The sequence below is a fragment of the Marinicella rhabdoformis genome, from assembly GCF_009671245.1.
GTDB lineage: Bacteria > Pseudomonadota > Gammaproteobacteria > Xanthomonadales > Marinicellaceae > Marinicella > Marinicella rhabdoformis.
Window position 1 is genome coordinate 461,374 of the sequence record NZ_VTFS01000003.1, and the last position, 115,343, is coordinate 576,716.

At 42.4% G+C, this 115,343-nt stretch carries 118 protein-coding genes, 4 tRNA genes and 3 pseudogenes (2 of these 125 only partly in view); 34 read left to right on the forward strand and 91 right to left on the reverse strand.

What is annotated here, in order from left to right:
• On the reverse strand, positions 1 to 995 hold the 5' portion of the coding sequence (locus FET73_RS09820; protein WP_154223766.1) for an MFS transporter. 253 nt of this gene lie to the left of the window's left edge; 995 of the gene's 1,248 nt are visible here — the first part of the coding sequence; its start codon is at positions 993 to 995; its stop codon lies off the left edge, out of view.
• Positions 996 to 1,137: 142 nt separating this feature from the next.
• A complete protein-coding gene (locus tag FET73_RS09825; RefSeq protein ID WP_154223767.1) occupies positions 1,138 to 1,560 on the reverse strand; it encodes a styrene oxide isomerase in 423 nt (140 codons plus the stop codon).
• A 114-nt stretch (positions 1,561 to 1,674) separates the two neighbouring features.
• Here FET73_RS09825 and FET73_RS09830 point away from each other — a divergent pair, with 114 nt between their 5' ends.
• Complete coding sequence (locus tag FET73_RS09830; protein WP_154223768.1) at positions 1,675 to 2,547, forward strand: cation diffusion facilitator family transporter; 873 nt, start codon at positions 1,675 to 1,677, stop codon at positions 2,545 to 2,547.
• A 3-nt stretch (positions 2,548 to 2,550) separates the two neighbouring features.
• Here the strand turns inward: FET73_RS09830 and FET73_RS09835 are convergent, their stop codons facing one another.
• On the reverse strand, positions 2,551 to 5,253 hold the full coding sequence (locus FET73_RS09835) for an FG-GAP repeat protein (protein WP_154223769.1): 2,703 nt from the start codon (positions 5,251 to 5,253) through the stop codon (positions 2,551 to 2,553).
• A 70-nt stretch (positions 5,254 to 5,323) separates the two neighbouring features.
• On the opposite strand from FET73_RS09835, the gene FET73_RS09840 reads away from it, so the two are divergent.
• Positions 5,324 to 5,506, forward strand: a complete 183-nt coding sequence (locus FET73_RS09840) for a cation efflux transmembrane domain-containing protein (protein ID WP_154223770.1) — start codon at positions 5,324 to 5,326, stop codon at positions 5,504 to 5,506.
• A gap of 41 nt (positions 5,507 to 5,547) precedes the next feature.
• Entirely contained in the window at positions 5,548 to 6,258 is a 711-nt protein-coding gene (locus FET73_RS09845; protein WP_246172716.1) for a zinc metallopeptidase, read from the forward strand.
• Between the two features lie 210 nt (positions 6,259 to 6,468).
• On the opposite strand, the gene FET73_RS09850 is transcribed toward FET73_RS09845, so the two are convergent.
• From FET73_RS09850 to pip, 4 genes are all read right to left on the reverse strand, one after another.
• Complete coding sequence (locus tag FET73_RS09850) at positions 6,469 to 6,840, reverse strand: NUDIX domain-containing protein (RefSeq protein WP_179952212.1); 372 nt, start codon at positions 6,838 to 6,840, stop codon at positions 6,469 to 6,471.
• 3 nt (positions 6,841 to 6,843) lie between these two features.
• The gene (locus FET73_RS09855; protein ID WP_154223772.1) at positions 6,844 to 7,362 is read right to left on the reverse strand and encodes a hypothetical protein; all 519 of its coding nucleotides are present in this window, start codon (positions 7,360 to 7,362) and stop codon (positions 6,844 to 6,846) included.
• Positions 7,363 to 7,590: 228 nt separating this feature from the next.
• Positions 7,591 to 8,379 carry a class I SAM-dependent methyltransferase gene (locus tag FET73_RS09860; protein WP_154223773.1) on the reverse strand — a complete coding sequence of 263 codons (789 nt, stop codon included), beginning with the start codon at positions 8,377 to 8,379 and terminating at the stop codon, positions 7,591 to 7,593.
• 71 nt (positions 8,380 to 8,450) lie between these two features.
• Positions 8,451 to 9,398, reverse strand: a complete 948-nt coding sequence (pip, locus tag FET73_RS09865) for a prolyl aminopeptidase (protein WP_154223774.1) — start codon at positions 9,396 to 9,398, stop codon at positions 8,451 to 8,453.
• Between the two features lie 96 nt (positions 9,399 to 9,494).
• Here pip and FET73_RS09870 point away from each other — a divergent pair, with 96 nt between their 5' ends.
• From FET73_RS09870 to FET73_RS09890, 5 genes are read left to right on the forward strand one after another with little or no spacing between them, the layout of a single operon-like run.
• Entirely contained in the window at positions 9,495 to 10,742 is a 1,248-nt protein-coding gene (locus FET73_RS09870; RefSeq protein ID WP_154223775.1) for an Nramp family divalent metal transporter, read from the forward strand.
• Position 10,743: 1 nt separating this feature from the next.
• Positions 10,744 to 11,502, forward strand: coding sequence for a 5-oxoprolinase subunit PxpA (pxpA, locus tag FET73_RS09875; RefSeq protein ID WP_154223776.1), 759 nt, complete (start codon positions 10,744 to 10,746; stop codon positions 11,500 to 11,502).
• Positions 11,495 to 12,253: a 5-oxoprolinase subunit B family protein gene (locus tag FET73_RS09880; RefSeq protein ID WP_154223777.1), complete on the forward strand. Its 759-nt coding sequence runs from the start codon at positions 11,495 to 11,497 to the stop codon at positions 12,251 to 12,253. Before pxpA ends, FET73_RS09880 begins: the two co-directional genes overlap by 8 nt.
• Positions 12,250 to 13,146, forward strand: a complete 897-nt coding sequence (locus FET73_RS09885) for a 5-oxoprolinase subunit C family protein (RefSeq protein WP_154223778.1) — start codon at positions 12,250 to 12,252, stop codon at positions 13,144 to 13,146. Before FET73_RS09880 ends, FET73_RS09885 begins: the two co-directional genes overlap by 4 nt.
• 51 nt (positions 13,147 to 13,197) lie before the next feature.
• Positions 13,198 to 16,002 (forward strand): golvesin C-terminal-like domain-containing protein, encoded by a 2,805-nt coding sequence (locus FET73_RS09890; protein ID WP_154223779.1) that lies wholly within the window; start codon positions 13,198 to 13,200, stop codon positions 16,000 to 16,002.
• 61 nt (positions 16,003 to 16,063) lie between these two features.
• On the opposite strand, the gene FET73_RS09895 is transcribed toward FET73_RS09890, so the two are convergent.
• The 48 genes and pseudogenes from FET73_RS09895 to FET73_RS10130 all read right to left on the reverse strand — a co-directional run bounded on the left by FET73_RS09895 (position 16,064) and on the right by FET73_RS10130 (position 51,105).
• Entirely contained in the window at positions 16,064 to 16,939 is an 876-nt protein-coding gene (locus tag FET73_RS09895) for a hypothetical protein (protein ID WP_154223780.1), read from the reverse strand.
• 281 nt (positions 16,940 to 17,220) lie between these two features.
• Positions 17,221 to 18,591, reverse strand: a complete 1,371-nt coding sequence (locus tag FET73_RS09900) for a class II 3-deoxy-7-phosphoheptulonate synthase (protein WP_154223781.1) — start codon at positions 18,589 to 18,591, stop codon at positions 17,221 to 17,223.
• A complete protein-coding gene (locus FET73_RS09905) occupies positions 18,588 to 19,085 on the reverse strand; it encodes a disulfide bond formation protein B (RefSeq protein ID WP_154223782.1) in 498 nt (165 codons plus the stop codon). The genes FET73_RS09900 and FET73_RS09905 overlap by 4 nt, the downstream gene beginning before the upstream one ends.
• A 219-nt stretch (positions 19,086 to 19,304) precedes the next feature.
• On the reverse strand, positions 19,305 to 19,610 hold the full coding sequence (locus tag FET73_RS09910; protein ID WP_154223783.1) for an HP1242/YdcH family protein: 306 nt from the start codon (positions 19,608 to 19,610) through the stop codon (positions 19,305 to 19,307).
• Between the two features lie 192 nt (positions 19,611 to 19,802).
• Positions 19,803 to 20,192, reverse strand: a complete 390-nt coding sequence (gene rplQ, locus FET73_RS09915) for a 50S ribosomal protein L17 (protein ID WP_154223784.1) — start codon at positions 20,190 to 20,192, stop codon at positions 19,803 to 19,805.
• An 11-nt stretch (positions 20,193 to 20,203) separates the two neighbouring features.
• The gene (locus FET73_RS09920) at positions 20,204 to 21,202 is read right to left on the reverse strand and encodes a DNA-directed RNA polymerase subunit alpha (RefSeq protein WP_154223785.1); all 999 of its coding nucleotides are present in this window, start codon (positions 21,200 to 21,202) and stop codon (positions 20,204 to 20,206) included.
• A 22-nt stretch (positions 21,203 to 21,224) separates the two neighbouring features.
• Positions 21,225 to 21,854 (reverse strand): 30S ribosomal protein S4, encoded by a 630-nt coding sequence (rpsD, locus tag FET73_RS09925; protein ID WP_154223786.1) that lies wholly within the window; start codon positions 21,852 to 21,854, stop codon positions 21,225 to 21,227.
• Positions 21,855 to 21,865: 11 nt separating this feature from the next.
• The gene (gene rpsK, locus FET73_RS09930; protein WP_154223787.1) at positions 21,866 to 22,252 is read right to left on the reverse strand and encodes a 30S ribosomal protein S11; all 387 of its coding nucleotides are present in this window, start codon (positions 22,250 to 22,252) and stop codon (positions 21,866 to 21,868) included.
• A 50-nt stretch (positions 22,253 to 22,302) separates the two neighbouring features.
• On the reverse strand, positions 22,303 to 22,659 hold the full coding sequence (gene rpsM / locus FET73_RS09935; protein WP_154223788.1) for a 30S ribosomal protein S13: 357 nt from the start codon (positions 22,657 to 22,659) through the stop codon (positions 22,303 to 22,305).
• Between the two features lie 197 nt (positions 22,660 to 22,856).
• Positions 22,857 to 24,215, reverse strand: coding sequence for a preprotein translocase subunit SecY (secY, locus tag FET73_RS09940; RefSeq protein ID WP_154223789.1), 1,359 nt, complete (start codon positions 24,213 to 24,215; stop codon positions 22,857 to 22,859).
• A 1-nt stretch (position 24,216) separates the two neighbouring features.
• Entirely contained in the window at positions 24,217 to 24,648 is a 432-nt protein-coding gene (gene rplO / locus FET73_RS09945; protein ID WP_154223790.1) for a 50S ribosomal protein L15, read from the reverse strand.
• Between the two features lie 15 nt (positions 24,649 to 24,663).
• Positions 24,664 to 24,864, reverse strand: a complete 201-nt coding sequence (gene rpmD / locus FET73_RS09950) for a 50S ribosomal protein L30 (RefSeq protein WP_154223791.1) — start codon at positions 24,862 to 24,864, stop codon at positions 24,664 to 24,666.
• A complete protein-coding gene (rpsE, locus tag FET73_RS09955; protein WP_154223792.1) occupies positions 24,857 to 25,384 on the reverse strand; it encodes a 30S ribosomal protein S5 in 528 nt (175 codons plus the stop codon). Before rpsE ends, rpmD begins: the two co-directional genes overlap by 8 nt.
• A complete protein-coding gene (gene rplR, locus FET73_RS09960; RefSeq protein ID WP_154223793.1) occupies positions 25,384 to 25,740 on the reverse strand; it encodes a 50S ribosomal protein L18 in 357 nt (118 codons plus the stop codon). Before rplR ends, rpsE begins: the two co-directional genes overlap by 1 nt.
• A gap of 18 nt (positions 25,741 to 25,758) precedes the next feature.
• Positions 25,759 to 26,286, reverse strand: a complete 528-nt coding sequence (gene rplF / locus FET73_RS09965) for a 50S ribosomal protein L6 (RefSeq protein WP_154223794.1) — start codon at positions 26,284 to 26,286, stop codon at positions 25,759 to 25,761.
• A gap of 14 nt (positions 26,287 to 26,300) precedes the next feature.
• A complete protein-coding gene (gene rpsH, locus FET73_RS09970) occupies positions 26,301 to 26,696 on the reverse strand; it encodes a 30S ribosomal protein S8 (RefSeq protein WP_154223795.1) in 396 nt (131 codons plus the stop codon).
• A 14-nt stretch (positions 26,697 to 26,710) separates the two neighbouring features.
• Entirely contained in the window at positions 26,711 to 27,016 is a 306-nt protein-coding gene (rpsN, locus tag FET73_RS09975) for a 30S ribosomal protein S14 (protein WP_154223796.1), read from the reverse strand.
• A gap of 5 nt (positions 27,017 to 27,021) precedes the next feature.
• Positions 27,022 to 27,564, reverse strand: coding sequence for a 50S ribosomal protein L5 (rplE, locus tag FET73_RS09980; RefSeq protein ID WP_154223797.1), 543 nt, complete (start codon positions 27,562 to 27,564; stop codon positions 27,022 to 27,024).
• Between the two features lie 10 nt (positions 27,565 to 27,574).
• A complete protein-coding gene (rplX, locus tag FET73_RS09985) occupies positions 27,575 to 27,895 on the reverse strand; it encodes a 50S ribosomal protein L24 (protein ID WP_484502572.1) in 321 nt (106 codons plus the stop codon).
• Positions 27,896 to 27,902: 7 nt separating this feature from the next.
• Positions 27,903 to 28,271 (reverse strand): 50S ribosomal protein L14, encoded by a 369-nt coding sequence (gene rplN / locus FET73_RS09990; protein ID WP_154223799.1) that lies wholly within the window; start codon positions 28,269 to 28,271, stop codon positions 27,903 to 27,905.
• A 12-nt stretch (positions 28,272 to 28,283) separates the two neighbouring features.
• The gene (gene rpsQ / locus FET73_RS09995) at positions 28,284 to 28,544 is read right to left on the reverse strand and encodes a 30S ribosomal protein S17 (RefSeq protein WP_154223800.1); all 261 of its coding nucleotides are present in this window, start codon (positions 28,542 to 28,544) and stop codon (positions 28,284 to 28,286) included.
• Positions 28,545 to 28,548: 4 nt separating this feature from the next.
• Positions 28,549 to 28,737 carry a 50S ribosomal protein L29 gene (gene rpmC, locus FET73_RS10000; RefSeq protein WP_154223801.1) on the reverse strand — a complete coding sequence of 63 codons (189 nt, stop codon included), beginning with the start codon at positions 28,735 to 28,737 and terminating at the stop codon, positions 28,549 to 28,551.
• Positions 28,738 to 29,151: a 50S ribosomal protein L16 gene (rplP, locus tag FET73_RS10005; RefSeq protein ID WP_154223802.1), complete on the reverse strand. Its 414-nt coding sequence runs from the start codon at positions 29,149 to 29,151 to the stop codon at positions 28,738 to 28,740.
• The gene (rpsC, locus tag FET73_RS10010; protein ID WP_154223803.1) at positions 29,151 to 29,840 is read right to left on the reverse strand and encodes a 30S ribosomal protein S3; all 690 of its coding nucleotides are present in this window, start codon (positions 29,838 to 29,840) and stop codon (positions 29,151 to 29,153) included. The genes rplP and rpsC overlap by 1 nt, the downstream gene beginning before the upstream one ends.
• Positions 29,841 to 29,850: 10 nt before the next feature.
• Positions 29,851 to 30,186: a 50S ribosomal protein L22 gene (gene rplV / locus FET73_RS10015; RefSeq protein WP_154223927.1), complete on the reverse strand. Its 336-nt coding sequence runs from the start codon at positions 30,184 to 30,186 to the stop codon at positions 29,851 to 29,853.
• Positions 30,186 to 30,467 carry a 30S ribosomal protein S19 gene (gene rpsS, locus FET73_RS10020; protein ID WP_154223804.1) on the reverse strand — a complete coding sequence of 94 codons (282 nt, stop codon included), beginning with the start codon at positions 30,465 to 30,467 and terminating at the stop codon, positions 30,186 to 30,188. The genes rplV and rpsS overlap by 1 nt, the downstream gene beginning before the upstream one ends.
• Before the next feature lie 11 nt (positions 30,468 to 30,478).
• A complete protein-coding gene (gene rplB / locus FET73_RS10025) occupies positions 30,479 to 31,306 on the reverse strand; it encodes a 50S ribosomal protein L2 (RefSeq protein WP_154223805.1) in 828 nt (275 codons plus the stop codon).
• A 14-nt stretch (positions 31,307 to 31,320) separates the two neighbouring features.
• Positions 31,321 to 31,620 (reverse strand): 50S ribosomal protein L23, encoded by a 300-nt coding sequence (gene rplW / locus FET73_RS10030; protein WP_154223806.1) that lies wholly within the window; start codon positions 31,618 to 31,620, stop codon positions 31,321 to 31,323.
• Positions 31,617 to 32,222, reverse strand: a complete 606-nt coding sequence (rplD, locus tag FET73_RS10035) for a 50S ribosomal protein L4 (RefSeq protein ID WP_179952213.1) — start codon at positions 32,220 to 32,222, stop codon at positions 31,617 to 31,619. Before rplD ends, rplW begins: the two co-directional genes overlap by 4 nt.
• A gap of 20 nt (positions 32,223 to 32,242) precedes the next feature.
• On the reverse strand, positions 32,243 to 32,863 hold the full coding sequence (gene rplC, locus FET73_RS10040; protein WP_154223807.1) for a 50S ribosomal protein L3: 621 nt from the start codon (positions 32,861 to 32,863) through the stop codon (positions 32,243 to 32,245).
• A gap of 11 nt (positions 32,864 to 32,874) precedes the next feature.
• Positions 32,875 to 33,186 (reverse strand): 30S ribosomal protein S10, encoded by a 312-nt coding sequence (gene rpsJ / locus FET73_RS10045; protein ID WP_154223808.1) that lies wholly within the window; start codon positions 33,184 to 33,186, stop codon positions 32,875 to 32,877.
• A 59-nt stretch (positions 33,187 to 33,245) separates the two neighbouring features.
• Positions 33,246 to 34,436 (reverse strand): elongation factor Tu, encoded by a 1,191-nt coding sequence (tuf, locus tag FET73_RS10050; RefSeq protein ID WP_154223809.1) that lies wholly within the window; start codon positions 34,434 to 34,436, stop codon positions 33,246 to 33,248.
• Positions 34,437 to 34,458: 22 nt separating this feature from the next.
• Entirely contained in the window at positions 34,459 to 36,552 is a 2,094-nt protein-coding gene (fusA, locus tag FET73_RS10055) for an elongation factor G (RefSeq protein ID WP_179952214.1), read from the reverse strand.
• Positions 36,553 to 36,573: 21 nt separating this feature from the next.
• Positions 36,574 to 37,044 (reverse strand): 30S ribosomal protein S7, encoded by a 471-nt coding sequence (rpsG, locus tag FET73_RS10060; RefSeq protein WP_154223810.1) that lies wholly within the window; start codon positions 37,042 to 37,044, stop codon positions 36,574 to 36,576.
• Positions 37,045 to 37,057: 13 nt separating this feature from the next.
• On the reverse strand, positions 37,058 to 37,432 hold the full coding sequence (rpsL, locus tag FET73_RS10065) for a 30S ribosomal protein S12 (RefSeq protein WP_154223811.1): 375 nt from the start codon (positions 37,430 to 37,432) through the stop codon (positions 37,058 to 37,060).
• Between the two features lie 157 nt (positions 37,433 to 37,589).
• Positions 37,590 to 41,831: a DNA-directed RNA polymerase subunit beta' gene (gene rpoC, locus FET73_RS10070; protein ID WP_154223812.1), complete on the reverse strand. Its 4,242-nt coding sequence runs from the start codon at positions 41,829 to 41,831 to the stop codon at positions 37,590 to 37,592.
• A gap of 14 nt (positions 41,832 to 41,845) precedes the next feature.
• Positions 41,846 to 45,913, reverse strand: coding sequence for a DNA-directed RNA polymerase subunit beta (rpoB, locus tag FET73_RS10075; protein WP_154223813.1), 4,068 nt, complete (start codon positions 45,911 to 45,913; stop codon positions 41,846 to 41,848).
• A gap of 200 nt (positions 45,914 to 46,113) precedes the next feature.
• Positions 46,114 to 46,488, reverse strand: coding sequence for a 50S ribosomal protein L7/L12 (gene rplL / locus FET73_RS10080; protein ID WP_154223814.1), 375 nt, complete (start codon positions 46,486 to 46,488; stop codon positions 46,114 to 46,116).
• Between the two features lie 29 nt (positions 46,489 to 46,517).
• Complete coding sequence (gene rplJ, locus FET73_RS10085) at positions 46,518 to 47,042, reverse strand: 50S ribosomal protein L10 (RefSeq protein WP_154223815.1); 525 nt, start codon at positions 47,040 to 47,042, stop codon at positions 46,518 to 46,520.
• Positions 47,043 to 47,315: 273 nt separating this feature from the next.
• Positions 47,316 to 48,011, reverse strand: a complete 696-nt coding sequence (rplA, locus tag FET73_RS10090) for a 50S ribosomal protein L1 (protein ID WP_154223816.1) — start codon at positions 48,009 to 48,011, stop codon at positions 47,316 to 47,318.
• Positions 48,011 to 48,445, reverse strand: a complete 435-nt coding sequence (rplK, locus tag FET73_RS10095) for a 50S ribosomal protein L11 (RefSeq protein WP_154223817.1) — start codon at positions 48,443 to 48,445, stop codon at positions 48,011 to 48,013. Before rplK ends, rplA begins: the two co-directional genes overlap by 1 nt.
• Before the next feature lie 50 nt (positions 48,446 to 48,495).
• The gene (gene nusG, locus FET73_RS10100; RefSeq protein WP_154223818.1) at positions 48,496 to 49,029 is read right to left on the reverse strand and encodes a transcription termination/antitermination protein NusG; all 534 of its coding nucleotides are present in this window, start codon (positions 49,027 to 49,029) and stop codon (positions 48,496 to 48,498) included.
• A 17-nt stretch (positions 49,030 to 49,046) separates the two neighbouring features.
• On the reverse strand, positions 49,047 to 49,415 hold the full coding sequence (secE, locus tag FET73_RS10105) for a preprotein translocase subunit SecE (RefSeq protein WP_179952215.1): 369 nt from the start codon (positions 49,413 to 49,415) through the stop codon (positions 49,047 to 49,049).
• A 45-nt stretch (positions 49,416 to 49,460) separates the two neighbouring features.
• Positions 49,461 to 49,536 (reverse strand) — tRNA-Trp (locus tag FET73_RS10110).
• Positions 49,537 to 49,598: 62 nt separating this feature from the next.
• A pseudogene (gene tuf / locus FET73_RS10115) lies at positions 49,599 to 50,761 on the reverse strand (elongation factor Tu).
• 58 nt (positions 50,762 to 50,819) lie between these two features.
• Positions 50,820 to 50,895 (reverse strand) — tRNA-Thr (locus FET73_RS10120).
• Positions 50,896 to 50,907: 12 nt separating this feature from the next.
• Positions 50,908 to 50,981, reverse strand: a tRNA-Gly gene (locus FET73_RS10125).
• A gap of 39 nt (positions 50,982 to 51,020) precedes the next feature.
• Positions 51,021 to 51,105, reverse strand: a tRNA-Tyr gene (locus FET73_RS10130).
• Positions 51,106 to 51,338: 233 nt separating this feature from the next.
• Here FET73_RS10130 and FET73_RS10135 point away from each other — a divergent pair.
• A complete protein-coding gene (locus FET73_RS10135) occupies positions 51,339 to 52,124 on the forward strand; it encodes a helical backbone metal receptor (protein ID WP_154223820.1) in 786 nt (261 codons plus the stop codon).
• An 86-nt stretch (positions 52,125 to 52,210) separates the two neighbouring features.
• Here the strand turns inward: FET73_RS10135 and typA are convergent, their stop codons facing one another.
• Positions 52,211 to 54,028, reverse strand: a complete 1,818-nt coding sequence (typA, locus tag FET73_RS10140) for a translational GTPase TypA (protein ID WP_154223821.1) — start codon at positions 54,026 to 54,028, stop codon at positions 52,211 to 52,213.
• Between the two features lie 160 nt (positions 54,029 to 54,188).
• Here typA and htpX point away from each other — a divergent pair, with 160 nt between their 5' ends.
• A complete protein-coding gene (htpX, locus tag FET73_RS10145) occupies positions 54,189 to 55,070 on the forward strand; it encodes a protease HtpX (protein ID WP_154223822.1) in 882 nt (293 codons plus the stop codon).
• Between the two features lie 213 nt (positions 55,071 to 55,283).
• On the opposite strand, the gene FET73_RS10150 is transcribed toward htpX, so the two are convergent.
• The 4 genes from FET73_RS10150 to FET73_RS10165 form a co-directional block, all read right to left on the reverse strand.
• Positions 55,284 to 55,574: a hypothetical protein gene (locus tag FET73_RS10150; RefSeq protein WP_154223823.1), complete on the reverse strand. Its 291-nt coding sequence runs from the start codon at positions 55,572 to 55,574 to the stop codon at positions 55,284 to 55,286.
• Positions 55,575 to 55,876: 302 nt separating this feature from the next.
• Positions 55,877 to 57,556 (reverse strand): aminotransferase class V-fold PLP-dependent enzyme, encoded by a 1,680-nt coding sequence (locus tag FET73_RS10155; protein ID WP_154223824.1) that lies wholly within the window; start codon positions 57,554 to 57,556, stop codon positions 55,877 to 55,879.
• 123 nt (positions 57,557 to 57,679) lie between these two features.
• Positions 57,680 to 58,408, reverse strand: a complete 729-nt coding sequence (gene rluF / locus FET73_RS10160) for a 23S rRNA pseudouridine(2604) synthase RluF (protein WP_179952216.1) — start codon at positions 58,406 to 58,408, stop codon at positions 57,680 to 57,682.
• Between the two features lie 168 nt (positions 58,409 to 58,576).
• The gene (locus tag FET73_RS10165) at positions 58,577 to 60,715 is read right to left on the reverse strand and encodes a prolyl oligopeptidase family serine peptidase (protein ID WP_154223826.1); all 2,139 of its coding nucleotides are present in this window, start codon (positions 60,713 to 60,715) and stop codon (positions 58,577 to 58,579) included.
• 155 nt (positions 60,716 to 60,870) lie between these two features.
• Between FET73_RS10165 and FET73_RS10170 the strand changes: the two genes are divergently transcribed.
• The 5 genes from FET73_RS10170 to metL all read left to right on the forward strand — a co-directional run bounded on the left by FET73_RS10170 (position 60,871) and on the right by metL (position 67,164).
• Complete coding sequence (locus FET73_RS10170) at positions 60,871 to 61,839, forward strand: XdhC family protein (protein ID WP_154223827.1); 969 nt, start codon at positions 60,871 to 60,873, stop codon at positions 61,837 to 61,839.
• 7 nt (positions 61,840 to 61,846) lie between these two features.
• Positions 61,847 to 62,404, forward strand: coding sequence for a nucleotidyltransferase family protein (locus FET73_RS10175; RefSeq protein WP_154223828.1), 558 nt, complete (start codon positions 61,847 to 61,849; stop codon positions 62,402 to 62,404).
• A 171-nt stretch (positions 62,405 to 62,575) separates the two neighbouring features.
• Positions 62,576 to 63,619, forward strand: coding sequence for an alpha/beta fold hydrolase (locus FET73_RS10180; protein ID WP_179952217.1), 1,044 nt, complete (start codon positions 62,576 to 62,578; stop codon positions 63,617 to 63,619).
• Positions 63,519 to 64,796, forward strand: coding sequence for a cystathionine gamma-synthase (metB, locus tag FET73_RS10185; protein ID WP_154223830.1), 1,278 nt, complete (start codon positions 63,519 to 63,521; stop codon positions 64,794 to 64,796). The genes FET73_RS10180 and metB overlap by 101 nt, the downstream gene beginning before the upstream one ends.
• Positions 64,789 to 67,164, forward strand: a complete 2,376-nt coding sequence (gene metL / locus FET73_RS10190; RefSeq protein ID WP_154223831.1) for a bifunctional aspartate kinase/homoserine dehydrogenase II — start codon at positions 64,789 to 64,791, stop codon at positions 67,162 to 67,164. Before metB ends, metL begins: the two co-directional genes overlap by 8 nt.
• A gap of 94 nt (positions 67,165 to 67,258) precedes the next feature.
• Here the strand turns inward: metL and ssb are convergent, their stop codons facing one another.
• Entirely contained in the window at positions 67,259 to 67,765 is a 507-nt protein-coding gene (gene ssb / locus FET73_RS10195; RefSeq protein ID WP_154223832.1) for a single-stranded DNA-binding protein, read from the reverse strand.
• A 273-nt stretch (positions 67,766 to 68,038) separates the two neighbouring features.
• On the opposite strand from ssb, the gene FET73_RS10200 reads away from it, so the two are divergent.
• Together FET73_RS10200 and FET73_RS15275 are read left to right on the forward strand one after the other, a co-directional pair.
• A complete protein-coding gene (locus tag FET73_RS10200; RefSeq protein WP_179952218.1) occupies positions 68,039 to 68,566 on the forward strand; it encodes a GspH/FimT family pseudopilin in 528 nt (175 codons plus the stop codon).
• Between the two features lie 157 nt (positions 68,567 to 68,723).
• Positions 68,724 to 68,939 (forward strand): annotated as a pseudogene (locus tag FET73_RS15275) (GIY-YIG nuclease family protein); the annotation flags it as partial.
• A gap of 147 nt (positions 68,940 to 69,086) precedes the next feature.
• On the opposite strand, the gene FET73_RS10210 reads toward FET73_RS15275, so the two are convergent.
• Together FET73_RS10210 and FET73_RS10215 are read right to left on the reverse strand one after the other, a co-directional pair.
• On the reverse strand, positions 69,087 to 69,413 hold the full coding sequence (locus tag FET73_RS10210) for a HesB/IscA family protein (protein WP_154223833.1): 327 nt from the start codon (positions 69,411 to 69,413) through the stop codon (positions 69,087 to 69,089).
• 203 nt (positions 69,414 to 69,616) lie between these two features.
• Positions 69,617 to 69,979, reverse strand: a complete 363-nt coding sequence (locus FET73_RS10215; protein WP_154223834.1) for a phasin family protein — start codon at positions 69,977 to 69,979, stop codon at positions 69,617 to 69,619.
• A 107-nt stretch (positions 69,980 to 70,086) separates the two neighbouring features.
• Here FET73_RS10215 and FET73_RS10220 point away from each other — a divergent pair, with 107 nt between their 5' ends.
• Positions 70,087 to 70,857, forward strand: coding sequence for a hypothetical protein (locus FET73_RS10220; protein WP_154223835.1), 771 nt, complete (start codon positions 70,087 to 70,089; stop codon positions 70,855 to 70,857).
• Between the two features lie 77 nt (positions 70,858 to 70,934).
• On the opposite strand, the gene lpxC is transcribed toward FET73_RS10220, so the two are convergent.
• The 15 genes from lpxC to mraZ all read right to left on the reverse strand — a co-directional run bounded on the left by lpxC (position 70,935) and on the right by mraZ (position 87,040).
• Positions 70,935 to 71,846: a UDP-3-O-acyl-N-acetylglucosamine deacetylase gene (gene lpxC / locus FET73_RS10225; RefSeq protein ID WP_154223836.1), complete on the reverse strand. Its 912-nt coding sequence runs from the start codon at positions 71,844 to 71,846 to the stop codon at positions 70,935 to 70,937.
• Positions 71,847 to 72,015: 169 nt separating this feature from the next.
• The gene (gene ftsZ / locus FET73_RS10230; protein WP_154223837.1) at positions 72,016 to 73,236 is read right to left on the reverse strand and encodes a cell division protein FtsZ; all 1,221 of its coding nucleotides are present in this window, start codon (positions 73,234 to 73,236) and stop codon (positions 72,016 to 72,018) included.
• Positions 73,237 to 73,284: 48 nt separating this feature from the next.
• Positions 73,285 to 74,508, reverse strand: coding sequence for a cell division protein FtsA (gene ftsA, locus FET73_RS10235; RefSeq protein ID WP_154223838.1), 1,224 nt, complete (start codon positions 74,506 to 74,508; stop codon positions 73,285 to 73,287).
• Positions 74,501 to 75,244, reverse strand: coding sequence for a cell division protein FtsQ/DivIB (locus FET73_RS10240; RefSeq protein ID WP_154223839.1), 744 nt, complete (start codon positions 75,242 to 75,244; stop codon positions 74,501 to 74,503). The genes ftsA and FET73_RS10240 overlap by 8 nt, the downstream gene beginning before the upstream one ends.
• Positions 75,237 to 76,148, reverse strand: coding sequence for a D-alanine--D-alanine ligase family protein (locus tag FET73_RS10245; RefSeq protein WP_154223840.1), 912 nt, complete (start codon positions 76,146 to 76,148; stop codon positions 75,237 to 75,239). Before FET73_RS10245 ends, FET73_RS10240 begins: the two co-directional genes overlap by 8 nt.
• Positions 76,141 to 77,568 carry a UDP-N-acetylmuramate--L-alanine ligase gene (gene murC / locus FET73_RS10250; RefSeq protein ID WP_154223841.1) on the reverse strand — a complete coding sequence of 476 codons (1,428 nt, stop codon included), beginning with the start codon at positions 77,566 to 77,568 and terminating at the stop codon, positions 76,141 to 76,143. Before murC ends, FET73_RS10245 begins: the two co-directional genes overlap by 8 nt.
• Positions 77,565 to 78,620, reverse strand: a complete 1,056-nt coding sequence (gene murG, locus FET73_RS10255; RefSeq protein ID WP_154223842.1) for an undecaprenyldiphospho-muramoylpentapeptide beta-N-acetylglucosaminyltransferase — start codon at positions 78,618 to 78,620, stop codon at positions 77,565 to 77,567. Before murG ends, murC begins: the two co-directional genes overlap by 4 nt.
• A complete protein-coding gene (ftsW, locus tag FET73_RS10260; protein WP_154223843.1) occupies positions 78,617 to 79,807 on the reverse strand; it encodes a putative lipid II flippase FtsW in 1,191 nt (396 codons plus the stop codon). The genes murG and ftsW overlap by 4 nt, the downstream gene beginning before the upstream one ends.
• Positions 79,808 to 79,820: 13 nt before the next feature.
• A complete protein-coding gene (mraY, locus tag FET73_RS10265) occupies positions 79,821 to 80,903 on the reverse strand; it encodes a phospho-N-acetylmuramoyl-pentapeptide-transferase (RefSeq protein ID WP_154223844.1) in 1,083 nt (360 codons plus the stop codon).
• A complete protein-coding gene (locus FET73_RS10270) occupies positions 80,900 to 82,240 on the reverse strand; it encodes a UDP-N-acetylmuramoyl-tripeptide--D-alanyl-D-alanine ligase (protein ID WP_154223845.1) in 1,341 nt (446 codons plus the stop codon). Before FET73_RS10270 ends, mraY begins: the two co-directional genes overlap by 4 nt.
• Entirely contained in the window at positions 82,237 to 83,706 is a 1,470-nt protein-coding gene (locus tag FET73_RS10275) for a UDP-N-acetylmuramoyl-L-alanyl-D-glutamate--2,6-diaminopimelate ligase (protein WP_179952219.1), read from the reverse strand. Before FET73_RS10275 ends, FET73_RS10270 begins: the two co-directional genes overlap by 4 nt.
• Positions 83,699 to 85,405 (reverse strand): peptidoglycan D,D-transpeptidase FtsI family protein, encoded by a 1,707-nt coding sequence (locus FET73_RS10280; RefSeq protein WP_154223847.1) that lies wholly within the window; start codon positions 85,403 to 85,405, stop codon positions 83,699 to 83,701. The genes FET73_RS10275 and FET73_RS10280 overlap by 8 nt, the downstream gene beginning before the upstream one ends.
• A complete protein-coding gene (ftsL, locus tag FET73_RS10285; RefSeq protein WP_154223848.1) occupies positions 85,402 to 85,668 on the reverse strand; it encodes a cell division protein FtsL in 267 nt (88 codons plus the stop codon). The genes FET73_RS10280 and ftsL overlap by 4 nt, the downstream gene beginning before the upstream one ends.
• Positions 85,668 to 86,591, reverse strand: coding sequence for a 16S rRNA (cytosine(1402)-N(4))-methyltransferase RsmH (gene rsmH / locus FET73_RS10290; protein WP_154223849.1), 924 nt, complete (start codon positions 86,589 to 86,591; stop codon positions 85,668 to 85,670). The genes ftsL and rsmH overlap by 1 nt, the downstream gene beginning before the upstream one ends.
• Positions 86,591 to 87,040 (reverse strand): division/cell wall cluster transcriptional repressor MraZ, encoded by a 450-nt coding sequence (mraZ, locus tag FET73_RS10295; protein ID WP_179952220.1) that lies wholly within the window; start codon positions 87,038 to 87,040, stop codon positions 86,591 to 86,593. The genes rsmH and mraZ overlap by 1 nt, the downstream gene beginning before the upstream one ends.
• 234 nt (positions 87,041 to 87,274) lie before the next feature.
• Between mraZ and FET73_RS10300 the strand changes: the two genes are divergently transcribed.
• Both FET73_RS10300 and FET73_RS10305 read left to right on the forward strand, forming a co-directional pair.
• On the forward strand, positions 87,275 to 88,234 hold the full coding sequence (locus tag FET73_RS10300; RefSeq protein ID WP_179952221.1) for a peptidylprolyl isomerase: 960 nt from the start codon (positions 87,275 to 87,277) through the stop codon (positions 88,232 to 88,234).
• Positions 88,235 to 88,706: 472 nt separating this feature from the next.
• Entirely contained in the window at positions 88,707 to 90,131 is a 1,425-nt protein-coding gene (locus tag FET73_RS10305) for a serine hydrolase domain-containing protein (protein WP_281347639.1), read from the forward strand.
• A gap of 840 nt (positions 90,132 to 90,971) precedes the next feature.
• Here FET73_RS10305 and FET73_RS10310 read toward each other — a convergent pair.
• The 6 genes and pseudogenes from FET73_RS10310 to FET73_RS10335 all read right to left on the reverse strand — a co-directional run bounded on the left by FET73_RS10310 (position 90,972) and on the right by FET73_RS10335 (position 95,585).
• On the reverse strand, positions 90,972 to 91,892 hold the full coding sequence (locus FET73_RS10310) for an arginine deiminase-related protein (protein ID WP_154223852.1): 921 nt from the start codon (positions 91,890 to 91,892) through the stop codon (positions 90,972 to 90,974).
• A complete protein-coding gene (gene dusA / locus FET73_RS10315; RefSeq protein ID WP_154223853.1) occupies positions 91,886 to 92,896 on the reverse strand; it encodes a tRNA dihydrouridine(20/20a) synthase DusA in 1,011 nt (336 codons plus the stop codon). The genes FET73_RS10310 and dusA overlap by 7 nt, the downstream gene beginning before the upstream one ends.
• Entirely contained in the window at positions 92,893 to 94,023 is a 1,131-nt protein-coding gene (gene dapE, locus FET73_RS10320) for a succinyl-diaminopimelate desuccinylase (RefSeq protein ID WP_154223854.1), read from the reverse strand. Before dapE ends, dusA begins: the two co-directional genes overlap by 4 nt.
• Before the next feature lie 15 nt (positions 94,024 to 94,038).
• Positions 94,039 to 94,350 carry an ArsC/Spx/MgsR family protein gene (locus tag FET73_RS10325; protein WP_154223855.1) on the reverse strand — a complete coding sequence of 104 codons (312 nt, stop codon included), beginning with the start codon at positions 94,348 to 94,350 and terminating at the stop codon, positions 94,039 to 94,041.
• Positions 94,347 to 95,144, reverse strand: a pseudogene (gene dapD / locus FET73_RS10330) (2,3,4,5-tetrahydropyridine-2,6-dicarboxylate N-succinyltransferase); the annotation flags it as partial. The pseudogene dapD and the gene FET73_RS10325, both read right to left, overlap by 4 nt.
• 135 nt (positions 95,145 to 95,279) lie before the next feature.
• Positions 95,280 to 95,585: a DciA family protein gene (locus FET73_RS10335; RefSeq protein ID WP_179952223.1), complete on the reverse strand. Its 306-nt coding sequence runs from the start codon at positions 95,583 to 95,585 to the stop codon at positions 95,280 to 95,282.
• A 38-nt stretch (positions 95,586 to 95,623) separates the two neighbouring features.
• On the opposite strand from FET73_RS10335, the gene FET73_RS10340 reads away from it, so the two are divergent.
• The 6 genes from FET73_RS10340 to FET73_RS10365 all read left to right on the forward strand — a co-directional run bounded on the left by FET73_RS10340 (position 95,624) and on the right by FET73_RS10365 (position 102,239).
• Positions 95,624 to 96,550 (forward strand): M23 family metallopeptidase, encoded by a 927-nt coding sequence (locus FET73_RS10340; RefSeq protein ID WP_154223857.1) that lies wholly within the window; start codon positions 95,624 to 95,626, stop codon positions 96,548 to 96,550.
• Positions 96,551 to 96,696: 146 nt separating this feature from the next.
• The gene (gene secA / locus FET73_RS10345) at positions 96,697 to 99,438 is read left to right on the forward strand and encodes a preprotein translocase subunit SecA (RefSeq protein WP_154223858.1); all 2,742 of its coding nucleotides are present in this window, start codon (positions 96,697 to 96,699) and stop codon (positions 99,436 to 99,438) included.
• Positions 99,417 to 99,827 carry a (deoxy)nucleoside triphosphate pyrophosphohydrolase gene (locus tag FET73_RS10350; protein WP_154223859.1) on the forward strand — a complete coding sequence of 137 codons (411 nt, stop codon included), beginning with the start codon at positions 99,417 to 99,419 and terminating at the stop codon, positions 99,825 to 99,827. The genes secA and FET73_RS10350 overlap by 22 nt, the downstream gene beginning before the upstream one ends.
• A 204-nt stretch (positions 99,828 to 100,031) precedes the next feature.
• Positions 100,032 to 100,724, forward strand: a complete 693-nt coding sequence (locus FET73_RS10355) for an EAL domain-containing protein (RefSeq protein ID WP_154223860.1) — start codon at positions 100,032 to 100,034, stop codon at positions 100,722 to 100,724.
• 13 nt (positions 100,725 to 100,737) lie between these two features.
• Entirely contained in the window at positions 100,738 to 101,604 is an 867-nt protein-coding gene (locus tag FET73_RS10360) for a DUF6502 family protein (RefSeq protein WP_154223861.1), read from the forward strand.
• A complete protein-coding gene (locus FET73_RS10365) occupies positions 101,601 to 102,239 on the forward strand; it encodes a hypothetical protein (protein WP_154223862.1) in 639 nt (212 codons plus the stop codon). Before FET73_RS10360 ends, FET73_RS10365 begins: the two co-directional genes overlap by 4 nt.
• 333 nt (positions 102,240 to 102,572) lie before the next feature.
• On the opposite strand, the gene mazG is transcribed toward FET73_RS10365, so the two are convergent.
• From mazG to rpe, 5 genes are read right to left on the reverse strand one after another with little or no spacing between them, the layout of a single operon-like run.
• Positions 102,573 to 103,337 carry a nucleoside triphosphate pyrophosphohydrolase gene (gene mazG, locus FET73_RS10370; RefSeq protein ID WP_154223863.1) on the reverse strand — a complete coding sequence of 255 codons (765 nt, stop codon included), beginning with the start codon at positions 103,335 to 103,337 and terminating at the stop codon, positions 102,573 to 102,575.
• 5 nt (positions 103,338 to 103,342) lie between these two features.
• Positions 103,343 to 104,701 carry an ATP-binding protein gene (locus FET73_RS10375; protein WP_154223864.1) on the reverse strand — a complete coding sequence of 453 codons (1,359 nt, stop codon included), beginning with the start codon at positions 104,699 to 104,701 and terminating at the stop codon, positions 103,343 to 103,345.
• Between the two features lie 4 nt (positions 104,702 to 104,705).
• Complete coding sequence (locus FET73_RS10380; RefSeq protein ID WP_154223865.1) at positions 104,706 to 105,386, reverse strand: response regulator transcription factor; 681 nt, start codon at positions 105,384 to 105,386, stop codon at positions 104,706 to 104,708.
• Between the two features lie 23 nt (positions 105,387 to 105,409).
• Positions 105,410 to 105,820 (reverse strand): PepSY domain-containing protein, encoded by a 411-nt coding sequence (locus FET73_RS10385; RefSeq protein ID WP_154223866.1) that lies wholly within the window; start codon positions 105,818 to 105,820, stop codon positions 105,410 to 105,412.
• Between the two features lie 27 nt (positions 105,821 to 105,847).
• Positions 105,848 to 106,513 (reverse strand): ribulose-phosphate 3-epimerase, encoded by a 666-nt coding sequence (gene rpe / locus FET73_RS10390; protein ID WP_154223867.1) that lies wholly within the window; start codon positions 106,511 to 106,513, stop codon positions 105,848 to 105,850.
• A gap of 185 nt (positions 106,514 to 106,698) precedes the next feature.
• On the opposite strand from rpe, the gene FET73_RS10395 reads away from it, so the two are divergent.
• A complete protein-coding gene (locus tag FET73_RS10395; RefSeq protein ID WP_154223868.1) occupies positions 106,699 to 107,322 on the forward strand; it encodes a choice-of-anchor J domain-containing protein in 624 nt (207 codons plus the stop codon).
• A 49-nt stretch (positions 107,323 to 107,371) separates the two neighbouring features.
• On the opposite strand, the gene djlA is transcribed toward FET73_RS10395, so the two are convergent.
• Positions 107,372 to 108,187 carry a co-chaperone DjlA gene (gene djlA, locus FET73_RS10400; RefSeq protein ID WP_154223869.1) on the reverse strand — a complete coding sequence of 272 codons (816 nt, stop codon included), beginning with the start codon at positions 108,185 to 108,187 and terminating at the stop codon, positions 107,372 to 107,374.
• Between the two features lie 80 nt (positions 108,188 to 108,267).
• On the opposite strand from djlA, the gene FET73_RS10405 reads away from it, so the two are divergent.
• The 7 genes from FET73_RS10405 (at position 108,268) to FET73_RS10435 (ending at position 114,550) form a co-directional block, all read left to right on the forward strand.
• On the forward strand, positions 108,268 to 109,140 hold the full coding sequence (locus FET73_RS10405; protein WP_154223870.1) for a phosphoribosylaminoimidazolesuccinocarboxamide synthase: 873 nt from the start codon (positions 108,268 to 108,270) through the stop codon (positions 109,138 to 109,140).
• Entirely contained in the window at positions 109,094 to 109,564 is a 471-nt protein-coding gene (locus tag FET73_RS10410; protein ID WP_154223871.1) for an Mpo1 family 2-hydroxy fatty acid dioxygenase, read from the forward strand. The genes FET73_RS10405 and FET73_RS10410 overlap by 47 nt, the downstream gene beginning before the upstream one ends.
• A gap of 85 nt (positions 109,565 to 109,649) precedes the next feature.
• The gene (locus FET73_RS10415; protein ID WP_154223872.1) at positions 109,650 to 110,315 is read left to right on the forward strand and encodes a hypothetical protein; all 666 of its coding nucleotides are present in this window, start codon (positions 109,650 to 109,652) and stop codon (positions 110,313 to 110,315) included.
• A gap of 301 nt (positions 110,316 to 110,616) precedes the next feature.
• Complete coding sequence (gene pgi / locus FET73_RS10420; protein WP_179952224.1) at positions 110,617 to 112,161, forward strand: glucose-6-phosphate isomerase; 1,545 nt, start codon at positions 110,617 to 110,619, stop codon at positions 112,159 to 112,161.
• Complete coding sequence (gene apbC, locus FET73_RS10425) at positions 112,151 to 113,167, forward strand: iron-sulfur cluster carrier protein ApbC (protein ID WP_154223874.1); 1,017 nt, start codon at positions 112,151 to 112,153, stop codon at positions 113,165 to 113,167. Before pgi ends, apbC begins: the two co-directional genes overlap by 11 nt.
• 12 nt (positions 113,168 to 113,179) lie before the next feature.
• Positions 113,180 to 113,749, forward strand: a complete 570-nt coding sequence (gene dcd / locus FET73_RS10430; protein ID WP_154223875.1) for a dCTP deaminase — start codon at positions 113,180 to 113,182, stop codon at positions 113,747 to 113,749.
• An 18-nt stretch (positions 113,750 to 113,767) separates the two neighbouring features.
• Positions 113,768 to 114,550 carry a Rossmann-fold NAD(P)-binding domain-containing protein gene (locus tag FET73_RS10435; RefSeq protein WP_154223876.1) on the forward strand — a complete coding sequence of 261 codons (783 nt, stop codon included), beginning with the start codon at positions 113,768 to 113,770 and terminating at the stop codon, positions 114,548 to 114,550.
• Positions 114,551 to 114,564: 14 nt separating this feature from the next.
• Here the strand turns inward: FET73_RS10435 and modC are convergent, their stop codons facing one another.
• Positions 114,565 to 115,343, reverse strand: partial view of a molybdenum ABC transporter ATP-binding protein gene (gene modC, locus FET73_RS10440; protein ID WP_179952225.1) — the 3' portion only. 277 nt of this gene lie beyond the right edge of the window; the window shows 779 of its 1,056 coding nt (coding positions 278-1,056); its start codon lies off the right edge, out of view; the stop codon is at positions 114,565 to 114,567.

A 115,343-nucleotide genomic window follows, 5' to 3' on the forward strand; every position in this document is an offset into this window, starting at 1 on the left:
ACAATCAAAGCCCACCAATAATGCACCAATTCATGGCCTTGACCCGCTATGACAAGCACTGCGACAAACATCAATGTCCCGACCATCAAGAAGTATTTTATCGGAATTTTTTGACCCAGCCATATGGTCAACAAAGAAGGCAAGTACATCGCAGACACATGTGACTGTATCACCCACTTGGTGTGCTCTAAACTGTGACCATGCAGGCTGTGCATACTCAAAGGTGTGGCCGTCATGATGAAACTCATCAGACCAAAACCCAAAGCTGCTGCCATCATGGCAATGATAAAAACCGGCTGCATGATGATGGTTGATAGTGGCCTGACCTTTTGCTCTATTGGATCTGTTGACATCAGTGGGTCCTTAAAAAAACTGACAATCAAAATAGCGACGAATGATAATCCCGCCAATGCCACAAAAGCACCGGCATAGCTGGCACCACCGTCATGAGAATCAATCCAGCCACTTGATAATAAACCCACTTCAGGGCCAATCAAAGCCGCAAAGATGCCCGTGAACATCAAAACAGAAATGGCGCGGGGGATTAATTTCGGCGAGTCTAAACTTTCCATAGCAGCAAAGCGCAATTGTTGCCCAAAAGCCCCGGCATTACCTAACAAAAACCCAGCCAAACAAAACAACCAGAAATGCCCCAACATTACAGCAAAAGCCGCCAATAAATGCCCCAAAACACTGCCAGAAAAACCAAACATCACCGCTTTCCTTCTGCCCCAACGCTTGGCCAACAATGCCGCGGGAATGGTCGCTGACGCCACGCCCGCCACCATCAAGCCCAAAGGCAAGGTCACCAAACTCGGATCAGGTGCCATTTGTGAAGATATGATGCCACCAATAAACACCAACAAAGGCGCAGCAGCCATCACCAAAGGCTGTGCAATGAACAACAAAGTGATGTTGCGCGGCAAACCCGAAAAACGATCTATCAAGGCCGTGCAAAGCAACAAACCCGAGACAATAATGATTAAATTCTGCATGGAGTCAGTCTATCAGTGAGTTAAATGTAAAACCAGAAATTAAATTAAACAGAATTGTTACAACGAGGCCCTCTTCTTTAGTTTTGCAGCAATGTATATCTCGAACCAAATTTTATGCTACCCCAGAATCGATTATATTTGGCTAACCATCACCCATCGCACCTGATTTTAAGCCCAAAATGGCTAAAATTACTGCGATTAATGATGTCAGTGCGACTGATAAAAACATCAACAGCACCACCAATTCTGTTATGTTCTCTCCTACATAACCTGCAGCTGCAATTGGCGTGGCTTTTCCTGCCCCCATGATCGCGCCCAAAAGACATGCCAACCAATTAAAATAGCTTGAAAAAAGCCAACACCAATACATTGTTTTTACTTTCTTTTGAGACAGGTCAAATTGGTGCCAAATTGCACCCAAAACAAGTAACAGAATGCCGCTTAAAATCCCTACAGTATGTGCAGAAAGCCCTAACCTTGGGATTTCTAATGAAGGGATTAGCATCCCCGTTACCATCGATAACAGCATGATAATGAAACCATGGCGAATGATGTTTCGATTCATTTGATAATTCTCCTTAGTTTTATAGTAAACATACTATAGTGAGTATATCATTAATTCTAAATTATGAAGTTGGTCTCACTACCCTGACAATCCAACTTGTATTAGAATACCGTCATGAAAAAAGATGAATTCACTGCGCAGGAAAAAGACCACAAGGTTCAACAGATCATTCTGATTGAAGGCTTTTATAATGTGGTGGTTTTGCTGCTCAAAGCCGTGGTGGGTTTTGCCACCGGGTCTTTGGCCATATTGGGTGATGCAGTGCATTCTTTGACCGATGTGATGAACAATGTGGTGATTTGGCTGGTGATGCGGGTGGCCAGAAAGCCGGCAGATATTGACCACCCTTATGGCCACAGAAAGTTTGAAACCATGGCAGTGTTTGCTTTGGCATCTTTGCTGGTGGTTTTGGCTGTAGAGCTGATGCTGATGGCTTTTCGCTCAGAAACAAAAGCCGTGGTCAGCGAGCCTTGGGGCTTGGCATTGATGGTCTTGGTTCTGGTGCTGAACTTAGGTATTTCTTTTTGGGAACGTCAATGGGCTAAGAGGCTTGATTCAGATATTTTATTGGCCGATGCGCAACACACCTTGTCAGATGCCTTGACCACCGTTTTGGTGATTGTCAGTTGGCAGCTGTCGGCGATGGGTTATTTGTGGCTGGACAAGCTTTGCGCGTTCGGTGTGGCGGCATTGGTTTTGTACATTGCTTTTGGTTTGTTTCAAAAAGCCGTGCCGATTTTGGTTGACGGCTTCGCCATTGACCCTGATTTATTGACTCAAGCCGCCGCAAAAATTGAAGGTGTTGAAGAAGTCAGACAAGTGCGTTCACGTTGGATTGGCTCGGTTAAAGCCGTGGATTTGGTGATAGCGGTCGATGCAGAAATTTCGACCAAAGACTCTCATGACATTGCTGACGAGGTAGAAAACAGCATCATGAAAGCCTTTAATGTGGTAGACATTTCGATTCATGTAGAACCGTTTGAATAACAATCAGGGATTTTCAAAAGCGTCCTGAAAAATTAAATCGACAAAATCATCACAGACAATTTCTATGTCACTGATGTTTTCTTGCTGCACGACCCCTGAACCTAGGTTTACTTGGCACGATTGATTGAAGGGATACCCATTGCCAATGATTTCTACATTGTAGTTGTGATTTTCAGGTAACTGCATATCAAAAGTAAAACCACCATTCACCGAAATCACTTCCCTGTCATTAAGCTTCAGTTTCAAAGAATTTTGGGGCAATAAATTGGAGATACTGCCAGATACAGTGTATGTTTCATTCAGCTGATATAACGTTGCCCTACCCGAGTTGAGGCCATGAAAACCGGCTTCTGGTATGCCAATCAATAATTGATTATCAATGCCTTGAAAAGCCCTGCCAAATTCATCGTCTTGGCCATATTCTGATTCTAAATATCCACTGAACTGCCACCCGTTAATGTATTCAAATTCCATCAATTTATTGAAATTTCCAGATTGACTCCTGGCACTGACAACCAAAGTTTCATCATTCAAATACAAATCATAGCCAAAATATTCAAGACCATTAGGGAATGTTGTTGTTATGGTTTCTTCAAATACCCAGTCGTTATTGTCATCACGTTTATACATGTGAACTTCCCCATTGGAAAGCGTATGTCCTTGTTGATTTCTCTGGTTGTTTGCAGCACCAATAGCCAAAAGGTTTTTACTTGCAGAAAAAGCCGAGCCAAAATTCTGGCCATCATTCGCCAGCGGACTGTGAATCGCAGATTGCTCTACCCACCCATTGCCATCATAAGCCATAACACTCACATAACTTTGGGGGTTGTTCCCTGAAGTTACATTTTGCAAATAAAGCAAACCATCAATATAAGCCATGCTTTTCGAATAAGAATTTAAGCCTGTTTCAAAGTTTAATATTTCACTGATAACAGTCTGGTTGTCATCAAAAACTATTTGATGTATTAAAACTCGCTTGTTAATCTCATCCCGAGACAATGTGATGATGCCATGTTCAGTGTGAAGAACTTTTTTTATCACAGTCAAAACGGTTGTGTTGGTTTGACCTTGTTCATGTTCCAAGAAAGGCAAGTCTATGCCCTGTGAACTGACCCAGCCATTATTCCCTTTTTCCCATTTGACTAATTGTGAATCATTAAAATAAACCACAACATTGTCCTGAACATCTAAAACCCTTCCAAAGAAAAACCCGGGTTCATCATATGTTTGCTTAAATGACAGTGACCAATTATCATTCTGATCTTTCTCAAAAACATATAAGTTGGGTTGGTAAACATCTTCACCATCAACTTCACTGAAATCCGTCGCCGCAAAAGCCGCCACATTGTTATCTATATCAAGCTCTCTACCAAAAAACTGTTCATATGAGCCCGGATTCAAATCAATCCTTTTGTCATCTACCCAAACGTTATTCTGTTGTTTAAATGTATAAACTCGCGTGTATCCGTTCGCCACTAAAATTTCATTTTCATGAGCCAGAACCGTGTAACCAAAATACGGGTACTCAAATCCAGGCATGTATATTTTCTGTTTGAATTGCCAACCTGAAAGGTCTTTTTCGAAAACATATGCAGCACCTTTTTCATCTCCACCATCATCATTGCCATAAGCACCAGCAACCAATACACCATCCTGAAGACTCATTGTGGTACCTAACAATTCTTCCCACTGCTGACTTGAAGATTCATAAGTGGATTGTTCTGTCCAAAGGTCATTTTCTATTTCAAAAAAATACAATTTCCCATTAGAGTCCTCATTGTGCATTAACGCAGAAACAATCAAATCATCTCCTTGTATGACAACCTCTCTACCAAATGTTCCTGACATTGCAGCATCACTGGCCAAAATAGACTGGCTTTGAACCCATAAACCATTTTCTTTTTTGAAAACAAATACACTGCCGGTGGAATTATTGTACCTGGTAGCCCCTACGACAACATAATCATCATTGACATCTAAGGACTTACCAAAATAAACGTTAATCAGTTGACCACCAATATCAAAATCCAGTTTTTGTGTTTGCTGCCAATTGCCTTCCACCTCTTCAAATACAAAGACCGCGCCAGAATTATTAGCCTCTATATCACTTTTATAGTCTCCAACAAAAATTTGACCATTATTCACTGCCAAGCTGGAACCAAAATCTTCAATTGATTGACCCTGATTGGCGGTTATCACTTGCTGTAGGCTCCATTCATCATTATTTTTTCTGAAGACATAAACCACACCTGACTGATAATCATTTCCATGACCATCCGGCGCCCCAACCACAGCAATATCTCCTTGAATGGCAACAAATTTCCCAAACAACTCTTCATATTCATAAGGAGGGCGTAGGATGTGTTTTTCCACCCAGTCACCTTGTTCCATTTCATAAATGACAGCATAGTTTTTTACACCTAAAATCATGGTGTCATTATCAACATCTGCCCTCAGGCCAATATTTTCTCCACGACCAATGCCTTCTGGAGTTGGTAAAAATTCATGGAGAACCTCTTTACTCAATTCAGACGTCACTCCATTTGATACTACAGGCAAGTCTTTATCTGTGACAGTTTCAGGCAACAAAGAAGGCGGCGATTTATAATTTAATGGAGGATTATCCAGTGTATCTTTGATGGTAAATGAAGCTGATAATGAGAATGAGATAAATAAAAAGATAATTGAAACTATTGGCTTAAGCATGTGAGGTTGATTTTTTTAAAAGTACATCATAATTAATAGTTTTTAAAATGCAATATAGTGAGATGTTTTTTTGAGTGATGCGGTGCATTCTTTGACTGATGTGATGAACAATGTGGTGATCTGGCTGGTGATGCGGGTGGCCAGAAAGCCGGCGGAAATTGGCCTCCCTTTTGATAACAGTAAGTTTGAAGCCGTGACGGCGTCTGTCTTTGCTGGGCTGCTGCTTGTATATTCACCTTCATTGAACATTTAAAACACTCAAAATGCCTTGTTCCATAATGAATTCAATACTGCTTGACCACTTGGGTGTGTCTTTGTAACATCACCCCTATGCCGTTCTTGATTGTTTTAATCTTGCTGATTGTTTTTGGCCCCAACCTTTGGGTCAAACATGTGCTGCGCAAACACCAAAAACACATCGAATCGCTGGATGGTACTGGCAGCGAATTGGCCTTGCATTTAATCGAACGTTTTGAACTTGATGGCGTTGAAGTTATTAAAGGTAAAGTTGATGAAGATTATTATGATCCAAAAAACAAAGTCGTTTGCCTCAGTCCAGAAGTACACGATGGACAATCTTTGACTGCCGTGGCAGTGGCTGCGCATGAAGTCGGCCATGCGATTCAATTTTATAAACAAGAACCAGTCAGCCGACTGCGTGAAAAATATTTGTCCAAAGCACATGCAATAAAACATTATGGCATGATGTTTTTGATGGCCTCACCTATCCTTGGCTTGGTTTTCAGGCTTCCCCACTTGACCTTGTTAACCATTGTGATTGGTGTCATTACCATGGTGGTTTCTGTTTTGATGTATGTGGCCGTGCTGCCAGAGGAATTTGATGCCAGTTTCAACAAAGCCATGCCGATACTCGAAGAAGGCTACATCACTGAAGAACAATTACCCAAAGTCCGACAAATCCTCCGCGCTTGTGCCATGACTTATGTCGCTGGCGCCATGGCCGACATGCTGAATTTATGGCGCTGGATTCGGTTTATCAGGTAAGCTTGTTGATTTCAAACCTAAAGATGAGATTCCGGCACTCGCCTCAGGCTCGGCTGGAATGACGGTTTATTGTTGACTTGACTGGGACTTAAACTAAGCTGGCGTAGTCAGTGAAATTTACAACAACCTAAATTAACTTAAATTAAATTAACTTAAATCACTGGGACCGCCAGCTGGCACAGGCACACAAGCTACTAGAACAGGCTGTATTCAATCAATGATAATTTGATCTACGAGTGAGCTCTTGTGTTTGTCTTTATGATTGAACCAAACCACTTCTTCAATTTCAGAATCGGCTTTCACTTCGCCTGAGTAATCGGCTTCATAACAAGTCATTTTCACTTGCAAACCTTCGGGCATGCCGTGGGCTTGAGCAACAAAAGTACCGAGGTACTTGATGCTTTCAGGTGTTAAATCTACCGTCAACTCCTCTTTGATCTCACGGGTCAATGCTTGGTGATCACTTTCATCCGCTTCGCGTTTACCACCCGGAATATAGTAGGTGTCTTTGCCCTTAGAGCGGGCGCTGAGGAATTGATTGTTCTTGATGTAAATCCATGCCAGTTTGTCTATTTCTTGCACTTTTTAATTTTCACTTGGCGCAGTGGATGAAACAGAATCTGTGGCTTGTCCTGTTCCTGGACTGCTGCTGTAATCCGATGAAATTTTCAACACAGCATTCAATGACGTTTGAAACAGTTCTTTGGCCACATCAGGGGTTAGGCCGTTAATCGACTTTAAATTACCCATAAACTCACATGTCCTGAACATGACTTCTCTGGATAACAAAACGCCAGGATTTATTCCGCCCAATTCTGCCACGCCTGAAGATGTATTGGCACCAACTCCCAAGCTTGTGGTGCCCTCTTTGGCACTCAAAGAATCCCCTCCTGATTGAACAACTGCAAAATCTTGCCCTCTTGAAGAGCAAATAATTTCTGCATTTTTTCCGGTATGTAGGTAGACAACATCGTTGTCTGGGCTGGTTTCTACTGCTGTTAATGATCCTTCAGAAATCACTTTACTCTGTAATTTAGGCTGGCTATTTAAACTGGCGCATGAACTCAGAATTAAGCTCATTAATAAAATATTTATACTTTTCATCGTTTCCCCCTTTGAGCATAACTCAAAGCATGAGACGAATTCCTGTATACATGTTTGAGCTTGAATTGAGATAATATAATACCGTGATTGATATTAACCTTATCACAATAGATTGTACAAATATAACAATTTCAATATATACTCAATGATTTCTTGCACCTAGCTTGAGCCTGTAAAACCCTTGTCTCAGACAGCTTCTGTTGTCTACAGACTCAATCTATAAATACATTATTTCTCTGCTTTTGTGAACACCAAAACAAAGCGGTCGGTTTTGCCGCGCATGTCTTTGTCGAAAACACTTTTGCTGTGGTCGTCATCGGCATTGCCCAAGACATTCGATTCTCCTTTCAATTCAAAGCCATAGGATTCAATCACTTCAATGGCGTAAGCCTTTTCAATGCGGTGTAAAGATTTCGCGACTGTGTCTTTTGTGCCTGCTTTGGCGTTGTGATCTACGATCATAAAACGGCCACCTGTTTTCAAGCCTTTGTGGATTTGTCCCATAAAGGCATCGCGATCAATTTGTGGCCAACCATTTTCTGAGTCGTCAAAGAACAAATCATGGAATGACATGATGATCATGGCAGCATCCAAGCTACCTGCTTTCATGCCCAAGTCATCAACTTCTCTGTCATGTTGAATCATTTGTGTGAACTTATTATTGTCCATGCGTTTTTTCAAAGCTTCACCAACAAAGGCACGGTATGCACCGTTGTTGTGTAGATAGACTTTACCTTCAGCACCGACAATTCGGGCCAACAATTCTGAGTAGTAACCACCACCTGCAAACACATCAAACACATGGTCACCCGCTTTAACACCCAACATTTGTAATGTCACATCGGGCCGACTGCGGGCATCACGCGCTTTGTCGGCATCGGTTCTTCCCTCAGCGTTCATAGCCACTGTGACATCAGATTGAGCTGCAGCATTCACTTTGGTATCCGCATTTTTTTCAGCTGCCACAGACAATGGGGAAAATGCCAGTAAAGCCATGGTGTATATTATTTTTTTCATTGTATTGCCTCTTGTACGAAATCATTCATAGAATACTAACACAAACCATGCCAATGGCTACCTGACAGAAGTCATGAATCTGCCCAAGCATCCGTGGCTTTGAGCAACGCCGATGTGATGCTGGGTTCAAAAGCTGAATGACCGGCATCAGCAATAATTTGAAAATCTGCTTCCGGGAATGCTTGGTGTAATTCCCAAGCGGTGTCCAAGGGACAAACCACATCGTAACGGCCTTGAATAATAACAGTTGGGATGTGTCGGATTTGATCGACGTTTTCTATCAATTGATTCTCTGTTTCAAAAAAACCTTTGTTCATAAAGTAATGGTTCTCAATCCGCGCAAAGGCCAATGCAAACTCGGGTTCGGCTGTGTCTTCGATGTGCTTCAGGTCAGGGAACATGTGGCAGGTTGAGCCTTCCCAAACTGACCAACGTTTGGCCGCTTCCAATCGCTCAGTTTCATCATCTGACAACAGGCGCTTTTGGTAAGCTGCCATCATGTCATGTCGTTCATCTTCTGGAATAAAATCACGGTAAGTGGCCCAAGCATCAGGGAAAAGCCGGCTGGCACCTTCTTGGTAAAACCATTGCAGTTCCTTTTCGCGTAATAAAAAGATGCCACGCAGTACCAACTCTGTTACCCGTTCTGGGTGCTTTTGCGCATAGGCCAAAGCCAAGGTGCTGCCCCAAGAACCACCGAATACTTGCCACTGTTCAATGTTCAACATCTCGCGAATCAGTTCCATGTCAGCAATCAAGTCCCAAGTGGTGTTGTCTTCTAAACAGGCATGTGGCGTGCTTTGACCGCAACCGCGTTGGTCAAACTGGATGATGCGGTATTTTTCAGGGTTAAAGAAACCACGGGTTTCTGGCGACACGCCACCACCAGGCCCTCCGTGTACAAAGACTACTGGCTTGCCTTTTGGATTACCTGATTCTTCCCAGTAGATTGAATGCAGTTCAGAAACTTGTAAATGACCTGATTGTGTGATTTCATTGACTTGATACAGTTCGCTCATGATTAAATGCTGCCATAAAAAGATTAAACAATAAATTGTAGCACCAAAGCAAACAAATCAAAGCTAAAATAAAAGCATTCACCATGAGTTAAATTGATGCCACAAACCATAGTCAACCCCAATGAACCCAGTCACAACACGCCTTCGACCAAAGCAAGCAGTTTGGGCCCTGCCACTTGGGTAGCGGCTGCTTTTATCGGACCCGGAACGGTTACTGCCTGTACTTTGGCTGGTGCCAAATTTGGTTTCACCTTGCTTTGGGCTTTGTTGTTTTCTGTTTTGGCCTGCATGGCTTTACAAGAAATGGCGGCGCGGTTGGGCGTGGTGACCAAGAAAGGGTTGAGCGAGAACATTGCTGACCAATTAAAAAACCCAACAGCACGATATGCAGCATTTGCTTTGATTGCTTTGGCCATTTTTATCGGCAACTCAGCCTATGAAGGTGGCAACATTGCTGGCGCTGTTTTGGGCATTTCTACTTTGTGGCCTGATTTAGACATTCCTTGGCCTATGGTGATTGGTGCGATTGCGGCACCGGTGATTGCTTTGGGGCAAAACAAAACCATTACTTATGTGATGACGGCTTTGGTGATTCTGATGAGTGTGGCTTTTGTCGGCACCTTTGTCATGGTTGATGTTGACATGAGTGCCTTTTTCAAAGGTTTTGAACCCTCAATGCCAGAAGGCGCTTTATTGACTGTGGTGGCTTTGATTGGTACAACCGTTGTGCCCTATAATCTGTTTTTACATGCCACAGCTGCCAAAGACCAATGGAAGGACAGTGATTCACCAGAAGTGGCTTTGTCACAAGCACGCAAAGACATCGTTATTTCTATTGGTGTTGGTGGTTTGATCTCCATGGCCATCATTGGCACCGCAGCAGCAGCGTTTTTTCAACAACAAATTCAAATTCAAAATGCCGCTGACATGGCGGTGCAATTGACACCTTTGTTTGGTGAACAAGCCAAGTACCTGATGGCTTTGGGTTTATTTGCTGCCGGTGTTTCATCGGCGATCACTGCACCTTTGGCTGCACGTTATGCCATTGTCGGTATGTGGCCCAATGCACCCAAGATGTTTTGTGAGTCGGTCGCATTTGTTGTCTTGTTTTCCGGTTTGGGCTTGTCTTTATCGGGATACAAACCCATCACTATCATTTGGTTTGCACAAATTGCCAATGGCATTTTACTACCCTTGATGGCGGTGTTTTTGTTGTCACTGATGAATAACAGTCAAATACTGGGTCGGTTCAAAAACTCTCACTGGCACAATGCAGCTGGTGCTGTGGTGGTTTTGGTTACTTTGATTTTGAGCACCAAATCATTGATGGCTGCCTTTTCATAACATGGGCATCCTACACATAGACCTCAATTGTGACTTGGGCGAATATGAAAGCTTGAGTGATGGCCACGCTGATGCAACCATCATGCCGTACATCAGCTCGTGTAACATCGCTTGTGGTGGTCATGCTGGCAATGAGGAAGTGATGGCACAATCAGTACAATGGGCCAAACACAATCAATTGCGCATTGGTGCTCACCCGAGTTTTCCTGACCGTGAAAACTTTGGCCGCCATAAAATAGACCTCAGCGACACAGCATTAAAACACAGTCTGGCGCATCAATTGACTGCGCTGAAGGCCGTTTGTGATGCCCATAATGTGGCGATGTCTTATGTTAAACCGCATGGTGCCTTGTATAACCTTGCCGCTGATGACTTGTCTTTGAGCATGTTATTGATAGAGGTGATACACGACATCAATCCACACTTGGCACTGATGGGTCTGGCCCATTCAGTCATGCAATCCGCCGCCGCTAAAACACATACCCATTTCATCGCTGAAGCTTTTATTGATCGGCGCTATACTTCCGATCTTCGCTTACAACCAAGAACAATACAGGGCGCGGTGATTGATGATTTTGAAGCACAAGCCGAACAAGCATTGGCATTGGCACAAGGCCGAGCCATACCCAGTGACGAAGGCCAACCATTGAACATCACATGCCAGAGCCTGTGCCTACATGGCGACACACCCAATGCAGCAGAAGCGGCTCAATTATTGAACCAACTGTTTATCCAAAATAACATACAAATCCATGCCTGATCTACCACATCAGTCACCACCTTATTCGATTGCTTTCGATCATGACAGGCTGTTTCGATTGCGTGCTAACGGCAGTCAATCTTTAATCCTCGATTTTAATAAAAATATCGATGACAAGGCTGACCCTTTGATTTTGATTCATCAGTTAACACAATACCTGATTGCTCACCCTCCGAGACATTTAATCAACATCATTCCGGCCAGCTTTTCAGTCACATTGGTGTTCAGTGTAGTTGTGATTCCAGACGATCATTGGCAAGATTACTTTTGCCAATCACTTGATGCTTGCCAAGGGCATCCATTAGATAGCCAGACCCATGTAGTCGAAGTGTGTTACGAAACAAACCATTACGAAACAGGCCCGAACAACACCATGGCAAGTGATTCAAACAGTGTATGTGAAATCTTACAGTGCAACACATCACAGTTGATAGAAGCCCATTGCAGCGTCCATTACCGTGTTGATATGTTGGGTTTTTTACCTGGCTTTGCTTATTTGAGTGGCTTAAGCGAAGCTTTACAATTACCAAGGAAATCAAAGCCCACCCTCAATGTGCCTGCAGGCAGTGTTGCCATAGGTGGCCAATACAGTGCCATTTACCCAGTCCAGAGTCCTGGTGGCTGGCATGTCATCGGCCACACCCATTTCAAGTGTATAGATTGGCAGCGAGCTGAATTTTGTCCATTCAAACCACTGGACACCGTCAGATTCGTTCCGATTTCCCTAGACCAGTGGCTGACACAACAATGAATCAATGGCGCATCATCAAACCCGGGCTATCCTCTACCTTTCAAGATGCAGGCCGATTTAATCTGGCCCACATCGGCATCCCAGTTTCTGGTGCCTTGGATTTGCCGGCGGCTCACTATGCCAATAAACTGTTGGCCAATGACCTCAATGATGCGGTGATTGAAATCACCATGACGGGCATTTCTTTTGAAACAGCTTGTGATTGTAGCATCGCCATCACAGGCGCTGTTTTTTGCTGCCAAATTAACGACCGACACGTTGACCACCAACAAACCCTTAACCTCAAGGCTGGCGATGTATTTTCGATGCACAAACGACACTCGGGTGTGCGGGCTTATTTGGCCGTCGCTGGCGGTTTTGATCTGCCAATGACATTAGGCAGTACCAGTACTTTGGTGTCTGCTAAACTGGGTGGTTATCAAGGTCGTTCGTTACAAGCCAATGATGTCATTGTATTAAATAACCCTTACCATTCACCAAGCCGCTCTGTTGCCGATTGGAAACGACCCAAAGTACACTCAAAAGTCACCAGTGCTCAGGCCATCCATGTCATTCGCGCCCAACCTGGCCCGGAATATGATTTGTTCGATTCATACAGTCAACAATCACTTTGGCAACAAGCCTTTGAAGTCACCCAAGACTGCGATCGCATGGGCATGCGCTTGCACAATGAATACCAGTTGAAAGCAATAAAAACCATCAGCAGTTCAGGCATTGTTCCTGGCAGCTTACAAGTCACACCTGACGGTGACAGCATCATGACCCTCAATGACGGACAGGTCACCGGTGGTTACCCCAGAATATTGGTGGTTTTACCTGATCAAATTTCACTGTTGGCACAAGCGCAACCAGGCGACGCTTTGTATTTTTTTAGGCAATTTTGCCCAATTTGAATACGCTGGGTTGATAAGCGATAATAAACTGGTTCTATATCGAATTGAATCATGAAATCTTTGCTTTTCTGGCTGTGCGCATTATTGAGCTGCCAATCTGTGGCGCTGATCTATCAACAAAATGGTCAATGGGTTGAATCCACCGAAAAAACCGCTCTGAGCGTTGAAGCACAGGTGCAGGATGTCCTGATACCCAGTGCTGCATCTGGCTTTGATGCTTTGTTGCCTCGGGGCAGCGAAGTGATTTCAGTTGATATAACAGACAAGGATTTTGTTGTCAGCTTAAGGCTTGATGAAGGTTTCTTACGCCATAAGTTGACTGAACCACAACTGGAACGCATCAGCCGCAGCATTGACCTCAACTTGTCACACTGGTCATCGAATGCCCAAAACATCCACATCAGTGCCGAGTATCAAGGCAAACAAGTGGCTTTGTCTAACTTCTTAAACATTCAACCAGTGCCTCAAAAGCCTGATGATTTGAATCCCGAAAAAACCACCTCAACAACCAGAGCCACTCAAAAACGCAGTCCATATTCTGGGGCATTAAACAACAAAGTGCTGTTTATTTCACAAGCACATGGCTGGATTGATTATGACGACTTCAGGGAATGGTCAACACAACGCGGTATCACACATGACATCGTTGAGGATTTTGTCAATTCTGAAGGCATGAACCAATACCTGCTTGAATATTTAGATTTGGCTGGGGCCACCACCTTCACCTTGCGCGAACGGGACATGAATTCTGACATGTTGATTGTCGATGAAGCGGATTTGGCCTACAGTGAAGTTGGGGATGATGATTTATTCAATGCTTCTGGCGCCAATGGCTTTGCCAATGGACAAGCACCCTACTCAGCCACCAATGACCCATTCAGGGACAATGGCGGTACCGACCGCATCATCACCACCAGTTCTACGGAAACGGCCTACGCACAATGGACTTTGAACGTACCCAGCGACGGTTATTACCATGTTTATGTCTCGTATTCAGGTAATGGTAACCGACCCACTGATGCCGAATACACCGTTCGACATGGCGGCATTGACACCCAATTTACTGTCAACCAACAAAAGCACAGGTATTTATGGAACCATTTGGGTGAGTTTTACTTTACCCAAGGTGGTGACAACCATGTTCGTTTAAGCAACCAATCCGATCAAGCTGGCACCACGGTTTCTGCCGATGCAGTTCGTTTGGGCGGTGGCATGGGTGATGTGCGCGGCAACTATCATTCAATCATCAGTGGACATCCGCGCTGGGAAGAAGGCGCGCGCACTTGGGTACAATACCAAGGCGCCAACAGCAGTGTTTATGGCAGCGGTGATGTATCCTCACGTTCTCGGTTTGCCGACTGGGAATACTACACAGGAGAGGATGCACTGTATGTTTCTTGGCACTCCAATGCCTTCAATGGCACGGCACGTGGCACGAATACTTACATATATTCATCAAACCCGCCCAATGGCACCTACGACACAACACAAGCCATCGCAGGCTCGGCTGGCTTACAAACGGCAATTCACAATGAAATCATCAATGACATCAGGGGCTCTTGGGACGCCAACTGGCAAGATCGAGGATTACGCTCAGCGTATTTCGGTGAAATCAACCCGAACCACAATAACGAGATGCCTTCGGTTTTGATCGAGTTGGCTTTTCATGACAACGAAGATGATGCCAATGCCTTGCGCCACCCACAATTCAGAAAAATAGCCGCTCGTGCGGTTTATCAAGGCATCGTGAAATACTTTGCCGCACGAGATGGTGTCACAGCCCACTTATTACCTGAACCCCCCGAACAACTACAAGTGCTGTCTCAAGACAGTCAGACTTTGACTATTTCATGGCAAGCCGCACCGACTGATGTCAGTGGTGTGCTGGGCGATGCAGCTTCCAGTTATGTCATTTACCGCTCCAGTGATGGACGTAACTTTGACAACGGCATTGAGGTCAATGGTTTGTCACACAGTTTCAATGGCTTGCAAGCTGGACAAACCCTGTATTTCAAAGTGAAAGGGAAAAACCAAGGCGGCTTGTCTTTGGATTCAGAAGTGTTGGGAGCTCGTTTGCCGCATGGTCAAAATAAAGTGCTGGTGGTCAATGGTTTCGACAGATTGAATTCTGGCCAATTAATCTATGAGAATATGCCGGATATTGGTGGCTTTGTTGATCGCATGTATCTGCGCCAAATGAACCGCTTTGATTATGTGGTTGAACATGGTGATGCTTTGTCAGATTCACAGGTGGCTTTTGATTCAGCCAGCAATGAAAGCATAGAGGCAGGCTCAATCGACCTTGGTGACTATGTTGCCGTTTTGTGGGCTTTGGGTGAAGAGTCCAGTTTGGGAGTGACGCTATCCAGTACTGAACAATCGTTAATCGCGACTTACCTTAATCAAGGCGGACAGCTCTTCATCAGTGGTGCAGAAATTGCTTGGGATTTAGACAACTTGGGTTCGGCATCGGATCAAGAATTCTACAACAACACCCTAATGACAGCCTATTGGTCAGACGATGCCGGCACTTATGAAGCCACTGGCCTGTCAGGCTCTCCTTACGCTGGCATCAACAACATACAATTCGATGACGGTAGCTACCACAGCTACCAAGTGGAGTACCCCGACGAACTACAAGCACTGAGTCAAGCTGACCATTGTCTACAATACAGTGGCGCGCAATTCGCCTGCACCTATGTCGATACAGGTGTATATAAAGTCATACACCTCGGCTTCCCCTTTGAAACCATCACGTCTCAACAAAAACGCAACGATCTAATGGCCGCCACCATGAATTATTTTTTAATTGATGTGGATGATGATTTGATTTTTGAGGATGGTTTCGAAAATTGATACATACAACATAGCACAAAAGGCGGCACTTGGCCGCCTTTTTAATCTTGACTACAATATATTAATTTTGATCTTCAAATGGACAAATCACTTGATTTTCATTCTCCCAATAACATCTGTTCCCACTCACATGGCCAACTGATCTCAATCTATTTAACATACTCATCCAAGCCGCGATATTAGCATCACCGCCGCCACCGCCTAAGTCAAATTGCTGCCCAATAAGGCCATTAGCATCATCTGGAAGTATATTACCCTCACTGTCTTTCATTGAGCCCTCTACTTTGCTTACCCTTACTATAGGGTTCTTATTGTTTCCATCTATATCGACCCCTGTAACTATAACTTCAACAGTACTGCCGTCATTAAATTTAATATGATATACCTCACCTCTAAGCTCCTTATCCCCTATAACTTTATTTGCAATACCACTTACTTGCCTGTCTATAGAATTTAACAATGATTCACTGGCCCTCTCACTTAATAAACTAGAAACAGAAAAAACTAATTGGCCCACTGCGTTTGGACTGGATACCATCATATGTGCAGTTACCGGAAAATTTCTGGTGTTTCTGTAATGAAGCTGTTGAAAAGTGATTGGGTCAGCATTGATATTTTTCAATAATTTAAAATTCTGAATGGTATTTTCAACAATCATTTTTTCGTTAGAAGGCCCAGTTATTTTTCTAACAAAAATATGGTAAAAACCAGGTTCTACTTCTTTAGTAACTTCAAAAGTGTTGACTTCATCAGTATGAGCATTAATCACAAATACAGTTTTACTATTATAGTTAGCTAATTTATATTTTGCTTTCGCTTTCATGTCTGACAATGTACAGGTATAGCAATAAGTCACATCATAATTTGTTGAGGCATTGGCGTTTTGATAAGAAATTAAAAAAAGAAGTAATATTGATATTTTGTTTATATATTTCATAATAAATATTTTTAAATAATAGTTAAAAATCACTCTTGAATTATTTATGTCAAGAATAAGAATCACATACACATAGAAATAGAAATAGAAATAGAAATAGAAATAGAAAATTCCTATTATGTTTGAGCTTGTGTGTGCAAATAAATTATACAACTACAAACTTAAAAATCAATATCAATACAAATAACAAAATATTATATGAAAACGTACGGCTCAAATAATTTAATATTTGAAATAAAAAAAGGCGGCACTTGGCCGCCTTTGATAGATTTTATTCAGAGTTAAGCCCTGTGAAAATCTTTGATGGCGAAGGCCAACTCTAAAGCTTGCTCATAGTTCAAACGCGGATCGACTTGCGTGGTGTAGGCTTTGCTCAAATCCGCCTCTTGTAGAGCACGTGCACCACCCAAACATTCAGTGACATTTTCACCAGTTAACTCCAGGTGAACACCACCTAAGTGTGAACCATTGGCCTTGTGTGTTTTGAATGACATTTCCACTTCTTTGCGGATATTTTCGTAGCGGCGTGTTTTATAACCATTAGAAGTTGATTCTGTGTTGCCATGCATGGGATCAGAAACCCAAACCACTTTCAACTTGGCTTTTTGTGCCACATCTATCAAACGAGGTAAGTGCGTTTCGATGTTTTCAGCACCAAAACGGTGAATCAAAATGATTTTACCGTCTTCATCATTGGGGTTCAATGTGCGCACCAAATCAACCAAATGATCTGACTCCGTTTCTTTACCAATTTTAACGCCGACAGGATTTTCAATGCCACGCAGCAACTCCACATGCGCAGAATCCATCTGATTGGTTCTCAGGCCAATCCAAGGCAAATGGGTGCTGAGGTTAAAATGACCATCTTGGCGCGGTACTTGGCGCGTTAAGGCTTGCTCATAGTGTAAATGCAGTGCTTCATGCGAACTGAAGAATTCTACATTAGATAAGTTATTGACTTCTCTACCCGCCAGTATTTCAGCAAAGTTAATTGAATCAGAAATTTTCTCGACCAATTCGTGAAATTTATTCGCATTCGGGGAATGTTTTACCCAAGCCAAATCCCAGTATTCTGGGTGTCTGATGTCTGCAAACCCACCGTCAACCAATGCACGAACAAAGTTCATCGTCATGGCTGAGTGGTGATAGGCTTCCAACATGCGCTTAGGTTCAGGATGACGTGCCTGTTCAGTAAATTCGTTTTCATTGACAATGTCACCACGGAATGATGGTAAAGTCACTCCATCGCGTGTTTCTGTGTCAGCGGAACGCGGTTTGGCGTATTGTCCCGCAAACCTTCCAACACGTACAATTGGTGTACGACAGCCGTGGATTAAGACCAAACTCATTTGAATCAATACTTTTAATCGATTCGAAATGATAGGAGATGTGCAGTCACTAAATGTTTCAGCACAATCACCGCCTTGAATTAAAAAGCGTTTGCCGTGTTGCACTTCTGCCAAATGAGATTTCAGCTTTTTAACTTCCCAAGATGTTACCAAAGGCGGTAAAGAGCTTAATGTATCAACTGCATTTGCCAAGGCCACTTTATCTGGATAGGTGGCTTGTTGACGTACAGTTTTATTTTGCCAGCTGTTAACGCTCCAATCTGTAGTTTTGTTTTTTTCTTGAGATTGATTAACTGTGTTCATGATTCCACCTTGATAAATGTCCAAATAAGGGTGTAAATAAATAAGCCGATAAAACAGAACAAAGTCCATGTCGGCATAGAAAGTCCAAATAATTCCCACTTGATTTCTGCGCAAGAGCCAGAGCCTGTTAGTACAGTAGATAATGCACTGAAAATAGAATCATTTTCCATCATCATACCCAAGCTTGGGCCACAATCTGGTACTTCTTCTGGGGGTAAACCTTGCATCCAGACATGTCTTCCACTGATCGCTATACCAGTCGCCGTTGTTAATGCCAGCAAGCCACCAAACAACTTTCGTCCCCAATGCAAAGCTGGCTTGAGTAATGCCAATAAAAACAATGCCCCTATGGCAAAGAATACCACACGTTGTAGGATACACAAATTACACGGCAATAAGAAATCACGATATTCCACATAATACGCATAACCAAGCAATCCAGCACAAAAAAGGGCAGGTAAAAAGCTCAATAAGCGAAATGTGTTTTTAGTCATGGTAAATTCCTTTGGTAAAGTGGCAAGGTTAACAAAATATCACTGTCATGCAAAGCATCAGACCACCCTTTAGAACAAATAATTCCACACAATTTCAAACACTTTATCTTCGACCATAAAAATACCCAGTCAAAAGAATGGGTATCAACATGATTTTAGGTGTCAATTTAAGCTTTTTGATGCAACTAAAAGCTGCTTATAAACAGCCTTAAAGATTGGTTATTTTTTATGTTTTTCTTTGAGTCGTTTTTTTTCTGCCTTTATGGCCTTTTTATTCTCTTTCCGTTTATATTTTAAAATCATGAAATACAACTCATCTTTCAAAAATAACCGCTTTTTCTTTAGTGACTCTACAAAATCATCAGATGGAGTTTCTATCCCTTGTTGAATTCTGGTCATTTCATGGCTTAATTCGTCGTATTCATTAAAAAATCTAGCAAAGTGTTTATTTCGCATTTTTAATTCACGTATCTCGTTCTCAAACTCTGGAAAATCATGATGTAAATCGTGTCTTTCTCCAAACATAGTATTTCCTTAAGTTAATAAATCATGTATTTATAATACGGTATATGTGGTGAATTGGCATTGATATAAATCAACTGCTAACAGCACATTGTTATATTTGGTTTATTATTTCTTTAGCAATAATATGTATTTAATTCAAAAAAAAACCCGATCAAAAGACCGGGTTTTTTTCATCAAAGTTTGAAGCTTTAATTATTCAGCATCATCTGCTTTTGCCTTTTTGATAGGACGATCTACCAATTCAACATAAGCCATTGGTGCATTGTCACCAGCACGGAAACCACACTTCAAGATACGCAAGTAACCACCTGGACGCTCTAGGTAACGTGGACCCAACTCTGTGAACAATTTATTGACGATTTCATCATTTCTCAATCGTGCAAAAGCCAAACGACGGTTAGCCACTGAGTCAACTTTAGACAAAGTGATTAAACGCTCAGCTGATTTACGCAGCTCTTTTGCTTTTGGTACGGTTGTTTTGATTAACTCATGCTCGAACAAAGAAGCTGCCATGTTTTTAAACATCGCTTTTCTGTGCGAAGAGTTTCTATTTAATTTTCTACCTGATTTTCTGTGACGCATGTTCTTGTCCTTTATCCGATAAGACGCTCAGCAGTGCGAATAGCAGCTGGCGGCCAATTTTCTAAACGTACACCCAAGGTCAAGCCCATTTCAGAGAGTACACTTTTGATTTCGTTCAACGATTTTTTACCCAAATTAGGTGTTTTCAACAATTCAACTTCAGTTCGTTGAATCAAATCACCGATGTATTGAATGTTCTCTGCTTTTAAGCAGTTCGCAGAACGGACAGTTAATTCCAACTCATCAATTGGTTTCAAAAGAATCGGATTCAATTTTTCTTCCTCTTCTTTTTCTTCAACAGTGGTTTCAATCTTGAAGTCAATGAAGATAGCCATTTGTTCAACCAAGATGCGGGCCGCTGTGCGTACGGCATCTTCAGCTGAAATAGAACCATCAGTATCTATATCTAAGATCAGTTTATCTAAGTTGGTTTTTTGGTGTAAACGCGCATTATCAACATCGTAGGCAACACGTTTTACAGGACAAAAACTGGCATCCAATAACAATTGACCAATAGGACGTACGTCTTCTTGCTCAACACGGTTAACAGATGGTACATATCCCACACCCTTTTCGACTTTCATGCGCATCGTAATGCTTGCATTCTTGTCTAAGTGACAAATCACTTGTTCAGGGTTGGCAACTTCAACACCGTCTGCCAATTGGATATCGGCAGCAGTAACAACACCGGCTTTTGAAACATTGATCATCAACTCTGCTTCATCACGATCTGGCATCATGAATGACAAGGTTTTCAGGTTCAATAAAATCTCAACCACGTCTTCTTGAACACCTTCCAGTGCTGAGAATTCGTGTTGTACTCCGTCAATATTGACTTCAGTTACAGCACAACCTGGAATTGAAGACAATAAAATGCGACGAAAAGCATTACCCAGAGTATGTCCAAAACCCCTTTCCAAAGGTTCTATGATTATTTTTGCGCTGTGTTCAGAGCGTTCGTCTACTTCAACAACTCTGGGACGCAATAATTTAGCTAATATGTCAGACATATAAACCTCCTTAAAAAGTGGATTACTTCGAGTATAGCTCTACAATCAAGTTTTCGTTGATGTCAGCTGGCAAATCTTCACGTGTTGGAACTGATTTAAATTGACCTGTCATTTTGGCAGCATCAACAGAAACCCAGTCCGCAAATAAGTTCATTTCGCCCCATAGTTCTAAGGCTTGTTTGATTCTTAATTGTGTTTTAGATTTTTCACGAATTTCAATTTCATCACCCGCTTTCACTTGGTAAGAAGGGATGTTACATAATTTACCATTAACCAAAATTGATTTGTGGCTCACCAATTGGCGTGCTTCATTTCTGGTTACGCCAAAGCCCATGCGGTAAACCACGTTATCTAAACGTGATTCCAACAATTTCAACAAATTTTCGCCTGTGGCGCCTTTTTGTTTAGCAGCTTTCTTGTAGTAGTTAACAAATTGCTTTTCTAATACACCATAAGTACGACGAACTTTTTGTTTTTCGCGTAACTGTAAAGCATAATCAGAAGGCTTGTTTCTTTTACCTGCAGCACCGTGCTGACCTGGAGCAACTTCAAGTTTACACTTGGTTTCCATAGCGCGAGCTGGGCTTTTTGTCATTAAATCGACGCCTTCACGACGTGCCAATTTACATTTTGGACCTAAATATCTAGCCATTATTCTTCTCCTTACACCCTACGTTTTTTAGGTGGACGACAACCATTGTGAGGAATTGGGGTAATATCAATGATATTAGTCACCCTAAATCCGAGGGCATTCAATGCTCTGACAGAAGATTCTCTTCCTGGACCTGGACCTTTAATACGAACTTCAACATTTTTCATCCCATAATCTTTGGCTACTTGGCCAGCGCGATCAGCTGCAACCTGTGCAGCAAAAGGAGTACTCTTTCTTGAACCTCTAAACCCAGACCCACCAGCCGTTGCCCACGACAAACCATTACCTTGTCTGTCAGTGATCGTGATGATGGTATTGTTGAAAGACGCGTGTACGTGCGCGATTCCGTCAACAACAGTTCTTTTGATTTTCTTTTTTGTTTTTTGTGGTCTTGCCATTTTACATTCTCTATCTATGACGCATTGACGAAGCAATGAATCAATATGTTTTAACGTTTAATTGGTTTTTTAGGACCTTTACGCGTTCTTGCGTTGTTCTTGGTTTTTTGACCACGAACAGGCAAGCCTCTTCTGTGACGCAAACCACGATAACAACCTAAGTCCATCAAACGTTTGATGTCCATAGCTACTTCTCTACGTAAGTCACCTTCAACAGTGAATTTTGCCACTTCTGAACGCAATTTATCTAAGTCAGCCTCATCTAATTGACCAACTTTGTGTGACGGATCAACGCCGGCACTGTCGCATATTGCATACGCACGAGTTCTTCCAACACCATAGATGCTGGTCAAACCAATCCACGCATGTTTATGCACTGGTATATTTACACCCGCAATACGAGCCATTTTTTTCTCCAAATTCCTCTTTTGAAGTCTTTAACATGATAAATCATGTGCAAAACTTCGGTGAAAACTCAACAAAAAGCACCTGCTTTTTGTCCATTGCCCTTAGCAAAGGGCGCAGATTATATATCATTGAACAAAACAATGCCATCACTTTTTAAAAGGATGGCATTGAATCAAATTCTCAAATATAAATTCTTTTATCGACGAATCTTAGATGATCGTCTGTAATTCTTAATATTCGATTTTTTCATGACCGAATCGTACTGTTGTGATACCAAATGATTTTGTAGTTGAGCCATGAAATCCATAGCAACTACCACAACAATCAACAGCGATGTACCGCCCAAAGCAAAAGGTACAGATACAAATCCTCTGATCAGGTCAGGCATCAAACTGACACCCAACAAGTATAAAGAACCCCAAAATGTGACGCGATTCAATACACCATCTAAATAGGCAGAAGTTTGTTTACCTGGCCTGATACCTGGAATAACAGCACTTTGTTTTTTCAAATTGTCAGCCGTTTCATCCGAATTGAATGTCAAAGCCGTATAAAAATACGCAAAGAATACAATCAAAGTTCCAAACAACACCATATATAAGGTATTGCCTGGTGACAGTTGAGCTGCTAAATCTTGCAACCAACCAAAACCTTCATTTTGACCTGCAAAGCTGGCAATAGAACTGGGCAATAACACCAATGATGAAGCAAAGATCACTGGTATCACACCAGACATATTCACTTTCAATGGTAAGTATGAAGTTTGCGCTTGGGTTGCTTGTCTTCCACCACGTCTTGCAAACTGCATGGTTATTCTTCTTTGACCGCGTTCAACGAACACAATAAATGCGGTAACACCCAAAGAAATGACCAACAGCAGCAAACCAACCAATGCATTCATTTGTCCTTCTGCAATAGAAGTAAATACTGAATACACAGCACCTGGTAAACCAACAACAATACCTGCAAAAATCAAAAGTGATATACCGTTACCGATGCCTCGTTCAGTGATTTGTTCACCCAACCACATCAAGAACATGGTACCACCGGTCAAAGACACTGTAGCTGTAAACAAAAAGCCAAAACCAGGCATAGGAACTACAGGCACATTACCTACAGCACCTAATTGCATCAGCGAGAAAGAGATTCCATATGACTGGAAAGCCGCTAAAACAATAGTAAAGTATCGAGTATATTGTGTGATTTTACGTTTACCTGTCTCACCTTCTTTCTTCATTTCACGCAATGTCGGTACCGTATGGCCCAAAATTTGCATGATAATAGAAGCGGTGATGTAGGGCATGACACCCAAGGCAAAGATGGAATAACGACCCAAGGCGCCACCTGAGAACATGTTAAACATGTCTAAGATACCGCCTGAGTTTTGTTGCAACAAGTCAGCCAATACTTTTGGATTGACGCCAGGAACAGGTAGAAAAGTACCCATTCTATAGACAATCAAAGCACCTATAACAAACAATATTCGACTTTTAAGTTCACCAAAGCCTTTCTTGTTACCGAGTAATTTTTCTACTTGCTCTTGTCTTGTTGACATATTATTCTACTTTCCCGCCTGCTTTCTCGATGGCTTCTTGGGCACCTTTGGTGACAACCAAACCTTTCAAGTTAACCGCTTTTTCAATGTTACCTGTATTGATCACTTTGACTTTAGTAACACCACGCTTAACATAACCATTTTCGATTAAGTAGTTAACGTCGATGTCACTGGCATCCATAGAACCAAATTGGTACAAACAGATTTCAGCACGGGTTTCAGCCATTCTTGAAGTGAAACCGAATTTAGGCAATCTTTTGTGGATCGGCAATTGTCCACCCTCAAAACCAACTTTATGAAAGCCGCCTGAACGTGATTTTTGACCTTTGTGACCACGACCACAGGTTTTACCCAAGCCAGAACCGATACCACGACCAACACGTTTACGTGCTTTAGTGGCGCCTTCAGCTGGTTTAATCGTATTTAATTTCATAGTCTTTACCTACGCTTATTTGACTTCTTCTACTTTTAGTAGATGAATCGCTTTGTTAATCATACCCATGTTCTCAGGAGTTGCATCTACAATACGTGATTGATGCATTTTTCTGATTCCCAGGCCTCTGACACAGGCTTTGTGGTTAGCCAAAGATTTGTTGGTACTTTTGATTTGTGTCACTTTTACTTGACCAACTTTTTGTGATTTAGCCATGATTTTCCATTACCTCCTCAACAGTTTTACCACGCTTGGCAGCAATGCTGTCAGGCGAAGTCATGTTTTGCAGACCTTTGATGGTTGCTCTTACTAAGTTGATTGGGTTGTTAGAACCTTGAGACTTAGCCAAAACGTTCTCTACACCTACCACATCAAATACAGCACGCATCGCACCACCGGCAATTACACCAGTACCTTCAGATGCAGGTTGCATGTAAACACGTGAACCTGAGTGCTTGGCTTTAGTGGCATGCCACAATGTGCTGCCTTTTAAGTCCACCTGTACAATGTTACGTCTGGCTTGGTCCATGGCTTTTTGAATCGCCACTGGCACTTCTTTCGCTTTGCCGTAACCAAATCCAATTTTACCACTGCCGTCACCAACAACAGTCAAAGCAGCAAAACCAAATTGTCTACCACCTTTAACTACTTTAGCAACACGGTTAACCGCAACCAAACGTTCTAACAGGTTATCACCTTGCTCTTTGTCTGACATATTTTTTCTCTTGTCGTTCATCAGAATTTCAACCCAGCTTCACGAGCAGCTTCAGCCAAGGCTTTCACTTTACCGTGGTAAACATAACCTGATCTATCGAAACCTACTGCTTCAATGCCAGCCTCTTGTGCTTTCTTAGCAATGGCAGCACCAACAGCTTTCGCTGCATCTTGGTTGGTGCGAGAAGCACCATCTTCAACTAAACCTTTGTCTAAGGTTGACGCTGAAACCAATGTGGTTGTGCCGTCACCAGAGAAAATTTGTGCGTATAAATGTTGACCTGTTTTGTGAATAGACAAAGCAGGTACAGCCAATTCACGCAGTTTTTTTCTGGTTTTGGTTGCTCTTTTAATTCTTGTTTCATTTTTCTTGTGCATAGTCTTATCTCAGAAGCTTTACGCTTTCTTGGCCTCTTTTCTATACAATCTTTCATCAGCATATTTAACACCTTTACCTTTGTATGGCTCAGGTGGTCTGATGGCTCTAATCTCTGCAGCGACTTGACCAACTTGTTGTTTATCAATACCGTTAACAACAATCTCAGTGTTCGATGGCGTTTCAAACGTGATGCCATCTGGTGCAGAGTAAACAACTGGGTGTGAAAAACCCAAGTTCAAGTCTAAATCTTTACCTTTCATGGCCACACGATAACCAACACCTACCAATTGCAGCTTTTTATTGAAACCGTTCGTCACGCCTTCAACAACATTGGCTAACAATGCACGCATAGTACCTGCCATAGCCCAAGATGTTTCATTCACTGGGTTGATGTTCAATTCGTTGTCTTTATGATCAACATTTACAGTTGGGTGTAATTCTAAAGTCATTTCGCCCTTAGGACCTTTGACTTTTACTGAATGACCTTGAACATCAATATTGATGTTAGCGGCCAATGTGATCGGTTGTTTTGCAATTCTTGACATGCTATATCTCCCGATTACTTAATTACACAAAGTACTTCACCACCAACTTGAGCAACACGTGCTGCTTTGTCGGTCATGATGCCTTTTGATGTTGATACAATGGCTGTACCGAAACCAGCGTCAACACGTGGCAAATCATCTTTGCCGCGATATTGTCTTAAACCTGGTTTACTTACTCTTTTTATCATTTCAATTACAGGTTGATTTCTGTAATATTTGATATTGATTTTAATGAAAGGATGTCCTTCCTTCTCAATCATTTCGTAAGATCGGATGTAACCTTCTTGTTGCAAAACTGCCAAAATACCTTTTTTAACTTTTGAAGCGGGCGTGGCAGTACTTTCTTTACTGACTGCTTGTGCATTTTTGATGCTACAAATCATATCAGAAATTGGATCACTAATACTCATAATCTATCTCTCGTTTACCAACTGGCTTTTTTCAAGCCAGGAATGTCACCGCGCATTGCAGCTTCACGAAATTGGGTTTTGCTCAAACCAAATTTATTGTAATAACCACGTGGTCTACCTGAAATTTGACAACGCTTACGGACTCTCGAAGGAGAGGCGTTGCGTGGTAATTTCTGTAAGCCTTCTTGCGCTGCCATCATGTCTTCAAAAGACGTATTTGGATCGGCAATAATTTTTTTCAATGCGGCTCGTTTCTCTGCGTACTTTGCTACGATTCTTTTTCTTTTCAGGTCACGTTGGACCATTGATTCTTTAGCCATTTTTATTACCTACCTTTGAATGGAAAATCAAACTCATCAAGCAACATACGCGCTTCCTCATCGTTACGAGCATTGGTGGTAATGGTGATATCCATACCGCGCAATGTATCAATTTTATCGTATTCGATTTCTGGGAAGATGATCTGCTCTTTAACACCCATTGAGTAGTTACCGCGACCGTCGAATGATTTTGGATTCAAACCACGGAAGTCACGTACTCGAGGTAATGAAACGCTTACTAAACGGTCCAAAAACTCATACATTTTGTGTCTGCGCAATGTCACTTTACAACCGATCGGCCACCCGTCACGAATTTTGAAACCAGCTACTGATTTCTTCGCATGAGTGATGATGGGTCGTTGCCCTGTTATCTTAGCCATGTCACCTGTGGCATGGTCAAGAACTTTTTTGTTACCAACAGCTTCACCGACGCCCATGTTCACAGTAATTTTAGTGATTTTAGGCACTTCCATTACATTGGCGAACTTGCCGGATTCAAGCAGTTTTGGTACTACTTCATCTTTATAATATTTTTCTAATCTGGCCATGTTTACTCTCTTAAGCGTCTACTTGTTCACCGTTAGACTTAAATACACGAACCTTACGGCCGTTCTCTAAGACTTTAAATCCAACTCGCTCGCCCTTGTCTGAGGCTGGGTTGTATAACATAACGTTAGAAGGCTGAATTGGCGCTTCTTTAGTTTTGATACCACCTTTTTCGTCAATTTGCGGGTTAGGTTTAACGTGCTTTTTGACCAAGTTCACGTTATCAACCAACAAACGGCCGTCAGATAAAATTTTCAACAATTTACCTTTTTGACCTTTACTGCGACCGGCTATAACGATGACTTCATCACCTGTTCTTAATCTGTTCATAATTAATTCCTTACAAAACTTCCGGCGCGAGCGAAATGATTTTCATGAAATTACCTGATCTTAGCTCACGTGTTACGGGGCCAAAGATACGGGTACCGATAGGCTCAAGTTTGGCATTCAACATCACAACGGCATTACCGTCGAAACGAATCAATGAACCATCACCGCGACGAACACCCTTACGGGTTCTTACGATAACGGCGTTGTAAACTTCACCTTTTTTAACCTTTCCGCGAGGAATGGCTTGTTTAACAGAGACTTTAATTACGTCTCCGATACCAGCGTAACGACGCTTAGAACCACCCAGTACCTTAATACACTGGACTTCTTTTGCGCCTGAATTGTCAGCAGCTGATAATCTTGATTGCATTTGTATCATTGTCAGTACCTCTTATTTAGCTGTTTCTACAATTTCCACAACTTTCCAAGACTTGGTCTTAGAAATGGGTCTGCACTCTACGATTTTTACCAAATCGCCTTCTTGACATTTGTTTTCAGGGTCGTCTGCATGTACTTTAGTAGATTTCTTAATATACTTTTTATACAAAGGATGCTTGATTTTACGTTCAATCATCACTGTTACAGTACGATCCATCTTGTCACTTGTGACCACGCCACTTTTTGTTTTCTGTACTTTATTTTCTGTACTCATGACATTATCCTTTAACTTGATTCATTACGGTTCTAACGCGCGCGATTGATCTGCGAACGTCACGCAATAAATGCATTTTGGTCAATTGACCGTTGCCTCTGGCCATTCTTAAGTCGAATTGTTGTTGTAACAATTTGTTCAATTCGTCTTGCAACTCAGCCAAATTTTTAGTTTTTAATTCTTTAGCTTGCATTTACATCACCGTACGTTTAATGAATGTTGTTTGTACAGGAAATTTAGCACCGGCTTTTTCAAAAGCGTCACGAGCCATTTCTTCTGATACACCTTGGATTTCATAAATCACTCGACCTGGCTTAATAGCAGCGGCCCAATGATCGATATTACCTTTACCTTTACCCATCCTCACCTCAATTGGCTTGGCTGTGATTGGTTTGTCAGGAAACACACGAATCCATAATTTACCACCCCTTTTCACGTGTCTTGTAATGGCACGACGACCGGCTTCGATCTGACGTGCGGTTAACAAACCACGTGTAGTGGCTTTCAATCCAAAATCACCGAAACTCACTTTGTTACCACCGTGTGATAAACCGCGGTTACGGCCTTTTTGATATTTTCTGAATTTAGTTCTCTTCGGCTGTAACATTATTTTTTACCTCGAGATTTTTTGTTCGTTTTCTTTTCAGATTCTTGGGTGTATTTTTCTAAATCGAAAACTTCACCTTTATAAATCCATACTTTGATTCCGATAACGCCATATGTTGTGTGTGCTTTATATGTCGCATAATCGATGTCAGCACGCAATGTATGCAAAGGCACTTGACCTTCACGATACCATTCCGTACGTGCGATTTCTGCGCCATTCAAACGACCAGCAACTGCAACACGAATACCCAGAGCACCTAATCTCATGGCATTCCCTACAGCGCGCTTCATGGCGCGACGGAACATGATACGACGTTCCAACTGTGAAGCAATACCTTGGGCAACCAATAAGGCGTCCAATTCTGGCTTTCTGATTTCGTTTACGCTGATGTGCGTTGGTAAGCCCATCATTTTTGACACTTCGTTTTTCAACACTTCAATGTCTTCACCTTTTTTACCAATCACGATACCAGGTCTGGCTGTGTGGATGGTTACTCTGGCGTTCTTTGCAGGGCGCTCGATTTCAATTTTAGATACCGAAGCATGCTTCAACTTGTCTTGCAAGTATGTTCTTACTTTGATGTCTTTAATCAATTGATCAGCGAACTGACCCTTCTCGGCATACCATTTCGAATTGTGTGTTTTCGAAATGCCCAGTCTAATTCCTATTGGATGTACTTTTTGACCCATAACTCTGCCCTTACGATGCTTCAGCCACTTTTACAGTGATGTGGCTGGTTCTTTTCAAGATTTGCGTACCTCTACCTTTGGCTCTGGCTCTTCCTCTTTTCAGGGTAGGACCTTCGTCAACAAAGATAGCACTTACGTACAATTCATCAACATCTAAACCATTGTTGTGCTCTGCATTTGCAACAGCGCTCATCAATGCTTTTTTAACGATGTGGGCGGCTTTTTTCGGGCTGAAAGTTAACAGCTGTTCAGCTTGTTCAACGTTCATGCCACGAACTTGGTCTGCAACCAATCGGACTTTTTGAGCCGAAATATTGGCTCTTCTATATTTAGCTACTACTTCCATCATCTCTTACCTTTAGCTTTCTTGTCAGCAATGTGTGACCTGAATGTACGAGTTGGTGAAAATTCACCCAGCTTGTGACCAACCATTTCTTCCGAAACGAGTACTGGTATGTGCTGTTTTCCGTTGTGTACAGCCAAAGTCAATCCAACCATGTCAGGTAAGATCATAGACCTTCTTGACCATGTTTTAATTGGCTTCTTACTGTTTTCTTCTACGGCCTTCTCTACTTTTTTAATCAAGTGGAGGTCTACAAAAGGCCCTTTCTTTAGCGATCTTGGCATACTAAGTTACCTTATTTCTTGTTTCTGCGACGAACGATGAACTTATCAGTTCGCTTGTTCTTACGCGTTTTATGTCCTTTAGTAGGTACACCCCAAGGAGTTACAGGGTGACGACCACCAGAGGTCCTTCCTTCACCACCACCATGTGGATGGTCAACTGGATTCATTGCAACACCTCGAACGGTTGGACGAATACCTCTCCAACGAGTGGCACCGGCTTTACCGATTTTCTCAAGGTTATGCTCTGAGTTAGAAACAGTGCCCAGTGTCGCACGACATTTAGCTGGGACTTTTCTCATTTCGCCTGAACGCAAACGCAAAGTGGCATATGCACCTTCTTTTGCAACCAAACGAACTGAGGTACCGGCTGAACGAGCCATTTGGCCGCCTTTACCAGGTTTCATTTCTACGTTGTGAACAACTGAACCTACAGGGATATTATCCAAAGGTAAAGTATTGCCCACTTTGATTCCTACAGAGGTTCCAGATACTACTGTCATCCCAGGCTCTAAACCTTTGGGCGCAAGAATGTATCTTTTTTCACCATCTGTGTAAGTTAACAAAGCGATGTATGCACTGCGATTCGGATCATATTCGATTCGAGTTACATTACCTACGATGTCGTCTTTGTTTCGCTTGAAATCAATGATTCTATAATGTTGTTTGTGTCCACCACCTCTGTGACGAGTGGTGATTCTGCCGTTGTTATTACGACCGCCAGATTTTGACTTTTTCTCAATCAAGCTGGCTTCAGGTCTGCCTTTGTACAAGCCAGTTCTTTTAACTCGAACCGTACCGCGGCGACCTGGAGAAGTTGGTTTTAATACTGATAATGCCATGATAATTCTCCCAATTACTCAGCTTTCGTACCGAAGTCGATCATTTGATCAGCTTGGATGCGCACATACGCTTTTTTCCAGTCTGGTCTTTTACCGGCCTTCATTTTGAAGCTTTTGGTTTTACCTTTCACATTCATAACAGACACGTTTTCAACGTTCACTTTGAACAATTTTTCTACGGCTGTTTTGATCTGCTCTTTATTTGCCGATTTGGCCACTTTAAACACATATTGGTTAGACAACTCACCAACACGGTTTGATTTCTCAGAAATCACAGGTGCCAAAATAGTTGTGTATAAATTGTTTAAACTCATGACAACCACTCCTCAACTTGTTTAACTGCGTCAACAGTAAATACCACTTTTTCTGAGTAAACCAAATCTACAGGATTTAATCCGTAAACATTAGTCACATAGATATGTGGGATGTTGTTCGTTGAACGCAATAAGTTTTCACTTGGCTCATTAGTCACCAAGCATGCTTTAGTCACGTCATGCTTACTTAGCATGTCCAGACCTTCTTTGGTTTTGCCGTTGGCAGTATCCAAAGCGTCAACAATAACCAAACGATCGTTGCGAACCATTTCTGAAAGAATGGCTTTCATCGCAGCTCGGTACATTTTAGTATTAACTTTTTTAGTAAAGTCACGAGGTTGTGCAGCAAAAGTGCGACCACCACCAACCCAAATTGGGCTTCGTGAAGTACCGGCTCTGGCACGACCAGTTCCTTTTTGTTTCCAAGGTTTGGCACCACCACCGCTCACTGCTGAACGATTTTTTTGTGCTTTAGTACCAGCACGGCCAGTAGCCAAGTATGAAGTAACCACTTGGTGTACCAAGGCTTCAGAATAGTCTTTTCCAAAAACAGATTCTGAAAGGTCAACTTTTTGTTTTTTACCTGATATATTCAGTTCCACAATAATTCTCCGTCATCCGTTTAAGCTAAAGGGCGTACAACCACAGTGCCTGTTTTAGCACCAGGTACTGCACCTTTGATTAATAACAAGCTGTTCTCTGTATCAACCCTAACCACTTCTAAGTTCTTAGTAGTGACCTGCTCTGCACCCATGTGTCCAGACATTTTTTTGCCTTTGAATACACGACCTGGAGTTTGACATTGACCAATAGAACCTGGCGCCCTGTGAGACAAAGAGTTACCATGAGTGGCATCTTGCATTGCGAAGTTATAACGCTTGATTACACCTTGGAAACCTTTACCTTTTGACTGACCAGTAACGCGGACTTTTTGACCACTTTCAAACATGGTCAATTCCAGTACGTCACCTGCATTGAAAGATTCTTCAGTTCTGAATTCTTTAACAATTGCACCTGCTTCAACACCTGCTTTTTTGAAGTGTCCAGCAGCTGGCGCAGTGACTTTAGATGCTTTTTTGGCACCTGTAGTAACCTGAACGGCATTGTAACCGTCAGTATCTACTGTTTTGACTTGAGCCACAACATTGGGCTCTACATTGATAACAGTAACTGGTACAGACTCACCTTTGTCATTAAAGATGCGTGTCATTCCAACTTTTTTTCCGATAATACCTAATGACATGATGCTTCTCCTTAGTTCAACTGAATTTGAACATCAACGCCTGCAGACAAGTCCAGTTTCATTAACGCGTCAACTGTTTTGTCGTTAGGATCTACAATATCAACCAATCTTTTATGAGTACGAATCTCATATTGGTCACGTGCGTCCTTGTTTACATGTGGAGACGTCAAAACGGTGTAACGCTCTTTCTTTGTAGGTAAAGGGATAGGACCTCTTACCTGAGCACCAGTTCTTTTTGCCGTATCGACGATTCTTCCTGCTGATTGATCAATTAATTTATGATCAAACGCTTTGAGTCTTATTCTGATTTTCTGACCAGCCATGTTAATTTGCCTCTAATTAAAAAGCAGCGGCTTTTCGCCGCTGCTATTTACAAGTTTAATTATTCAATAATTTTTGCTACAACACCCGCACCTACTGTACGGCCACCTTCACGAATAGCGAAGCGTAAACCTTCATCCATCGCAATCGGTGCAATTAATTCAACAACCATCTTAACGTTGTCACCAGGCATTACCATTTCTACACCTTCTGGTAATTCACAAGCGCCAGTTACGTCAGTTGTTCTGAAGTAGAACTGTGGACGGTAGCCTTTAAAGAATGGTGTGTGACGACCACCTTCATCTTTGCTCAACACGTACACTTCTGCTTCGAATTTTGTGTGGGGCGTAATTGTACCCGGTTTTGCTAGTACTTGTCCACGCTCAACATCATCTCTTTTCGTTCCACGCAACAAAACACCCACGTTATCGCCAGCTTCACCTGAATCTAGCAACTTACGGAACATCTCAACACCTGTACATGTAGTAACAGTTGTGTCACGGATACCAACGATTTCAATCTCTTCACCAACGTTTACAACACCAGTTTCAATACGGCCAGTTACAACAGTACCACGACCTGAAATTGAGAAAATATCTTCGATAGGCATCAAGAATGGCTTATCAGTCTCACGCTCTGGCGTAGGAATGTAGGCATCCATCTCTTCTAACAACTTCAATACAGCTGGTGCACCGATGTCAGAAGTATCGCCTTCCAATGCTTTCAAAGCAGAACCCATTACCAATGGCGTGTCATCACCAGGGAACTCGTAGTCATTCAACAACTCACGAACTTCCATTTCAACCAACTCTAACAACTCTTCGTCATCAACTTGGTCACATTTGTTTAAGAATACAACAATGTAAGGTACGCCAACCTGACGAGCCAACAAGATGTGCTCACGAGTTTGTGGCATTGGGCCATCAGCAGCTGATACTACCAAAATCGCGCCGTCCATTTGTGCCGCACCAGTAATCATGTTTTTAACATAATCAGCATGGCCTGGACAATCTACATGCGCGTAGTGACGGTCATCAGTTTCGTACTCAACGTGCGCTGTAGAAATCGTAATACCACGCTCTCTTTCTTCTGGCGCGTTATCGATTTGATCGTAATCTTTAAATTCGCCGCCTTGTTTTTCAGCAGCAACTTTTGTGATCGCTGCAGTCAAGGTTGTTTTACCATGGTCAACGTGACCAATTGTGCCCACGTTTACATGGGGCTTATTGCGTTCAAATTTTTCTTTTGACATAGTTGTCTCTTAAACTTAATTATTAATATCCTGTTAATTCCGCCAACACGGCGTCTGGCGCCTGACTGTAATGACTGAACTCCATCGCGTAGTTCGCTCGCCCTTGTGTGGCGGACCTGAGTGCCGTGGAATAACCAAACATCTCAGACAATGGAATTTCACATCGAATCACTTTACCTGAAGGCGACTCATCCATTCCATCTAGGGTACCGCGTTTGCGATTAATATCGCCTACAACTTCGCCCATATATTCTTCAGGTGTAATGATTTCAACCTTCATTACCGGCTCCAACAAGACCGGCTTTGCGTTTCGCGCACCCTCTCTGAAAGCCATAGACCCTGCAACCCTAAATGCCATTTCATTGGAATCCACCTCATGAAATGATCCATCGAAAAGCGTCACCCTGCAATCCACCATGGGATATCCTGCAAGCACACCGCTTTCCATTTGTTCTTGAATGCCCTTATCAACTGGGTCGATGTATTCTTTAGGAATAACACCGTCTTTTATGTTATTGACAAATTCATAACCAAACCCCTGTTCCATGGGCTCTATTTTAATCTTTACATGACCATACTGGCCTTTACCGCCCGACTGTCTGATGAACTTACCTTCTTGTTCAACAGCCTGGAGAATGGTTTCTCTGTATGAAACCTGTGGATTACCCACATTGGCATCCACTTTAAATTCTCGCTTCATTCTGTCGACAAGAATTTCTAAATGCAGCTCGCCCATTCCAGATATAATGGTTTGGGCAGATTCTTCATCAGTCGAAACCTGAAATGAAGGATCTTCTTGTGCCAACTTAGCCAAAGCCGCTGACATTTTATCTTGATCACCTGCCGTCCTGGGCTCAACAGCCACTGAAATCACGGGCTCAGGAAACTCCATTTTTTCCAGCGTTATGACATGACTGGCATCACACAGGGTGTCACCTGTCGTGACGTCTTTAAACCCTACTGCCGCCGCAATGTCACCGGCCCGTACTTCTTTAATTTCTTCTCGAGAGTTTGAATGCATTTGCAATAAACGCCCCAACCGCTCTTTTTTGCCTTTGATCGGGTTGTAAACCATATCACCGGACTTTACGACACCTGAATAAACCCTAAAAAATGTCAAACTCCCGACAAACGGATCTGTGGCAATTTTAAATGCCAACGCAGCAAAAGGCTCGTCATCAGATGACCGCCTTTGCGCAGGTGTTTCTGCCGCATCATCCAAAACACCTGTAATAGCAGGAACATCTGTAGGTGCAGGCATCAGTTCAACAACCATATCCAGCATGGCTTGAACACCTTTGTTTTTAAATGCAGAACCACACAAACAACAAACCAACTCATTGTTGATTGTGCCTTGGCGAAGACCTTGGACAATTTCATCACGAGTTAACTCGCCTTCTTCCAAGTATTTATCCATCAAGTCTTCATTGGCTTCTGCCGCAGCTTCAACCATAGACTCTCTGGCCAAAAGGCATTCATCTTCCAGCTCAACAGGAATATCTTCAAGACGATAGGTAAAGCCCATATCATCCTCATTCCAGTAAATCGCCTTCATTCTTAAAAGATCAACAACACCTTTAAAATCTTCTTCTGCACCAATAGCGACCTGTAAAGGCACCGCTTTGGCACCCAGTCGCTTATTAATTTGATCTACAACACGCTCAAAATCAGCGCCCGCACGATCCATCTTGTTTACAAATGCCAACCTAGGCACTTGGTACTTATCAGCTTGACGCCACACAGTTTCAGATTGTGGCTCCACACCGCCAACGGCGCAGAAAACAGCTACAGCCCCATCAAGTACCCGCAAAGACCTTTCAACTTCAATGGTGAAGTCAACGTGACCTGGCGTATCAATGATGTTGATGCGATGTTCGTCAAATTGTTTATCCATCCCCTGCCAAAAGCAGGTGGTTGCAGCAGAGGTAATAGTAATGCCTCGTTCCTGCTCTTGTTCCATCCAGTCCATGGTGGCATTGCCATCATGTACTTCACCTATCTTGTGAGAGATGCCTGTGTAAAACAACACACGTTCGGTTGTGGTTGTTTTGCCAGCATCGATGTGGGCCATAATACCGATATTTCGATATTTTTCGATAGGTGTTTTACGGCCCACTTCAAAGTCCTTCCTAGCTGATTACCAACGGTAATGTGCAAATGCTTTATTGGCTTCTGCCATTCTGTGAACTTCTTCACGACGCTTCATGGCCGCGCCACGATCGTGCAAAGCATCCAACATTTCAGCAGCAAGTTTAGCTGGCATATTAGCTTCACCACGTTTGCGAGCAGCCTCAATAGTCCAACGCATAGCCAAAGCCATTTGACGACGTGGACGAACTTCTACTGGCACTTGGTAAGTGGCACCACCAACTCGGCGAGATTTAACCTCAACCATTGGCTTAACCTTTTCCAAAGCAGCTTGAGTTACCTCAACCACATCACCCTTTTCTTTTTCAGCGATTTTTTCCATCGCACCGTATACGATTTTTTCAGCAACAGATTTCTTGCCGCTTTCCATAACCATATTGATGTACTTACTGATCAACTCACTTCCGAATTTTGGATCAGGCAGCACTTCACGTTTAAAATTACTTTTCTTTCTAGACATTTGTTATTCCCTATTATTTCTTAGGACGCTTAGTACCGTATTTAGAACGGCCCTGCATTCTGTCTTTCACGCCATCTGTATCTAAGGCGCCACGAACAATGTGATAGCGAACACCAGGCAAATCCTTCACACGACCACCACGAATCAATACGATTGAGTGTTCCTGCAAATTATGACCTTCACCGCCGATGTAGCTGGTTACTTCATATCCATTCGTCAAACGCACACGAGCCACTTTTCTCAAAGCTGAGTTTGGCTTTTTAGGCGTTGTTGTATATACACGAGTACACACACCACGACGCTGAGGACACGATTCCAAAGCTGGCACATTTGTTTTGTAAAATTTGTCTTTTCTTGGTTTACGAACCAATTGATTAATTGTTGCCATTTTTAAAAATTTACCCTGTTAATAACACACGCCAGGCCAGTAAAAATACCGGCCTGGCGAATAAAGAAGGGGGATTTTATTGATTCCCCTATAAATAGTCAAGCACAGAATCATTTTTCTGTGCTTGAACGACTTGCCCAGTCAAATAAATGACTTTTTATTCTTCTGTTTTGTCAGCCTCATCGACCAACAATCCCTCTAGCCCATCTGACAACATGTCTTCTGGAGACGCGCCTGAAGGAGAATCTGTAACAGAATCATTAACCATAGCTTGTAATTCAGACTGAAGTTCAGCTTCTTTAGATTTTTGCTGCTCTTGATGGTATGCCAAACCTGTACCAGCTGGAATCAATCGACCTACGATGACGTTTTCTTTCAAGCCACGCAACTCATCTCTGGTGCCTTTAACTGAAGCTTCAGTTAACACACGAGTGGTTTCTTGGAACGATGCCGCAGAAATGAATGACTCTGTTGCCAAAGAGGCCTTAGTAATACCCAGTAACAAAACTTCGAATTTAGCTGGAATACCATCTTTCTTCAAAATCTCACGATTGGTTGCCATGACTTCTTTATATGACAACTGCGTGGTTTTCAAATAATCCGTATCACCCGGCTCAACAATTTCTACCTTACGTAACATTTGTCTGATGATACATTCAATGTGCTTGTCATTGATTTTCACACCTTGCAAACGGTATACATCCTGAATTTCGTTAACTAAGTATGAAGCCAAAGCAGGCACACCCTGTAAACGCAAGATGTCATGTGGATTAGGTTCACCCTCAACCACTACATCACCTTTTTCAACATGCTCACCTTCAAAGACGATGATTTGACGCCATTTTGGAATCAAAGACTCAACCTTCTCACCATCAGCTTGTGTGATGACCAAACGGTTTTTACCTTTTGTATCCTTACCAAAACTAACGATACCAGAAGTTTCTGCCTGAATCGCAGGATCCTTAGGCTTACGGGCTTCAAACAAATCAGCAACACGTGGCAAACCACCGGTAATATCACGTGTTTTAGATGACGCTTGAGGAATCCTCGCCAAGAAGTCACCAACAGCCACATCTTGACCGTTTTGAATATTAATTACCGCACCTGGTGGCAAGAAATACTGTGCAGGCACATCTGATCCTGGAATCATGATGGGCTTACCTTTCTTATCTTCCAACCTAACCATAGGACGCAAGTCTTTACCTTGTGAACCACGTTGTTTTGGATCAGTAATAATGAAACTGGTCAAACCAGTCAATTCATCTAATTTTTCTTCAACCGTTACACCGTCAATGAAATCACTCATCGCAACGCGACCGGCCACCTCAGATACAATTGGATGCGTATGTGGATCCCAGTTTACAATGATGTCGCCAGCTTGAACTTTCGCACTGTCTTTTACATTGATAACCGCACCATAAGACACCTTATAACGTTCTTTTTCTTTACCTGATTTATCAATAACTGAAATTTCACCTGAACGCGAAATCGCTACCAACTTCTTATCAGGGTTAACTACAAACTTGATGTTGTGCATACGGATGGTACCTTCAGACTTAACCTGAATATGATCCGAAGCTGCAGACTTAGATGCTGCACCACCAATATGGAAGGTACGCATGGTTAACTGTGTACCAGGCTCACCAATAGATTGAGCTGCCATTACACCCACAGCTTCACCATTGTTCACTCTGTGTCCGCGTGATAAATCACGACCATAACACTGCGCACAAATACCAAACTGCGACTCACATGAGATGGGTGACCTCACAATAATCGTATCCAATCCATTTGATTCAATCACTTCTAATAAATCATCAGTGATCAATGTGCCCGCTTCTAATACCATATTTTCTTTATGGTCAAAAGTATCAGTAGCTACCACACGACCCAAAACTCGATCTGCAAGCGTTTCAATTACTTCACCACCGTCAACGATTGGATGCATTTCCAAACCTTCTTGTGTTCCACAATCAACACCGGTAATCACAACATCTTGTGCCACGTCAACCAAACGACGAGTCAGGTATCCTGAGTTCGCAGTTTTCAATGCCGTATCAGCCAAACCTTTACGTGCACCATGGGTTGATGAGAAGTACTGCATCACGTCCAAGCCTTCACGGAAGTTTGCCTTAATAGGAGATTCAATAATAGATCCATCTGGCTTAGCCATCAAACCACGCATACCAGATAACTGACGCATCTGTGCAGCCGAACCCCTGGCGCCAGAATCGGCCATGATAAATACTGAATTCATAGAATCCTGAGCGACATCATTACCTTCTTTATCTTTGACGATGTCTTTACCCAACACTTCCATCATTGCTGCAGCGACTTCTTCATTGGCTTTTGACCAGATATCTACCACTTTGTTATAACGCTCACCTGCTGTTACCAGTCCAGAAGTGTACTGCTCTTGAATTTTCAATACTTCTTTATCTGCTTCTTCCAAGATGACTTTTTTGGCATCTGGTATGATCAAATCCGTGACACCAATTGAAATACCAGCAACGGTAGAATAACGAAAACCTGTGTACATCAATTGGTCAGCAAAGATCACGGTAGCCTTCGTACCCAACTGGTGATAACACTCATTCAACAAGTTAGAAATTTCTTTTTTCTTTAAAGTCTTGTTCATGTAAGAGAAATCTAATCCTCTTGGCAATATGTTCGACAAAATGGCACGGCCAACAGTGGTCTCAACCAACTTGGCTTCCATTTCACCTGCTTCATTTTGCTGGGTTAAACGGACCTTTACATTCGCTTGCAGTGAAACATTGCCTGTTTGATAAGCACGATCAACTTCTTGCATGTCTGAGAAAGTCATGCCTTCACCAGCTTGATTCACCAAGGAACGGGTCATGTAATACAAACCCAACACCACGTCTTGTGACGGTACGATGATTGGCTCACCAGAAGCAGGCGATAAAATGTTATTGGTCGACATCATTAAAGTACGCGCTTCTAATTGCGCTTCAATACTTAATGGTACGTGAACCGCCATTTGATCACCATCAAAGTCGGCATTAAAGGCCGTACAAACCAATGGATGTAATTGAATCGCTTTACCTTCAATCAAAACAGGTTCAAAAGCTTGAATACCCAATCTATGCAAAGTTGGTGCACGATTCAATAAAATCGGATGCTCACGAATCACTTGCTCTAGGATATCCCATACTTCAGGGGTACCCGCATCAACTGATCGCTTCGCAGCCTTAATCGTTGAAACAAAACCATCTTTCAATAAACGACCTAAAATGAATGGTTTAAATAATTCCAAAGCCATTTTCTTAGGTAAGCCACATTGATGTAAACGCAGCGTTGGTCCAACCACAATCACAGAACGGCCTGAATAATCGACACGTTTACCCAACAAGTTCTGACGGAAACGACCTTGCTTACCTTTGATCATGTCTGCCAAAGATTTTAATGGGCGTCTGTTAGAACCCGTTACTGCACGACCACGACGGCCATTATCTAACAAGGCATCAACAGACTCTTGAAGCATGCGCTTTTCATTTCGTACGATGATGTCTGGTGCATGCAAATCTAATAATCGCTTCAAACGGTTATTACGGTTAATCACACGACGGTATAAATCATTCAAATCTGAAGTCGCAAAACGACCACCGTCCAATGGAACCAAAGGCCTGATATCAGGTGGTAAAATTGGCAACACAGTTAAAATCATGTGCTCAGGTTTATTACCTGATTTATTGAACGCATCATACAAAGCAATTCGCTTAGACAAACGCTTGATTTTAGTTGCAGACTTTGTTGACTCAATTTCTTCGTGCAAGCGCATCAATTCAGAGTTGATGTCAATTTCAGACAACAAGCTGTAAATCGCCTCTGCACCCATCAAAGCTTTGAACTCGTCACCCCATTCTTCTATTGATTGGCTGTATTGCTCATCAGTCAATAATGAACCTTTTTCCAAATCAGTCATGCCTGGATCTGTTACAACGAATGACTCGAAGTATAAAATACGCTCAATTTCACGCAAGGTCATGTCTAGCATAAGACCAATACGTGATGGCAGAGATTTCAAGAACCAAATGTGAGCCACAGGACTGGCCAATTCAATATGACCCATGCGTTCACGGCGCACTTTAGCCATGGTCACTTCTGTACCACATTTTTCACAAACCACACCGCGGTGCTTCATGCGCTTGTATTTACCACACAAGCATTCGTAATCTTTTACCGGACCAAAAACCGCAGCACAAAACAAACCATCACGTTCTGGCTTAAAAGTTCTGTAGTTAATCGTTTCAGGTTTTTTAACTTCACCATATGACCAAGAACGAATCAACTCAGGTGGTGCTAAAGACACTTTAATCGCGTTAAAGTCCTGGACTTCCTTTTTAGGATTAAACAATTGCATTAAATCTTTCATATCAACTCCTGACCTTATTCGCTTTCTAATTCCATGTTAAGACCCAAGGCTCTCACCTCTTTGACTAACACGTTGAATGACTCTGGAATACCAGAAACGATTTGATGGTTACCATCAACAATATTTTTATAGGTTTGGTTACGACCTTGAACGTCATCTGACTTAACAGTTAACATTTCTTGCAAAGTATAGGCAGCACCATAAGCTTCAAGTGCCCACACTTCCATCTCACCGAAACGCTGTCCACCGAACTGTGCTTTACCACCCAATGGTTGCTGTGTAACCAAAGAATAAGGACCAGTTGAGCGGGCATGCATCTTATCATCAATCAAGTGATTCAATTTCAGCATGTACATGTAACCCACAGTCACTGGACGTTCAAATTTCTTACCTGTACGACCATCAAACAATGTGGTTTGACCATCTTCTGACAAACCAGCCAGTTTCAATAATTTACGGATATGTTCTTCTTTGGCGCCGTCAAATACCGGCGTTGCCATCGGCACACCGCCTTTCAAGTTATGGGCTAAAGTCATGACTTCATCTTTAGTGAAGCTGCTTAAGCTGACCTTGCCTGGTTGATCAACGTTATAAACTTCCGTCAAAAATTCCTTCATCTTGGTGACATTGGCTTTTTCTTGAATCATTTGTTCAATCTTATAACCCAAGCCACGTGCAGCCATACCCAAATGAACCTCTAGAATCTGACCGATGTTCATTCGAGACGGTACACCCAAAGGATTCAAACAGATGTCCACTGGACGTCCGTTTTCATCAAAAGGCATGTCTTCTTCAGGAACAATCATTGAGATCACACCTTTGTTACCATGTCGTCCGGCCATTTTGTCACCCGGCTGAATGCGTCGTTTAACAGCCAAGTAAACCTTAACCATTTTTAACACACCTGGTGCCAAGTCATCGCCCTTAGAAATTTTGGACTTTTTCTCTTCGAATTGTTTATCAAAGATGTCACGCTGTTCTGTGATTTGCTCAGCAAATTCATCCATACGTGATGCCAATTCATTGTCTTGCGGCTTGATGTCAAACCACTCGTCTTTTTCTAAAGAATCGAAATATGCATCAGTTAATTCATCACCTTTTTTCAGGTTTGGCGCTTTGGCTACCTTGGTGCCTATCAACATTTCACGGATACGTTGATGAATTACCGTACGCATGATGCGGAACTGATCATTCAAGTTCTTACGAACCGTTTCAACTTCTTCCTGTTCTATGCGATCTGCACGCGCACCTTTTTCAATGCCTTCTCGAGTATAAACCTGAACACCAACCACTGTACCTGTAGTGCCCGATTTAACGCGTAAAGATGAATCTTTAACGTCCTGTGCTTTCTCACCAAAAATGGCACGCAGTAATTTTTCTTCTGGCGTCAGTTGTGTTTCACCCTTCGGCGTCACTTTACCAACAAGAATATCACCAGGACCTACTTCAGCACCCACATAAACAATACCGGACTCATCCAGTTTAGTTAATGTACTTTCACTGATATTTGGAATATCAGCTGTGATTTCTTCAGAACCTAACTTGGTATCACGAGCAATACAAGTCAGCTCTTCAATATGAATGGTGGTCAATCGGTCTTCTTTAACAACACGCTCAGAGATTAAGATGGAATCCTCAAAGTTGTAACCGTTCCATGGCATGAAAGCCACCAACATGTTTTGACCCAAAGCCAACTCACCTAAGTCTGTAGATGGACCATCTGCCAAAACATCACCTGAAGCAATCACATCTCCCACTTGAACAATAGGACGTTGGTTCACACAAGTGTTTTGGTTTGAACGCATGTATTTAATTAAGTTATAAATATCAACGCCCGGATCTTTTTCACCAATTTCATCTTGGTTTACACGAACCACGATGCGGCCGGCATCTGCAATCTCAACAATACCACCACGTTTGGCCATAACAGTTACACCAGAATCACGAGAAACAATTTTCTCCATTCCAGTACCAACCAATGGCTTATCCGCTTTCAAAGTTGGAACCGCTTGACGTTGCATGTTCGATCCCATCAATGCCCTGTTCGCATCATCGTGCTCAAGGAAAGGAATCAATGCAGCAGCCACAGAAACAATTTGTTTCTCCGACACATCCATGTAACTGATTTCAGAAGCTTGCTTCAATACCACTTCGCCTCTGTGACGACAGATAATAAATTCATCAGTGAATTTACCATTCTTGTCTAAGTTGGCGCTGTTTTGTGCAATGGGACGCTCTGAATCTTGAATCGCTGACAAATAAACGATTTCGTCTGTAACTTTACCGTTTTCTACTTTTCTGTAAGGCGTTTCCAAGAAACCATAATCATTGGTGCGAGAATAAACAGCCATTGAGTTGATCAAACCAATGTTTGGACCCTCTGGTGTTTCAATCGGACACAAACGACCATAATGTGTTGGATGAACGTCACGTACTTCAAAACCAGCACGCTCACGTGTCAAGCCTCCAGGCCCCAATGCAGACACACGACGTTTGTGCGTGATTTCTGACAATGGGTTGTTTTGATCCATAAATTGAGACAATTGGTTAGAACCAAAAAACTCTTTAATGGCTGCAGAAATTGGCTTGGCATTGATCAAGTCTTGTGGCGTTAAACCTTCAGATTCAGCCACTGTTAAACGCTCTTTAACTGCACGTTGAACACGAACCAAACCCACGCGGAAAACATTTTCCGCCATTTCACCGACAGAACGAACACGTCTGTTTCCTAAGTGATCAATATCATCAACTTGGCCTTTACCATTTCTGATGTTTACCAACTCTTTCATGACATCAATGATGTCTTCATTACTTAAAATGCCGTCGCCAGTGCCTTCTTCACGCAACAAACGCATGTTGAATTTCATGCGACCTACATCAGATAAGTCATAACGCTCTTTGGTAAAGAACAATCCTTCAAATAAAGCACGAGATGCGTCTTCTGTAGGTGGTTCACCTGGGCGCATCATTCTATAAATTTCTATTAAAGCTTCTTCTTGTGTGGTCGTTGGGTCTATATTTAATGTATTAGACATGAATGGACCACGATCCAAATCATTGATTAACAAAATATCAAACGACTTAACACCATTTTCACGTAATTTTTCTAACAACTCATCAGTAATAGATGTGTTTGCTGGGCATAAGATTTCACCCGTTTCTTTGTCAATGATGTTATGAGCAATCACTTTCTCTAACAAATAACTGTCTTCCAATGTCAGCGCTGTTAGTTTGGATTTTTTCAATTTACGTTCATGACGTGCCGTAATACGTTTTCCTGCTTCAACAATGACATCTGAACCATCTTTGATATCAAACGCAAAGGTTTCACCTTTGATGTTTTCAGGTACCAGCTTCATTTTGGCATTGCCTTTATTCAAAGTGATGTGCACTTTTTCAAAAAACATGTCCAAGATTTGTTCGTTATTAAAATCTAATGCACGCAATAATATAGAAGCAGGCAATTTTCTGCGACGATCGATACGAACATAAACATTGTCCTTGGCATCGAACTCCATGTCCAACCAAGAACCACGATAAGGAATCACTCGAGCTGAGTACAGAATTTTACCTGATGAATGCGTCTTACCTTTGTCATGATCAAAGAAGACACCAGGAGAACGGTGCAATTGATTCACAATAACTCGTTCGGTACCGTTGATCACAAACGTACCTGTTTGTGTCATCAGAGGTAAGTCACCCAAATAAACACTTTGCTCTTTGATGTATTTAACTTTCTTTTTCTTCTTGGTGCTTTTTTCTTTATCGTAAATCACCAATTGAATTTGTGCTCTGATTGAAGCAGCATAAGTCATACCGCGTAGCTTACATTCCAGAACATCAAATTCTGGATTTTCTACGCCAATACTGACAAATTCCAATCTCGCAAAGCCGGAATAACTTTCGATTGGAAAGATGGAATTGAGTGCATCCCTTAAACCATTTAAATCCTTGTCATTGTTGCCCAGAAAAGCATCATATGATTTGGTTTGTGTTTCCAATAAATAGGGAACCTCTAATGCAGCACTTGACGTGCCGAAATCCTTTCTGATTCTTTTTTTCTCAGTAAATGAATAACCCATTGCTACTATCACCTTTTGTACAAAGCCCAACGTCTTGCGCTTTGGTCAGTATCTATATTTTTGAAGTATTGCTTGTAAAATCAAGCAGTTAACTTCTGGATTTTACAACTCAAAAGAGCCACTACATGTGGCACTCTTTTAAGCGACTAAAGGCCGACATAAAATGTCAGCCTTTAGGTTTCGATTAATTACTGATGTAATTATTTCAACTCGATAGAAGCACCGGCTTCTTCCAATTGCTTTTTGATGTCTTCAGCTTCAGCTTTATCAACACCTTCTTTGATAGGAGCAGGAGCGCCTTCTACCAATTCTTTAGCTTCTTTCAAGCCCAAGCCAGTGATGCCGCGAACAGCTTTAATTACACCAACTTTCTTGTCGCCGAAGCTAGCCAAGATTACGTCAAATTCAGTTTGCTCAGCAGCAGCTTCGCCACCAGCGGCAGCAGCAGGAGCAGCAGCAACTGCAGCAGCAGCTGATACGCCAAATTTGTCTTCCATGGCTTCGATTAACTCAACCACTTCCATTACACTCATTGCTGAGATTGCTTCTAAGATATCGTCTTTAGATACGGCCATTTTATTTCTCCAAAATAATAATTAATTGCTTATGCAGCTTTTTGATCTTTGATCGCTGCGATTGTACGGGTCAGTTTTGCGTGAGGCTCAGCCAAAGTTCTAACAAATTTCTCTACAGGTGCCTTCATTACAGACATTAATTGAGAGATTGCTTGATCTTTAGTAGGTAGCGAGGCCAAACGGGCCAAATCGCTTCCAGGTAACATTTCACCACCGATTGAAACAAACTTAACATCAAGTTTGTCGTTGTCCTTTGCATGCGCTTTAATCAAACGTGCGGCACAACCAGGATCTTCCTGACTGAACGCATATAACAAAGGGCCAACCAAAGCTTCTTGAACACACTCATAATCTGTGCCTTCAACAGCTCTGCGAACCAAGGTATTTTTTGCCACTTTCAAGTAAACACCAGTCTTACGTGCGTCTGCGCGCATCGCGGTCATCAAATCAACTGATGATCCACGGTATTCGGCAGCCACTAAAGAGTGGGCATCTTGAGCCACGACAGCAATTTCACTGACTACAGCTTTTTTCTGCTCTAAATTGAGCGCCATGATAACCTCCAATAGGCTCATGCAGCTAGTGCTGCAGTAGTACATAACCCAGCCACAAGGACTGGAACCATTTTGGTGACCTTACAGTATTCTGCATGGGGTACACCATCTGCGCAGGAGATTAAGGTTAATTTGTACGAATCAACCACCTGCGGTCTTTGATGGTCACCAAAGTCACAAAGCAACTCTGGCAACCCTCAAAATTTTGTGCTTTATGTCGTTGTAATTACTCACCAACAAGGTGATAAGCACAACTCATAAAACGAATCTTTCTTATTGATCCAATGAAGCAGGATCAACTTCAATACCAGCACCCATAGTAGATGAAATGCTGATTTTGCGAATGAATTTACCTTTAGATTGAGCTGGTTTTTTCTTAACCAAATCTGCCAATAATACACTCATGTTTTCAATCAAAGCGTCTGTAGTGAATGATGCTTTACCAACCACAGTGTGGATGATGCCAGCTTTATCAATACGATACATGGCTTGACCAGATTTATTGTTTTTAACCGCAGTAGCCACATCAGGTGTAACCGTACCTACTTTAGGGTTAGGCATCAAACCTTTAGGTCCTAAAATCGTACCTAACTGACCAACAACACGCATCGCGTCAGGTGCAGCAATTACCACGTCAAAGTCAAAGTTTCCTTTCTTAACTTCAGCAGCCAAGTCATCAAAACCAACCACGTCAGCACCAGCTTCTTTGGCTTGATCTGCTTTTTCGCCTTGGGCAAAAACAGCAACTTTAACTGACTTACCAGTACCATTAGGCATCACAGTTGCGCCACGAACCGCTTGGTCCGATTTACGAGCATCTACGCCCAATTGAATGGCAACATCAACAGTTTCATCAAAGTTTTTAGAAGCATTACCACGAAGTAAGTTTAAAGCTTCAGTTACTTCATACTTTTTCAACTGATCAATTTGCTCTTTTTGAGCGCGAATTCTTTTACCTTGCTTAGCCATTATTTAACTCCTTCAGTTTCAATACCCATACTGCGAGCAGTACCAGCAATTGTTCTGACAGCAGCATCCATATCAGCAGCAGTCAAATCAGGCTCTTTCATTTTAGCAATCTCTTCTAATTGCTCACGACCAATTTTTGCCACTTTGTCAGTGTTTGGCGTACCAGAACCTTTAGCAATACCAGCAGCTTTGATCAACAAAACCGCAGCAGGAGGTGTTTTAGTAATGAAAGTAAAACTTCTGTCATTATAAACAGTGATAACCACAGGAATTGGTAAACCTTGCTCAACATCACCAGTTTTGGCGTTGAAAGCTTTACAGAATTCCATGATGTTCACACCATGTTGACCTAATGCAGGACCAACTGGTGGACTGGGGTTGGCCTGTCCAGCAGGCACTTGTAATTTAATATATGATTGTACTTTTTTAGCCATTGTTCTCTCCGGGTTCAAGCGCCTTATTCAGGCTCCCCATCAAATTCAATTTACATTTTTTCAACTTGGCCGAACTCTAATTCAACCGGCGTTGACCTTCCGAAGATTGAGACAGCCACTTTCATGCGACTTTTCTCATAATCCACTTCTTCTACTTCGCCGTTGAAATCCGCAAACGGACCATCAACAACACGAATAACTTCACCCACGTCAAACAACGTTTTAGGCTGCGGCTTGTTTTCACCGTCTTCAATTCTTTGCAAAATTGCATTTGCTTCGCGCTCTGTAATAGGCGCTGGTTTTTCGGCTGTACCACCGATAAACCCCAATACTTTTGGCGCATCTTTCACCAAATGCCAAGATTCATCTGTCATTTCCATCTGAACCAAAACATATCCTGGGAAAAACTTTCGCTGGGTCTCACGCTTTTGCCCTTTTCTCATTTCAACAACAGTTTCTTTTGGCACCAATACTTCACCAAAAAAATCCTGCATTTCGAACCGTTCAATTCGTTCCAGCAATGACTTGACAACTTGCATCTCAAAACCTGAATAGGCGTGCACAACGTACCATCTCATAGACATTGACAAGGACTCCTTATTTATTCGAAAAAGTATTCAACTAAATTGCTGAATATAGAATCGACCAAAAACAGAAACAAACCAAACACGATAACCAAAGCCAAAACGATTAAAGTGGTGTGCACTGTTTCATTTTTTGTCGGCCATACGATCTTTTGACGCTCTATGTTCGCATTTTTAACAAACTTAGCAAACTCTTTACCACGGGGCGTAGAGTAACCAATAACAGCACCCAAAACCACACCACCAATAACCATCATCGCTCTGACAACAGTCGGAAATTGGTCAACAAAATACAAATTAGCTGCCACACCAGCAATAATAACTGCGATGGCTATATACCATTTGATTTGATCAGAACCTGATTGCGTTGTATCAACTTGACTCATACTTATTTTTCCAGTCATGCCACTTAACATCACATGATATTAAAGTGGCAGGTCAGGAGGGAATCGAACCCCCAACCTGCGGTTTTGGAGACCGCTGCTCTGCCAATTGAGCTACTGACCTATACTTTAAAGACACCAAAGCCAACAGTTTTCACTGCTGGCTTTTTATGTCAGATGCTTAAATTATTCGATAATTTTAGCTACAACACCCGCACCTACTGTACGGCCACCTTCACGAATAGCGAAGCGTAAACCTTCATCCATCGCAATCGGTGCAATTAATTCAACAACCATCTTAACGTTGTCACCAGGCATTACCATTTCTACACCTTCTGGTAATTCACAAGCGCCAGTTACGTCAGTTGTTCTGNGAATGGTGTGTGACGACCACCTTCATCTTTGCTCAACACGTACACTTCTGCTTCGAATTTTGTGTGGGGCGTAATTGTACCCGGTTTTGCTAGTACTTGTCCACGCTCAACATCATCTCTTTTCGTTCCACGCAACAAAACACCCACGTTATCGCCAGCTTCACCTGAATCCAATAACTTACGGAACATCTCAACACCTGTACATGTAGTAACAGTTGTGTCACGGATACCAACGATTTCAATCTCTTCACCAACGTTTACAACACCAGTTTCAATACGGCCAGTTACAACAGTACCACGACCTGAAATTGAGAAAATATCTTCGATAGGCATCAAGAATGGCTTATCAGTCTCACGCTCTGGCGTAGGAATGTAGGCATCCATCTCTTCCAACAACTTCAATACAGCTGGTGCACCAATGTCAGAAGTATCGCCTTCCAATGCTTTCAAAGCAGAACCCATTACCAATGGCGTGTCATCACCAGGGAACTCGTAGTCATTCAATAACTCACGAACTTCCATTTCAACCAACTCTAACAACTCTTCGTCATCAACTTGGTCACATTTGTTTAAGAATACAACAATGTAAGGTACGCCAACCTGACGAGCCAACAAGATGTGCTCACGAGTTTGTGGCATTGGGCCATCAGCAGCTGATACCACCAAAATCGCGCCGTCCATTTGTGCCGCACCAGTAATCATGTTTTTAACATAATCAGCATGGCCTGGACAATCTACATGCGCGTAGTGACGGTCATCAGTTTCGTACTCAACGTGAGCTGTAGAAATCGTAATACCACGCTCTCTTTCTTCTGGCGCGTTATCGATTTGATCGTAATCTTTAAATTCGCCGCCTTGTTTTTCAGCAGCAACTTTTGTGATCGCTGCAGTCAAGGTTGTTTTACCATGGTCAACGTGACCAATTGTGCCCACGTTTACATGGGGCTTATTGCGTTCAAATTTTTCTTTTGACATTGTTGCTACTCCAAAAAGACAGAGTTAATAAAAAAACATTACTTAAACTTAATCAAGCTGGTGCCCATAACTGGAGTCGAACCAGTGACCTCTTCCCTACCAAGAAAGTGCTCTACCGACTGAGCTATATGGGCGCTATACCTAAGTGGAGCGGGTGATGGGAATCGAACCCACGTGGTTAGCTTGGAAGGCTAATGTTCTACCATTGAACTACACCCGCTCAAAAAGACTGGTGACTAATGTCATCAGTCAAATTAAATGGTGGAGGGAAGAGGATTCGAACCTCTGAAGTTAGAAACAGCAGATTTACAGTCTGCCCCCGTTGGCCGCTTGGGTATCCCTCCAACGAGCAAGGACGGCATTTTCATTGAAATGCGCCTAAAAGTCAACACAATTTATCAGTATTTATTTACCTGTTTTTACAAGTCAAAAACCGAACTTAGGTCAACCAAACTGGAAAGCGAATTTTAAGTATTTTGAATACGATTGCAACGCTTATTATTATATTTTTTTCTTCAACTGAAATCTCCTCTTGTTTTATGGCAAGATAAGCCACTTTATAACTGTATTACAAACCATGTATATTCGCCTATTCATCTTCGGCTGTTTAATGACATCATTTGCCAAAGCAGATGAACCACAACTTAAACTGGCCACACTGTCTCCACACATCACTGAATTGGTTTATTCTGCAGGAGCTGGCCAACTGCTTGTTGGCGTATCAGGCTACAGTGACTATCCCATAGAAGCCAAAAACCTCCCAGTCATAGGCGATGCATTCGCCATTAACCAAGAACTGTTGCTGCAATTGAAACCAGACCTGGTCCTCTATTGGAAAGACAACATTGCCAAACAAATGGTCACACAGGTTGAAAACCTGGGCATCAAAACACTGGCCATAAATACATTACATATAAATGACATACCCAAGGCGATAAAACTCATTGCTAAAACAGCTGGCACCACACCCGAGGCCAAGGTTGATCACTTTCTGCCTCGCATAGCAGAACTAAAACATGCTGCCAGCACCAAAACCCAACAAAAAGCATTGATCCAAATTTCAGACCGACCTATATATACGGTCAATGGTAATCATTGGATGAGTGAGTCGCTTAACGTCTGCGCCATGAACAATGTCTTTTCCGATTTACCCTTACAGTCTGCCAGCGTCAACATTGAATCTATTATTGCCAGAAACCCTGATGTTCTGATTCGCTTTTCCCCCATTAAAGAAAATGAACAATTGGCTCAACATTCACAAATTACTGCCATCAAGAACAACAACATCATTACTGTAAACCCCGACCACTTTTCACGCGCCACTTTACGGCTACTGAATGCCATTGAAGTGTTGTGCCAATAATGCTCACCAAAGCTTCATAAACAAAACACACAGGCACAAAAAAACCCGAGCCAATGACTCGGGTTTTTTATACTCAATTAAGCGGATTAAGCTTCGCGACTGGCACGCTTACGCTCATGCTCTAACAAATGTCTTTTTCTGATGCGAATCTCATCAGGCGTTACCTCAACCAATTCATCATCTTCAATGAATTCCATAGATTGCTCTAAAGTCATTTTAATAGGTGTTACCAGGTTGATGGCATCATCTTTTCCTGAAGCACGCACATTAGTTAGCTGTTTACCTTTTAATGGATTCACAGTCAAATCATTGTCACGTGAGTGAATGCCCACCACTTGACCTTCATAAACATCAACATTGGCTTCAATCAACAAACGACCGCGTTCTTGTAAGTTCCACAATGCAAAGCCCAAAGCCTTACCTTTACCATTTGAAATCAACACACCGTTTTTGCGGTTACGTTCAATGGTGTTCAATTTGCGACCATAATGATCAAATACGTGGGTCAAAATACCGCCACCTGATGTGGTGGTTTTGAATTCTGACTGGTAACCAATCAATCCACGGGCTGGCATGATGAAATTCATGCGCACTCGACCAGTTGAATCAGGTGCAATGTCTTTCACTTCAGCGCGACGACCCAACAATTGTTCCATAATGGCGCCTTGGTGCTCAGCTTCAATATCAACAACCACTTCTTCGTATGGCTCTTGAATTTCACCGTCAACTTCACGGTAGATTACTTGTGGGCGAGAAATCGCCAACTCAAAACCTTCGCGACGCATGGTTTCAATCAATACAGACAAATGCAACTCACCACGACCTGACACTTTGAATTGATCAGAACTTTCTGTGTCTTCAACACGCAACGCCACATTATATGTAGTCTCACGATCCAAACGGTCTCTGATTTGGCGAGACGTCAAAAACTTGCCGCTTTTACCAGCGAAAGGAGAGTCATTCACACAAAACATCATTGAGATGGTTGGCTCATCAACCGTCAATGGTGGCAATGCTTCTACATTGTCACGATCGCATAAAGTATCAGAAATACCCACGCCATCAATCCCAGAGATGGCCACAATATCGCCAGCCTCTGCTTCTTTAACTTCTATACGGTCTAAACCTTTGAAACCGAACAATTTCAAAATACGACCGTTTCGTGTCTTGCCTTCGGCATCAATCACAGAAACAGGAGAGTTCGCTTTGATGGTACCTTTCTTGATGCGACCAATACCGATCAAACCCAAGAAACTGTTGTAATCCAAAGTTGATACTTGCATTTGGAAAGGTGCGTTCACGTCCACATCTGGTGGAGACACTTTGTCTACAATCGCTTGAAATAATGGTTGCATGTCACCTTCACGAGATGTTTCATCTTCTGAAGCATAACCATTGATCGCTGAAGCGTAAATCACTGGAAAGTCTAACTGTTCGTCAGTTGCACCCAATTGATCGAATAAATCAAAAGTTTGATCAACTACCCACTCAGTACGCGCACTTGGACGGTCAACCTTATTGACCACTACCACAGGCGTAAAGCCCATTTCAAAAGCTTTTTGCGTCACAAAACGTGTTTGTGGCATTGGACCATCAACGGCATCAACCAACAACAACACAGAATCAACCATACTCAAAACACGCTCAACCTCGCCACCGAAGTCGGCATGGCCTGGGGTGTCTACAATATTAATTTTATAGCCTTCCCAATCGATTGAAGTGTTTTTAGAAAGAATCGTGATGCCACGCTCTTTTTCCAAATCGTTTGAATCCATCATGCGGTTTGGATCATCTGCGCGCTCACCCAAAGTACCTGACTGTTTTAATAATTCGTCAACCAAGGTGGTTTTACCGTGATCAACGTGCGCAATGATCGCTATGTTTCTGATTTTTTCTGTAGACATGATGTCGGCCGTTCTTTAAAAGGCGCGCACTATACCACAAAGCCCAAGGCTTTGCCCTTGTTTTACAGGATTCCCAACACATAAGGACTTGTGATACATGAATTTGAAACCATATCGACATAAAATGGTCTTTATTCATGTATTTTAATAGGTAAGAAAAATGAAACGAATTTTATTGTTTGTCGCCACCAACATGGCCATCTTGGCTGTCATCTCTGTGGTGATGCGCATCTTTGGCTTTGACGGCTACTTGACTGCCAACGGGTTGGATTACAAAGCCTTGGCTGTATTTTCATTGCTTTGGGGCTCAGTTGGCTCTTTTATCTCTTTGGCCATTTCAAAGTGGATGGCCAAACGCTCAATGGGCGTTCAAGTCATTGAACAACCCAGTAACAGCACCGAACAATGGTTGGTTGACACCGTGCGTCAGCAAGCAGAATCTGCCCGTATTGGCATGCCTGAAGTCGGCATTTTCGATTCAGCCAGCCCCAATGCTTTTGCCACCGGCATGAACAAGAACAATGCACTGGTCGCAGTCAGCACAGGCCTGTTACAAACCATGAAACGCGAAGAAGTGGAAGCCGTCTTGGCCCACGAAGTGTCACATGTAGCCAATGGCGACATGGTGACCATGGCCTTGATTCAAGGTGTATTGAATGCCTTTGTGATTTTCTTCTCACGCATCATCGGTTATGCCATTGCATCTGCCATGCGCAGTGAAAACAATTCTGGTTATGGTATTGGGTCATTTATCGGCACCTTAATTGCCCAAATCATCCTGGGCTTTGTCGCCTCCATGATCATTTGCGCCTTCTCCAGATGGCGTGAATTCCATGCCGATGCCGGTGGCGCCAGACTTTCTAGCTCACAAGACATGGCCAATGCCCTGCGCGCCCTACAGAGAAACAGCCAAACCGAAAAACTGGAAGGCGAATTTGCCGCCTTCGGCATATCAGGCGGTTCAGCCATGGCCAAACTGTTTTCAACCCATCCACCTTTGGAAGAACGCATTGCCCGATTGGAAAACAGTCAAGCTTTGTAAACCTTAACAACAAGAATCAAAAGTCCTCGATTGAGGGCTTCTTTGATATGGGGCATGACTTAAATGTATAGTAACGTTTTAAGCTAACGCCAAGCTCACCGGCACATACTGTGGAGAGCGTTTTTGTGTAAAATGGAGCGCCAGCGACCTACACAAAAACGAGCGTAGCAGTATGTGTCCGCGTGGAGCTTTTTGTTAGGCAATTTGCAGCATTTAACTTTGCTTCTGTTTAGAAAAACTAAAGTTGAAATCCCGTTTCTGAACATTACGATTATCATATTCAGCCCACCACAGAACATTACGATGATCATCAATGGCTTTTTCTGTATAACTGGCCAATGAGTCATAATCACTTTCCGATAAGTAGAGCGCACTTCTGACAATACGCGAAATACTTACCTCTGTTTCAATTGACAATAAAGGCTCGATAATTTTCTTAGCTCTTTCTACGTCAGAATATTTGTCTTTTATCCATTTCTCAATGTCATCTGCGTACTTATTCATGTTGTGCCTAACAACTTATTAAATAAGCATTCTATACAATTAACAAAGTATTTTGCACTGAAACAAGTACCTTTATTTAGTGACTTTTGGCTTTTAATTTTACATATTTACATATATCGCGTTATATTTCAAAAATACCGTGATTGAAGTGCATTAATGCGTGGCCATTACTGTTTATCGTGTTAAATGTGCATTTTTAAAATTACAGCTGGGTGGACTTTTCCCATCAATCCAACCTCAATAAACACAATAAAAAGCGCCATATTCCGCCCATTGTGGTGGGCGGAGCCCACCCTACTTTTTCAAACAATAAACTGGTTCAGATGTTCAATCTCGGGAAGTTGCTGTGTTTTTCTGACGGGTAATGATTTGGCTTCTGTTCTTAACTTGTCAGCTTCTTGTAAAAACTGTTGGTACAAGGAAGTTCTTAACATCGGCGACAAAGGTTGTGGGTTGTCCAATTCAATCTTGAATGCCGCATCCAATGACAACTCGGGACATGAACCGTCGTCTTTGATGTGCTGCCAACTGGCCTGTTTCAAACAGAATTTATACCAAGGTAAAAATTCAGCACCATTATCGGCAATGAATTTAACACAATCAATGATGTAGTCCACTTCTGGTTCGTCCATCACATAATGAAAACCAACACGGCACCAACCGGGTTTGATCCCATGGTAACCCTGCTCTATCAATGCCCGGTATTGTTCAGATGTTTCTTCATCGATACCTAATAATTGGTGACCATAAGGCCCAGCGCATGAACAACCGGCACGTGATTGGATACCGAACAAATCATTCAGCAATACCGTAATGAATTTGGGGTGTAAATACTTACCCGATGCGGTTTTGATGTTAAAGGAAACTATACCGACTCGGTTTTTTGGATCTTGGTCACCCAAAATTTCAACTCGCGGGTGGTTCTGCCAAGCATCAAAAGCTTTGTCTAACCACTGTTGTTCCAAATCATGAATTTGCTTCGCGCCGACATGGTCTTTGACTTCAAAACACAACGCAGCACGCAAGATTTGTAACACACCCGGCGTGCCTGCTTTTTCACGCTCTTCGATGTCTTCAACGAAATCATGGTCGTGGCGCGCCACATAACTGACCGTACCACCACCTGAAACCGTAGGATTCAAACTGGCGTTGTATATACTTTTGTTAAATACCAAAACACCGGTTGATCCGGGGCCACCTAAAAATTTATGCGGCGACAAGACCAAGGCATCAATGTGCGCCATGCTGTCATCAGGGTGCATGTCTATATCGACATATGGTGCTGAGGCTGCGTAATCAAAAAACACCAATCCACCATATTCATGCATCATGGTCGCCAGCTCTTTGGTTTTCGAAACCAAGCCTGTAACATTCGATGCGGCCGAAAAAGAACCAATCTTCAATCGGTTCTTATATTTGTCCATTTTTAAGTGCTTTTCTAATTGCACCATATCAGCATGACCATCTGCGGCCAAGTCCAATTCAACCACTTCACACAAACCATCGCGCCATGAAATTTCATTCGAGTGGTGCTCATAAGGGCCGACAAATATAACTGGTGATTGGTCTTTGATTTTTTCTAAATCACAATCAGCCGAATCTTCAATTTGTTTACGGGTCGCAGGTGGCAAAAACGTGCCCAAGATTTGTTGTAACTTGGTGATGGCACCAGTGGCTCCCGTTCCAACACAAATGATGCGGTCATCGTCATTGGCACCCAAAGATTTTTTGATTCGGTCTTCGGCATCATGTAACAGCTTGGTCATCGAGCGACCCGTCATGTCATCTTCGGTGTGGGTGTTGGCGTAATTACGCTGTAATTTCATCAAGTATTTTTCGATGAACGTCAATGTTCTACCCGAAGCTGTGTAATCACAATACGTCATCAAGCGCTGCCCAAAAGGCGTACAAAACGGTGCATCGACACCAATGATGGCTTGGCGTAAACTTTCGGGTTTTAAACTGGTTTCTTTGGTGTTCATGTCTTGACTCTTATCGACGCAAAATTCAAAGGCGACAGTGTATCAGCTTTTTAAACTTTATACATTAGATTATGCTAATATTTAATTAAGTCAACACCAGCACCCCCTCAAGAAACAAAACACTTAAAGCATAAGCGAGGCATTCAGCATAACTGATATTTCTGAAACGGTTAATTCACGCCAATGACCCAATGGCAAATCATTTAAATGAACATGCATGATTCGCACGCGTTCAAGCTTCTCAACTTTGAATCCATGGTATTGACACATGCGACGGATTTGGCGGTTGAGCCCTTGGGTTAAAGTGATGCTGAAAACGCGGTCTGATTCTTGAAGGACTGTACAAGGTTTTGTTACTTGGTCCAACACAGGAACACCTTGGGACATGCTTTGAATGAATTCACTGGTGATGCTTTTATCAACCGTGACCAAGTATTCTTTTTCGTGCTCATGCTCGGAGTTTAATATAAATTCAGCCAGTCCACTTTTGTTGGTGAGTAAAATCAAGCCTTGAGAATCCTTGTCCAAACGACCGACAGGAAACACCCGTTCACTGTAACCCACATGATCAATGATGTTATTTTTCACTGAACTGGCGGCTGTACACACCACACCGATTGGCTTGTTCAACGCAATACAAACCACTTTGTCATCAGCCAGTGGCTCAATCACTTCGCCATCAACAGTAACCACATCACCTTCAGCCACTTGATCACCCAACTTGGCCAGCTGACCATTGATCATCACCACGCCCTGCTTGACCAGTTCATCGGCTTGCTTTCGAGCGAACAAACCACTGCCACTAAGGTATTTATTGATGCGGGTTAGTATTTCAGGATTGATAGGGTTCATCTCTTTTGTTATAGATTGGTGCATTATTACATCAGCATCTGCTGGGCTTATCACGTTCAGCAAGCTTTGGTATCATTTTACAAAATTCTAAATGAATGCTTAATCAAGAATTGCATAAAAAAGGCCCTGTTTAACAGAGCCCTTAATTATTCAAACCACACCTTCAACTTACTTCAAATGCGTCCACAAGTGGGTGAAGGCCAAGGCCAATCTTTCGGCCAATTGTTCATTCGTGCTTGAGCCACCGTGACCGCCTTCGGTGTTTTCATAGTACCAAATCGGATAACCATAGGATTTCATCTTGGCCGCCATTTTTCTGGCATGACCTGGATGAACGCGGTCATCGCGGGTTGAGGTGTAGAAGAAAGTCGCAGGATAGTCTGTGTCTTTTTTCAGGTTTTGGTACGGACTGTATGCTTTCATGTAGGCCCATTGCTCAGGAATGTCGGGGTTTCCATACTCACCCATCCATGAAGCACCGGCGAGTAATTTGTTGTAACGCTTCATGTCCAACAGCGGCACACCACAAACAACGGCACCGTATAGATCAGGACGTCTTGTCATGGTGGCACCCACCAACAAGCCACCATTTGAGCGACCTTCTATGCCCAAGTGTTCTGGCGATGTAATTTTACGTTTGATTAAATCTTCGGCCACGGCTTCAAAATCTTCATATGATTTGGTTTTATTCTCAAGCAGGGCTGATTTGTGCCATTTAGGGCCATAAGCGCCACCGCCACGGATATTGGCTGAAACATATACACCGCCACGGTCTAACCACATTTTACCGTAAGCACCTTCCAATGCTTCATAGGAACCTGAGTATGATGGGGTCAATGAGTTACGGAAACCACCATAGGAAAAAATATGGGTGGGGTTTTTACCATTGAACTCAGTGTCTTTATTCATGATAACAAAGTATGGAACAAACGTGCCGTCTTCAGAACGCGCAAAAAACTGTTCTACTTTATAAGGTGTACCATCAAAGCTGGCTGCTTGTGACATCACTGATTTGGTTTTTAAGCTTTTACCATCCACATGATATAAAGTCGGTGGAGTGGTAAACGACTCATATTGGGCAAAGAAACTGCCACTTTCACCGTCCACGGCATTCAAACTGATGGTGCCATTGGCTGGGAAATCGACTGTTTTACTTGACCATTGATCATCGTCTTTACTGAACACCATGACTTTACCCACCACATCTTCTAACATGGTCACGATCACTGTGTCGCTGGTCGTTCTGATTGATTCAATGTTTTGATTAGCCTTTGGCTCTAAAAACACATCCCAATCACCTTTTTCAATCAACGATTTTTCACCCGTTAAAATTTCAGGTTTGAACATTAATACCGTGCCTTCGCTTAATAATTGACCGTCAAACTGCCAGTCTTCTTTGAGCGATACAATCATCATCTCTTTGAATGAACCATTGATTACAGCTGATTCAGGTAACTGCAAAGCCACAGGCTTGCCATCAACCAACTTGTGGTAACGTGATGTCCAGAATGACGTGCCTTCAATGATGAAATCTTTGGCATCATCACCTTCACCTGAACGGTAAGCCATCACCCAAACGGCTGAAGGATCCACTTCCATCAGTGTTTTGGCTTGGGCCAAATCATCACCGCGCTGCCATAATTTAACGATGCGAGGATAACCCGAATCGGTCATCGAACCTTCGCCAAAATCTGTACCGACGAATAAATGGTCTTTGTCACGCCATGAAACGCGCATTTTTGAGTTGGGCAATGAAAATCCATCCTTGATGAATTTTTTCTTTTTCATATCAAACTCTTTCATCACCACCGAATCACCACCACCTGGTGAAATGTACGTCAAACAGCGGCGGTACTTGGGCGACAAACACTCCATGCCTTTAAAGACCCACTGGCCTTCGTTGTCTTTGTTGTATTGATCCATGTCTAAGACCACTTGCCATTTGGGCTTGTTGTTTTTGTAGTCTTTTAATTTGGCTCGGCGGTAAACACCACGTGGATTTTTGTCGTCTTTCCAATAGTTATAAACCCAGTCACCACGTTGAGAAATTGATGGTATGCGTGATTTGCCATTCAAAGCACTCATCGCCTCGTCGAATAACTCTTGGTAAATTGGCATCGCTTTGTATTGATCTGCCGTGTCTTTGTTTTGCTCTAAAACCCAGTTCATCGACTTATCAGCGTCAACATCCTCTAGCCACATAAAGGGGTCTTCAGCTGACTCTTTGGCCTGCACCGAAGTCGACAACAGACCAGCGGCCAGTATCCCTTTCAATAGTCCATTCACCATGAAATTAAATTTCTTCATCATATTTCTCGACATAAAAAAGGAAAAATCTTACCAGTTTTACGTGGCTTTTGCAGGCACTTTACCTCAGGCTAAAGAAATTCGTGACTTCTGACCCCTGTATATTAATGTGTATATAATCAACAATTAATCATTACCAACTTGACACTTAAAACATGCTCGTAGAAATCGCACCGCTTTGGTCTATTTTATTGTCCTCACAAAAACGCAAGGAAGCGCTGGTTTTGGCCACATTGGTTGACGTCAAAGGTTCCAGCTACAAAAAACCAGGTGCGATGTTATTGGTAGAAACTGACGGACAAACACACGGTTTGCTTAGTGGCGGTTGTTTGGAAGCCGACATTGCCGAACATGCGCGTGATGTTTTTGAAACAGCTGTAGCCAAAGTCTTACACTATGACCTCAGTGATGACAGCATTTTTGGATTGGGCGCAGGATGTGACGGCCAAATAACGGTCTTGTTGCAGCTATTAGGCGGTGATTACCAACCGCTTGCCTCATTGAACCCATTACCCACTGAAGCACAATCGACCCAGTTATGGCTTAATTATCAAGACAATGATTCACCTTTGGGCGCTTATTGTGTTGCACAAAACAAACAACTGCGCAGTAATCATGACAACTGGCAACAACATGTCCAGCACGATTCACCGCCACCTTTAACATACCAAGTACCGCCCAAAGTCGCCGTTTGTGGCGCGGGCATTGACGCCCATCCATTGTGTCAAATGATGGCTCAATTACACTGGCATGGCCTGAGCTTTGACCATCGCAGTGGCTTATTGACCACTGAAAAATTGCCACCAAATTGGCAAACATTTAAACCAAAACTGCTGACTGAACAAGTGAAACAGCAGGGTATCGATGCCATCATCATCATGAGTCACAACATCAATCGAGACGCCGATTACTTACGCCAAGCTTTTGAGTCAGATGTGCGATTTATTGGTCTATTGGGTCCGCCTCAACGCAGAGACAAAGTGTTGAGCAAAGCGGGTATAAGCTTGAACCAAATAGGTGATCGCTTGCATGCACCTGTGGGTTTGAACTTGGGTGGTCGTTTGCCTGAGAACATCGCCCTGTCTATTTGTGCTGAATTACAACAACATTTCTTTAAATCATGAACCACTTATGAACATTCATGCTTTAATTCTGGCAGCAGGTGAATCCAAGCGATTAGGCCAACCCAAGCAATTGATACAATTCGAAGGTAAAACATTGTTAGCACATGTTATGTCACACCTTGAACCGCTGGTGACAATGACCCATGTGGTTCTCGGTGCTCATGAAGAAACAATCAAACAAAATGTGGTGATAAAGCACCCGCTAAGCAACCCAAACTGGCAACAAGGCATGGCGAGCTCTTTGGCTTTTGGGATCAGCAACTTACCTGATTGCGATGCCGTCTTGGTTGCTTTATCTGATCAAATACTGATTCCTGTTGAGCATTATCAAAATCTGATTTCTGCTTCAAACAGTTTCCCTGAACACATCATCGCAACCCAACACAAAAGCCTGGGTGTTCCGGCCATTTTTCCTGCTCAATACTTTACTCAATTATCCACACTCACTGGCGACCTAGGCGCCAAAGCCATCATTACCAATCAGCTGTCACAAGTTAAAACCATCGCATGCCAACAAGCCGCATTTGACATAGATTGCCCAGCTGACCTTTCTGTTCTTAATTAAATCATTCATTGCCACATTTGCTCATCATCAGGCCAACCAACAGCTGATGAACCCACTAAAACGACCTCATTCAATCCACAAACCTTATATCAAATAGACATATAGACGGCTAAATGATTGCAAACCATGCGCTCTTGTGTAGAATTGTGGACGTTTAGACGGCTATATGACATGAAAACAAATAACAAACAATTCACATTAAGCATACCGAGCTTTGCCCTGCACCACGGCGGACAAAGTGGCGATTTGTTTGTGCGTTGCTCATTATTTGGCGACATTGATTTACCGGTAGTGGTCGTTTTAGGAGGTATTTCTGCTAATCACTTGGTTTCAGATGACGCACAAACTTCTGAAAAGGGCTGGTGGCGCGATGTGGTCAATCACGATACATTTCTGAATGGCAAACAAGTGGCTGTTCTGTCTTTTGAATACATCACACTAAAAGAAGAAAGTAAAATGCTCAGCACCCATGATCAAGCCAACGTGTTGGCGTCAATTCACCAACAACTTAACATACCAGCTTTTTTATCGGTAATAGGCTGCTCTTACGGCGGCATGGTGGCCCAAGCTTTTGCATCAACTTACCCACAACTAACCCACAGTTTGATTAACTTGGTTGCCGCTCATAAGAACAGCATTCGCAGCCAAGCATTGCGACTCATTCAAAGACAAATCATGTCTTTGGCTGATGACAGTAAAACCAACAGTCAGCACACGGCCTGTGCACGTGCCTTGGCCATCATGACGTACCGAGGTGTTGAAGAATTTGATCAGCGGTTTGACAACTTATCTGAAGCACAATCATACCTAGAGCACAATGGAAATGTGTTTGCACAGCGGTTTTCCTCACGTCGCTATGCACAACTGTCTGCATCAATCGACACACATGAAATCGACCCCAGCAGCATCAAAACACCCACATTAATCATAGCCACCGACAGTGACCAATTGGTCCCTGTGAGTTTGGTAAAAGCATTTGCAGATCAAGTTTCAGCACCTTGTGAATGTCACATCATTCCATCAGCCTTTGGCCACGATGGATTTTTAAAAGAACACCAAGCCATCAAACCCTTGTTGGCACATTTTTTATCGCAACTAATTTCGGAGCAATCACATGACGCAACAGACACCAACCATTGGAACACCAGGGTCCAACACACATCACACCAGTGTTCAGAACAACAGACCGCAAAATTCACAAACGCTGTCTGTTAGGGCCGGTATTGATACAGACACCCAGCACGGAGCCGTAACTCCTGCGCTGTACTTATCAAGCAACTACAGTTTTGCGGACTTTGACCAACCCAGAAAATATGATTATTCTCGCTCTGGCAACCCAACCCGTGATTTGTTGGCTGAAGCCTTAGCCGACTTAGAGCAAGCTGCTGGCGGTGTGGTGACTGCCACTGGCATGGCTGCGGTAACTTTGGTGACGCAACTGGTACCCAAAGGTGGTTTGGTGATTGCACCGCATGATTGCTATGGCGGCACATTCCGCTTGTTGAATACATTACATGAAAAAGGCATTCTGGAAGTGGCCTTCATTGACCAATCTGATGCCAATAAGGTCAGAGCTGCATTGACCCGCGGTGCGGATTTGTTGTGGATAGAAACACCGAGCAACCCTTTGCTTCGTGTGGTTGATGTACAGTCATTGTGTGACTTAGCAGGTGATAAAGTTTTGAAAGTGGTCGATAACACCTTTTTGTCCCCCGCTTTACAGCAGCCTTTGAATTTAGGTGCAGACTTGGTGATTCACTCCACCACCAAATACATCAACGGCCATTCTGATGTCGTTGGTGGGGCCGTATTAGCCAAAACACCTGAGTTAGCCGAACGGGTCCAATGGTGGGCCAACTGCATCGGTATCACGGCAGCACCTTTTGACTGTTTATTGACATTGCGAGGCCTCAGGACATTGCATGTGCGTTTGCAACAACATGTAGTCAATACAGAAGCAGTGATCGAAGCCTTACAAAACCACCCAGCAGTTGGGCACATTTATTATCCTGGACTGACCGACCACCCTGGTCATCAGATTGCCAAAAAGCAACAAAAAGGTTTTGGAGCGATGTTGTCTTTTGAAATCAAGGGCGGTGAAACAGAAGTGCGTCAATTCTTGGCTGAATTAAAACTGTTCACATTAGCCGAGTCATTGGGCGGCGTTGAATCATTGGTGTGTCACCCTGCGACCATGACCCATGCCGCCATGACTGCTGAAGCACGAATTAAAGCTGGCATTTCACAGCAACTGATCCGATTGTCTGTTGGCATAGAGCACAGCGATGATTTGTTGGCTGATTTAAACCAAGCACTTGATCAATGTGCATCACAACGATGTTCATTACACCCTATTCAATCCAAACAAGTAAAACAAAAACAACATGGCTGATTCAAACCAACACCAAAAACAAAGAAACCATTTGCATCAAAAGGCGAATAAAAAAAGGCCCAGCGTACACAAGTTTGGCGGCAGCAGCTTAAAAAATGTCCAGAGTGTTCAGCAAGTCATCAACCGCATTGTTGAGCAAGCCAATCCTGGTGATTTTGTCGTCGTATCAGCCAATGGCAAGATGACTGATTTGTTGTTCAAGTTGATTAATGGAGAACCCGATGCCGCGTCAACAATCAGCAATTACATATGTCAATTGGTCACAGATTTACTTGGTGAATCGCACGAATTACTACCTACCATAAAACGTGACTTGGTAGACATCAAAGCGCTGAATAACATAGAGAACATGAATTGTTTACTGGCATATGGCGAGCTTTGGTCAGCACAGATATTATCCGCTTGCTTGGCGCAACAATCGCACCAAGCTGACTGGCTTGATGCCAGGCATTTATTCCGCATCAATGACCATGACCACAGCATAGACCATCAACGATTGAATAACAGTTTGGCCCAATTGATTTCAAAAAATCCTGCGGCTTATCACGTCATCACTGGCTATATTGCCACCAACCAAACAGGGAAAACCATCACTTTGGGACGCAATGGCAGCGACTATACCGCCACGTTAGTTGCTGAAGCCATACATGCCGATGAAGTTAACTTGTGGACCGACGTCGATGGCATATTTACCGCCGACCCAAATGTATTGGAAGAGGCACAAAAAATTGAGCAATTGTCCTTATGTGAGGCCCAAGCGCTGTCAGAGCTGGGTTCCAATGTTTTACACCAACAAACCATCAGCCCACTGCTTAATAACCGCACCGAAATCATCATCAGACAAACACAGAAAAAACACAAAGGTACAACCATTACACGAGAACAAGTTGCAGAACAACAAGTAAAAACAATCACCAGCAAACATGATTTAACGTTGTTTAATATCACCCACCTAACCGAATGGCAAGCGAAAAAATTCCAAACGGCCTTGGTCGCACAACACATTTACAGCTACACCAATAGGTATGATAAAACCCAGCATGAATTGCACTTTTGTGTGGCAACTAGCGACGCTTTTGTGGTGAATCAACTGGCAAAAAACCACAATTTAAACCTGTTGCAAAAAGCAAATAAACAATCGTTGATCAGTCTGGTCGGTCAAAACATCAGGCAATCTCCACACATATTAACCACCTTGCTTCAAAGAACCAGCCACTTTAACATCACCAACATATATTACCCTGCCAATGAACACACACTGTGTATTTTATTACCACAACTGCATTCGAAAGCTTTACTGAGGGATTTACATCAAACTTTTTTCAGTCTGGCACCATCGTTACCGATTATTATTCTGGGTTATGGCAACATTGGCCAAGCATTTATTCAACTCCTGAAGCGCAACCAATCTGCAATAGAACAACAAATCAACCAATCATTGTCATTGTGGGCAGTGGCAACGAGTAAACAATGCCATGTTGATCGGAATGGTTTATTGTCTGGCGAAATCAAGCTTAAACCCAAAGGATCTGTGTCAGACAACTTAGCCCAATTACTCGATGATTTATCTGGAAAAGCAGCTGTTGTCATTGACTTAACAGCGAGTGAAATTATAGCCCAACATTATCCTGACTGGGCATCAGCTCAATGGCACATCATCAGCGCCAATAAAGTCGCTGCTGCTGATAAAACATTGTCACAACAAACACAAAATGAAATCAACAAAAGTCATCGTCTGTGGCTAAAAAACACAACCGTAGGGGCGGCTTTACCCGTCCAAAGCAGCATCCAAGGATTGAGAGAAACGGGCGACCGCATTCAATGCATCAGTGGCGTATTCTCAGGTTCACTTTCCTGGTTAATGGGTCATTACAAAGGTGAAGGCTTCACTGCCTTAGTGAAACAAGCAAAGGAACAAGGCTTCAGTGAACCAGACCCACGCGACGACCTGTCAGGTCAAGATGTTTACCGCAAAGCTTTGATTTTGGCCCAAGAAGCAGGATTTAACCCGCAGGACATTCACTTTAAACCCTTGTTGCCTAAAAAATACCTGACTGGAGATTTGAATGATTTTTGGTCACAAAATGAAGCCATCGATCAATACATCCATCAACTGTGGCAACAAGCCCAAGATGATGACAAAACACTGTGCTATTTGGCAAACATCACCGCCGATGAAATTCACATCAGCCTGCAGGCACTGCCTGCATGTCACCCAGCAGCCCAAATACAACCCAGCGACAATGTCTTCGTCATAGAAAGCCAAAACTACAGCAACAACCCGCTGGTCATACAAGGCCCTGGCGCTGGACGCGAAGTTACCGCAGCAGGCGTATTGAACGACCTGTTGAAAGTGCTTAAAGCATGATACCAGAAATATCAGACGCGAAATATCAGGCACAAAAAAGGCCGCTACCTGCGGCCTTTGACAATATGTCCAATGATTATTATTTTGCTATGAATTAAAACGGGATTTCATCATCAAAATCATCAAAATCAGGTACAGGGGCATTGTTCTGAGATTGATTGCTGCCTGAAGGTGAGCTGGGTTTGGGAGCCGATGGCGCGCTGCCGCCATACCCACCAGCTTGTTGGTTAGATTGTTGCCCACTATATTGGCCACCGCCACCGCCTTGTTGTCCGCCCAGCATTTGCATTTCATTGGCCAAAATTTCAGTGGTGTACCTGTCGGCGCCACTTTGGTCTTTCCATTTGTTGGTGCGTAATTTACCTTCTATATAAACTTGACGTCCTTTTTTCAAATATTCGCCGGCAATTTCAGCCAAGCGGCCAAAAAACACCACACGGTGCCATTCTGTTTTTTCTTGACGATTGCCTTCCTTGTCTTTCCAGTTTTCTGTGGTTGCCAAAGAAATGGTGGTTACAGCTGCGCCACCTGGTGTGTATCGCACTTCTGGGTCATTTCCCAGGTTGCCTACGATGATGACTTTATTGATACCTCTTGCCATGTTGATTCCTTTTTTATATTTAAAAATTCAGCTTTCGATTATACGTTTCAGCGACCCCATCTTTCAAGACAAGCCTTATCATAATTCAAATGCCAATTAAGCACTTACCATCATAAGTGAAAGCCAGCACACTTACTGTCATATTTGACACTTCTAAAGGTAAGCATTATCAGCAGGTGTCAGAAATTATTGACGGCTGTAGTCAATGTTTGACTACAGACAGCCGATTTCATATATAGAACAATAACAAGTTCATTATCAATGGAGCTCAATATGAACAATTCACCTCAAACCATCAAAGGATTTACACTGATAGAAATAATCATCGGTTTGGCCTTAATCACCATTCTGACCGGCTATGGCATGCCCGCCTATCAAAACCTCAAAATGAATAAAGACATGACAAATGCGATTAACCAGCTGATTGGCGGCTTGAATTATGCCAGGAATCAAAGCATCATTCGTACTGAACAAATCATCGTTTGCCCATCATCAAACTTATCTAGCTGCGCTGCATCTGCTGACTGGCATCAGGGCTGGATGGTTTTTATTGATAAAGACATGAATAGGGTATTTGATGGTTCTGATGAAATACTGACTTCAGAAAACCCCATGAATGAACAGTTAACAGCCCAGTCTTCCGCTTACAGGAAATTAGTCAGGTATGACAAAATGGGGGCTTCTCCCGGAACCAATGTCACCATCAATTTCTGTGACAGCCGCGGTTCTGAATATGCCAAATCAGTGGTGATCAACAACATTGGTCGGCCGAGGGTTAGCCAATCAGGCAGCTGTGGTTGAATAAAGACAAAGATCCTTCGGCTGCGCTCAGGACGACAAAAATACTGTCATTCTGAGCGGAGTGGAAGAATCTGTAAAATTTCTATATGTCATTCTGAGCGGAGTCGAAGAATCTCGATAAGCAACCTGAATTTTCCATCAAAACACTACGAAAACCATGAAAAATTATTATGTATATATCCTAACCAACTATAGAAAAACAGTCCTATATATAGGTGTTACCAGCGATTTAATTCAAAGAACATACCAGCATAAGCAAAAATTAGTGGCTGGATTCACAAGCAAGTATAACGTCACTCGATTGATTTATTTTGAACGTTTTTTGGAGGTTGAAGCGGCGATTTGCAGAGAAAAACATCTCAAAGGATGGCGTAGGTCAAAAAAAGAACACCTTGTCAATGGCACAAACCCTAATTGGAATGACCTTTATTCAAGTATTTGCCAATTTATTTTAAGATCCTTCGGCTGCGCTCAGGACGACAAAAATACTGTCATTCTGAGCGGAGTCGAAGAACCTGAATTAGTTAGTAGTAAAACTCTCGCCACAACCACATTCACCTGTGGCATTCGGGTTTTCGTAAACAAAAATTTGATTGATGCCTTGTTTTTGGTAATCAATGGTGGTGCCTTCTATTTTTTCCAAGGCATCTTTGGGTACGATTAAGGTGATGCCTTTGTCTTCTAACAACACATCATCGCTTTCTATGTTTTGTGCAATGCTGACGTCATAGCCCCAGCCTGAGCAGCCCATTTTTTTTATGGCCACACGAAAACCTTTGGCGTTTTCATCCAAAGACAAGAAATGTGCAATGCGGGCAGCCGCCGTTTCTGTGAGTTGTAATGTCATGTGTGTATTATAGATTTAATTGTTACTGATATGGTTATTAGAATACAATTATTCAAGACAAAAAAAAGCCTTTGCCACCACAACAAAGGCTTTAAATCAGTAGTCTTTATTGACCACTGAGGGGGACGAGGTAAACTCGCTAGGAGAATAAATGAAACTGGCTGCTCACCAAACTGTACGGTAAGCAGCTTTGTTTTGTTTATTTATGCTGCTTTCTTAGCAGACTTTTGGATTTCTTCAATCAAAGTTTCAACACGTTCGCCTAAGTCTTTGATGTCAGCAACGCTTGGGATGTCTAATTTACCCAATACGTTTTCAACTTTAGTTTCAAATAAGTTTTCAACTTTATTGATTTGTTTTGTCGCTAAAGACTTAATGTTCTTAATTTTGCCTTCAGCTTGATCAGTTACTTTGTTTACAGACTTCTTGGTTTGCTTCTCAAATGATTGACCTTCTTTAATCAAGTTTGAGTAAACTTTGTTGGCTTCTTTTTGAGTTAAAGAAACGACGCCTAAGCCAGCCAAAAATACATTTTTTACAGATTTTGTTAATTCATTAGTTTTCATGTGTCACCTTCATAAGTTGAGTTTTGTTAACGATATGCGTATAGTAAAAACTGTTTGTAGAGTAAACACCCTAAAACTAAAATTAATTTAAAATAATTGAAAAAAACATGAAAATAACCGATTGGGATGCCACAGATTCGGCATATATAAAGGATTTAACAGAAAATGATTTATGTGCCAACTGGGAACAATTGCACCTCGCTGATGCAGAACCCTTACCAGAAGGTGAGTTATTAAAGGCTTGGTTGTTGTTTCATCAAGGTCATTATGAACAAGCTGCTATCTCGGCCTTGGAACTGGGTAACCAAGCACTGCCAGTCCTCATGCGTTCGGTTGTTGCCTATACTGATTATGTTGAAGAAGACGAAGATGTCAGTACGGATTTATTGCAACAAGCATATTCTCATGCAGAAGATGCCCTATCAAATGAACACAGCACCAACGCGGCATTCACCACCGCTTTGTGCATGGGTCGTTATGCCCAGCAGTTATCTATAGTAAAAGCATTAAAAGAAGGCTTGGGTAATAAAGTTAAAAATTTATTGGCCAAATCTTTGGGTGATAACCCAAATCATGCCGAAGCACATATTGCTATGGCGATGTATCATGCAGAGATCATTGATAAAGTGGGCAGTATGATTGGTGGATTAACGTATGGTGCATGTGCAGACACTGCTAGAGATCATTTAGAGAAAGGCCTGGCATTGGCACCCAGTGCCATCAATTTGATTGAAGCTGGCAATGCTTACCTTTTATTAGATGGTGAAAAGAAAGGCATGAAAAAAGCCACGGCTTTATATCAGCAAGCGGCCGAATGCGATGCATTAGACTGCCTTCAATCGATGGATGTTGATTTTGCAGCAGACCAAATTGCTTAATATTTTGAGATTTGTTCAGGCATAAAAAAGGCTTGGTTTTGAGACCAAGCCTTTTTTTTAATTTAATTGACAGTCTTTTAAGCAATCACAGGGCTTAAAAATTCTGCCTGTGCAGTTTGTCTTTTGGTTTCAAAAGTGACTATTTCAAAGGCATCTTTTTGCGCCAATAAAGCACGTGCTAAATCATTATTCAATGCATGACCGGATTTATATCCATGATATGCACCTATGATGCTGTGACCTAATTGATATATGTCACCAATGGCATCTAATATTTTGTGTTTGACAAACTCATCTTGATAACGAAGCCCGTCATTATTTAACACACGGTAATCATCTAACACAATCGCATTGTCCATGCTACCACCCAAAGCCAAATTACTGTTGCGAAGCATTTCAATGTCACGCATGAATCCAAATGTTCTGGCACGTGAAATCTCTTTAATGAACGATTGCCTACCCATATCAATAGCGGCTGCTCTGTGGTGGTCTTCGAAAGCGGGGTGATTAAATTCAATTTCAAAAGAAAATTTATTGCCTTTGTGAGGTGTTAATGTGGCAAATTTGTCACCTGCATCTACACGCACTTCTTTCTTAATTTTAATGAATTTTTTGGCTGCGGCCTGCTCTTGAATGCCAGCCGACTGAATCAAGAATACAAATGGCCCTGAAGATCCATCCATAACAGGCACTTCTGATGCACTGAGTTCAACAACACAGTTATCAATCCCCATACCTGCAAACGCAGCCATTAAGTGTTCAACGGTTCCGACTTTGATACCATTCTTAATGAGTGTGGTTGACATGCTGGTTTCACCCACCAATTCAGCTGTCGCTTTGATGCTGATGGGTCTTTTGTAATCAACTCTTGTAAACACGATACCTGTATCAACAGGAGCAGGTTTCAATGTGATAAATACTTTTTGTCCCGTGTGGATTCCCACGCCGGTGGCTCTGACTGTATTTTTTAAAGTTTTTTGTGCGATCATAGGCGCATTTTAATTAGCAAGGGCTACAAAACCCGTGAATTGTATCACATATAAGTCATCTTTCAAGCTTATCTGTTGCATTTATACCACAGTGTGACATCCATACCACAAACCAGACGAGGAGGTAGTCGCCTGATTTGTGATCCTTTTCGACCCTTGCTTTAAAACATCAATCCAATTGATTTCTTAAAAAAGTCGGTATATCTAAATAATCATCGTTGTCTAACTCTGCACGAGAATCTCTGAGTTTGTCTACAACCGTATTACCCGTACTTGCAGTACCAGCGTTTTGCTGTGTAGACTCAGACACTTCATCTCGAGTAGCCCTAATTGGCTGTTGACCCATGCTTTGTTGATGAACATTTTGTTGGTTTGTTGTACCAGTGCGTTTAACTTCTACTGGTCTGATCTGAGTTCGCACATTTTGCTGCTCACCTTGATTCAAGCCTGTGGCTACTACTGTGACACGAATCTCATCTGTCAAATCCATATCAATTGAAGTACCAACAACAACCGTGGCTTCATCAGACGCATACTCTTTAATCAATTCACCAATTTCTTCATACTCACCAATGGTCATGTCCATACCTGTAGTGATATTCACCAATACACCAATCGCTCCATGCATATCAATGTCTTCCAATAAGGGAGAATTCAAGGCTAATTCAGTAGCTTGAGCAGCTCGGTCATCACCTTTACCAGAACCCGATCCCATCATCGCCATGCCTTTTTCAGACATGACTGTTTTAACATCGGCAAAATCGACATTAACCAACCCTGGTCGAGTAATCAATTCAGCAATACCTTGTACGGCACCTTGTAACACATCATTGACTGCTTTAAAAGCATTCAACAAAGTCACATCTCTACCAAAATGGGTCAACAACTTGGCATTTGGAATGGTTATCAATGAATCGACATGTTGTTCAAGATCCTGAATACCTTTATTGGCTACGTCCATACGACGCTTGCCTTCAAAAGGAAACGGCTTGGTTACCACTGCAACAGTTAAAATCCCCATTTCTTTGGCAATTTGAGCAATCACTGGTGCAGCACCTGTTCCAGTTCCACCACCCATACCCGCAGTGATGAACACCATATCGGTATCCTGTAAGCATTCTTTCAAACGCTCAGCATCTTCTAATGCAGCTTGACGCCCTGTTTCAGGGTTAGCACCAGCACCTAATCCTTTGGTCACATTTTGACCAATTCTTATGATGCTTTTGCAGCTGTTCTTATCTAAAGCTTGGATATCTGTATTGGTACAGATGAAATCCACACCTTCAATATCAGCATCAACCATTTGTTGTACAGTGTTACCACCGCCACCACCGACACCGATGACTTTGATGACTGCCCCATTTGTTTCTGTTTCCATTAATTCAAACATGTTATTACTACCTCCGGTTGGCTCCTCTGTTTTTATTAATCCCCTCGATTAATAATCACCTAAAAACCATTTTTTAAATTTTACGAACCATGTATCTGATTCTGTTATGTTGTCGGCGACGTCATCTTGACTGCCACCGTATTGCAATAAACCCACACCAGTCGCATGTACGGGATTATTGACAACCTCTTTCAAGCCTGTCACATCGACAGACACGCCCAAGCGCACTGGCACATGGAATATTTCTTCAGCCAGTTCAACCGCACCTTCCATGCGAGCTGCACCGCCTGTTAACACGATACCGGCTGCAATCAAATCTATGTAGCCGCTTCGTTGTAAATCAGCTTGCACTAAGCTAAACAATTCTTCATACCTTGGCTCTACCACTTCAGCCAATGTCTGCCTGGCCAGTCGTCTGGGTTGACGTTCACCTACTGATGGTACCGAAATGGTCTCATCTGGCGAAGCCAGTTGACGCAAGGCACAGGCATATTTCAATTTAATTTCTTCTGCATGCTGTGTTGGTGTCCTCATAGACACGGCTATGTCATTGGTGACTTGATCCCCAGCAATGGGTATCGCGCTGACGTGTCTGATCGCACCTTGTGTAAAGACTGCAATGTCTGTTGTACCTGCACCAATATCCACCATACAAACACCCAACTCTTTTTCATCTTCTGTTAATACAGACGTAGATGATGCCAGTTGCTCTACAATCATTTGATCCACAGACAGACCACATCTGGCCACGCACTTAGTGATGTTTTGTGCAGCTGACTCAGACCCTGTGATTAGATGCACTCTTGCTTCTAGCCTAACTCCAGACATACCAATTGGGTGTCTGATGCCATCTTGGCCGTCAATCACATATTCTTGTGGCAGCACATGTAACACTTTTTGGTCATTGGGAATCGCCACAGCTTTTGCTGCATCCAAGACCTTATCTACATCCTGTCGTGTGACCTCACGGTCTTTGATGGCTACTATGCCATTTGAATTGATGCTTCTGATGTGACTCCCTGCAATGCCAACAAACACAGATTGAATTTCACAACCGGCCATCAACTCAGCCTCTTCAATGGCACGTTTGATTGATTGCACTGTTGATTCAATATCAACAACCACACCACGCTTCAATCCCCTAGAAGGTGAAGAACCAATACCCACCACCTCTATTGATCCGTCAACATGACGCTCACCAACAATAGCAACTACTTTAGACGTTCCTATATCTAATCCCACTTGCAAACTGGTTTCGTTTCTTTTAGCCATGATTAAACAACTCTCCCTCTTCTACTTTTCGCTCCATCATTTCTTCCTGCTCACGCCAAAGCACCACATAACCATTGCTGTACCTCAGGTCAACACGTTCTGGTAACTTAACCGACTGGGCCAATAATGCATCCCATGTTTCTGCCAGTCTTAAAATTCTGGCCTCATGTTGCTCAGTTCCTAACACCAACACCAATCCATTGCGCAACACCAGCTTCCAATCTCCTCGAGCATTCACATGAGCCTCTCCTATTTCATGACCCACTGGCTGTAACAGTTGATTGAATCGATTAAAGTCAGCCCACACATCTGCTGCATGTTCATCTTTACCAAACAATCGTGGTAATGCATGTGATTGAACACCTTTGTCGACAAAAAACACATTCCCCAACTGGTTAAGCAAGCCTTCATCATTCCACACTGCGACAGCTTGGTGTTCTTTGACTGTCACATTCAAGGTATCTGGCCATTGCTTCACGACATGTGCACTTCTTACCCAAGCCATTGACTCTATGTTTTTCTTAACTTGCTCCGCATCTAACCTAAAAAAAGACCGTTCTGGTGTTTTAGCAATGGTTAACCTCAGCTGCTCCGGTGTCATTCGTTCATAACTGGCAGCTACCGACAAATGTTTAATCTTCCACCTGTCTGACTCAATTAAACCACCCATCATTGCAACCACCAATAACAGCATCAACAAAACCATAATGATCATCAATTGCAGTGTTTTACTCATCACAACCTCCAACAAATGCACTGTTAAGTATCTTTGCTACCAACGTCGTAAAATCCCAACCATGAACCGCCGCTGCTTTCGGCAGCAATGATGTTTTAGTCATACCCGGCGTGGTATTCGCTTCCAAAAACCACCGCCTACCTTGATCATCCACGATAAAATCTACACGGCCCCACCCCGACAAACTTAAGGCATTAAAGACTTTGATGGCATCTTGCTGTAGGGCTTTTTGCCATGCTCGGTCAAAGTTAGGTGGACAATGGTATTGTGTGTTCTTGCTTTCGTATTTAGCCTGATAGTCGTAGAGTTCACCATCTGGAACAATACTCACTACTGGCAACACTTCACCACCCACAATACCTACGGTACATTCAACACCCTCAATATAGTCTTCAATCAAAATCAACTTTGACAGCCGCAACGATTCTTCTACTGCCGCTAACAGTTCTGCACTGTTATTGGCCTTAAACAATCCCACACTAGAACCTTCGCCCGCTGGCTTAACAATCCAAGGCCCATCAGTAGTCATTGCCAAATCATTCACATCACTGATGCATTGGGCATTGGGCGTGCTCACACCTTCTGCTGCAACCAACACTTTTGACTTGTCTTTATACCAACTCAAAGCACCAGCCAAATGGTCACAACCCGTATAGGCATAACCCTCTTGATTCAACCATGCTGCCAATTGACCGTCTTCACCATCGGCACCATGCAGCAAGTTAAAAACCACATCAACTTTTTCATGCAGTGCTTTCAATACCGCGATATCATCCACAGGAAATACGACATGGCCCAGCGTTTCAAGCGCCTGTTGAACAGCGGCCCCTGAATTCAAAGACACTTCACGTTCAGCTGTATGACCGCCCCGCATTAACGCCACATTCAAAGTCTTATCAGTCATTACCTACTCCCTGATGATTGACAATCTCTTGAATGACAGCCCCAATACTGCCAGCTCCTACCATCAAAACCACGTCACCTTGCTTAACCAAAGCCTTCAATGCTTGAGGCAATTCATCCACCTGACTGACATACACCGGCTCTAACTTTCCACGATGACGTACTGTTTTGCATAGATCAATCGCCGTTGCGCCAGAAATGGCTGCCTCTCCCGCCGCATACACTTCTGAGACTAACAGTTCATCCACCTGATTCAATACATCTGCAAAATCATCATATAAGTCTCTTGTTCTGCTGTACCTGTGTGGCTGAAAAGCAAGCACCAATCTACTGTCAGGCCAACCCGCTCGACATGCCGCTACGGCGGCCGCTATTTCAGTCGGGTGGTGCGCATAGTCATCTACCAAGGTAAATGTAGCCTCTTTGTTTTTCATGTCTGGATACAAATTAAACCTTCTACCGACACCATTAAAACCTGCCAAAGCCGTTTTCATGTCGCTTTGATTCACGTCCAGTTCAATGCCTATGGCAATCGCAGCCAACGCATTCAATACATTATGCTTTCCGGGTAAATTAAGACTCACATCAGACATAAATGCTTGTCCATTCACTGTGACATCAAAATACATGTGCTGCTTTTCTTGTCTGATGTTAATGCCTTGGATTTCTGCCTCATCTGATAATCCATAGGTAATACAATGACGCGTTAAATGCTTACTGATTTCAGTTACATTGGCATCATCTACACACAGCACAGCCACACCATAAAATGGCACCCGATTCAAAAACCTTTCAAAAGACCGCTTCAAAACATCAATGTTATTATCGAAAGTGGCCATGTGGTCTTCATCTATATTCGTAACCACAGCCATCACCGGCTGTAACAACTGAAATGAACCATCCGACTCATCTGCTTCAGCAACCAGGTACTCACTGGCTCCTAAGCCAGCGTTAGTTCCTGCAGCATTCAATAAACCGCCTATAACAAATGTCGGATCCAAACCTGCTTCACCCAAAATACTGGCCAATAAACTTGTTGTGGTGGTTTTGCCATGGGTTCCAGCTACAGCAATACCAATTTTGAACCGCATCAGTTCTGCCAACATTTCCGCCCTGTTCATGACAGGAATTTTTGCGACCCTGGCCGCCTTTAATTCCTCATTGTCATCTTTGATGGCTGAAGAATAAACAACCACATCCACATCTTCAACCCAAGCCGCATCATGCTTGTGGTGGACCTGTATTCCCATGTCTTTTAACCTGGTTGTGACTTTGTTATCACCGATGTCGGAGCCAGAAACCGTAAAATCTAAATTATGTAAAACTTCAGCAATACCAGACATACCAGAACCACCCACACCTATTAAATGAATGTGCTTAATTCGACTTGCTAATTTGTGTCCAGCTGACAGGTAATTCATTTCAATAACTCCACACAACGCGCAGCTATGTCATTTGCCACATGTGTTTTATTCAAGCCTTGTAGCGATTCACGCATCGCTGCTTGCTTTGCACTGCTTAACAACGCTTCCACTTTGGTTTCCAGAACTGCTTGTCCCTCACTCTCTTGCCACAGCAATGCGGCACCGTTCTTTACTAAACTCATCGCATTGTGTGTCTGATGGTCGTCCACAGCCGACGGATAAGGAACATATACAGCAGGTATCCCAGCCATAGTAATTTCTGCGATTGTCAGCGCACCAGCTCGGCAAATACACACGTCAGCCCATTCATAAGCGCTGGCCATGTTATTGATAAATTCTTTTATCTCCACACTTAAGTTGCCATATGCTTCTTTGGTCGCTTTCAACTTATTCCTTCCACACTGATGTAAAACTTCAATTTCTTTATCAGTGATCAAATGTTTTAAAACATTTGGGATCACTTGATTTAAACTTTGTGCTCCTAAAGAACCTCCCAACACCAGAACACGCAGCGGTGTATGTCTGTGTTTTACTTGTTGTCCCAAAGCTTCTATTTGTGCTCGGACTGGATTACCAACCCATACGCTGTTATTCAAACCATTCAAGTCAAATCCGGTCAACACCAAATCCGCATGTTTTGACAAATGTTTATTGGTCATGCCAAAAACAGAATTTTGTTCATGGACAGCCAGCTTAGTTGAGCACAATCGCGTAGCAAACCCTCCAGGTGCAGCAACAAAGCCTCCCATACTGATAGCCAAATCGACCTGATTTTTCTTAAAGAAACGCCTCGCTTGCCAAATGCCTTTGGTTAACTTAAATGGTAAAACCAGAAGTCCTTTGATGCCCTTACCTCGCAATGCCTTCATAGAAATTAAAGTTAAAGGCACGCCTTCCTGTCTGACGATACGCTCTTCCATTCCTCCTTTGGAGCCCAACCACAACACCCGGTGACCTTGTTTCATCAATGCTTTAGCAACCGCAACACCAGGGAAAATGTGTCCTCCTGTACCGCCAGCCATGATGGCAATGGTTTTTTTATCACTCATGCCTTTACCTCACTTTTTTGGGGTGAAGTTGCATTACTGTGAAAATGCATGCGTTTATTTTCAAATGAAACGCGGAATACCACAGCCATAGCAATGATATTCATCATGATTGCTGAACCACCTGATGATATGAACGGTAACGTCAATCCTTTTGTTGGTAATATCCCTAAATTTACCCCCATACTCAAAACCGCTTGCAATGCTATCCAAACGGCCACTCCTGTGCACAAAAAACCGCCAAAGTCATTACCATTTTCAAAGGCTTCTTTAGACACCTTAAACATCCTAAAAACCAAAAGTAAAAACAGACAAACCAATAACAAAACGCCGACAAAGCCCATCTCTTCTGCATACACTGCAAATATAAAGTCTGTATGCGCCTCTGGTAAATAAAACAATTTTTGAATACTGGCACCAATTCCTACCCCACCAAACTCTCCTCGTCCTACTGCTATCAAAGCTTGTACCAATTGAAAACCATCTCCAAACGGGTCTTGCCATGGGTCTTGAAAATTAGTCAAGCGTTTTACACGATAAGGTTCTGCCCAAGCAATTACTGCCATCCCTGTTGATGCCAACAATCCCAAAACACCAACATCTCGATACCTGGCCCCAGCTATATAAATCATCACAAAAGTGATAATAAGTAACAATGCAGCTGAACCAAAATCAGGTTGCAACAACAATAAAAAAGCCATAAATGCCACACCCAACAATGGCTTTAAAACACCCAACATAGACTGTTGAATAGATTTAAAGTGATGCACCACATAACTCGCCAATGCTGCAATCAATGCCAATTTCACAGCTTCAACCACCTGAAATCTTGAGACACCTAAATTCAACCACCGTTGTGCGCCATTCACAGTCACTCCAATCCCTGGAACCAACACCAATATCAAGGCCACTACCGCTAAAATCAACATAGGCCGGCTGAGCCTGTCCATCCACTGTGAAGGTATATGCATCACCATGTATGACAGCATCAATCCCACACCAATGAATAAGATATGACGTTTCAAATAATAAAAGGCATCACCTGTATTTTTTTCAGCAACAGCAACCGAAGATGAAGCCACCATCACAGTGCCTACCACCAACAAACACACAAAAGCAAAAGCCAGCCAACCATCGACACCTACGGTTTGCCAGCTTAATTCTTTCAACTTTTGCTTTTTAGTTGCCATAATTTATTTTTATTTACCTGATCTTCAGACTGGCCAAACCAATCAAAACCAAAATAATCGAAATGATCCAAAACCTCACTATCACTTTCGGCTCAGCCCAACCTTTTAATTCAAAATGGTGGTGAATGGGCGCCATTCTAAAGATCCGTTTGCCTGTCAATTTGAAGGATGCCACCTGCAAAATCACCGAAACAGTTTCCATTACAAACACACCACCCATGATAAAAAATATAAATTCTTGTCTGGTTATAAATGCCACCAACCCCAAAGCCGCCCCTAAAGCCAAAGCACCTACATCACCCATAAACACTTGTGCTGGATATGTGTTGAACCACAAAAAGCCCAATCCGGCACCCGCCATGGCTGCACAGAAAACCGCCATTTCTCCTGCACCCGGAATAAAAGGGATCAACAAATAGTCAGAAAAGCCGGCATGTCCTGCCACATAAGCAAATATACCCAAAGCTGACCCCACTAACACGGTTGGCATGATGGCCAAACCATCCAATCCGTCCGTAAGGTTCACTGCATTACTTGAACCGACTATGACAAAATAGCCCAAAGGAATAGCCAACCAACCCAAATTCCAGTTGAAATCACTGAATACAGGAAGCACCAATTGAGTCGTGATGCTGTCATGACCGTAATAATATAAATACAACACAGCTGTTAAACCGAAAACAGATTGCAGCAAATACTTCCAGCGTCCTGCCAATCCAGCTGAATCTTTAAGTATTAATTTCCTGTAATCATCGATCCAGCCAACCAAGCCAAAGCCAAACAACACATAAAGGCATAACCACACATAATGGTTATCTAAATCACTCCATAACAAAGTAGCCATGATGATGACCGCTAAAATCATCGCCCCGCCCATGGTAGGCGTGCCTTGCTTACTCAAATGAGATTCAGGACCGAAGCTACGAACCTGTTGACCAATTTGTTTTATTTGTAATTTTCTGATGAACCACGGCCCTAAAACCAATGACAAAAACAACGCGGTCAGCGCAGCCATAATGGCCCTAAATGTCTGATAGCCAAACAAGTTCAACCAAGAAAACTGACCCTCTAATAATTCAGCCAACCATAAAATCATAACCTTACCTCTTGTTGAACCAATGCATCAACCACACGCTCTAATTGCATGCTGCGCGACCCTTTTACTAAAACAGTACCACCCACCAGATACTCTGATTTCAATGCTTCAATAACTGCATCAACATCATTGAATGCTTCGCATTTTGTTTTTCTCTGACTACAGACTGCACCAGCATACTTACCTACAGCAAGCACTGTATCGATACCTTTTGTGTCAGCATACAATCCAATTTCTTCGTGCATTTGAACTGCGAACTCACCTAATTCTGCCATGTCGCCCATAACCAAAACTGATGGTGACTTCATCACTTGTAAGACGTCAATAGCTGCCTTGGCAGATGCTAAATTTGCATTGTAACTGTCATCAATAATCAGGGTGTTATTGATGCTGCCTGCACATTCCATTCGGCCTTTTTCAGGTATAAATGATGCTAACCCCGCCACCATGTCATGCTCTTCAATCGCCAAACTCACAGCAACAGCTACAGCCGCTGCTGCATTCATTTGGTTGTGTCGCCCTAATACAGGCAAGTCAATTGTTATGACGTGCTCACCCGGTAACATGATTTGTGTTGTCCCTGTGGCTTCCAATAACCGCACATCCGATGATTCGCTGCCACCAAAAGTCAATTGTTGTGAAGATACAGACATTTGCCACATTTTCTTGAAAACATCATCTCCATTGATAATGGCCACACCATTATCAGCCAACGCTTCATATATCTCACCTTTACCAATGGCAATATTTTCTATGGAACCAAAACGTCCCACATGGGCATTTGACACGTTATTAACCAGCGCCACATCAGGCTTAACCAGTTCCGTTAAATGAGCAATGTCACCAATCTGTGCAGCGCCCATTTCAATCACAGCAAAATCGTCTTCGGGGCTCAGTTGCAGCAAACTCAACGGCACACCTATTTCATTGTTCCAATTACCGGGCGTAGCAAAACACCTGTGACTTTGAGACAATATGGCATGCAGCATATTTTTGACCGTGGTTTTACCATTAGAACCTGTGACAGCCACCACCCTCACATCACATTGACGCAACCATGCTTTTGCCAATGCTTCCAATGCTTCTAAAGTGTTTTCACAAATCAACTGTGGCACATCCACTTCTACCGCGTCTGATACCATCACAGCCGCGGCACCTCGAGCCACTGCTTGTTGACAAAAACTTTCACCATTAAAATGTTCACCTTTTAAAGCAACAAATAACTGGCCTTTTTCTACAGTTCTTGAATCAGTACTGACACCATGGATACGCACTTCTTTACCCACCATGCTGCCACCAACAACAGCACAAATTTGATGTAAATTCATCTTAATCATGCGGCCACCTCATACATTGCTTTGATGGTTTCAATGTCGTTGTACGGACTCCTGACGCCTTCAATTTCTTGGTAATCTTCATGTCCTTTTCCAGCCACCAAAATCACATCTCCAGTTTGACTCAAGTGCTTGGCATGTTTAAGCGCCTGACTTCTGAGGTGAACGACTTCATGCTGCTCCTTCATTCCTGCCAACACACCTTCAACTATTGCTTTTGGCGACTCATACCTCGGGTTGTCATCTGTGATGATGACCACATCTGACGCTTGCTCAGCTGCTTGGCCCATCAAGGCACGCTTTCCTTTGTCCCTATCTCCACCACAGCCAAACACACAAAATAAACGCCCTGAAACATGACTCCTTAACGAGCTAAGTACCGAAGACAAAGCATCAGGTGTGTGTGCATAATCCACAACCCAAGTGGCCTGATCACCAACGTTTAAATCAACAACATCCATTCGTCCAGGTACTGCTTCCAACTGATTCAATACAGTCGCTATATCATTCATAGAAACAGTCATTGCATGTAAACTTGCCGCAACCAATAACAGGTTTTCAACGTTAAAACGCCCCATCAATCTAGAATCAACATGAATTGTTCCTTCACCAAAAGACATATCAAATCTCAAACCACACTCATTTGATATGATATTTCCCGCCTTCCAGTCAGCATCTGCACTGATACCATAGGTGATGATTTCGCTGCTATTGACACCCTGACTCAGCCACTCCTGTCCACATGAATCGTCCTTATTAATAATCGCCTGCTCACTGCAAAAATGGTCAAATAACTGGTATTTTGCTTTTGCATAATTGACCATGGTTTCATGGTAATCTAAATGGTCACGACTTAAATTTGTGAACAATGCCTGTTCAACATATACACCTTCTATTCGCCCTTGATCCAAAGCATGAGAAGACACTTCAATACAAACATGTGTCATCCCTTGTAATAAGAAACCTGCCAGCAACCTATGAACATCTACAACTGAAGGGGTTGTGTTCTTCAATGTGTCCAATTCACCTTTGGTGCCTACACCTAAGGTACCAATATAGCCCGCTTTCTGACCGTGACTTTCACCCAGGTGGTTCAATGCATGCATTAAAAACCATGCAACCGAAGTCTTTCCATTGGTCCCAGTAACCGCCAACACTTTCAACTTTTCACTTGGTTGGTTATAAAAGTAATGAGACAAATCGCCAAGCAACTCACCCAATCGCTCAATAAATATGATTGGCACATCCGCATCGACATCCACTTTTTTATCTGTCAACACTGCTGCTGCACCTTGTTCAATGGCTGCAGAAATATATGTAGACCCATGACCTAACTGGCCCTTAACAGCCAGGAACACATCACCCTTATTAACGGCCCTGCTGTCAATCCGTAAATCCTTTACTGGAATATCAGCCACTTCAATTTGCGCTCCACAGGCCGAGATGACATCTGACAACAACTTACTCATTATCTGCCTCCACGCCATCTTCCATTGCAAGCTCTACCTTGTCACCTGGAACATTCAAAAATCGCAAGCCGGCTTTCATGATTTCAGCAAACACAGGTGCTGCCACTTGGCCGCCATAATATTCTTCACCCTTGGGATTAGTCACACTGACAGCCACCACAAGCTCAGGATTAGATGCCGGCGCAAAACCAACAAATGACGCTATATAATTATCTGAGTAACCCCCTTTTTCAGCAATTTTTGCTGTGCCTGTTTTACCTGCCACAGAATAATTTGGGATACTTGCCCTGTGGTTTGAATTGTCGGCCACCACATGACGTAACATATCTACCATTTGCGAAGCCACTTTCGGGTCCATCACAGCTTTATCTTCATTAACACTGCCTTTGATTAAGCTGGGTGCTCTGTACCGACCTTGGTTTGCAAATACCGCATAAGCGCTTGCCAATTGCAAGGTTGTCACTGACAAGTTATAACCTCGTGAAATTGCAGCATGATCAGAAGTTCTCCAGCGCTCATGGTGTGGCAAATAACCTGCTGACTCACCAACAAATCCCACTCCTGTTTTTTGGCCAAAACCAAACCGCTGATAAACATCCCATAAATGCTCTTTTCCTAGGCCAAGAACCAATTTGGCCATGCCAACATTACTTGACTTGACCAACATATCGACCAAATTTAGTTCACCATAGTCACGAAAATCATGAATCGTATAACCATCTAACTCGAACACGCCTGGGGCAGTGTCAATAATGGAATCTGCTGTGTATTGTCCACTTTCAAGTGCCGCCACAACAGCAAAAGGCTTAATCACAGAACCTGGTTCATAAATGTCTGTGACTGCACGATTCCTCAATCCTTCTGTATTTGATTTGTCGCCATTGGGGTTCAATGAAGGTCTATTTACCATAGCCAGCACTTCACCTGTTTTTACGTTCATGGCGACTGCCGATCCTGAATCCGCCTGATGTATAGCAACTGCTTTTTTGAGTTCGTAATAGGCTGCGTTTTGTAGCCGCTTATCGATACTTAAATGCAAGTCTTTACCAGGAATAGCAGCCTGAATTTCATCCACATCTATGTCTGAAACCACCTGTCCCAACAAATCCTTAACCACCGTTTTTTTTCCAGAAATACCCGTTAACCATTGGTCATAGGTTTGCTCCAAACCCTCCTGACCCTGGTCATCTATATTGGTAAAACCCACCACATTACCAAACACCTCTCCAGTCGGGTAAAATCGTTTAAACTCTGTTCTGAATGAAACTCCATCCACATCCAAAGCGCGTACTGAATCGGCCACCGCTGGTGTGATTCTGCGCTTCACATACAAAAAATACTTGTCTTTATGAGATGTGATGATTTGTTTTAATTTATCAGCATTCAAATCTAAAACTTCTGCCAGCTGATCTACCTTACTGAACTGGTTCAACAGTTTTGCTGGATTTATACCCACAGATTCCATGGGCGAACTCAAAGCCAAAGGCTCTTCATTTCTATCGTAAATGGCACCACGTGACACAGGAATTTCTACTTCTCTGACATGCCTTTTATCGGCTTGGTTTTGATAAAAATCGCTGCTTTGAACTTGCATAGAAAAAGCGCGAACCACCACCACAAAAAAGAAACACAGCAAAAAAGCCATCACTATGGCTATTCTTAAACTGACATTTACTTGTGGCTTTTGTGATTTTCTCATCGCTTAATAACCATAACCTGTTCATTTTCTGGCAATTTCATGGCCAGTTCCTTTTTTGCAACCGCCGCCACCCTAAAACTGGCTGACTTGGATGCTTTTTCAATTTGCAATCGGCCCCACTCTGTTTTCAATTGCAACTTCTCATCTTCTAACTGCTGCAAAGCTGCAAACACTTTCCTTGTTTCATTTTGGGTGTATACATAAGACACCATGACCGCTATTAACGTAACCAACAAACCCAAAGGCAGCAGCAATTTAAACATCACAACTTCTCCGCCACACGCATGATGGCACTGCGAGCCCTGATGTTTTCATCTACATCCTGAGCTTTTACTGGCTTGTGCACAATCTTCAACAAAGCAGGTCGCAGGTTGTCCGGTAGCACAGGCATGCGGCGGTCCATAGATTCAGCTTTTGCCATGTCTCTAAAATAACGCTTCACAATGCGGTCTTCTAATGAATGAAAACTGATCACAACAAAGCGACCGCCTTGCTTTAAAATAGACAAGGCATTGGGCAACACCCTTTCGATTTGACCTAACTCATCATTGATATGAATCCTTACCGCTTGAAAAACGCGTGTGGCAGGGTGCTTTTTTTCTTTCGGGTGTGGCTTATTGACTGTTTTGACCACCTCCACTAAATCCGCAGTGTGAACCAATGGACTTTCTTCTCTGTGTTCAACAATGGCCCTTGCGATACGACCGGCATTTTTTTCTTCCCCATAACGCCAAAAGACACGCTTCATTTCATCGGCATCAGCGCGGTTTAACCATTCAGCTGCAGAATCTCCTGCTTGGTTGTTCATGCGCATATCCAAAGGACCGTCTTTTTGGAAGCTAAACCCTCGACTGGCATCATCAATTTGAGGTGATGACACACCAAAATCAAACAACACGCCATCAAACTGTTCGCCTTGGTCTAACAAATCTTTGACTACCGACTCAAAATCACCGGCCAAAACATAAACCCTTGAATCTTCCTCTGCCAACGCATGAGCAAAGGCCAAAGCCTCCGGGTCACAATCAACCACGTATAGCTTGCCATCTTCGGACAGCGCATCGAGTATAAAACGACTGTGTCCACCCCGTCCAAATGTACCATCCAAATACAAACCCGATGGATTGATTGCCAACGCAGTCACCGCCTGTTCAAGCAAAACCGATTGATGCAAGTCTTGAAACATCACAACACCAACTGTTTCATCGCATCAGACACCTCACCATTCATGGCCGGTACCTGATGACGCTGTTTCATCAAAGCGTCTTCGTTCCAAATCTCAAATTTACTGCCCAAGCCCAACATCACTACACGCTTCTCCATTGAAGCCACTTGACGCAATGTGATGGGTAACAAAACCCGAGAGCCTTTATCAGGAGACAAATGGTAAGCCGAACCCACCAATCGACGCTGTAAATTGCGGTGCATGGGGTCAAATGTACTTAAAGCCATCACAGCATTTCGCACCTGCTCCCATTCCGCTTCGGGATAAAGCCAAAGTGAATCATTTTCATAGGCGTTATAGGTCAGCACCAGTTTATTTTGGCAAGCCTCAGCTATTGGCTCGCGATACATCGATGGTATCGCCAACCGGCCTTTGACATCCAAATTAAGGGCTACCTCCCCGTAAAACACTACTTTACTCCACTAATTACACACAATTTCCCACATTATTGCACTTTATGACCAAAACCACCCTAAGTCAAGAAGCAAATTTAAAAAAACGTGTAATATCAACAACTTAACGAATATTTTACTTTAACAAACACTTCTAAGATATTGATTTAAAAAGTGAAAACCCTTAAATACAGGTAAATTGCACACAAGCCAGCTGATACAATAACCCACACACCTTAAATGAGCCCCAAAATGAAACAGTGCCTACTTCTATTGATCCTACTGACAGTCAGCGCATGCCAACACACAACGAGCCTAAACAAGAAAGGCAGGCCCACACTTAACAGCTCAGAAATCCTTGACCAATCACTGTCCTCGGATTGGCGACAACCCGACCCAGAAAATACCTTATACATCACACTGAAGTCTGGTATTGTGGTTTTAGAACTGGCCACAAACCACGCACCCAATCACACCAAGAACACCAAAGCATTGGTGAGGTCAGGCTTGTTCGACAACACCCGCTTTTACCGCGTCATCGACGGCTTCGTTGCCCAAGGCGGCCCAGAAACCGTACCCACATCTTTTCAATCTGAACGCTTTCAATCTGAACGTTTTCAATCTGAACGTTTTCAATCTGAAAACGGCAACCTGAGTATTGACCCAGAATTCAGCATCACATTCGATGAACCACTGCCAATCACACAAGTAAAAGACAATGACGGTTACGCACCAAAGGTGGGATTTTACAAGGGATTTGCCGTTGGTCAATCCAAAGACCAAAAGGAAAACTGGCTGCTTCATTGTTATGGCGCACTCGGCATGGGGCGCGCCAATGAAATCGACTCAGGCGGCACCGAATTGTATGTAGTTATTGGCCATGCACAGCGTTATTTAGATAAAAACGTCACCGTATTTGGACGTGTCATTTATGGCATGGAACATTTACAAGCCTTGAAAAGAAGCACCAGCTTAAATGGCCCAGTTGATGTCGAAGACCACAACCCAATCATAAAAATACAAGTCGCCAGCGACATGAATCCAAACGACCTGATCCCGTTGGAAATCCTCAAAACCGACTCCCAATCGTTCAAAGACTACATCCAAGCCCGAAAAAACCGCCAAGAACCCTGGTTTATCGACAGCAAAAACCACATTGATGTTTGTGCCATACAAGTACCGATCAGATTGAAAAACCAAGGAACACCCTAAACCTCCATACAAAAGAGGCCATCAAGGCCAGAAGTAACAAAGTGCTCAAAAATAGGCCGCATATGATGCGAAGCCAATCTTACAAAAAATGTCAGAAACCACAAAGTTTATTATAGAAATTTGACACAGTTAAATGAGGATTTGCCCCAAACCCCACTTTTCGTCGCAGGAGCGTAAAAGGATTTATTTTCTATCACCAAGTAATATCAATTTTTCTGTGTTTCTAAGCATAATCATGTAAATATAAATTAATTAAGCTTTGGTAGGTCAGCCCTTTTTTCTTCTGCCACCTCTTTAAAATACTCAATAACATCTTCGCTTAATTTATTTCAATAAACCTGTTACTTTTAAAATCTAATCACGTTATTAGCTGTATGTAATTAATAAAAATTTTAGGAGTAATACCAAAATGAGGATATTCACTTTTATTTCAGCGGCTCTTTTCATCTCTGCTTGCAACGGTAATGGAAAAATGGCGGGGTATCAAACATTTCAGACTGGCATCTTAGATGTAAAAACTCAAGTTGATAATTACTTAAGTGAAGTAAAAAAAACGCATAACATTCCCGGAATGGCTTTGGCAGTTATTCAAAACGAAAAGTTGATATATCAAAGTTACATGGGCAAAGCATCGCTAGAAAAAAACACCAAGGTAAATAAAAACACGTTGTTCCGAATTTTTTCTGCAACAAAACTGATTACTTCTGTTGCTGTATTTCAGTTGATAGAGCGAAGACAGCTAAAATTAAGTGATTCTATTGAAACATATTTACCAGATATACCAACCAAATGGCGTCACATTAAAATTGAAAACCTACTAACCCACTCATCAGGGTTACCAGACCTGGTTGCTTTTAAAAGTGAGTTGAATGATTCAGATCTATTAAAAAAACTTTATGATGCACCCATCGAGTTTGAGCTGGGTAAACAATTCAGCTACAACCAAACTAACTATTGGTTATTGGCTGAGATTATTGAAAAAATTACTGGTTCAAGCTTTGCTTCGTTTGTGCTTGAAAATCAATTTGATAATAATAGTCAAGAGGTTATGTTTTCATCGGATTCTAACCAGTTAATACTTAACAGGGCAACCAGATATAACTATAACTCTAAGAATAAAGCTTTTGACAAGGACACCAATAACAGTGGCGCAAGGGGACATTCGGGCAATGGGTTAAATATCACTTTAAATCAATTTATTGAATGGAATCGCAAACTAGATAAAAACTTATTAATAAATGATTCAAGCAAAATGAAAATGTGGTCCCATTATGAATATACTAACAAAGAAGATAAGTTCATGTATGGATGGAAAAGCTACCCGGTTAACGGCATCGAATCCGTTGGCTTTTCAGGTGGGAATTTAGCCGGGTTTAGAAAGTTTATCAATCATGACACGACTGTAATATTTCTTTCAAATGGTTACCAAACCCCCGTCTATGACACCATAATAAATGACATCTTAAGAATGACAGTAAAAATACTAAAAAACCAAGATTTAGCCTTGGAAGCAGATGTTATGACTTTAATTCTTGAACGTGATTATGATAAAGCACAAACTGCTTACTCACTTTTAAAAGATCAAAACCCAGAAAGTGATTTCTCTAATTTGAATTGGAACATCAACAGTCTGGGAAATGTTTTACAATACATAGAAAATAACAAAGAGGAAGCAGTAAAAGCATTTCAATTCAATGTTCAGGCCAATCCTGACTGGTGGGTTTCCATGGCCTCTTTTGCTGAGATACAAGAGTCTTTACGTAATTTCGATATTGCTTTAAGTTATTACCAGAAAGCCATTCAACTGAACAATAAAAATGAATGGAATTACAACAGCAAAATGACTGAACAAGTCAGCCTGCTCAAGAAAAAGCTGAATTCATCAGAAGTTAATTAATATGCAATACACGCAGTTCAAATCAGGACAGACATCTCTTTCAACACTTTGTAATTAACTCCCTACAAACCATGTCCAGAATATGGGCAGCGATTATGTCGAACCATATACATATAGTTTTGCGTGTTGGTGACACCATTGATTGTCCTGCTAATCGAGTTCTGATGGCATGGCAAAATTTGTACTCAATACCAGTCCTATGTGACAGGTATTTGAAAGATGAAATCGAGACTTAAGCTGAGCTTAGGCGTGTAATGGAATTTGTTGAAGATTACCGTGCAAGGTTAATGTTTGTTTCATGGTATTAAATTATTTAATGAAGACTTTCACGATTCGCCCAACACAGAAACACCCTAACTCAGCTCGCTGAGACGGATTCTGAGTGTGAAGGTCAAATCGGGCGATTTTTCTAATGGCCGTGAGCGTACGTTAGTAAGTGAGTGGTCTTATAAAATCAGCCAAACTTGAAATACTCTAACTCAGCTCGCTGAGGGGCATTTTGAGGCGGAAGATCAAGGCGGATTTAATTTTTGATTTGTGCGCAAACGACAGTATGTAAGCCACTCAAAAACCAAATCCAACCCAAAGATCCCTCAGCTCGCTGAGACGGATTCTGAGTGTGAAGGTCAAGGCGGGCGATTTTTCTAATGGACGTGAGCGTACGTTAGTACGTGAGTGGTCTTAAAAAATTCGCCCAACGCAGGAATTCCTCAGCTTGTTGAGGGAAAATCTGAGCAAGAAGATCAAGGCTGAGACTTATTTTGACTTCCTGAGCGTACGACAGTACGTGATGGTATCAAAAAAAGCCGACAACGCAGATATTCATACTCAGATTTTTCCTCAAAAGATTTCGCCGATCATGCAGCGTAACGAGCCTCCAGCCTTTTCCAGTTCAGAAACCTCAACACCATGGAGGTCCAAACCCCAATTAGTCAAAGTCTTCTTCGAAGACGCCGAAAGGGTATCGTAGGCCGTTTGACTGAACAACACATCCCTTTCAGTGATAGAAATACAATTACCACAAAATGCCAATTTCTCTTCATCAGATAAATACAACACACGGCCCTCATAAAAATCATCAATCGCCTGTACCACATCCGGATCTGCAAAAGACGCTTTGTGTAAAACGCAGCCCACACTCGCCAAAGAAGCCATCACCACATTGGTATGGTATTCACCTTCGGCCAAGTCAAATTGAAAAGTCAAATCCAATTGAAAACCTTCATCTAATTCTACCGCACCTGCATCATCTACACGCTCAGTCATACCCACAAAGCCAACATTGCGACCACGGTCTGGCACCAACACACCGGTCAATTCAGCAATCGCCCTGTGGTGCTCAATCACATATTCTTCATAGCCCAAAACACCATTGAAAAACTTGCGAATGTCTCTGCGTTCGGTTTCTAACTGCCTGTTTGGGTATTTCATTGAACCGACGATGTACCTGCGGTTGTGGTTGGTGGCAAAAGCATTGTTGGGAAATACAGCATCAGGCGTGTCCTCTGAACCTGGAAAGGTCAACACTGGGATACCAAAATCAGTCAACGTTCTGGCCAAATGCATCTGCTGGTAAATGGCCAGTTTTTCATCTACATTCTTGTCCATTTGCATGTACTCATTATCTTGAGCCGTTTGCTCATTCAATGAGAAACCCACCGGACTCACCATAAACGCGGCCTTCATGGCCACTTCTTGCTTGATGTTGAATTGCTTCAACTCTTGCACCTTTTTAAAGTCAGCAATGTTTTTAACTAACATGTCATTTCCTCAGTCGTTTGTTTTTCAGTTACAAAAGCGCGTGCTTCATCCAGCACCGCCACATCATCTTTCCTTCTTGGCGCTTCTGTTACCAAGTAAGATTTGTATTTTTTGTTGCCCATCTCGCCATGGAACAGACCCAATATGGGTCGAATCAACCAATGCAGACTCGAACCTTGTGCAATTTGTTCGGTGCAATAGTGTTTATAAGCTTGCAACACATCGTCTTTGTCACTGCTCATGGCCTTCATGCCGGCTGCATCGTGCATGTCACGAATCAACCATGGCGCGTTCCAAAAAGCACGACCTACCATGATACCGTCATTTTTTTGCCAATGTGTTTCGGCATCTGCAACGGTATTGATGCCGCCATTGAGCACCACATTCAACTCAGGGTTTTCTGCCTTGAGTCGGTAAGCATAATCATATTTCAAGGGTGGTACATGGCGATTTTGCTTGGGGCTCAAACCTTTCAATAAAGCATTGCGGGCATGGACAATAAACGTTTCGCAGCCCGATTGTTTGACCACCTGTATAAAATGATTAAATGCTTCAAAGCTGTCCTGCTCATCCACACCAATACGCGACTTGATGGTGATGGGAATATCCACGGCTGATGCCATGGCTTCATAACATTCAGCCACCAATTCAGGCTCTTTCATCAAACAAGCACCAAAACGGCCTTTTTGTACCCGATCACTTGGGCAACCTACATTCAAGTTCACTTCACTGTAGCCATAATCCTCTGCAATGCGCGCACAAGTGGCTAAATCCTTGGCATCCGAGCCGCCTAACTGTATGGCCACTGGATTTTCTTCAGGCGAAAATCCAATGTATTTATCCCTGTCTCCGCGCAAGATGGCCGGCGCCGTCACCATTTCGGTGTACAACATCACTTGACTGGAAATCAGTCGATGAAAATACCGACAATGTCGGTCTGTCCAATCGAGCATCGGCGCAACACAAAGTTTGTGCGAATCGATTGTGTTTAGCTTTTTGTTCATTTCAACATGCGCTTGATTAAATCGAGGTAAATACACTCTAACAACAACAAATTACGCACCGGCTGACTTTCATTCACTCGGTGTATGGTTTTATTAATCGGCCCCAACTCCATGGTCGCGATGCCATGTGGCGCGACAAAACGGCCATCAGAGGTACCACCACCGGTATTGAATTCGGGCTTGACGCCAGCAATCTGTTCAATCGACTCACGCAATTGTGTTTTAAAGTGTTCGTCCTTACAGTGAAAAGGCTCACCTGATAACTGCCATGTCAGCTCATACTCAAGACCAAACTGCAACAGCACTTGCTCCAACTGCTCTGACAGTGATGCTTGGGTTGACTCTGGGCTGTAGCGAAAATTGGCCTGCAATAACATCGAACCGGGAATCACATTCGCAGCGCCTGTACCTGCTGAAACATTTGAAATCTGAAATGATGTGGGTGGAAAGTCATCATTACCTTCATCCCAAACCACATGATTCAAAGCATCAATCGCTTTGGCCGCCTTGAACACTGGGTTTTCAGCGTTTTGTGGATAAGCCACATGACCTTGTTTACCTAAAATCTTGATGAACACATGCAAAGAACCTCGACGACCCACACGCACTGTGTCCCCTAATTTTTCTGAAGAACTCGGCTCACCAACCAAACAACAATCAAAATGATGGTCTTTTACCATCATCGGCATGAACCTTTTGACACCGTCTTTGGCCTCGCCTTCTTCATCTGAAGTTAACATCAAACCAATCTTGCCTTTGTGATTCGGATTTTCACCAACAAATTTTTCCATCGCCAGAATCATGGCTGCCACCGAACCCTTCATGTCAGCCACACCACGACCGTGCATGATGCCGTTTTCAACATGACCACTTAATGGATCATGCGTCCAATCAGCCACATCGCCTGTTGGCACCACATCAGTATGACCCAGAAACAACAAAGATGGCCCTTCGCTTTCACCATGCCAAATCAAGACGTTATCAACTGGCCCCAATTGATGGTGCGCACCTTGAAATCCCTGGCCTTCCATGCGGTTCATGATCAAAGGTATACAACCGGCATCATCCGGTGTGAACGATGGCTTTTGAATCAACTGACGCGCTAACGTAATGACTTCTGCTTCCATATCAATATCCTGTGCTCAATAACCTATACGATAATTTTTTCCATCAAACACAACCGGACGTTTGATTAAAGTTGGGTTAGCCACCAACAAACCCACATTGGGCTCAATCTTCTGAAACTCGTCTAACTGCTTCCATGTGGTGCTTCTTTTGTTCAATAACTGGCTTAACTCAATGTCAGCCAACATGGCATTAACCAAATTTTCATCAATCCCATGAACTCGAAAGTCATGCAGCTTTGTATCAGGACCACCATTTTTACAATCTGCTTTGGCTGATTTCATGGCAGCACGGACTTTGTCACAATTTTTTATGCCGTAAATTATCATGAGCGCAACAATTCGTTGATTGAAGTTTTGGCACGTGTTTTTTCGTCCACTTTTTTAACGATCACCGCACAGTTCAATGCATACTTGCCATTCTCTGCCGGCAAGGAACCTGCAACAACAACCGAACCCGGTGGCACGTAACCGTAACTGACCGTATCGGCTTCGCGGTCATAAATCTTGGTGCTTTGCCCAATGAACACACCCATAGAAATAACGCTGCCTTTGCCTATGCGTACGCCTTCAACTACCTCACTTCGTGCGCCAATAAAACAACCGTCTTCAATGATGGTTGGCGCGGCTTGTAACGGCTCCAAAACACCACCGATACCCACACCACCTGATAAATGTACGTCTTTCCCAATTTGGGCACAACTGCCTACAGTAGCCCAAGTATCAACCATGGTGCCTTCATCAACATAAGCACCAATGTTGACATAGGAGGGCATACACACCACACCTTTGCCGAGAAAAGCACCACGCCTTATGGTTGCCGGCGGCACAATTCTGGCACCCACACGACTGAATTCCGCTTCGTCAGCACCCTCAAAACGACACGGCACTTTATCCCAGTATTCATGGGTAGACCCTGGCATGACTTGGTTTTTAGATACAGTGAAAAACAGTAAAACCGCTTTTTTTAACCATTCATTAACTTGCCAATCACCTGCCACTGGCTCAGCCACCCTGAATTGACCAGTTTCAAGACCGTTTATGGCCTCATGGATGCTGGCGCCAAATTGTTCATCTAAAGCTTCTGGTGTAAGGTTTGTACGCGCTTCCCACGCAGCTAAAATTTGTTGTTCTGTCGGCATAACTTTGGTTGATTCTGAAAGGCCTGAATTATAGTACGCAGACAAGCAAATGTCTTTAGCATCAGGTGGCAAGTTGCTTCATTATCAGAAAATGTTCTTGATTTCAGCCCCAATTGTTTATTTTTGTGAACTATTTTCGACTTTTACTTTGATTTTCTTAACTGAAACTTTGAATTCATTTTGTAAAATCTGTAGAATGCTTCGGCTGTACATGCGCACTTTGCTGGCTTCCATTTGGGTTTTGCACAGCACAATGGCTGTCTCCCCCCGAAGATTAGCCAAGGTGACCATGCCTTTAACAGGAGCGGGCAACTGTTGTTGTAACAACTGATCCAACTGGTTCAGACGCTCGGCTCGCTTGATAATTTGCGCCATTTTAGCGGTGGCAGGCAAACTATCTAGTAATGGTTTAAAGTCATTCACAATGCGCAGATAATAAAACAAGAAAAGACACATTATATATGAATAAATTCACCATCATCAAACATGACCGCCAAGGCATGAAACAATATGCCTTGACAGACCCGAAAGTCAAAGGCTTATTGATCGCAGGGCTAAGCACCGGTTTGACATTGGTTTTAGCGCTGGGCATATTTATAGGCTCCTTATTTACTGGCAAACAAAAAGACTTCGATAAAATTGCCACATTACAATCTCGTGTAGAACAAAGCCAAGTGGCACTTGATGAATATAAATCAATGGTTCAAAACGACTTGGACTCAATGAGCTTACAAGTGGGTCGCTTAATGGCACAGTCAACTCGACTGAACGCATTGGGCAATCGCCTAACTGAAGTCAACAACATCAATTCTGAAGAATTTAACTTGGATATCCAACCTGGTATTGGTGGTGCAGACCTTCAACTCACCGGCGAAGACAACACCCCCCAAGATTTGTATCAAAACTTATTCAGTCTAGAAAACAGCTTCATCAAACAACAAGAAAAGCTCAACATCCTGACACAACTTTTAAATCAAGAGTCATCTAACCACTTATCCACACCACACAGCAAACCCCTCAAAGGCGGCTGGATTTCATCTCGTTATGGTAAGCGCATAGATCCATTCACTGGTCAAAAAGCCAGCCATTCGGGCATGGATTTTTCAGGCAAGTACGATGCTGAGATTACTGCTGCAGCTGAAGGCATTGTTGTTTGGGCAGGGAAACGTGGTAATTATGGCAACATGGTAGAAATCGACCATGGCAATGGTTACACCACCAGATACGCCCACGCAAAAACACTCAATGTCAGCTTAGGCCAAAGGGTTGAGGCAGGTGATTTAATTGCCATAATGGGCAAGTCAGGTCGAGCAACCTCAGAGCATTTACATTTTGAAGTATTGAAAAACGGACACAAAGTTAATCCTTTGCCTTTCATTCAATCTTAAAAAATAACAGCTGATTCACATCAGACTAATAGCAGCCTTGGTCGATTCAACCAACATAAACCAAGGTCATTCAAATTAACACTTGATAAACGTGTTCAGTGTAGCCACATTGAACACATTATTTTTGCATAAGCACCAACGGAACTATGGCACTCAATACGATATTCACAAAGGTTTTTGGAAGTAGAAACCAACGCTATGTCAGACAATTAGATAAAATTGCTGATCAAATCGAAGCTCTAGAGCCTCAGATGCAACAGTTAAGAGATGAAGACTTTCCCCTCAAAACCAAAGTTCTTAAAGAAAAAATTGCCCAAGGCACTTCTTTAGATGATGTTTTAGTTGAAGCTTTTGCATTGACCAGAGAAGCATCTGTTCGTGTCATGGGCATGCGCCATTACCATGTTCAGCTGATTGGTGGCATATCCATACACCGAGGAAAAATTGCTGAAATGCGCACAGGTGAAGGTAAAACATTAATGTGTACCCTGCCTGCTTACCTGAATGCATTGGCTGATCAAGGTGTTCATGTTGTCACAGTCAACGACTACCTAGCCGCTCGTGATGCCAAATGGATGGAGCCGTTATATAACTTTTTGGGTTTGAGTGTTGGCATTGCCGTACCCAATATGCCAGCAGAAGCCAAAAGAGCAGCTTACGCTTCAGACATCACCTATGCAACAAACAACGAATTAGGCTTTGATTATCTGCGTGATAACATGGCCTTCTCTTTAGAGCAAAAAGCACAAAGAGAACCTTTCTTTGCCATCATAGATGAAGTTGATTCAATTTTGATTGACGAAGCCAGGACTCCTTTAATTATTTCTGGACAAGTTGATGATTCACCAGAAGTCTACAACCGCATCAACAAGATTGTTCCACACCTCCAAAAATCCACTTTTGAACCCGACAGCAAGGCCGTTTCTCAAGCTATCATGAACAGAGAAAGCATGCCAGAACCTGACGGTGATTTCTCAGTAGATGAAAAATCTAAACAGATCTTTTTAACAGAGCAAGGCATGGAAAATGCCGAAAGTTTGTTAAAGAAAAATGGCATGATGAAAGATGACGAGTCACTCTATGACTCTCAGCATATTTCTTTGATGCACCATGTCAGTGCTGCCTTAAGAGCGCACCATTTGTATGAAAGGGATGTTGACTATATTGTCAATGACGGTGAAATTGTTATTGTTGATGAATTTACTGGCCGAACCATGGAGGGTCGCCGATGGTCCGATGGACTTCATCAAGCTGTGGAAGCCAAAGAGAACGTGCCGATTCAAAAAGAAAACCAAACATTGGCATCCATCACTTTCCAGAATTATTTCCGACTCTACCCAAAACTGTCTGGCATGACAGGTACTGCGGATACTGAAGCCTATGAGTTCCAGTCTATTTATAACCTGGAAGTTATCGTGATTCCAACTCACCGCCCAATGATCAGAAAAGATGCGCAGGACTTGGTGTTTTTCAATCAGCAATCTAAATTCAAAGCCATCACAGAAGACATCGAAGATTGTGTACAAAGAAAACAACCTGTTCTCGTCGGTACTGCTTCGATTGAAGTGTCAGAACTGCTGTCTCAAGAACTGAAAAAGAAAAAAATCAAACACAACGTACTGAACGCCAAACAACATGAACGTGAAGCCATGATTGTCGCAGAAGCCGGCTTACCGGGCGCAGTCACCATTGCCACCAATATGGCTGGTCGTGGAACAGATATCGTATTAGGCGGTAATTTAGCTGTTGAAATTGAACAATTAGGCGACAACACCCCTCAAAGTAAGAAAGAGCAATTGAAAGCCGACTGGAAAGTCCGCCATGAGGCAGTGCTTGAAAGTGGTGGCTTGCGCATCATTGGTACTGAACGCCACGAATCACGACGAATCGACAATCAATTACGTGGCAGATCTGGACGGCAGGGTGACCCAGGTTCTTCTAGATTTTATATTTCATTAGAAGATAACTTGATGAGAATATTCGGTCAATCTCGCATGATGGATAACATGAAGCGATTTGGCATGAAAGAAGACGAATCTATTGAACATAAGTGGATTACTCGCATCATTGAAAACGCGCAACGCAAAGTAGAATCTCATAACTTTGACATCCGTAAACACTTGCTTGAATATGATGACGTCGCCAATGATCAGCGTATGGTCATTTACCAACAACGTGCAGATTTACTCGAAGCATCCGAAATTGGAGAGTTTATTGCCGACACCCGTGAAGAAGTTTTTGACAACATCATTCGTCAGCAAATCCCCCTGGAAAGTGTCGAAGAACAATGGCAAATCCCGCAATTAGAACGTGTGCTTAGCCTTGAGTTTGGCATAGACGTCAATATAGCTCGCATTATTGAGCGTGATGACCAGTTAGACGATGATGGCTTGTCCGATAAAATTCACAGTCACATTGAGCGCTTTTTCAAAGAAAAAGAAGCCATGACTGGATCAGAAGTCATGAGAAATTTTGAAAAAGCTGCCTACCTTAATACCTTAGACCAGCTATGGAAAGAGCATTTGGCACAGATTGACCACTTGCGTCAGGGTGTTACATTGCGAGCTCATGCCCAAAAACAACCGATTCAAGAGTTTAAACGTGAATCATTTGAAATGTTCAAAGACCTATTGGACAAAATCAAATATGAAACCATTCGAATCATTGCCCGCGTGAAGGTCAAGCAAGATGAAGATGTTGAGGCAATGGAACATGACCAAAATAAAAATGTTGAATATCAGCACGACTCGCCTCAATCTTCTGCCCAACCTGAACAAAAATCAGCTGTAGAGACCTATGTTCGAGAAGGCCAGAAAGTTGGCCGAAATGACCCCTGTCCTTGCGGATCAGGAAAAAAATACAAGCAATGTCACGGCAAACTGACATAAAACGCATATCTGTTGTTGCCTTGGTGTTAGAAAACCACCAAGGCAACATACTCATTCAGCAACGAAATCAACACACACACCTTGGTGGATTGTGGGAATTCCCTGGCGGCAAAGTTGAAGTCAATGAATCTCATAAGCAGGCCTTAATTCGAGAAATCCAAGAAGAACTTAGTTACACGCCTCAGAACCCCAAGCATCTGATTACTGTATCCCACCAATACCCAGAAAAAGCCATAGAGTTAATTGTATTCTATGAGCAATCAAGCAACCCGGTCGTTTCTGCCGCAGAAAACCAACCCCTGAAGTGGGTACCAAAAGCCGAACTTAGTAACTTCCCGATGCCAGAAGCTGACTTACCCATAATCAACTTAATCAACAGACAGCCTTAACTGACAAATTTCGTCAACCTTCCCATCCAGTCACAACACATCCAACCCACTTGAACACACTATAAATCCCTTAATATCAGTGACTTAATACAGAAAAATAAATCGCAACAAATTGCTTTCTTTTAAAAAAAAATAATTTTCCTTGCATTTATTATAAACATTCGCAAAAATAAACCTGTTCAGAATTGACCATGTTTATAAAAAATGAATTTACCAGAGCAACAAATAAATACTGACTTCAACCAGTATGAGCTGCAAGCCATTATGGCCGATAGCCAGTTGCGACCTACATGGTATGAACTGTTATACCGCCCCTCCCCTCTTGTCACCGATGTAGAATCATATTTTTCAAACCTATCTGATTCAGAAAAAATTGCATTTGATACGGCGTTGTTTAAAAACATACCCAGCATACAAAAACGCCACATGCCTCATGTTTTGAGCATTAACATCAATCCTGCAAGCTTGTTAGATGAGTGTTTTCTTAACCTGTTTTCCTACTTGCTAGACTCAAAGATATTAACCAGCAAGAAACTGTGTATAGAAATTGTTGAGTCAGACACATTGCCAGAACTCCCAAAACGAGCCAGACAATGCCTCAAGCTTTTCAAATCTTTAGGCGGGCTAATTGCCCTGGATGACTTTGGTACCGGCAACACACACTGGGAACTCATTCATAGCAATTTAATTGACATCATTAAAATTGCTGCACACAAACACAAAGGCGATAACAGAAACAAAATTTTAAAGGCCTTATCTGGGTTTTCTAATTCTTTACAACTAAAAACGGTTTTTGAAGGCATTGAAACCAAACAAGATTTAATCAATGCGCAAGAGATGGGAGCCACTCACTTTCAAGGGTGGTATTTTAATCAATGGAAACTGATGTTTTCTTAATATTTAGAATCCTATGAGCAATAAACTTTCTCCAAATCAAAAATTAAGTTTCAGTCCCAAATGGATGAAATTCATTTCAATCAGCTTAAGACCGGTCATCAGGCTGCTGATTAAAAATAAAGTGGAATTTAAAACATTTCTCAATATATGTAGAGACCTATATGTAAAAGAAGCAGAGTCTTATATATATGAAACCAGCAAAGATAAACGGGGAAAAATAAGCAGCATTGCCTATCAAACCGGCTTGGACAGAAGGGAAGTTTCAACCATCCTCAAAACCACAAAGCCAATTGAGGAATGTGTCATTGAGCAAAACAGGTCACGAGAAGGTTATATCTTAGACCATTGGTCCAGCGACCCTATGTTTTGTGATGACAAGGGCTTCCCTTTGCCATTAAAAAGAAGTGGCTCCGGACTCTCATTCGAAACATTAGTTCAACGTTTTGGAAAGAACATCAGTCACGGCCCCATTTTAGAAGCTTTGCTTGACGCACAATGTGTAGAAATAAAAAAATCAATGGTGGTATATAAGAATAAAAACTTTATTCCCGCCAAACAATTACATGATGACAAAATCAAGATTGTAGCCAAATCTATTAATAGGCTTTCTTCCACCATTGATCACAACCTAACAGCAAAAGAAGATTTATTCTTCCAACGCAACTTATATTCAATAAGAGTTTCACACCAGCATCATGAATCATTCAAGCTAGAAGTGATGACCATGATAAACGAACATTATAACAATTATTTAATCCCTGAATTTGAACGCATAGAAAGTAAATATGAAACCAACATAAAAGCACAACAATCCCTTCCTATCGGCCTGGGTTTGTTCTTTTTTAATGACACAATTGACCACGAAGAGGAATCATCATGAAAAACAGAATCATCCAAAAAAATTTAGCAGAAAGCGAAGGTACAGGCATTACAGCTGAGAGTGATGGTACAGGAATTCATCAATTAGCAATGTGGAAAAAAATGGCGGCAGTCCTTCTGCTTACCATGAGTTTTCATTCCATAACATGGGCAAACACATTGATTATATTCAGTGAAGAAAACCAGTCTTATTCCGGTGTATTGCAAACTGCAAATGAAACAGCTCAAGTCGTAGCTATTGTAAACAATGAGACACTGATTGGACTAACTGATGTTTCAATAGAAGCCTTATCTGACGGACCAGGAATCGCAGATGCCGTGTCGGATGGCTCTGGGTTTACTGATGCCGTTTCAGATGGTTCTGGATTTACAGATGCCGTGTCGGATGGCTCTGGGTTTACTGATGCCGTTTCAGACGGTTCTGGATTTACTGATGCCGTTTCAGATGGTTCTGGATTTACAGATGCCGTGTCGGACGGCTCTGGATTTACTGATGCCGTTTCAGATGGCTCAGGACTTGTTTTTACTCTTGACCACAATGATTGCAAACTGATGCACATAGAAACTCATAATGAAATTATCAGTATAAGATTAGATCAGGTTATTTTGAATAAACAGGAATTAAATTGTGGATAATTAATACACTGAAGTTAACGTTTATGATGGTCAATAGAAACATCCTCACACACAATGTTCCAACCGGCCATCATAAGCTTTTATATAAGCACAGCCTTACTTGCTATAACAAAACATAAAGAGCTCAACTCAAAGACACTTGGAAAAGGATGAAAATGTAAGTTAGGTATTTTAAGACCATTAACACATTAATAAATATGCATCTGAATGACGAGAATAAGAATGAATATAAGAAAGTATAAAATGAGAATATAAAGAATATCAAGCAAACGTTTATGATGGCCTAGAGAAACACTCCTCACACACGCCGTTCCTTTCAGCCATCATAAACATTTAATGTTTGCTCTTAACCTCATTCCAAAGTTTATCCAAGAAGCTCAACTCAAAGACATTTTGGAGAGGTCTTTGTATTTTGGCACGTTTTTCAACAGATTGGAACCGTTGGGTGAATTTTTTGTTGGCCCGGCGCAATGCCGATGACGGGTCAAGATTCAGGTGACGGGCGATGTTAGCACACACAAACAACACATCGCCCAGTTCATCTTCCATATCGTCTTTAGACTTTATGGCAACAGCTTCTTTTAATTCTGAGACTTCTTCGTCAAGTTTCAATAGCACATCGTGAACATCAGGCCAGTCAAAACCTATAACTGATGCGTACTTTGTCAATTTCACTGCTTTAAGCAACTCTGGTAAATTTGCAGCTATTCCATCTAATACACTTTCCTTATCTTTTGCTTTATCAGCTTCCCACTTTTTTGTTTGAGCATGATCAGATTCGGGCATTTGGTCATTTCCAAATACATGGGGATGTCTTTCAATCATTTTGTCAGTGACACTTTTGGTCACATCTTTAAAGTTAAATAAACCCTGCTCTTCCGCAATTCGCGCATGAAAAACCACCTGAAACAATAAATCTCCTAGCTCATTTTTAATATCTGAAGTTACACCTCGTTCAATTGCATCTGCCACTTCGTACGCCTCTTCAATGGTATATGGTGCTATGGTTTTAAAATTTTGCTTTATATCCCATGGACAACCAGTTTGGGGATTCCTTAAGTTCGCCATTAAGTCTAATAATTCATTGATTTCTTTCATAATAATTATGGTGGTAAAGTGATTTTAAAACATGCGCCCTTAAACTGTTCATCTTCACTTATGGCCATTTGACCTTGATAAGAATCTACGATATCAGACACAATGGACAACCCTATACCATGCCCCAATACCTTTTCATCTCCCCTGACTCCTCTTTGCAGCAAAACCAAACGTTTATTTTCAGGAATACCAGGCCCGTCATCTGCAATATTTATTTTTAACCCAGTTCTCTGCCTTCCTTCTACAAAAAGGGTTTTGATGGTGACCTTGACATGTTGATCACACCATTTAAAAGCATTTTCTAACAAGTTACCTAATAACTCGAGCAAATCACCTTTTTCACCATAAAAAATCGCACCCGGAGCAATTTGAGTATCCACACTGATGTTTTTATTCTTATGGATCTTTTGCAGGGTTTGAATGATTTTATCCAATAAATCGATTACAGGAACACCTTGGGTAAACGTCCTATGTCCTGCAACAGCCGCTTTCTTTAATTGATATGCCACAATTTCATTCATGTGATTCAGCTGCTGTTGAATCACATCCTTATCACTTTCATCGGTTCCTAATTCTGACTGAATAACAGCAAGAGGCGTTTTCAGAGAGTGAGCCAAGTCACCTAAGGTTTTTCTCTGACGTTCTAAATGATTCCTTTCATTGGCAATCAAACGGTTTAAACTGGAAGTTAAACCCATTAATTCTGTTGGATAATTTTCAGAAAAAATTAAGCTATCCCCTTTTTCAAGCAAGGCCAAGTCTTGTGTCAGTTTTTTCAAAGGTTTAGTAGCCCAAACCATGGTGAGCCATTGCATCACAAGTAAAAATAAACTGATGCCTAACAACCATGACAACAGCGTTTCTTCAAATTCCCACAGCTCTTCGTAAAAATTTCCTGCATGCTCAGTCAAAATTATGGTTACCAATTCTGATGTTTGTTCGGACTCTATTTCAACACCCTGACTCAACCGAAATAACCGCTCTCCCTGATACTCTAAAGGAGATTCAAACAAACGCTGATTGGTACTCACCCGAACGGCCTTAGGCAAGTTTTGACCTATAGCGGAAGGCGAGTGCCAATATTCATTTACCGCAATGATTTCGGCATACATCCCAGATCCTGGTTGATTCAACCTCGGTGTGGGCAATTGCTCTGGAAATACCAGCTGACCCTCAATGATTTCCAAGTCTGGCAACAAAGCTTCAACATAGCTTTCAAGTCGTTCTTTGACTATATGCAAGGTTTTTTCTTTGAAAGCCTGGGCCATAACCAACCCAACAACAGCCAAAGCCAATAGTAATACGGTATTTGAAACCAACAAAACCACTTTGGTTAATGAGCGATTTTTTGGTGAAAAACCCATCAAATTAATCAGATCGGCTGCTCATTCGATAACCCCTGCCTCGCAAAGTTTCTATCAGTTTTTCATCAGGTAAAATAACTGCCATTTTTTTGCGCAATCGCCCAACAAAAACCTCTATCACATTACTGTCCCGGTCATAATCTTGATGATATATGTGTTCTGTCAAAGTGCTTTTAGAAATTACTTCATCTTGATGGTGAAGCATATATTCTAAAACTTTATACTCATATGAAGTTAAATCCAATGGGTGACCATCGACCTCTACAGATTGCGTGCTCATATTTAAAACAACTGGACCACAGGATATTTCAGGTGTTGTATTCCCAGAGCTTCTCCTCAATAAAGCATTCACTCGCGCCAATAATTCTGGAAAATGGAAAGGCTTTACTAAATAATCATCTGCACCAGCATCTAAACCCATGACTTTATCTTGCCAAGAACCCCGTGCAGTCAGAACAATGATAGGAAATTTAACACCTTCGTCTCTTAAGGTTTGAATCACTTCCATACCAGATATTTTGGGCAATCCTAAATCGATAACCGCCACATCTGCAGGAAATTCTTGACCTTTAAATAGACCGTCTTGACCATTGTCTGCGGCATCTACAACAAATCCTGATTCTTCAAACCTTTTTATTAAAATGTTTCTTAAATTGTCATCGTCTTCAATAACTAAAACTCTCATAACGAAAACATCAACCTCTCTTATTAGTTTTTACGACCGCCATCATCCTTAGACTGACTTCTGGTACTGCGACTTTTTTTGATTGAGCGATTGCTTGCACCCCTTTGTGAAGTCGTTTTTTTGGACTGTCCAGTATGCCTGCTCTTTCTGTTGCCGTCATTTCTCCTACTACTTTGTTTATTACTTTGACTGTTATTAGATTGAAATGAAGATTTCGACTGCCTTGAATTGAATGATGAATTGGCCGTTTTTTTTATTGTTTTAATTTTTCCATCAGGTGTTAATATTTTGACAATGTGTTTGCCATTTTTAGTTTTTGCTGACAACACTTTACCTTGAGCCCTGGCTTGATTAACCGACTGACTTAAAGAGCTTTGCTGTGCCATTGCTTGATTAACAAACAACAGTAAACATATACATAGAATACGCATCATGGGTTCATTGTATGACATCAATCTGAATTATGGCTGAATTTCTGCCCTCATGAGATTAATTGTTTCTTTATAATCGTCAGTATTAAAAATGGCAGAACCCGCTACAAATGTATCAACACCCGCATCAGCAATGGTTTTTATGTTGTCTACTTTTACCCCGCCATCAATTTCTAATCGAATGTTCTTACCGGATGCATCAATCAGCTCCCTGACTTTTTTGACTTTTTTTAACGTTTCCGGGATAAACTTTTGTCCACCAAAACCAGGATTTACACTCATCAATAGAATCATATCAAGTTTATCCATCACATGTTCGAGGACATGTATGGGTGTTGCTGGATTCAAAACCAGACCAGCCTGGCAACCTGCATCTTTAATCAGTGCCAATGAACGATCAATGTGCTCTGAAGCTTCAGGATGAAAAGTAATCATGTTTGCACCTGCTTTTGCAAAATCACCAATGATTCTATCAACAGGCTTGACCATTAAATGAACATCAATTGGCGCCTTTATTCCAAAGTCACGTAAAGCTTCAAGCACCAAAGGACCAATGGTTAAGTTCGGCACATAATGATTGTCCATGACATCAAAGTGCAACCAGTCTGCCCCTGAATCTAAAACCGCCTGACAGTCCTCACCTAAACGGGCAAAATCAGCTGATAAAATGGATGGCGCAATTATGAATGGATTCATGATTTTTGGATAAATTTTAAGTAGCTAAAGTTTGTCACTCAAAGGCAATGAAATCAAGAAAGAATACGCTAATTATTTGCACAAGTAGATTTCATCTGATATCTTTGCATCGCCATTGATGCGGCATCCCCTTACATAGCACATCAAATGGAAATCATACCAATAAAAATTAATAGAGGAAGATTATGAAACTGTTTTTAATGCTTGGGTTATTTTTTAGCGCCACAGGTCATGCTCAAGAAGACTTTGCAGATATTGGCAATTTAAACGGCTGGGAATTCAACAACCAGTCAAGCCCCGCGGGAGCTTTCACCTGGTTTCAAGGCATACCTATAGAATTTACATCCCATTCAGGCGCAGATGATGCTTACATAGCAGCCAACTTTGAAAGTACTGGCGCCAATGGTACCATTTGTAACTACTTAATTGTCCCAGATGTTCCAATGTCTCAATTGAACTTTTGGACCAGAAGTCGAACTGCAATGGATGGTAAAGTAGTGTATCCAGATCGATTGCGTGTTATGTATAGCTCATCAGGAAATAAAGTACCCGGTGACTGTACCAATGATTTTGGCGATTTTTCTGAGGAATTACTTGTCATTAATCCAAATTTGACTACCACAGGATATCCGTTAGATTCTTGGACTGAATACAATGTGAACATCCCAGGCAATGGCAGGGTCGCATTTGTCTACCACGTTGATGATGCTGGCTCAAATGGCACAAACTCAAACTACATTGGCATTGATACGGTCAGTTTAATAGAGGATTTGATTTTTAGTGATGGATTTGAGCAAGCAGCTCCTTAATAGTTTTGTTGTGACTGCTGTTACTTCAGCAGTCATACTTTTTCTGACATTACCATCCTTTTAAATCTTTCACTTTTTCCCAAGACTGTTGGACTTGTTTGGCCTTTTCTTCAGCCACTTTCATCATCTCAGGCGGCAACCCTTTGGCTATCAACTTATCAGGATGATGTTGGCTCATCATTTTTTTGTAAGCACGGCGTATGGTGGCTTTGCTGTCATCTTGATCAACGCCCAAAACAGCATAAGGATTCATTGGTGCTGAGCTGCTGACTGGTCGCTGACGCTGTCTTTGCTTGTTTTGTTGATAGTGGTGTTGTCGCTGGCGTCCTCCATGTGGGTCGTAACCATAGGCAGCGCCCCGCATTTTCATCATTGCCATCAGCAAATGATGAGGATACCCTATTGTCTGACAGATGTTTTCAATCAAACGCGCTTCTGCGGCTGAAATGTTGCCATCTGCTTCGGCCACATCAACCAACATTTCTAAGAAAATTTGGCGAAGTGACAATGATCGACGAGACAATTGTGCAAATACACGTAATGGCGTGTCTATTGAACCGCCAGATTTTCCTTGGTTAAATAAGTCGATGGCACGTTGTCGCAATTCAGCATTCAGCTTCATATGACTCATGATGCCTTCGGCTTTTTGAATTTCGAGGTTACTCACTTGTCCATCAGCTTTCGCCAATTTCCCCATACTCAGGAACAATGCATTAAAAAAACTTTCTTGTGTGGCTTGTTGTTTACCTGATGCCCTTGGTCCTGAAATTTGTCGTTCAACCCATGCCCCAAGCCAAGCGCCCATGATCATGCCAAAATAACTGCCAAACTTAAATCCTAAAATACCACCTATGATGATGCCCATATTCGATTGATTACTCGTTTAATTTGCTTCGTTTATAACTCACAGCTAAAATAGTGCCTTTTTAACCGCATACTCAACTCATGTCTATCCAGTTTCCAAAAATTCACCAAGGCAAAGTTCGCGATGTTTATCAAATTGATGACAAACATTTATTGATGGTAGCCAGCGATCGATTGAGTGCTTTTGACGTGGTGTTACCTGATGACATCCCGCACAAAGGTGCATTGTTGACACAGATTTCAAATTTTTGGTTTGATTACATGCGCCCTATTATAAAGAATCATTTGGCAGATGTGAAAGTGGAAGAAGTCATTCCAAACGCATCGGCTGATTTAAAAGCACGCGCCGTTGTGGTTAAGAAGCTTAAAGCCCTCCCTTGTGAAGCCATTGTTCGTGGCTATATCATAGGATCTGGTTGGAAAGATTATTTGTCAACTGGCGAAGTTTGTGGCATCAAATTACCAAGCGGCCTCCAACAAGCAGAAAAATTAACGCAAACATTGTTTACGCCATCCTCAAAAGCCGCGGTTGGCGACCATGATGAAAACATCAGTTTTGATCAATTGGTTAACCTGATAGGCATCGAGCGCGCAGAACAACTCAAAACAGTTTCCATAAGCATCTACAACAAAGCCATCACACATGCCGAAGCAAATGGTCTGATGATCGCCGATACCAAGTTTGAATTTGGCTTAGATGAAGACGATGAATTGGTTTTGATGGATGAAGTCTTAACACCGGATTCATCACGCTTCTGGAATAAGAACAACTACCAAGCAGGTATCAGTCCAGAAAGTTATGACAAACAGTTTGTTCGTGACTATTTAGAAACACTCAACTGGGATAAGACCCCACCTGGCCCAAACATACCCGCAGACATCATTAATAAAACAGCAGAGAAATACCATGAAGCCTACCAACGCATCACAGGAAAAGCCTTCCAACTCGATTAACTATTTATTGACGGAATACCATAAATCACATTTGAATCGAACCAATCAACTGATTCATTATGTTTGTGTTCCGGTTATTTTTTGGTCAATCAGCGCCATGTTGTGGTTAGTTAAACTGCCCATTATCATGAATTTAGCAGTCGCCAGCATGGCTTTACTGATGGTTTATTATTTAATCAAAAGCGTTAAGGTTTTTGCTGTAATGCTTATATTTTCTGCTGGCTGTTTGGCGCTAAACTATTACATGGAAATGCAAAACTTACCATTACTGTGGATAGCGGTTATTGCTTTCGTCATTGCTTGGATTGGTCAATTCATTGGCCATCACATTGAAGGGAAAAAACCTTCATTCTTTCAAGACTTACAATTTTTATTGATTGGCCCTGCTTGGGTTGTGTTTAAATTTTTCGGCGTTAAGGTTTAAGGTCAATTTATTAACTTTAACAAAACAAAGAATTAACAGCCAATCATTATAATGCATGCCAAAACAGGCTGACTAACCCTTAAAATTGAACGACTGGCAACGCAACAAATCTTGGCAACACTGGACTCATCACAGCATAACCCCTGTTTTGCTGGTTTTGCTTTTGCTTATTATTCCCAAATCCTGGCTGTTCCCCCCAAATAAAAACTTAACCACCCGCACTGTTTCTATCGAATTATCGACAGCCACCACAGCACCCGAAATCCCATACCAAGTGTCAACTGAACCTAAAGAAAAAGAACAAAAAGCAAACCCATCAACCTCACAAAGCAGTCGCATCAAAACACCACAACAATCAAACCCCAATCCCGTGGTTAACAAAACACCAGAAAAACAAATCATCAAGAAAGCCACACCAAAAAAAGAAACACTCAATTCCAGAGATGTGCAAATGATGATGCTTCAAGCTGTTGACCCCAAACTTACAGACAGCGACTTTTTATCGAAAAAAAATCAAAATCAATTTTTAGCCAAACAATATATTGCCAAAGATAATTATGCAGACCTACCTTATTTGGATGAATCCATAGATGCACCTCGCGTTCAAATGGCATTTTACTCTCCAGGATTTATGGGTAATGTTGAAAAATTTTTCGATAAAATCACTTATAAAAAGACATTTACCACCAAATACGGTACAAAAATTCATTGTGCATTGGTTGGCGTCATTGCCATGTGTGGCTGGAAATAGTCCAATATCGACACGATTTTGTGGTATTTTTGCAACACAATCTTAACAAAAGGCCATTTTGTTGTATTATTTAAACAAATTAGTCAAACATGTGTTGCATTCATACCAATGCTGTTGTAATATTGTCCACAGTTTTAGAGTAATTCATTTCTTAACTCCAAGACAAGCAGGGCACATTAAGTAAAATATCGATTAACCCATCTCAAAAGGATGGGTTTTTTTTTGCCTAATGTTCCTGCTTTGTGTGGTTATTTTGTCACAAAGCTTTAAAATAGCTCACCAATTAAAGAATCCACTTTGCATGAGAAACAACCGCGTTTGGGCCACACTGGAACAGCTGGCTCAAAAACCTGAACACAAAGACCTTAAGCACAGCATCGCCGATGTTGAGCGCATGGAAGCATTGACGCTACAATGCGGCGACTTGTATCTTGATTGCTCTAAAAACTGGCTCTCACTTCAAGTTTTTGAGCAACTACAACAGTTAGCAGAAGCCAGTGACTTAAAAGCCAGCATCCAAAAACTCTTTAATTTAGAAACAGTCAACACCAGTGAAAACCAAGCCGCTGGTCATACCACTTTGCGCGACCCCAACCACCAAAACCGCAAACACAATTTAGAACGCATGAAAGTGTTGGCTGAACGGATAAAGAATAATAAAATAACCACCGCTTTTGGTAAGCCCGTCAAACAATTGGTTAACATCGGCATTGGAGGCTCATACCTTGGTCCTCGCTTGGCAATAGAAGCGCTCACTGATTTACAAAGTGAAAGCCAAATTCCAGTTTATTTTGCAGCTTCTGTTGATGACTCGTTGATCAACCAATTGTTTCAGAGCATCGACATAGAACACAGCTTATTCTGTATCAGTTCTAAGAGCTTCGGCACAGCAGAAACCTTAATGAATGCCGAAGCGGTAATAGAAAAACTAAAACAACGTCCAGGTTATTTGCCAAACGATAATCAATCCTCATTGATGGCCATCACCGCCAAACCCGAAAGGGCCAAAGCCATAGGCATCAATGACTCAATGATATTGCCGTTTGACACCACCATCGGTGGACGCTTCTCATTGTGGTCGAGCATTGGATTCCCCATCATGTTGGCAGCTGGCAGCGATGCCTTTGAAGAAATGCTTGATGGTGCTAACATCATGGATAATCATTATTTAGAAACACCATTTGATAAAAACATGCCAGTTGTGCTGGCCTTGATTGGTATTTGGTACAGAAATTTTATCGGCTTGTCAGGCTATGCTTGCTTGCCTTATGATGCACGATTGAGGTGCTTTCCCAAATGGTTGCAACAACTGATGATGGAAAGTACAGGTAAGATGCACAACCTTCAAGGTCAAACCATAGATTACCCCACATCACCTTGGGTGTTTGGTGATCATGGCCAGTTATCGCAACATGCGTTTTTTCAAGCCTTTCATCAAGGCATAGATGCCCTACCCATGGATTTCATTGGCGTCTTAGACCATGATTCTCCCAGCCAAAGGTTTTTATTATTTAATATGATTGCCCAAGGTGCTGCATTGATGTCTGGTGAAAGCCACGAACACATAGACAACCATGACTGCCCGGGTAACAAACCCAGCACCACTTTGCTGTTAAATAGCATGAACCCAAAAGCAGTTGGTCAATTGCTCGCCATGTATGAACACATGATTTACACCCAATCGGTGATTTGGAACATCAACTGTTTCGATCAACCAGGTGTAGAGCTGGGCAAGAAATTAGCCAAACGCATAGAAAAACACGTACAAGAAAACCACTTGGACGACTTACCCTTAGACCCATCAACACAAAATTTGATCAAAAAGGTGATGAACCATGAAGGATGACATCAAACAAACTCAAGATCCTGTTACAGGACAAGTTTTCGGAAAATCAGCTGAATACAGTGGCCGAAAGAAAACCCTCTCGACGCGGTACCCAGTCTCAGGATTTGAACAGGACTATCAAAAACAAGTTGAAAGTTTCAACATTGAACACGTGGTCAGTCAAATACGTCAACACCAGGTCAAAGACAAACTAAAACCTGTCAAAGGTGTGAAAAATATCATTGCCGTTGCCTCCGGTAAAGGCGGCGTGGGTAAATCAACCACCACTGTCATGTTGGCCAAGGCATTACAGCAACTGGGCGCTACAGTTGGCATACTGGATGCAGACATCTACGGCCCAAGCATCCCCAAAATGCTTGGCGTCAAACAACAACCTGAATCACCAGACAACAAGTCATTCCTGCCTGTCGATGCCGATGGCATACAAAGCATGTCTTTAGGCTATATTCTGGACGAAAAAGCCCCTGCTATTTGGCGTGGCGCCATGGTCACCAAAGCACTGATGCAAATGGTTGAAGACACCCGTTGGGCCAGTGTCGATTATTTGATCATGGATTTACCACCAGGTACCGGTGACATCCAATTAACCATGATACAAAAAATTCCGGTAACGGCAGCCGTTTTGGTTACCACACCACAAGATATTGCCCTACTCGATGCACAGAAGGCTTTGGCCATGTTTCAGAAAGTGGACATTCCTGTGCTCGGTGTGATTGAAAACATGAGCACCTATGTCTGTGAGAACTGTGGTCATGAAGCACATATTTTTGGCCAACACGGCGGTTCAAAGATGGCCGAAGAATTTTCAGTGCCTATGCTGGGCCAATTGCCTTTGAATATCGACATCAGATTGAACATGGATAAAGGCCAACCCGACAAAGTGTGGCACAATGACCACCCATTGAATCAAAATGCTTTATTGATGGCATTAAGAACCGCACAAAACTTGGCTCAACTGCCCATCAAGTTCAGCCTCACAGACAGCTTAAAACTCAACAAGGTATAAAGGTAGATTATCATGAGCATCAAATCAGACAAATGGATACGCCGTATGGCGGAACAACACGACATGATCAACCCATTTGAGGCGGATCAAGTCAGGGGTAAGTCACGCCAAAATAAAATCATTTCTTACGGCACATCCAGTTATGGATATGATGTGCGTTGCGCCGATGAATTTAAAATATTCCACAACATCAATTCAGCCGTGGTCGATCCCAAAAAATTTGACCCCAACAGCTTTGTTGACGTGAAATCAGACGTGTGTATTATTCCACCCAACTCATTTTGCTTGGCACGTACTGTTGAATATTTAAAAATTCCACGCAATGTATTAACCGTTTGTTTAGGCAAATCCACATACGCACGCTGTGGCATCATCGTGAATGTCACGCCTCTCGAGCCTGAATGGGAAGGTCATGTGACCTTAGAATTTTCAAACACCACACCCTTACCGGCTAAAATATATGCCAACGAAGGTGTCGCACAATTCTTATTCTTTGAATCTGATGAAGTGTGTGATGTGTCATACGCCGACCGTGGTGGCAAGTACCAAGGCCAAAAAGGCGTCACTTTACCCAAAGCTTAAACAGCTGATGGTAAGCAGATGAATATTTTTATCATAGGCAGTGGCTGGTTGGCACTGCCTTTGGCTGAACATTTAAATAACAGAGCCCACCAAATCACAGTCACTACCACTTCCACTGAAAAGTCTGAACGAGTAAACAAACTTGGTTTTAAAGCACTGGTATATCAAATGGGTGAATTATTCCCTGATGACATGCTTGATGCTGATGTTGTTGTTTTTGCAAACACATGCAAAGACGTTTCAGCCTACCGCTCTACCGTTAAAAACTGGCCAAGAACATTCAAACCTCAAGTCATCTACACCAGCACCACAAGTGTATATCAGGACAATGGTCAAGACCATGATGAAGAAAGCCCATCAATTAACCCTGAACACCCGACTTATTTAATTGAGCAGACATTAAAGCCATTAAAGGCCAACATCATCAGATTATCTGGCTTGGTTGGACCTGGCTTCATGAGACAAGATTTAATTGTCAATTCACGGCACCCAGGCCGCTTTTTCAGAAAAAGTCTTGCTGTTAGAAATCCCAAAAATCAGGTTAACTTGGTCCACCGTGATGATGCCATTGGTGTCATTATTTCTGTCATAGACAGTCAATTAAATAAGCAAATTATCAACGCCAGTGCAGACAACCACCCAACCAAAGGCGAATATTACAGTTACATGGCCAAACAATTGGACGGCACCATTTTAGATACCACACAAGAAACAAGCACCTCGGGCAAAACCATCAACAACCTAAAATCCAAAACCATTTACACATACCAACATTCAGATGTTTGGCAAATGTCATTTTAATTAACAGTCCTCTATTACACCACCAGCGCAACAGCCTTAATTTGAGCATACACATGCTGGCCTGTTTTTAAGCCCAAATAGGCTATCGATTTGTGAGTCAATAAAGCCGTAAGCAGTACGCCGTTGACCGTTAAATTCACTTGGCTTTGTGATGCATTGAATGGCGTTATATTTGCCACATTTCCCGAAACCACGTTCAGCACACTGCTGTCAGTCGGTTGACTCTTGCTGACCGCCACATCACTGGCATTCACCAGTAAACGGACGTTATCACCCAGATTGAGGCTTTGGGCATTGACCCACATTTGACCACATTCAGCATCAACCTGACACAAATGGTATTTTGAGTCAAAGTTATTGACCTGACCCTTTAATACCGACCAGACAGATTGTTCACCTGTCATCAGCTCATGTTGTGTTTGCATCATTTTCCAGAAACCACCTGATGCCACGACCCGGCCCTGTTCTATCATCACAACATAATCGGCCAATCGCATCATCTCTCTGCGACTGTGTGTGACATAAATGATGGGCGTGATCTGTTTGATTTTTTTCAAATAAGACAACAACTCGGCTTTGCGGTCATCATCCAATGCAGACATCGGCTCGTCCATCAACAACAACGCTGGCGCACTGGCCAAAGCCCGCGCCATGGCAACACGCTGAAGTTCACCCCCAGATAATTGATTATTGTGCCGTAACAACAAACCCGATAAATCAAACATCTCAACCAATTCATCAAAAGACAAGCCTGCATGTTTGCGCCTTTTAATCGCATAGTTGATGTTTTGTG

Bases quoted from the DNA above. Each gene is read 5' to 3' on its own strand.
- FET73_RS09825 (WP_154223767.1), bottom strand. From the start codon at position 1,560: ATGAATCGAAACATCATTCGCCATGGTTTCATTATCATGCTGTTATCG.
- FET73_RS09830 (WP_154223768.1), top strand. From the start codon at position 1,675: ATGAAAAAAGATGAATTCACTGCGCAGGAAAAAGACCACAAGGTTCAA.
- FET73_RS09835 (WP_154223769.1), bottom strand. From the start codon at position 5,253: ATGCTTAAGCCAATAGTTTCAATTATCTTTTTATTTATCTCATTCTCA.
- FET73_RS09855 (WP_154223772.1), bottom strand. From the start codon at position 7,362: ATGAAAAGTATAAATATTTTATTAATGAGCTTAATTCTGAGTTCATGC.
- FET73_RS09860 (WP_154223773.1), bottom strand. From the start codon at position 8,379: ATGAAAAAAATAATATACACCATGGCTTTACTGGCATTTTCCCCATTG.
- pip (WP_154223774.1), bottom strand. From the start codon at position 9,398: ATGAGCGAACTGTATCAAGTCAATGAAATCACACAATCAGGTCATTTA.
- FET73_RS09870 (WP_154223775.1), top strand. From the start codon at position 9,495: ATGCCACAAACCATAGTCAACCCCAATGAACCCAGTCACAACACGCCT.
- pxpA (WP_154223776.1), top strand. From the start codon at position 10,744: ATGGGCATCCTACACATAGACCTCAATTGTGACTTGGGCGAATATGAA.
- FET73_RS09880 (WP_154223777.1), top strand. From the start codon at position 11,495: ATGCCTGATCTACCACATCAGTCACCACCTTATTCGATTGCTTTCGAT.
- FET73_RS09885 (WP_154223778.1), top strand. From the start codon at position 12,250: ATGAATCAATGGCGCATCATCAAACCCGGGCTATCCTCTACCTTTCAA.
- FET73_RS09890 (WP_154223779.1), top strand. From the start codon at position 13,198: ATGAAATCTTTGCTTTTCTGGCTGTGCGCATTATTGAGCTGCCAATCT.
- FET73_RS09895 (WP_154223780.1), bottom strand. From the start codon at position 16,939: ATGAAATATATAAACAAAATATCAATATTACTTCTTTTTTTAATTTCT.
- FET73_RS09900 (WP_154223781.1), bottom strand. From the start codon at position 18,591: ATGAACACAGTTAATCAATCTCAAGAAAAAAACAAAACTACAGATTGG.
- FET73_RS09905 (WP_154223782.1), bottom strand. From the start codon at position 19,085: ATGACTAAAAACACATTTCGCTTATTGAGCTTTTTACCTGCCCTTTTT.
- FET73_RS09910 (WP_154223783.1), bottom strand. From the start codon at position 19,610: ATGTTTGGAGAAAGACACGATTTACATCATGATTTTCCAGAGTTTGAG.
- rplQ (WP_154223784.1), bottom strand. From the start codon at position 20,192: ATGCGTCACAGAAAATCAGGTAGAAAATTAAATAGAAACTCTTCGCAC.
- FET73_RS09920 (WP_154223785.1), bottom strand. From the start codon at position 21,202: ATGTCTGACATATTAGCTAAATTATTGCGTCCCAGAGTTGTTGAAGTA.
- rpsD (WP_154223786.1), bottom strand. From the start codon at position 21,854: ATGGCTAGATATTTAGGTCCAAAATGTAAATTGGCACGTCGTGAAGGC.
- rpsK (WP_154223787.1), bottom strand. From the start codon at position 22,252: ATGGCAAGACCACAAAAAACAAAAAAGAAAATCAAAAGAACTGTTGTT.
- rpsM (WP_154223788.1), bottom strand. From the start codon at position 22,659: ATGGCTCGTATTGCGGGTGTAAATATACCAGTGCATAAACATGCGTGG.
- secY (WP_154223789.1), bottom strand. From the start codon at position 24,215: ATGTCAACAAGACAAGAGCAAGTAGAAAAATTACTCGGTAACAAGAAA.
- rplO (WP_154223790.1), bottom strand. From the start codon at position 24,648: ATGAAATTAAATACGATTAAACCAGCTGAAGGCGCCACTAAAGCACGT.
- rpmD (WP_154223791.1), bottom strand. From the start codon at position 24,864: ATGGCTAAATCACAAAAAGTTGGTCAAGTAAAAGTGACACAAATCAAA.
- rpsE (WP_154223792.1), bottom strand. From the start codon at position 25,384: ATGAACGACAAGAGAAAAAATATGTCAGACAAAGAGCAAGGTGATAAC.
- rplR (WP_154223793.1), bottom strand. From the start codon at position 25,740: ATGCACAAGAAAAATGAAACAAGAATTAAAAGAGCAACCAAAACCAGA.
- rplF (WP_154223794.1), bottom strand. From the start codon at position 26,286: ATGTCAAGAATTGCAAAACAACCGATCACATTGGCCGCTAACATCAAT.
- rpsH (WP_154223795.1), bottom strand. From the start codon at position 26,696: ATGAGTATTAGTGATCCAATTTCTGATATGATTTGTAGCATCAAAAAT.
- rpsN (WP_154223796.1), bottom strand. From the start codon at position 27,016: ATGGCTAAAGAATCAATGGTCCAACGTGACCTGAAAAGAAAAAGAATC.
- rplE (WP_154223797.1), bottom strand. From the start codon at position 27,564: ATGGCCAGATTAGAAAAATATTATAAAGATGAAGTAGTACCAAAACTG.
- rplN (WP_154223799.1), bottom strand. From the start codon at position 28,271: ATGATACAAATGCAATCAAGATTATCAGCTGCTGACAATTCAGGCGCA.
- rpsQ (WP_154223800.1), bottom strand. From the start codon at position 28,544: ATGAGTACAGAAAATAAAGTACAGAAAACAAAAAGTGGCGTGGTCACA.
- rpmC (WP_154223801.1), bottom strand. From the start codon at position 28,737: ATGCAAGCTAAAGAATTAAAAACTAAAAATTTGGCTGAGTTGCAAGAC.
- rplP (WP_154223802.1), bottom strand. From the start codon at position 29,151: ATGTTACAGCCGAAGAGAACTAAATTCAGAAAATATCAAAAAGGCCGT.
- rpsC (WP_154223803.1), bottom strand. From the start codon at position 29,840: ATGGGTCAAAAAGTACATCCAATAGGAATTAGACTGGGCATTTCGAAA.
- rplV (WP_154223927.1), bottom strand. From the start codon at position 30,186: ATGGAAGTAGTAGCTAAATATAGAAGAGCCAATATTTCGGCTCAAAAA.
- rpsS (WP_154223804.1), bottom strand. From the start codon at position 30,467: ATGCCAAGATCGCTAAAGAAAGGGCCTTTTGTAGACCTCCACTTGATT.
- rplB (WP_154223805.1), bottom strand. From the start codon at position 31,306: ATGGCATTATCAGTATTAAAACCAACTTCTCCAGGTCGCCGCGGTACG.
- rplW (WP_154223806.1), bottom strand. From the start codon at position 31,620: ATGAGTTTAAACAATTTATACACAACTATTTTGGCACCTGTGATTTCT.
- rplC (WP_154223807.1), bottom strand. From the start codon at position 32,863: ATGTCATTAGGTATTATCGGAAAAAAAGTTGGAATGACACGCATCTTT.
- rpsJ (WP_154223808.1), bottom strand. From the start codon at position 33,186: ATGGCTGGTCAGAAAATCAGAATAAGACTCAAAGCGTTTGATCATAAA.
- tuf (WP_154223809.1), bottom strand. From the start codon at position 34,436: ATGTCAAAAGAAAAATTTGAACGCAATAAGCCCCATGTAAACGTGGGC.
- rpsG (WP_154223810.1), bottom strand. From the start codon at position 37,044: ATGTCTAGAAAGAAAAGTAATTTTAAACGTGAAGTGCTGCCTGATCCA.
- rpsL (WP_154223811.1), bottom strand. From the start codon at position 37,432: ATGGCAACAATTAATCAATTGGTTCGTAAACCAAGAAAAGACAAATTT.
- rpoC (WP_154223812.1), bottom strand. From the start codon at position 41,831: ATGAAAGATTTAATGCAATTGTTTAATCCTAAAAAGGAAGTCCAGGAC.
- rpoB (WP_154223813.1), bottom strand. From the start codon at position 45,913: ATGGGTTATTCATTTACTGAGAAAAAAAGAATCAGAAAGGATTTCGGC.
- rplL (WP_154223814.1), bottom strand. From the start codon at position 46,488: ATGGCCGTATCTAAAGACGATATCTTAGAAGCAATCTCAGCAATGAGT.
- rplJ (WP_154223815.1), bottom strand. From the start codon at position 47,042: ATGGCGCTCAATTTAGAGCAGAAAAAAGCTGTAGTCAGTGAAATTGCT.
- rplA (WP_154223816.1), bottom strand. From the start codon at position 48,011: ATGGCTAAGCAAGGTAAAAGAATTCGCGCTCAAAAAGAGCAAATTGAT.
- rplK (WP_154223817.1), bottom strand. From the start codon at position 48,445: ATGGCTAAAAAAGTACAATCATATATTAAATTACAAGTGCCTGCTGGA.
- nusG (WP_154223818.1), bottom strand. From the start codon at position 49,029: ATGTCTATGAGATGGTACGTTGTGCACGCCTATTCAGGTTTTGAGATG.
- secE (WP_179952215.1), bottom strand. From the start codon at position 49,415: ATGAGTCAAGTTGATACAACGCAATCAGGTTCTGATCAAATCAAATGG.
- FET73_RS10135 (WP_154223820.1), top strand. From the start codon at position 51,339: ATGTATATTCGCCTATTCATCTTCGGCTGTTTAATGACATCATTTGCC.
- typA (WP_154223821.1), bottom strand. From the start codon at position 54,028: ATGTCTACAGAAAAAATCAGAAACATAGCGATCATTGCGCACGTTGAT.
- htpX (WP_154223822.1), top strand. From the start codon at position 54,189: ATGAAACGAATTTTATTGTTTGTCGCCACCAACATGGCCATCTTGGCT.
- FET73_RS10150 (WP_154223823.1), bottom strand. From the start codon at position 55,574: ATGAATAAGTACGCAGATGACATTGAGAAATGGATAAAAGACAAATAT.
- FET73_RS10155 (WP_154223824.1), bottom strand. From the start codon at position 57,556: ATGAACACCAAAGAAACCAGTTTAAAACCCGAAAGTTTACGCCAAGCC.
- rluF (WP_179952216.1), bottom strand. From the start codon at position 58,408: ATGAACCCTATCAATCCTGAAATACTAACCCGCATCAATAAATACCTT.
- FET73_RS10165 (WP_154223826.1), bottom strand. From the start codon at position 60,715: ATGAAGAAATTTAATTTCATGGTGAATGGACTATTGAAAGGGATACTG.
- FET73_RS10170 (WP_154223827.1), top strand. From the start codon at position 60,871: ATGCTCGTAGAAATCGCACCGCTTTGGTCTATTTTATTGTCCTCACAA.
- FET73_RS10175 (WP_154223828.1), top strand. From the start codon at position 61,847: ATGAACATTCATGCTTTAATTCTGGCAGCAGGTGAATCCAAGCGATTA.
- FET73_RS10180 (WP_179952217.1), top strand. From the start codon at position 62,576: ATGAAAACAAATAACAAACAATTCACATTAAGCATACCGAGCTTTGCC.
- metB (WP_154223830.1), top strand. From the start codon at position 63,519: ATGACGCAACAGACACCAACCATTGGAACACCAGGGTCCAACACACAT.
- metL (WP_154223831.1), top strand. From the start codon at position 64,789: ATGGCTGATTCAAACCAACACCAAAAACAAAGAAACCATTTGCATCAA.
- ssb (WP_154223832.1), bottom strand. From the start codon at position 67,765: ATGGCAAGAGGTATCAATAAAGTCATCATCGTAGGCAACCTGGGAAAT.
- FET73_RS10200 (WP_179952218.1), top strand. From the start codon at position 68,039: ATGAACAATTCACCTCAAACCATCAAAGGATTTACACTGATAGAAATA.
- FET73_RS10210 (WP_154223833.1), bottom strand. From the start codon at position 69,413: ATGACATTACAACTCACAGAAACGGCGGCTGCCCGCATTGCACATTTC.
- FET73_RS10215 (WP_154223834.1), bottom strand. From the start codon at position 69,979: ATGAAAACTAATGAATTAACAAAATCTGTAAAAAATGTATTTTTGGCT.
- FET73_RS10220 (WP_154223835.1), top strand. From the start codon at position 70,087: ATGAAAATAACCGATTGGGATGCCACAGATTCGGCATATATAAAGGAT.
- lpxC (WP_154223836.1), bottom strand. From the start codon at position 71,846: ATGATCGCACAAAAAACTTTAAAAAATACAGTCAGAGCCACCGGCGTG.
- ftsZ (WP_154223837.1), bottom strand. From the start codon at position 73,236: ATGTTTGAATTAATGGAAACAGAAACAAATGGGGCAGTCATCAAAGTC.
- ftsA (WP_154223838.1), bottom strand. From the start codon at position 74,508: ATGGCTAAAAGAAACGAAACCAGTTTGCAAGTGGGATTAGATATAGGA.
- FET73_RS10240 (WP_154223839.1), bottom strand. From the start codon at position 75,244: ATGAGTAAAACACTGCAATTGATGATCATTATGGTTTTGTTGATGCTG.
- FET73_RS10245 (WP_154223840.1), bottom strand. From the start codon at position 76,148: ATGACTGATAAGACTTTGAATGTGGCGTTAATGCGGGGCGGTCATACA.
- murC (WP_154223841.1), bottom strand. From the start codon at position 77,568: ATGAATTACCTGTCAGCTGGACACAAATTAGCAAGTCGAATTAAGCAC.
- murG (WP_154223842.1), bottom strand. From the start codon at position 78,620: ATGAGTGATAAAAAAACCATTGCCATCATGGCTGGCGGTACAGGAGGA.
- ftsW (WP_154223843.1), bottom strand. From the start codon at position 79,807: ATGGCAACTAAAAAGCAAAAGTTGAAAGAATTAAGCTGGCAAACCGTA.
- mraY (WP_154223844.1), bottom strand. From the start codon at position 80,903: ATGATTTTATGGTTGGCTGAATTATTAGAGGGTCAGTTTTCTTGGTTG.
- FET73_RS10270 (WP_154223845.1), bottom strand. From the start codon at position 82,240: ATGATTAAGATGAATTTACATCAAATTTGTGCTGTTGTTGGTGGCAGC.
- FET73_RS10275 (WP_179952219.1), bottom strand. From the start codon at position 83,706: ATGAGTAAGTTGTTGTCAGATGTCATCTCGGCCTGTGGAGCGCAAATT.
- FET73_RS10280 (WP_154223847.1), bottom strand. From the start codon at position 85,405: ATGAGAAAATCACAAAAGCCACAAGTAAATGTCAGTTTAAGAATAGCC.
- ftsL (WP_154223848.1), bottom strand. From the start codon at position 85,668: ATGTTTAAATTGCTGCTGCCTTTGGGTTTGTTGGTTACGTTAATAGCG.
- rsmH (WP_154223849.1), bottom strand. From the start codon at position 86,591: ATGTTTCAAGACTTGCATCAATCGGTTTTGCTTGAACAGGCGGTGACT.
- FET73_RS10300 (WP_179952221.1), top strand. From the start codon at position 87,275: ATGAAACAGTGCCTACTTCTATTGATCCTACTGACAGTCAGCGCATGC.
- FET73_RS10305 (WP_281347639.1), top strand. From the start codon at position 88,707: ATGGCGGGGTATCAAACATTTCAGACTGGCATCTTAGATGTAAAAACT.
- FET73_RS10310 (WP_154223852.1), bottom strand. From the start codon at position 91,892: ATGTTAGTTAAAAACATTGCTGACTTTAAAAAGGTGCAAGAGTTGAAG.
- dusA (WP_154223853.1), bottom strand. From the start codon at position 92,896: ATGAACAAAAAGCTAAACACAATCGATTCGCACAAACTTTGTGTTGCG.
- dapE (WP_154223854.1), bottom strand. From the start codon at position 94,023: ATGGAAGCAGAAGTCATTACGTTAGCGCGTCAGTTGATTCAAAAGCCA.
- FET73_RS10325 (WP_154223855.1), bottom strand. From the start codon at position 94,350: ATGATAATTTACGGCATAAAAAATTGTGACAAAGTCCGTGCTGCCATG.
- FET73_RS10340 (WP_154223857.1), top strand. From the start codon at position 95,624: ATGAATAAATTCACCATCATCAAACATGACCGCCAAGGCATGAAACAA.
- secA (WP_154223858.1), top strand. From the start codon at position 96,697: ATGGCACTCAATACGATATTCACAAAGGTTTTTGGAAGTAGAAACCAA.
- FET73_RS10350 (WP_154223859.1), top strand. From the start codon at position 99,417: ATGTCACGGCAAACTGACATAAAACGCATATCTGTTGTTGCCTTGGTG.
- FET73_RS10355 (WP_154223860.1), top strand. From the start codon at position 100,032: ATGAATTTACCAGAGCAACAAATAAATACTGACTTCAACCAGTATGAG.
- FET73_RS10360 (WP_154223861.1), top strand. From the start codon at position 100,738: ATGAGCAATAAACTTTCTCCAAATCAAAAATTAAGTTTCAGTCCCAAA.
- FET73_RS10365 (WP_154223862.1), top strand. From the start codon at position 101,601: ATGAAAAACAGAATCATCCAAAAAAATTTAGCAGAAAGCGAAGGTACA.
- mazG (WP_154223863.1), bottom strand. From the start codon at position 103,337: ATGAAAGAAATCAATGAATTATTAGACTTAATGGCGAACTTAAGGAAT.
- FET73_RS10375 (WP_154223864.1), bottom strand. From the start codon at position 104,701: ATGGGTTTTTCACCAAAAAATCGCTCATTAACCAAAGTGGTTTTGTTG.
- FET73_RS10380 (WP_154223865.1), bottom strand. From the start codon at position 105,386: ATGAGAGTTTTAGTTATTGAAGACGATGACAATTTAAGAAACATTTTA.
- FET73_RS10385 (WP_154223866.1), bottom strand. From the start codon at position 105,820: ATGATGCGTATTCTATGTATATGTTTACTGTTGTTTGTTAATCAAGCA.
- rpe (WP_154223867.1), bottom strand. From the start codon at position 106,513: ATGAATCCATTCATAATTGCGCCATCCATTTTATCAGCTGATTTTGCC.
- FET73_RS10395 (WP_154223868.1), top strand. From the start codon at position 106,699: ATGAAACTGTTTTTAATGCTTGGGTTATTTTTTAGCGCCACAGGTCAT.
- djlA (WP_154223869.1), bottom strand. From the start codon at position 108,187: ATGGGCATCATCATAGGTGGTATTTTAGGATTTAAGTTTGGCAGTTAT.
- FET73_RS10405 (WP_154223870.1), top strand. From the start codon at position 108,268: ATGTCTATCCAGTTTCCAAAAATTCACCAAGGCAAAGTTCGCGATGTT.
- FET73_RS10410 (WP_154223871.1), top strand. From the start codon at position 109,094: ATGAAGCCTACCAACGCATCACAGGAAAAGCCTTCCAACTCGATTAAC.
- pgi (WP_179952224.1), top strand. From the start codon at position 110,617: ATGAGAAACAACCGCGTTTGGGCCACACTGGAACAGCTGGCTCAAAAA.
- apbC (WP_154223874.1), top strand. From the start codon at position 112,151: ATGAAGGATGACATCAAACAAACTCAAGATCCTGTTACAGGACAAGTT.
- dcd (WP_154223875.1), top strand. From the start codon at position 113,180: ATGAGCATCAAATCAGACAAATGGATACGCCGTATGGCGGAACAACAC.
- FET73_RS10435 (WP_154223876.1), top strand. From the start codon at position 113,768: ATGAATATTTTTATCATAGGCAGTGGCTGGTTGGCACTGCCTTTGGCT.